Here is a 108765-nt window from a genome sequence, read left to right as displayed (position 1 = left end):
CAACAACAACAACAACAACACCAACAACACCAACAACAGCGCCAAAAGAAGTAGCGGCTAACACGCCGGCAACTCCAGCAACTACACCTGCAACAACGCCAGCTACTCAATCTCCGGCAGCAACCGGAAAATTGTCGATCCAATCGGCGATGGACCAAGCGCTCGCAACAAACACAACGCTGAAATCATTGCGCATCGATATCGACACTGCAGACATCAACGCTCGTCTGGTACACGAATCGGTTAGCGAGATCAAAGTGGATTTCATCGATTCGGTAGGAACGGCGCAAAACAAATACGTGAGCGATGCCAAATCCCAGCTCGCGAAAAAGCTGAACGCACTGTCCTACACAGCGACCGAAAGCAAAATCAAGCTCAGCGTGCAAAAAGCATACTACGATCTGGTGAATGCACAATCCCAGCTCGAGTTGAAAAAGCAAAGCTTGACGCGTGCGCAAACCCAATTGAAGGTAGCGAACGCATCCGTAGCAGTTGGAACACGCGCAAAAACAGACGTACTCCAGGCCGAGATGGGCGTATCCGGAGCACAAGCAGCACTCGTTTCTGCGGAAAATGCGGTTGAAGTGGCGCGTTTGACTCTCAATCAAACAATGGGCGTCGATTTGAGCAAGCAATGGGTGCTCACCGATAAAGACAAAATGGGAACCGTTACCGAGATGCCGCTTGAAGAAGCGACAGCGAAAGCGATCAAGGATCGCGTGGAAATGGCGCAAAGACAAGGTGACGTAGACGTAGCGCAATTGAACTATGATTTGATTGCAAAATACTCTGCTGCATCCACTTATAACGGTCAAATTGCCAAAAACGACATCGCAAAGGCCAAACTGGCGATCGAAGACCAAAAAACCAAAATTACAATGGAAGTAACGCAAAATTACTTTAACCTGAACGCAGCGAAAAAAGCCGTAGAGTTTAACCAAAAAGCGAAAGAATCGGCTGCAGAAAGCTACCGCTTGACCAACCTGCGTTTTGAGAACGGACTTGCTACTACCTTGGAAGTCATCCAGGCGGAAGAGGAATTGACGACAAAAGAGAACCAGTACCAAGATGCGCTGCATCAGTACCATTTGGCCGCAATGAATTACCAAACATCGATTGGCGAGTAATGTCGAAAAATAGTTTACTGGAAAAAGGTTGCGGATGACTTTAACCAAGGTGTCCCATATAATACAAGTTGTAGCGGTGATTAGAAACTGATGAGAAAATAATTAAAAAAAACTTTGGTTTGCACCGCAACTTTTTGAAACCTGAGGCGTTTAATAGAATGTCAAAGTAAATCGGGGAATTGTGCAAGAAATGATTCACGTAGTCTAGTAACTATGTTACACTAATGAATGTCCCATTTTCGATCTAACAAAAAACGCTAAATATTTCTAATCATTTACAAAATGCGATCCTGCGAAAGGAGGTGAAACGCGCTTGCAGGATTCGGGCGTTAATAAGAAAGATAAAGTAAAGAGAATGTTTCCCCAAGAACAATCTGATTATACTAGAGGAGGAGAATGTAAGGTTATGAAAAAGGTTGTTAATAGCGTATTGGCAAGTGCCCTCGCTCTTACTGTAGCACCAATGGTAGTAGGCGCAGAAGAAGCTACTCAAGCTCCACAAATGGATCCAGGTCTCCAAAAGACCGTTAAGCGCCTGGGTGCTTTGGGTCTGATTCAAGGTTATGGCAACGGTGACTACGGTACAGACCGCAGCATCACTCGCGCTGAGTTCGCTACTCTGGTAGTACGCGCTCGCGGTTTGGAAGAAGGCGCTAAACTGGCTCAATTCCAATCCAACTTCACTGACGTGAAACCTTCTGACTGGTTCTCCGGTTATGTAAACGTAGCGTCCGGTCAAGAAATCGTTAAAGGTTACACTGACCAAACTTTCAAAGCTGGCAACAACGTAACTTATGCTGAGGCAGTTGCTATGATCATCCGTTCCCTCGGTTACGATCCAGCTGTTAAAGGCGTATGGCCAAACAACTACATCGCGAAAGCTTCCGAGCTGGGTATCTCCAAAGGTATCAAAGTTACTCCAGACAAACCAGCTACTCGCGGTGACGTATTCATCATGCTCGACAACTCCTTGAACGTAGGTTTGATGAAGCAAGTTGAGTATGGTACAGACGTTCGTTTTGAAATCTACGATGGTAAAAACGGCAACGAAAAGAAAACTCTGTTGTCTGAATACCTGAACGTAGATGTTTACGACCAAGACTGGGCTAACAAAAACGGCAACAAGTCCGCAGACTTGCCATTTGTTAACAACGTACCAGTAATGGGTCTGGGCACTTTGAAAGCAAACGAAGTTTCTTTCACTGGTTCCGCTCTCAAAGGTACTTACAAAGTAGCTGACGGCATCAACGTTAACGGTTTCGTTGGCCAACACGTACAAGTGTGGGTAAAAGACGACCGTGAAGACTATGTAGTTTGGATGGAAAACTCCGATGATGAAGATGTACTGAACCTGCGTACTGACACCATCTACCTGAACGACAAAGTCATCTCTAACGGCGACAAATTGACTTCCGACAATCTCGAAGATTTCGAAATCAAATTTGACAACGACAAAACTTACTCTTTGGCTAAAAACGACAAAGGCAACGTTGATGTTAAAGTTGTTTACAACTTCAAAACATACAGCAAAGCTCTTGACGGTCTGAAATTGATCGCGGCTCTGAACGACAGCGTAGCAGCATCCGCTAAAGTTGTTCTGAACTCCGATGGCGACATCTCCTACATCAACGTATTCGACGACGGTACTGCTGACCAAACTCAAGCTGGCGTAAAATACGGTTCTGAAGTAATCGAGAAAGTCGATGCTACAAAACAAAAAATCACTAACCTGGAAGACGGTTCCTTCGATCTGAAAGACAAAGAAGAAGGTAAAGACTTCTTGGTTTACATCAATGGCGAGCTGAAAAAACTTGCTGACCTGCAACCTATGGACGTATACAGCGTGTACTATCCAGAAGGTAAAAAAGACAAGTACATCATCATGGCTAATCGCACAGTAGTTGAAGGTAAAGTAGACAAAGTTGAGTCCCGTAAAGATGACGACAACCGTCTGGTAATCGGCGACAAAACATACCGTGTTCGCAAAGGTGTAAGCTACTCCGACAACGCTAACAAAGACATCAAAAAACCAACCGGTACAGACCTGCGCGACAAACTGCGTGACCTGGACGGCGTAGATGTTAAAGTCTACCTCGATGCAGCTGGTCGTATCCGTCACTTGGAAACAAAAGACAATGTAAACGATCGTCGTTTCAAAGCAGTTGTTACGAAAGACGTTGTTTACGATACAAGCTCCGACAAATACACATTTGTTGCGTACACTGAAAAAGGTACAAAACAAACTGTAAGCCTGGAAGCTGAAGACATCGAGTGGGATTCCACTGGTGAAGAGTTGACTGATGCTGAGATCATGAAACAGCTCGTAACAATCGACTCTGACAAATCCGCTAAAAACTTGCACTTGGTTGAAATCACTTTGAACTCCAAAGGCGATGTAGACAAAGTAAAAGTTATGGACAAAACCAAACTGAATCCTCTCTCCGGTCAAGCGTGGGACGATGCTGCTGATGAAGACGGCATGGTGCTGAACGTTAAAGACGCTAACGGCAAAAAACAATCTTACGATGTAACTGACAGCACAGTTGTATTCGATATGACTGGTGATGTTAAAACTACAGGCGCTAGCCGTCATGAACTCCAAGACGTACGCGTAGCTAAGTTCAAATCCGTTGCTGATGACAACAAGAAAACTGTTTTCTACACAACTGATGACAACGAGCTGGAATATGTTTTCGTAGTTGACGGTGGTTCCGTATCCGACAACAACTCTTACGGTTACGTGAAAAACCTGTATGTTAAAGGTGGAGACGACCTCGTTGAGATCTTGACTCGTGAAAACGGCGAACTGAAATCCAACCTCTACAAATTGGATGGCAGCGTGAAAGATGCTCAAAAACGTTTCAACCGTTTTGACTTCATTGAGTATGGCCTGAACGGTGACAATGAAGTAATCATCAAAGATGCTGTACAAATCGTTAACGGTGCAAACGATAATCCAGACCAAGTATCTGTGTTGAAAGACATCACAAAAGCTGATCTGGATGATGTACGTACAGGTAAAGTAACGAAAGTTGATTCCAACAAAATCACTTTCACTTACCTGGACAAAGATGGTAAAGAGCAAAAAGATACCCTCTTCACAACTTCCAGCACTGCATTCTTCAACACTGATTTCGATGACATCACTAGCGTAAACGATGGCGATTACGTTGTAATGGTCGACACTGATGATGATGAGTCCAAATTGGACTACGTAGTAGTTATCGGCGATGAAGATGAAATCGACGAAAACGATTACGATATGAATAAATTCTTGGCTTATCCAAATGGATACACGCCAGAAGAGCCAACAGACTTGGTTAACTTTAAACTGGTAACTCCAACTGTTTACAACCAAGCTAATATGAAAGCATACCAAGTAGCTGGTGCTAAAGGCGCGGTTGATACTGAAAATGTTAAATCGCTGCAAGTAAAAATCGGAACCAAAACTTACGATGTAGAAGTGAATGCTGATGGTTCATTCGACACTGGTAAAAAATTGGTATTCGGTGATGTTACTTCCTACACGTTGGTTGTAACTGACAAAAACGATAAAGTAACTGAGCTGAAAAAGAACTTCTAATTTTTAAGTCAAATTAGAAGGACGCTCTTCACCTAGGTGAAGAGAATAGATTGACTTGGGACTTTGATAGATCGGTAGTCAGAGGGTCTTGTACCCTCTGATTGCCTACATAAGAGATCAGGTCGATCACTACACAGTTTACCCAATTGGACTGCAACACATACAACCAAGAAATTCGCATCATGGCAGTCCGAGTTTTATAAAAAGAGTCCTATCAAACATTTAGTTGGAGGGGTAGTACGTGAAAAACAAGAAGTTGGCACTGTCTGTCTTGTCTACAGCTGTTATAGCTAGCATGGCTTCTTCTGCATTTGCAGCAACACCTGGTTTCTACATCGGCGGAGAAGTTAAACATTTCTATAGCTTGGATTCTTTCTTCTCTTCTAAAAATAACTCTAAAATCGAAGACGAAGCTGACAAAGCTGGTCTCGACCATGTTGTTTACGTTGATGATGAAGGTAATGCAGCTACGTTGGACGACTTGCTTGAGTCCGGTGAGGATGCACTGACTGACGATCTAGAAGCAGTTTTCGGCGATGATATTACTGCTGATTACTCTTCTATCGATGAAAACGGTCAAGATTCTGGTACTGTAGAAACTCCACTCGACGGTCCAACTGTTGGTGATGTAACTGCAACTCCAGTTGACAGCAAAGTAACCATCGCTGGTACAACAAAAGATGCTAAAACTGTAGACGTAACTGTTATCGACAAAGATGGCAAAGACGTTGCTACAAAAACAGTTGACGTAAAAGACAACAAATTTAGCGCAGATTTTGCTGATCTGGCAGCTGGCGACTACACTTATGAAGTAATCGCAAGCAATGATGATGCTGATAGCAAAGTTAAAACTGGTAGCTTCAAAATTGCAGCTGCAGCTGAACTGAAAGTTGATAGCGTAAGTGCTATTAACAGCAAACAAGTTGAGTTGACTTTCAATAAAGAAGTAAAATCCGTTAAACCAGCTGATTTTACAATTACGAAAGTTTCTGATGGAACGCGTGTATTTGTAAGCAAAGCAGAAGTGAAAGCTGATAACAAGAAAGTTGTAACAGTTACATTGTTTGACGCGTTAGCATCTGGAAGTGAGTACAACGCTAATACAAAAAATGTTGTAGGTGCTGACGATAAAGTTATTACTGAAGATAACGATAAGTTTACCTACACCAAGGCAGATGTAAATGCAGTTTCCTTTACTTCTACTACAGTTGCACCTGGTACAAACTTGAAAGACGTTATCAAAGTAACTGACAAATTAGGCCGCGATGTAACCTCAGAGGTTGAACTTGAGTTTGCCTCCTCCGACGTTGGAGTTGTCGGATCGACTGGCCTTGTTGCTGGTAATGCTGATGGGAAAACAGTTGTTGTTAAGGTAACTGTTAAAGGTACTACAATTTCGACTGCAAACACAGTTCTTTATGTGAAAAATTCTACTCCTACCACGTTTGTTGGTTACCATATTGCTGCTAAAGCCGCAGGTAACTTCCCAGTTGGTACTACTGATGCATTTAAGGCACTTAAAGCTGAAGATGTAGTACATTCTGTCTACATGAATGAAACAAACAAGAATTTGGGCCTCTTCTATCTTGACCAGTTCGGTAAGAGTGTAGATGTTCAAGAGGATGGAAATGCTGACAATGTAACTTTTACAAACCTTACTCCTGAGGTTGTAATTGTTGGCAATAATGGCGTAATCACTCCTATTTCTGTAGGAACTGGTTATGTTAAAGCGAAAATCGGTAATGTTGAACAAACAGTTGCCATTGAAGTGAAAGCAACTCCTGTATTTAAGACGTTTGATGTTGAAAAATCTTCGGTAAGTACAACAGAAGGTTCTACTATTGCAGAATCGTTTAAACTGGTTTACAAAGATCAGTACAATAAAGACACAGCGGTTCCTGTTTCTGGTGTTGTAACTGCAGTTGTTGCTGATGCCACGATTGCTTCCGCAACGGTTTCCCCAGATAAATCGGCTGTTACTATTACTGGACTCAAAGCTGGTTCCACATCTGTTAAAGTAACTTACACAGACAACACTGATCCTTCTGTGAAGTTCGAAAAAGTTGTTAACATCACAGTAAGTGCAAAAGGTAACTTTGCAAATTACTCGGTTGAAGTTGACAAAACTAACTTGAACGTAGTTGATGATCAAGCGACAACTGTAAACGAATCAACGGCGACTGTTAAAGTGTACACTTTGGATGACAAAGGTCAAAAGCTTTCTGTTGTTCCTGCTGCCGACGTTAACCTTGTGTTGCTTGATAAAGATGGAAAAGAGATTAATCCTGCCACTGTAGTTGGAACAGAAACAGGATCCTTCATCACATTTAACGACAGTACTGATGTAGTATCTGCTAAAGCTGCTGGTACTGAAAGTATTGCGGTTAAAATTGGTAGCTTGACTCTGCAAAACGTGACATTTACTGTTGCTGACTCTACAGCTCAAGCTAAGTCTGTTGTATTTAACAATTCCAGCATTGCTGATGCTAAATTGAGCGATGATTTGGAGGATAAAATTCTTTCCTTGATCACCGTTAAAGACCAATATGGTAAAGATTTTAATGCCAATTTGCAACAAAGCAACCTGCAAATCAGTGTAACAAACATTGATGGTTTGACTTTGGACGCTGGCAACGTTATCACCGCACTGACTAAAGAAGGTGCAACTGCTGATATTGTTGTTACTGCTGTTAATGTAAACAATAAAAACCTCTTAACTACTCCAACTGTTATTAAGTTGAAAGTTAATGGCTATGACCAAATTGTTCAAGCTACTAAGGATGCTGTAGCTGCTTTGTTTACAGATGCTAATAAAACAGCTTTGGCAGTAGGCGTTGACCAAACAAAAGTTGATTCTGCAAAAACAAAAGTTAATGCTTTGTCTGATGCAACCTTGAAAGCAAGCCTTCTTACAGACGTGGCTAAAGCTCAAGATCTTTTGGATCAACAAATTGTTAACGCAGAAGTTTCTAAGTACAGCAACGCTGTTACAATTGCTAGCACGGTAGCAGCTAACACTCCTATTACTTCTTCTGTAGTTGCTCTTCAAGCAGGTCAAACTGCAACAACTGGTGTAAATGCAAATGTAACTGCAGTTAAAGCCCAAGATGGTTCTAGCGCTGCTAACTACTTAGGATTAGTAGGTAATGTTGTAAACCTGGTTGCTGTAAACAATACGGGTACTCCTGTTGTTGAAAAGGCGACTGTTACCCTTACTAAAGGGAATGCAACTAAAACTTTTGTTGTAGATGTTACTATCACTAATCAATAATCGAAACGTTACTTCATAAGCTTATGTAAAGCGAAAGAGGTGGAGAAAGCTCAATTCATTGAGTCTTGGGCTTTCTCTAACTATCTTGTTAAGTTGATTGGTGCGATTCCAATCCGTGAAAACAGTCTAATATTCACGCGCCTAATCCTCCTGCCCACGATTGTTTCTAACCGGATTCATCGTGTGAAGTCAGGTGAAGTCGTACTTGCTGGAATGCAAGGCGGGGCTCCTTAAAAGCAGACTATGGTCAGGCGACGAATCCATGTTGACCCAATTGAAGATAACTGTTGTCAGGTAAGTTGCTAGTGGTTTGACAACAGTCGATGTACCCACAATGGTACAGACGAAGCAGGCATAATTTAGGCTGTTAAACCTACTTTTCTTTGATTGTATAGTGGGGACCTAAGGTCTTGCAAAAGAAGGGATAGACAAGGTGGAACGTTTGAAGTCTTGCCGGAAGAGGCGGGTTAGCGCCAGTGAGGCCGGTAAGATGGCGGCGGGTTCGTAGTAGTGTTGATCGCATGCCGATTGAACCTGTAGTGGTAACACAGGCAGGGAGGGGAAAACTTGCGGGAGCGAAGGGACCCAGTCAGTTGTAGAATCTCAATCACATGACTTATTTCCCCAAAAAGTAAGTCAAACACGTAAAACGGTAGTCAATGTAGATGAATGTCTCGTTGGCTACCGTTTTTGTGTATAAAATTGGATGCTGACTGTTCAGAATTTGTTTAGTATTGGTTGGTATCATCAAAATGGGGAAATAAGGAGCAGATTAAGTGATTTGTATAAAAAAGAGATCGCTACAATTGATGGAACGCCGTGTGCGATGAAAGTCGCCCGCACGGTGTAGGCTCGGTTCGAAAGCCATGGTGGTATAAGACGAGAATAGCGATGTAACGCCTCCTACAATTGTTTCGGCAAAGCTGATTCCAAATGGAAACGGGAAATATGATAAAGTACAAATTCAATTTTCGGAACCCATTGAGGATTCATCAGTAAGATCCTCGGATTTTACAATTACTGGATCTAGTGGGTCGTTTAATGGTTCTACAAATGGAGCTTTTTTTTCTACGAATAGGGCAGATGGTACAGTAGATACTGATGTAAATGATGAATTCATTACGATTTCGTTCAATGAAAAAACAAGCGTTACTTCGATTTCCTATACACGGGGAACACTTGTTAATCTATTCAACAATTCGTTGGAGAATCAGACGGTAACTCCTATTGCTCCATGATTAGTCAAAGCAATATGCGTATAGTCAATACAAGAGAACGGAATCATTCGGATAAAGAACAGTCGTATGTCATTGAAATTGAAGAATCAGATGGAATAATAGCCAGTGCTTGTTTGAACATTGAGAATGAACGTGGGGAAGTCGTTGAGTTCAAATCTATTGATGTTAACGAGGACCATTCAAAAGAAATCCTATTTTATGAATTAGATAAATTGGCTTTCAAAAAAAAAGTAGAAACTTTAACATTCCCTTGTACTTACACTCAATTCCCTGTTGATCTCAGGGCAGACAGTAATGATCACTTTTTATTTGGTCATGGTTGGTCTAATCAAACTAATCAACATGTTTTTTTGTTTGATGGGATAAAAATGGCGAATGATCAATGGTTGAAGAATCAATTTTTATCAAATGATTATACTATTGATAGTGTTTTGACCTTGACTGAACATGAAAAGCAGGAGATTTCTACTGGTTTGGATGAGTGGTATCCTGCTCGTTTTCATCCATTGCATTATCAAACGATGGGGAAAAATAGCCTTGTTCTTCGTCATAAAGGTGAAGTAATTGGTTGGTGTATCACCTGTGTTGCAGGTCAGAATATTCTGCTGTATGATAATCTATTTGTTAAAAAGGGATACTGGAATATGGCTAGAAGTATTTCGTTATTTGGAAAGGCACTTCAAATTCAACTAAGTGAGTCGCCGATCCGATATGTATCATTTACAGTCCATGGAGATAATATACCGCTCTTAAAAATTATAAAAAAGAGAAGCATGAGTTATATCGTGGATTATCAAAATTTAAAGGTTTACGTTAAGAAAATTTCAGGGATAGGGGAATAGCTGCCTGTCACGACTCGAAAAATGTCGAAAGAGTCTATCGCAAAAATGCGGTAGACTCTTTCCTTCTCTTTTGACCGAACTCACTGCAAAACATTCCGGAAACTCGCTGAAAAATCTCTCCTTACATTCTGGACTATTTCGCTTTCCAGTCCTAGAAAGGAACTCGTCCCTTTTTCCCTCGCTTTAAACTATAAAGAATACAGTCAGTGACCCCAAAAACGTACCGTCAGGAAATATAAGCTGTTAATATTAATGTAGATAGAAGCTCTACAACCATTTACGGATGTAGGGCTTTTTGTCGTTCAAAAAACCAAAAGGAGTTGTTGTTCATGCTTTTCCCAAACCTGCAAACCAAGACACTAGGGGGCACTGTTTTCTGGGACACCCTGGACAGGAGGAACGGTTGGAAACTACAGTAAATCGTGTTCACCCAGCACTTCTGCATTCTCGACCCAGACAACGTAAGACAAGCATGGCGTCAAGATGAAGGTGAGATGTGGCGGACGTTCCGCATGTTTGCGGGATCGCGTGGTGAGTAATGAAAGGTGGTCATTCAAGTGGATGTGATTCAGCATTTTGAACTATACCTTATTGAGAAGGGTTTTGCTCAAAAAACGATTCAATCATACATGGGAGATTTAAAATGGTTTTGTGAGTACCTTAAAACAATGGGCGTAGAAAAGCCTACTGATTTAAGGCGATACTACATTACCAGCTACAAGAATCATCTTTTGGACCTCAAGTATTCAGTTGCTACGATCAACAAGAAAATCAACTCAATACAGGCGTTCAATCGATTCCTGATCGAACGTAAACTGGCAACGGAACAAGTCGTCACGCTACGTAAAGACAGGATCAAGGTGGCAGCAGGTAGTGTGGGGGAGGTCGAGGTGTTTTCAGAGCAGGAGGTAAACCAGCTGCTGTTCTTTGTCCAGGACAGGAGCAAAGTCAGCCAGCGGAACCACCTGATTGTTTGGCTTCTGCTGTATACGGGTGTTCGTGTAAGTGAGTTGTGCTCTATCAAGCTAAACGACATTGATTACTTAACGAATACGAGCTTTTCTTTTTGGTAGCGTACCAGGTGAGTCACTCGGCGGTGCGATGAACGGAGCGGTGAAAAGCGTTGGGCTACATGGAGTGGGTACCAATCGCATCGACCGCCCCGCCACTCGGGTCAAGATAACAATCTCACTGTTGGCCATAAGACTGCACAAATGTATTCCTTAATAAGCTATGCTTTTTGAAATAAAGCCCACAATAAATGATCCGTCGCTATTTGGATACAGAATAAACCAAAAGTTCCCGTTCTCTCCTATTGCTACAAGTTTGGTATTTTTTACAAAGGAACCAATCGACTTCCCATTTGCAGATGGTATAGTAAACAGATATCCCTTTTCGGATTTGATAGTAATACCTTTCGGCGCAATGGTTTTAAAGCTGGTGGTATGATTCTTGGACACATACAAAATTGATTTTCCAAATATGGCCGCATACCATTCGGAAAGATTCACGGCATCCAATTCTAATGGTGTTCCATAGGGAAGAAACCCTATGAGGTTCTCTGGGGTGTTTACTGTATCTTTAAGGACTGGCGCTTTTTCAACAGCAATAATCACTACCGTTATTCCATAAATTGGTGTCACCGATGTATCTTGTGGGGTAGGCTGTGGAAGTATAGGTGATGGCGGTATTGGAAAAGTAGTGGGAAGATTTATGTTTTCAACGAAAGTGGAATTCCAAATCCTTGCTTCTTGGCTTACGTCTGGCAAGATGATTTTGGATCCTACACCGGCGAAAAGTCCCGGCGAGGATATGTAAACCGTTTTTCCCTCATACCGCCAAATTGAGATCACACCTACGCCGTATTGAATCATGTACATATCTCCATTGGCTCTTACGATAAGGGCTTTACTATCACTGTCCATGACCTTGTGTAAGTAAACGCGTTCAAATGATTCTGCTGATACTGTGGAAGTCAGGCTAAACAATAAAAGTAAAGTAAGTAAACCAATGAACCATCTCCGCATTTTCATCATCCTTTTTGACTATAGATTGCTTGATCATATATAGAACATTATGCTGTTGAAGCGAAGAAAATGGTCTTCCGGTACTATTTTAGTGAAGTCGAACCAGACGGAGGTATACTGCGGAGCGATAAGCGGGTCGGTGAGAATCCTTGAATCGCATAGGATGGGGTGAAATCGCACCGACCGCTACGCCAATCAAGGAAAATGAACGCACTCATGTCTCGCAGAAAAACGGTACAGTGATTGCCCGCAGTGGTGCAGTGAGCGGGGGAGAGCCAGCCGAAGAGGCACATGGCCTTTCGTAAAGATGCACCGACTGCACCAACAGTGCAGACGGAACAAGGAGAGCAATCCCCTCACGTGATGGCTGATAACACATAAACAATCGATGACAATCATGGAGAATCAAGGCTAACTGAAAGTAGGATGGGGATTCTTATATCTAACCATCATATCTTATTCATAATTCATAGGAGGAACGAAAGCCGAAAGATGCTACTTGAGCCACCCAGACAAAAAAGAACAAAAACGAGGGGGGGAGAAAGAAGCTATCTTTCGGTAAGAGTGGATTAGGTACTTTTTCTTAGCCTTTATTGAATGCTAGGGAATTCATGTGCTTTTTTGTAGGTGATTTCCAAATTAGGAACAACGAAGGGGTGAGAGGGGGGGAATCCATCTTTTTGTCTATATAGAAAATTTACATCCAGCAATGGAGTTACCTTCAGCATAGCATTTCCTTCATAAAAGCTAGATGAGTCTTTGGTATTACTTACCATTTGTGTGTTGTTTTTATAATATTAAATCAGTTCAATTTTATCTACAGCATATTTTTCCAATGTGCTATTATACCTTTGGGGAAATAAGTTGATAATGTTAAGGAATTAGACTCTACGATTGATGACACGCCGTGTGCGATGAAAGTCGCCCGCACGGTGTAGGCCTGTTCGAAAACTGCCAGTGACAGTCGGTTAGACAGGAATAGCACACCAGTAAACAATGCACCTACAGCAACGAATCAAACAGCCAGCGGCACAGTGGGAACACTGTACACATTGGACCTCAGCACAATCTTCAGTGATGTGGATGGAGATATATTGACGTACACAGTAGTTGGAGACAATGGAGCAGCGAGTGCGACATTGAATGCTGACAAAAAAACAGTGGAATACACACCAGCTGCAGGAGAAGTAGGCACTGTTGTAGTGATCACGGTTAAAGCAAATGATGGAACAGTGGATAGTGCGGATGTAACCATTACACTTACTGTTTCATAATTTATGAGCTGAGTAGTACCAGTAGTTTTCAGGAAAATGTAGAAAAAGGCCTTCCCTGTTAAGGGGGGGGGGCTTTTTCTTTCTTTTGGACGAGAATTACTGAGATAATGCTTTTAAGAAGTTTTTGGCTGAAATATACTTTACCGTCCGTCCGAGTAGAAAGCTTAAAATCGAATTAAATTGTAATGGTAACACATTCAGAGCTGTCAAAGCATAAGGGTAAAACATAAAACCAATCAACTACAAAACTCAAAATGGTATGGATGGGAAGACGATCCGAACGAAAGAGACTCTGTATGCTAATGTATCAGTCAATATAAGAGAATACCGCTAACCGTCCTATTGATTGGCGTATTTTTTAACGCTTTTACATACATACTGTTCAGAATTTGTTGAGATCTTTGTGATAAACTGAGAATGGGGAAATAAGCGTTCAATTCATCACGGCTTGTGAATAGAGAGACTACGATTGATGGAACGCCGTGTGCGCTGAAAGGCGCCCGCACGGTGTAGGCCTGTCGAAAATCTCGATGTTCGGTTTTGAGGACATTGTAGATTAGGCAGGAAAAGACCTGTCAGTACAGCACCGACCAAAGCATCTATTGCGATTACAGACAATGCTACTGGCGATGATACCCTAGACCTCGCAAATGTGCCTGCTAATGCTGTTATAAATGTTTACGACGCACCATCAAACGGAAACATCATTGCCACTGGTACGCAAGGAAGTATCGCAGGACCTGCCTCACTTACGATCACAAACGGTTTTGTTTCAGTATCGCAAGTCTATTTGGCGCTCAAGGAACCGAACAAAGACGAAAGTGTCAGAGTTCAGCTACCGATTATGGATTTGGCCCCAACTTCTACACTAACTCTGATGTCCATTTCCTGGGATAATTCGGCAGGGTACACCGATGTCCATGTGTATTTGAATGGGGTTGAGAAGGGGCCTGTCGGAAGCAATGCTTCTTCTTACGAGTTTTCGGGTTTAAACGCCGCTACGACTTACACGGTTCGGTTGGAGTTGAAAGATCCGACTGACGATGCACCGACACTCACGATTACGAAGAAGATTCCAACGCAAAATGAATTGTAGTTGAAAGGAACTCCATAATTAGAATCTTTCCTTCAGCCTGTAACAAGTGTTGCAGGCTCTTTTTTGCAGGAAATGTTCGATGTTCAGTATTTGTTTAGTGATTCGATGGTATGCTCAAATATGGGGAAATAAGTTAGGACCTTGACTCAGAGTTTGGGATTTTGAGATTGACGGCACGCCGTATGCGTTGAAAGGCGCACGTACGGTGTAGGCTCGATTCGAAAGCCGTGTGTATTGTGTATGGCGGTATAAGACGAGAATAGCGATACCACTCCTCCAAACGGACTCAGTGCAGGTGTTACGGGAATCCAAAAGCTTGGCAGTACAACTGTAGCGACATTGACCCTTGTTGATGCTGATGCAGTTACAGAAGGTGTAGTTCATTACAAGGTCTTTGTAGGCGTGAATGCCATGCCTGGAACCAATCCAGCGGTGGATCATTATCAAACGATCACAGGAACTGGCGCTAAAGATATTGATTTGACGGCGCTTACGAATGGCGCAATTGTTCCCGCCAATGGCGATAGCCTCTTTTTTACTGTGGTCGCAGTAGATGCAGCGAATAATGCTTCTACTCCAGCTCTGAATGATGAAACATCGATTGTCTGGGATAAAGCCGCACCTGCAACACCGACGGGGATTCTGCTTACTGACAATCTAGGGGCTCCTACCATGCATATTTTGTGGGATAATCAGTCAAGTGACCCCGATCTGAAACGATTTGATTTCTATGTCAACTTTAATGCTCCAGCGACACCAACGCAGCACACGTACTATCAGGAAGTATCGAAAACTTTCTATAACGGTACAATGTTTATTGGTGTTGGCAATGATTTAGAGGGTGTACAGAATGGTAATGAGGTTTATGTAAGTGTATATGCTGTTGATAAATACGGGAATACATCGCCAGCAGCAGAGGCTCACGCTACCTACTCGTTATCTAATTAAAGCAACTGTTTGTAAAATAGGTTTCGTTATTTACCAGGTACCATTGAATAAAACAAACTAAAATTTCCAAAGTGAAAAGCGCAGAAATCTCAAACACGGGATTCTGCGCTTTTTTATCGTAGTTGCGCACATGTTTAGAATTTGTTCAGTACCGATTGCTTATGATAGGAGTGGGGAAATAAGCAGATTCGTGTTTCTATCAATTGATGGCACGCCGTGTGCGATGAAAGTCGCCCGCACGGTGTAGGCCTGTTCGAAAACCGGCTGGAGAAAGAGAGGCAGCGGGTTAGACAGGAATAGCATGGGAATTGCATTAACAGCTGATTCAACGGCAAACAATGTAGACAATCCACTTGAAATTACGTTCGTTGACAATGCAAACTGGGAAACAAACGTTACAGCTGTATCTGTGGATGGTATTGCACTGGCAACAGGCAAGTATAGCTTGTCTTCCGGAAAATTAACAATTAAGCAAGGAGTTATCCAAAATGCGGGTGATCATACCATCTCGGTTACTGCAACAGGCTACCAACCGTCTGTAGTGACACAGACTGTAACTGCTGGTGAAGCGATTCTTGCCAATTCGAGTGCTGTGGCTTTATCCGATACGAATAGTGATGACGAATTTTTCACAGAAGTTACGTTAACTGCGAAAGACCAGTACGGAAATCCTGTGAGTGGGTATCAATTTAAGTATGCCCTAACCGTTGTACAGGGTGAGGATCCAGCGGATACGTATAAGGTAGATGGGTTGGATGTAACCGAGAATAAAGGCGTGACCGAACTGCAGCAACTGACAGATGCGGATGGGCAAGTCAAGCTCCTTATCATCTATGCTGATACCATGGGTAATACGGATGAATTGACTTACAAAATCTATCTCAATGATGGAACAACCATGATTCCTGTAACGAATCTGTAAAAAGCGGTATGGTTTGTTGCCCCTAACAGCGAATTTAATTCGTTGTTAGGGGTATTTTTTATGGAAGTGTTTCTATGAGGGAGGATGGACAACACCTGGTTTGTTCAGAATTTGCTTAGCGCAGGACTGCTATACTACAAGCGGGGAAATAAGACGTAAGATAGCTAGCAAAGAATGAGCTTCTACAGTTGATGACACGCCGTGTGCGATGAAAGTCGCCCGCACGGTGTAGGCCTGTCCGAAAGCGAATGGAAATTCAGCTAGGCAGGAATAGCATTGTTACATTTGGCCCTAGTTTTGAGAATGCAATCGTTTCAAACAAGACGTATTCCAATGTCATTATCACAGCTAATACGTTTGGATTAAAAAATGTTCATATTACAGGTAACCTGAGTTTGAAAGCATCCAGCACTATTACGCTTGAAAATGTAATCGTTGACGGAACCACAACCATTCAATAATAGAAAGGGGGGAAGCAACCTATGAATAAAAAAATGTTAGCCTTTGCTGTGCTGTCCACAGTCATTTGGCAAACGGCAGTCGCTCCGGCGCAAGCATCCATTACATTGATCGGCTCAACACAGTTGAACGGCGATGTCATCATCAATAATCCTGTTCAAATTAATGCAGATGATACGGCAAAGGCGGGGGCTCTGGCCGGAGCTAACGTAATCTTACAGCCGGCCACAACCGGAAGCATAAATTTGGGAGGCGTTACTACCGGTTCTTTGGTTATTGGCAACAACTCTGTTGATACTGTCCAAGGGTTTGTCGCACCGGTGAATGGTGTGCAGTCCGCTTCTGGGGTTTCAAGCGTTCCGGCGTTTATTACACCTACTGGATCAGTTTCAACGCCGGCTATTAGTGGATCAAGCCCCTCCATTTCGCCAACATTGTCTGCAGACTCGACGGATGCAAAAGTCGGGAAAGACATTGAGCTGACCTTTGCGACAAACGCTGATTGGGAAGGGAAGATCACCTCGTTAACAGTGGATGGCGTAGCAGCTGCTACAGGGAAATATGCTGTAGCCCCAGGGAAAATCACGCTTGACTCGACGCTATTCCCGACAGCGAAAAGTTATACAATTGTCGTGAAGGCGACAGGATATCGAAATTCGGCGGTATCGCAACAAATTGCGCCAGCAGATCCTACTTTAATTGATGCGCCTGTTTTGGCTGCCGATACAACCGAGGCGAAGGTAGGCAAGGACATCGATATTACCTTCCCGACGAATACTACTTGGGAAGGCAAGATAACGGAAATCGAACTGGATGGAACGGCGGTTGACGCAGGGAAGTATACGGTGGCGTCAGGGACAATCACGTTAGACAAGAGCTTGTTCACGACAGCAAAAAGCTACGCGCTAGTGGTAAAGGCGACGGGATACAACCCGGCGACAGTGAGCCAGGTGATTGATGTGGCAGATCCGGTGGTGGTCGATCCACCCACGTTGACTGCCGACACAACCGAGGCGAAGGTAGGCAAGGACATCGATCTTACCTTCCCGACGAATGCCGCTTGGGAAGGTAAGATAACGGAAATCGAACTGGATGGAACGGCGGTTGACGCAGGGAAGTATACGGTGGCGTCAGGGACAATCACGTTAGACAAGAGCTTGTTCACGACAGCAAAAAGCTACGCGCTGGTGGTAAAGGCGGCGGGATACAACCCGGCGACAGTGAGCCAGGTGATTGATGTGGCAGATCCGGTGGTGGTCGATCCACCCACGTTGACTGCCGACACAACCGAGGCGAAGGTAGGCAAGGACATCGATATTACTTTCCCGACGAATGCCGATTGGGAAGGCAAGATAACGGAAATCGAGCTGGACGGCACGGCGGTTGACGCAGGGAAGTATACGGTGGCGTCAGGGACAATCACGTTAGATAAGAGCTTGTATACGACAGCGAAAACTTACACGCTAGTGGTAAAAGCGACAGGATACAACCCGGCGACAGTGAGCCAGGTGATTGATGCGGCAGATCCGGTGGTGGTCGATCCGCCCGCGTTGACCGCCGACACAACCGAGGCGAATGTAGGCAAGGACATCGATATTACCTTCCCGACGGATACCGCTTGGGAAGGCAAGATAACGGAAATCGAGCTGGACGGCACGGCGGTTGACGCAGGGAAGTATACGGTGGCGTCAGGTACAATCACGTTAGATAAGAGCTTGTTTACGACAGCGAAAAGCTACGCTCTTGTTGTAAAAGCGACGGGGTATAACCCGGCGACCGTGAACCAAGTCATTGCGGAAGCGGATCCGGTTGTACTGGATGCACCTGCGCTAAGTGCCGATACATCGGAAAACAAAGTAGGTAAAGACATTGATATCACGTTCCCTGCTAATGCTGACTGGGAAGGAAAGATTTCGTCGGTAGAGGTGGATGGTACCGCAGTTTCTGCAAACCAATACACGGTCCGAACGGGAAAAATCACACTCGACAATCGTCTTTTTCCATTTGGTAAAGACTATGTAATTGTCGTAAAGGCCCCAGGTTATACCGTTGCACAAACAACGCAAACGATGACCCAGGCGCAGACTATCTTCATATCTGAGTATCTTTCAGCCGGAACGGGTCAACGAGCGTTGGAGATTTATTATCCATTTGGAACTGAGCTTAAGAAACCAACCGGATATGAACTAGAGGTATATCAGTGGCTGGATACGACAAATAAGATCAGAGTACTCACAATACCCCTGGAGTATTTGCGTGCAAATGATGTAAATATAACAATCGATAGCACCTTTTACGATTTTATGGATGTGACAACAAGCTGGTACTTTAATAATGAAGCGCAACTTAGCGGAACAGGAATTCATAACTGCGCCTTTATTATTAAAAAAGATGGTCAAGTGATGGATGTGCTCGGTGATCCAACCGGTTCGTCGTATCTGCTGGACGATGGGGGCACGATTGTGCGGAAGCAAGGCATACTTGGGGGAACGGAATCTTACATTCCGGATCAATGGGATCGTTATCCGAAAGGTACATTCAACTTCATGGGTAGGCACACGCCATAACGTGCATCCAAAAGTAGTAGCTATTGGTTGCTGTTGTATTGCTTAAGATAATCCTTATTGCTTTTGCAGTTCTGCCAGTTTGATTATAGCGAGCAACAAAGAGTAGGTACCTAATTCATACGAGGAAGTGGCCTGTTTCCAACGAGACAGGCCCTTTTCCATTTTCTACAATCTCTTTCCCTTCCCAAATCCCCGCCCATCCCCTATAATAAAACTGCTAATTACCAAATATTTGGAGTTGATAGAATGTCCTTGCTTCACAAACCCGTCAAAACGGTCTTACTCATCCTTACCATGCTGGCTGTCATACTGGTTGGCATCATGCCTGCCTTTGCAGCTAACGCTGTGCTTCTCGACAAAACAACCATCACCGCGGAGCTTCAGTCAACCTCCAAAGCCGATACGTATAAACTGAAAGTGTCAGGGGTAGCGAAAACCAAAGACATCAGCAAGATCTATGTGAAAGTCAGCGACAAGTCTTACAAAGCCACGTTCAAAAGCAGCAGCAAATCGTTTTCACTCAGCAAGGACATCACGATCAAGGGTACGAAGCCGTTATCGATCTCCATCGAAGCGACTGCCAAAAATGGTGACAAGGAATCGCTGTCTATCTCCCTCGCCGCAAACGCAGAACTGATCGACCGCTCGTCGCTCAAGGTGACCAAAGCCAAATTCATGACACGTTATGCTTACACGATCTCAGGCAAGCTGACTGCGGATAACGTGACCTCCGTAGAAGTGACCATCGGCGATCGTGTGAAAGAAGTGATCCCGGAGAACAAAGCCTTTTACATCGAGGTTATTGCCAAAAACGCGACTAGCGTAACCATTAAGGCAGTCGATAAAACGGGCAAAACCGATACGTATACCTACACGATTAAATAAACCAAAACCTCCCGCTGCTTCTCCTTCTCTAAGAAAAGCAACGGGAGGTTTTATTTTGAACGCATGGTGACTAAGCTTTCTCTTTTTTCTTGCCCCGAGCAGGCTTGCTTTGTGTCTCCAGCAGATGCAGCTTGAGCAGCTCATCTGCAATGCCGTGCAGCAGCTCGACTTTTTTGGGTGGCAGTGCACTTGCTTTGCTGGCAAGAGAGGCGGCCAGAGCGGCAGATTCGGCAGAATAAACCGCAGGATGGGTAGTAGATTCCCGCTCGCGAACCAAAAAAGAAGCGGGGTCTGTCCCTACCGCCAACGTCAAATCTTCCTGCCCCTTCAGAATCCAGTCAGTAGAAACGCCGAAAAACGTCGAAAGCGCGACTAGCGAATTCCCTCCCGGCACACTGCCTTTTTCCCATTTGTTCACACTGCCGCGAGAGGCGCCGATCTGATCTTCCAGCTCATTCATGGAAATGTCCCGCTCCTGCCGCAATGCACGTATTCGATCCCCGATGGAACACATGAACCCACACCTCACAAAAACAGACTGAATAACAAAGGAATATGAATAATATCCATAGAAAATAATCAGTAATAACAATTGACTAAACTGAAAATAATCAGTAATATGGAAAATATGGGAAGTAGCTTCCCAATGAAATTATATCAGTTTCCCTAAAGGCTTGGCTACGCAAGAGGGCGAGTGGAGGTGAATTTATGGTGAGAAAGCGGCCCATTTCCCCATTGGGTTGGGCCATTAAAAAGAGGCTGGCGGAATTGCAGATGGATCAGCGCGAATTTTGCCAGCGCTATCATATTCCGGAAAATCGACTCGGCGACATCATGACCAATGCTCGGAAGGCAACGAAATATCGTAACCGGATCGTGGAAATCTTGAACCTTGAACGGAACAGAGACAGTTAGGAGGACAGGCTATGCGTGCCTTTGACCCGGATTCATGGGAGGATTGCTTGTGGTGGTTTGAAGATTCGCCTGAAACAATAGAAGTGATGGGAAAACAAAAGAGAGACATCATGGAGTGGGCGCAGCAAAAAGGAAAAACGGTGCGCGAAAGCATCGAGTGGTTTCTGCAGCTTGAAAAAGCGCGCAAATGGAACCGGGAGAAAGGGGAAAAGGATTTCCTCGCGACACGGAGAGCAGCGATTTTGGACATTCAGGAGCGGGAGAACAAGGTGAAAGCGTGGCTGGCTGAAAAAGGTAAGCGCTTGGAAACCGATCCGGTCTATGCGGACTACTTCAATTATCAGAAGGAACAGATTGTTCTGGAACTGCTCAAGGCGAAAATTTCAATACCCGCCATCATTCGCTGCACGGAAATCGCGCCGGAGGAAATTTTACAGATACGAATGAAAGGTGAAGAAGAAAAACTTGCGATTGGAACATAAAGCAGATGATAGGCCTCTCCCTAGCCGCAGTTCGGCAAAGGGACGGGGCGTTTATTTTTTTCATAAGGAAGTATGTGATCGCTTATCCGAAATATGGTAAATTGGTAGAGTGATCCAATTAGTAATTTTAGGAATTATCCTGTCGATTGAGGGAAGGGAGAGGAACTTTTTGTATTTACGCACGATGAGATACTTGCTGATCGTCGCTCTTGTCGTAGGCATGGTGCTGCCGACAGCAGGTTTTGCCCAGTCTGTAGAGGCGGTGCAGGAGCAGCCAGCCGCGGTGGTAGAGCCGTCCGCAGAGCAGCCGACCGGACAAGCAGCCGTACAGGCAGAGGAGCCGCAGCAGGCTTTGGCTCCAATCATACGCGTGACAGACGCGAACCAGAAAGAATACAAGAATGGGGATACTGCAGATACCGATGTGGAGGTTACGATCTCCCATACCGCTTCTTTTCAGTACACAGTGCAAGCCGACAATGCGGACGAGTCCTCTGAAGGCAGCTCCGATGAGCCAGTCACCGTAAAGCTGGTGGGAAAAGCGGATGGTATGCCACACACCTATGTCATAACCGCGACGGACAAAGAAAAGGCAGAGCTGAAAAGCACTTTTGAATTGACGATTACAAAACCTTCTGCCGACCTACCTGCTGTTGAGCAGCCTAAGCCGCCTCGTAAGCCACGGGTGAAATCGCAGCCACAGGTGCAAGCGAATGATTTGCAGGTGACGATTACCGCTACCTCGGGAGCGAGTAAGATTGCCGAAGGTGGGACAGCAACAGATGATGTGCTGATCGACATTAAGCCAGCGCAAGACGGTTTGGGGTTTACCTATTCGGTTACGGTGCCTGATGATAAAGTTCAGCCAGACGACAAGAATGAAGTGTTAACGAATACCAATAAAGCTGTAGCGGATAAGGGAAGTACTTTTCCCCTCAAAGGAAAAGCGGATGGAACTGAGGTCAATTACGTAATCACAGTAAAAGGCGGCACGCCTGAACCTGTTTCCACTTTCAACCTGAAAATTGCGCAAAAGCAAATGACCATCAGCAGTCCGCAAACGGGAGCAACGGTCCAACCAGGCGACAGCATCGTGCTCAATTTCGACAAGCCGTTGAAATATTGGGAAAACGAGTCGGATGTCATAACAGGCACGAATGTAACCGACAAGTTTGCCCTAATTGCTTCGATTAAAAAGCAAGGGGATCAAACGGGAGTCACCTATACGGCTACCTGGGACGGAAATGCCAAAATCACCTTGAAGCCAAGCGCAGCGCTCACCTACGGTGCCAAATATGATATCACCGTGCAAGAGAAAAAAGTCAGAGATGCCAACTACCGTTTCAACAAAGCATTCACGGCCACCTTTACGGTCGATACGCAGCCTGCAACGTTTTACCCCGCGCCCAACGCAACAGGCGTCTCGCCATTAGTACAACCGACCGTCACCTTCACCAAACCAGTGTTGCTTGCCGGCAGCAAACTGCCGATTACAAGCGCCAATGCCGCGAGCCTGATCGATTTTAACGGCGGGGCGTTTACCGCTAGCTACAGCGGCCAGGTGATCACCATCACCCCGACCAATCCGCTGATCAATCACCAAAGCTATACGCTGAAGTTGAAAGCCGGCGTGGTCGTGGATGCCAATAATAATCCGAATGCGGAAGCTTCCGCAGTTTTTACAGTAGAAGATAACGCTACGCCGTACGCTACCATTACACCAGCGCATGGTGCGACATATGTGTCCAACACGGCTGCTCTGAAGGTGAAATTCAGCGAAAAAATGTATCTGGCGGGCAACGGGTTTGTTGAACTGAACGCTTCCAACGTAGGCAGCGTCAACATTTTTAGCCTGCTCGACGAATCCAACTATCCGGTGGCGACGACCAGAACCTATGATGTCGTCAATAACGAGCTGTACATTACACCGGTGGCTCCTCTTGCCTACAGCAAGCCATACCGTCTGCAGGTGAATGCGGGTGTGCTGCGCGATGCAGCGGGTAACTATAACACAGCGGCGTTCTCCCAGTTTACGACGACACCCGACTTTTATCCGCCGTATCTGGTGTTTACACCGTCTACAGGCACTTCGGGTGTCCAGCTGAACGCCAGTGTGGTCATCAAGTTCACAGAGCCTGTGACGTTACAGACCTCTGCGTTGGCCGACTTTGTAACGATCAAGGACATCAATGCCAACAGCTTGATTGCGTTCCGCCCTACTTGGGATGCTTTTACGCAAACGTTGACGCTGACACCATCTGCGTATTTGCAGCCGAACAAAGGTTACATTGTGACCGTGATGCCGAATTTAGTACGCGATGTAAGCGGACTGGGCAATCAGCTCTCCACAAGCGTTTTTTACACGCAGTATGACTTGACGCCTCCGACCTTCACCTCCGTTCCGCTCAATGGCGCTTCCAATGTCGTCGTTAACGACACGTTTTATGTGACGGTGAGCGAAGCGGTGAAACGGGGGAATGGAGAAGAGCTTACTAGCGGCAACGCGGGAAAAGTCGTGTATCTCTACGACTCCCTGAACAAAGTCGTGGCGACGAAAGTAACGTGGGATGCTGTCGCCAACAAGTTTGCCATTACGCCGACCTATCCACTGCGCTCTGGCACGAGCTACCGTTTGGCGATTGCGGCGGGCGAGCTGCGGGACCTGGGCGGCAACCCGAACAATTTGTTCTATAGCGACTTCCGCACAGTCGTGCAGTGGGGAGCGCCGATCATCTCGGCAAGCATTGCGAATGGACAGACGAACGTCCCGCTCGACGGCCAACTGTTGATCTTCTTTGACAAGCCTGTTTCCTATGCGGACGGGACTGCGCTTACTAACAGTAACATTGCCAAGCTTCTGACATTCCGGGATGAACGCAACGTAAACGTGCCGTTTACCGCAAGCTGGGATGCAGACAATCTGAGGGTGACGGTAACGACCAAGTCGAAGCTGCAGACTAGCCAGAAATATAACGTCGCGATTGATGCAGGCAAAATCATGGACGGTCTCGGCAATCGGAACAACGCGTTCGGCATCCTCTTCACCACCGTTTCCGCCGCGGACCTGCCGACGGTAATCTCCGCACCGGTCAATGGTGATTACGACATTCCGATTGATACGGACATCAATCTGCAATTCAATAAGCCGGTGCGCTTGGCGGATGGTAGTCCGATTACGGCATCCGCTATCGAATCCTTAATTTCGTTGAAAACGAGCCGACGCGATTTGGTATCATTCCAAGCCGAATGGAGCCCATCCGAGCTGGTGATGACGCTCGTTCCCAAAAAGCGTTTGTCCAAAAACGAGTCGTACACGCTCTATTTGCCGGCGAATGCATTTACTGACATGAGCAACAATCCAGTCCCAGCCTATATCGCGAGCTTTTCGACACCATACGATACCAATCTGCCAAAAATCGCGTCTGTGCCGATGAATGACGACACAGATGTGCCGGTGGATAAAAAAATAGAGGTAGTTTTCTCGGAGGATGTAACATTGAAAAATGGCACGAAACCGACCGCGACGACTTTGAAACGGCTTGTATCCGTCTATGACGAGAATTTCAAGACCGTCTCAGCCTCTTACTCGTGGAACAGCACGACAAGAACCTTGACCATCAAGCCGACGCAGCTGCTCCGGATCAATACCGCCTATACGATTTCGGTGGGCCCTGATTCGGTCTTCAACAAGTCGAAAAAAGGAAATGGCGGATACATCGCTACTTTTAAAACGACAGCGACGGCTCCTGCCATCAAAATCACCACCACGCCGAAGAACCTGGCTACCGACGTGCCCATTCGCGACGACCTCAAAGTGACGTTCAGCGATGCGGTGACGCTGGCGAATGGCTCCACGATTACCAGCAGCAATATCACAGGGCTTGTGCAACTGCTCACCGTAGACGGCAAGTCGGTTCCGTCCAAACTCACCTGGGATAGCTCCAAACGGACGATTACCGTCGATCCCAAGCTCTATCTGGAAAAGAAAAGCTACTATACGCTGTATATTCCTGCTGGCAGCTTCAGCAATCAGGCGGGAGCGGTCAATGATGAACTGAAAGTCACCTTTATGACAGGTAAGTAATGTATGGGGCCTTACTTTTCGGAGTAAGGCCTTTCCTTTTGCACAGGGGTTTCACCGCGATTTTAGAGTGGTAAATCCGTACATTCGTGGGGTGGTTTTTTTGCTTGTGGGGGCTAAGATATGCTATAGTGAAGGTCAAATAGTGCTTGACTAATGAGCAGACGGGAGCGTACCATACATGTTTTCCTTTTTGAAAAATTGGCGTAAAAACGATGCCGGGCAAACAACGGGAACGCAAGAAACTGTCAAAGAAGAGTCAGTGATGCCAGCGGGCGAAGCTGGTTTAAAAACACCTGTTCCGACAGCGGTTCCTGAGCAAACCGAACAGGCTACATCGTTATCATTGCATCCTTCCTGGGAGAAGGAAATGAACGCCCAGCAAAAGTATGCGATGTCCTTCATGGCGAACGACTTGACGGCAATCCAGGTCGGACACGTTGCCTTGGCGGGTATCCATTTGCATCCCCACGAAGAAGGGGTAGAAGTAACCGCATTTGTGCGTAATGGCTTGCCGCAGCCTGTTCGCCTCGGCAAGATGAATTTATTGGTATTAATCGGAGACAACGAGCTGTTCGCTCGCCAGGAATTCGATCTCGCAGAGCTGGATGAGATTCCGGCGTTTTCGGCGCGTCCATGGAGCTTTATTTTCCGGCGCGAGAATTTCTTGTTAAAAGACGTGATGCTCCTAAACTGGAAGCTCGCGTTTGAGCTGGCTCAGAAAAAGCTGGTGCTGCCGCAGCAGCTGGAGCTGGAAGAATCGTGGATCAAGGCGCTGAACGATACGCAGAAAAACAGCTTGATCGAACTCGCACGTAACCTGCCTCCGCTGCAGCCGAATGAAGTGAACGTGCAGAGCGTCCAGCTCAGCCTTGACGAAGAGGGCGCCTATCGTGCGCTGCTGTTGATCCGCAACGGATCGGAGCAGGCGCTAAATTTTGAAAAGATTCCGCTGTCGCTGCATGATGCGGCCGGCGACATCATCGCCCAGGGATTGTTCGAATTGGGCAGCTTGACTGTCAATCCGCATACCAGCAAGCCGTGGCTGTTTATTTTTCCGAAAGAAAGCATCGTCAAGCAAGATGCCGATATATCGCGCTGGAAGACTGCGTTGATTCAATAAGAAAGGGGAGGTACCCGTGTTTTCATTCTTTAAGAATTGGTTGAAAAAAGATGAAACAAGCTTGCGTTCGCTCGATGAAATCAAAAACGATTTGGCAGAGGATGCGAAGCCAAGACAGCAATCGTCCGAGTTGATTAGAAATACCGAAATGCAGTTAATCGATACTGAGCTGTCTCTCCACCCGGGATGGGAAGAGCGTCTTGACGGCGAAAAGAAGTATACACTGCGCTTTTTGCAGGCGGAGTTACCGAAAATGCCTGTGGGCACTGTCGGGGTGACGGGTTTTAGCTTGATTCCGGAAGAAGAGGGGATTACAGTCGCCCTGTTTTTCCGCAATGCGACAGAGCGCACGGCACGTTTTGAAAAGCTGACGCTTTCGGTATACCTCGATGACCGCCTTTTTGCGAATCATCAATGCGATTTGACCAATATGGGGGCAGTTCCGCCGGGAACCAGCCGCCCATGGGAAGTCTTCTTCCCGACAGAAAGCTTCGTAGACGACAATTTCTCCTTCTCACGTTGGAAAGTCAAAATGGATTTGGGCAATCGGACCCACGTTTGGCCGACGGAGCTTGATCTTGACCCGGAAATGGAAAAGCGCATGACGGAGACGATGAAGGACAAGCTGATGAAATTGGTAAACACGCTTCCTTCACTTGCCCCTGACCAGGTTGAAATGGTTGGCTTTGATTTGGGCAAGAAAAAGGATGGCTCCATCGTCATTTGTGCGTTGTTCCGTAACGCCACAGAGCATGAGTATGCGCCGCCAGCCTTGAAAGTGAGCATCACCGATGCTGCAGGCGATCTGGTAGTGAAAGGGACAATGGATACAAGCAAGCTGCGCGTGCAACCTCGCACGAGCCGCCCGTGGATTCTCGTTTTCCCTGAAAGCATCATTCGGAAGAAAAATGCGGATCTGCGCGAATGGAATCTTAACTTGATTGATTAATGAAAGCATAAACTGAGTACTGCAGCGGTCTCTTCTTTGAGTTGGACCGCTTTTGGAATGAGGGGGCTACAATATGAGTTGGTTACTGGAAAACTGGTTTGGTTCAAAAGAGAGCTTGGAGGATGTGAAGGAAGACATCCAAAATTATCTTCATCGGGAGACCTACATCGGGATCTCTGGCATCGAGAATCCTGAGCAATCGTCAACGCGTATTCCGGCAAAGGAACTGGAGTTAGCTTTTGTTGGCCCATGGGCGCAAAATCTGGATGATGCCGAAACGGAACTGATGCAGCTTGTGCATGACGAGATGCCTCCTGTCGTTCGTGATGAATTCGGGATCTTGCCGTTCTTCACCAATGTGCTCAAAGAAGGGTACTTGGTCTTGAGTTTTATCCGCAACGCGAGTAATCGTGAAGTTCTTTTGAACAAACTGCCGCTCGCCTTGGTAACCATGGACGGTACGGTTGTAGCGCGGAAAACCTTTGATATGCTTCAGTTTGGACCGGTAGCTGACCTGAGTAGTCGTCCGTGCGAGTTCATGTTCCGCTGGAGCGAATTCAGCTTTATTCCGGAGGAGGAAGTGCCTCTTTCTCTCGTTTACTTGGCGCAGTCGAAAAAAGATCCCAGCCGTGCGGAACAATTGCAGCAGGCAAGCAGCCTAACAGCAGAAGAGCAGGAAAAATACGAGAAGCTGGCGATGACCGAGCATCCTGTATCGAGCGGAAAAGTTGATCTTCGCGTGCTTGAAATCATGCCTGGTGAGGAAGGCGGATTGAAAGTAATCGTCCTGTTCAGCAATGGACTGGAAAAGCGTCTTGAATTTACAGAGGTGCCGATTTTGATTCGTGACCGTCAGGGTAACGAGGTAGCTTCCATGCATTATGGCATGAAGAATCTGCGCGTGGACGCACGGAGCACCCGGATTTGGGCCTTCTATGTACCGGTGGATTCATTGAAGACGACGGAGGTTGCACCGGAAGAACTGACTGCTTTCATTCCTGAGGCAAAGCCGGACAACGACTCGCGTGAGGATGAGCCAAAGGGCTTGATTCAATAATTGCAAAAAAACCTCCATCACGTTGCGACTGACGATTGGAGGTTTCTTTGTGAGAGCAACCCGAGGTGATATTGACGTCTGGATGTTTTTGGGTGAAAAGGGAAATTTTTTCTCTAGTGAATGATTGTGTCAACTAGGAGCTATCGGCTATGCTAGTAAGTAGCCATATTTTTTCCAAATGTTCGAATCGAATCGCAAGCCAGCTGTTGAAGGGAGGAAGAACTGCGATATGAGGAAGCACATGAAATCAGTATGTATCATAACCATTTTCGGCATGTTCTTCTCTACCTTTGATTATCAAAATGTTGTACAAGCCGCCAACTATCTTAATGATCCGTATTATTTGAAACAACAACATTTGAAGCAAATTAAAGCGGAGATGGCTTGGGATAAATATACAGGAAATACTGCCATTACAATCGCAGTGCTCGATACTGGCATTGATACGGATCATCCCGATCTTAAGGGAAACCTGGTGCCCGGCTACAATCTGGTGAATCCGAATAAGACTCCGGAGGATGACAGCACGAACGGGCATGGTACACAGGTCGCCGGCATTCTGGCAGCAAAAGGGAATAACGCGATTGGTGGAACGGGTGTGTTGTGGAATGCCAAAATCATGCCGATCAAGATTTTGGACCGAGAAGGCCGGGGAACTGTTGATCTTTTAGCAAAAGGGATTAATACTGCAATTGATCATGGCGCTAAGATTATCGTTACGTCTCTGAGCAGCATCAGCACCTCAAGTGCTTTGGAGAACGCGGTAGATCGAGCTGAGGCCAATGGCGTCATTATCGTCTCTGCTGCCGGAAACGAAGCGAATCGCGTTACATTTCCCGCCGCATATCCGACAGTTATTGCAGTCGGTGCGGTCCAAGCCAACAACAAACCGCTTTATCAATCCAACATCGGTCCGGAGCTGAATATTATGGCACCGGGATGGAATGTGTATACGACGGCCAAAGGCGGCGGGTATAGCTCCATGTCGGGGACCTCAGCTGCCGCACCACAGGTAGCTGGCGCAGCCGCGCTCATTTTGGCCAAATACCCTGCGATGACACCGTTGGATGTCCGCCAATTGCTCTATCAAACAGCAACCGATCTGGATACAGAAGGCTGGGACCGGAAAACCGGCTATGGATTGTTGAACTTGTCGACCGCCATGAAATCGAAGCCTTCATTAGACTTCTTGGAGCCAAATAACACGATGGCTACGGCAAAGCCATTTCCGATCGAGTCGCAGATACGTGCCCAGCTAGGCAACAACGACACGGTGGACTGGTATTATGTCGATGTTCCGTACGCGGGCAAAGTAACATTTACGTCCCTGATTACATCGCGCATCTCAACCCCGATGGCAGCCACTTTTTATGTGGAAGACCGTCAGCCGGTGACGTACTACCTCGGAAATGGCGATACGCTATCGATACCGTCAAAGGCTGGGCGGGTTTATATCAAACTGGAACGAAGCGGCGGGGTCGAATCGTTTACCTATACGCTGACCAGCTCGTTTGCCATCGGACCGGACCGCTATGAGCCGAACGAAAACCAGACGCAAGCGAGGCCGCTTCCGCCGGGCAATCACGTCTCAATCATCGGGAATTACGACAAGCCGAGCGACCGCGACTGGTTTTCGTTCTATGCCCGCGATTACGGCCGGCTTGAGGTCGAGCTCACGCCTGACAACGAACGGATGGACCCTGCTCTAAACATCGGCAAGGAAGGCAGCCAAATGTATGAGTACATCGGGGGCGACCGCGACAATCCGGGGGTGAAAGCCACGCTTGACGTTTCACCAGGCAAATACTTTATCCGTACCTATGATTATTCGGGCAGTCCGGTTAACGGCGAATATAGCCTCACGCTCGACTATACCCCGGTGCGCAAAGACACCAATGAGCCGAATGATACATATCGACAGGCGACAAAGCTTGGCAGCGGTAGCCTAATGACAGGCACGCTTGCAACCAAGAACGATTACGACTGGTTCCAATTTACAGTCGATTATGAATCGTATGTTACGATAAAAGCGCCAAACATTCCGGTTCAATCCGGCGTCAGTCTCGATCTGTACAATGCCAATAACATGAACTTCGCCCAGTTTTCGGAGACGGATGTCGCCCAGCTGGCGGATCAAGGGAAAAGCATCATGAGCTTGAAGTTGAACCCGGGAACGTATTACATTCGCCTGCACAGCTACGTGCCGTTCCAGTACGATGCTTATCGGCTGACTGTAACGAAAGAGCGGATGGTTGCCGGATACCGCGACATCACCACGCATTGGGCGCGGGCAGATATTGCCCGTTTGAGCCTAAAGCAAGTGGTGAATGGTTTTCCGGACTACACCTTCCGGCCAAACGCGGCTGTGACGCGGGCACAATTCGCGACCATGCTGATTCAAGCGATGAAAAAAAGCGGTCTTACCGTTCCGACTGTGTACCGTAGCAATCCGTACTCCGATTTGACACATAGCCATTGGGCGTATCAGTCGCTCATGCAGGCATACCAGCTGGGGATTATGCAAGGGTACGCCAACGGCACCATTCAGCCGAATAAATCGCTGACCCGGGCAGAGATGGCCCAGATGGTAGCGCGCGCCAAAGGCTATTATTTGTACCAGCACAGCTATTCCAGCTATCGGGACGTTTCGAGCAGTAACTGGGCTTCTCCCGCTATCGAGGCATTGTCATTGCGCGGGGTGATCAACGGATACAGCGGTAACTTTTTTAAACCAGGAGCTTATGCAAGCCGTGCCGAAATGGTAGTGCTGTTGGGAAAAGCATACGATCTGTAAGCAGGTAAAAAGGAGGCAGCTAGAGAGATGAACAAACGCACAAGAAACAAATGGCTCATTGGACTGGGGTTCGTTGGGCTCACCATCTTCGCCACCCAAGCGTGGGCAGACGGAGCGGGGTCGAGCGGCATGCCTGGTTCTGCAGATGATCCTGTCGTGACCAAAAGCTACGTGGATCAGCAAATCCAGCAAATTGCAGGCGGCGGCAACCGGTTGGTGGTCGAGGAGCTGCGTGCTGGACAAACCTTGTATGGCTACGAGGGAACCGAATTCATCGTGCGCACTGGAAAAGTCGTTGCGGTGGCGGGAATGAATGGCGATGGATTGACGGATATTACCTCGGGTGCGGACTTGCGAGGCGGCGCTACGGTGCAGTCAAACCACTTATTGCTAATCGCCCGTTCGGACTCGCGCGGACTGCGTTTAGCGCCGGGGAATAATGGGGTAGCCTATGTAATGATTCGCGGCAACTACGAAATAAAATAAGTGGTTGACACCCCGATAAAAAATGATTATTATCAAATGCGTAATGGATACTCTTATCCAGAGCAGGCGGAGGGACTGGCCCAATGAAGCCCGGCAACCGATAGCGACGGTGCTAACCAGCAGGATGGATGACCATTCTGGCCGATAAGAGGTTAGGGAACGCATACAAAAAGCACCTTTTCCTCACAATTAGGGAAAAGGTTTTATTTTTGTGGAGTACAACGAACCTGATTCGCTGATTCGGCTTATCCCCCAGCTTTAAAGAATAAAGGAGGAAGAATCATGTCTTTACAAAAAGGTCGTCGCTTGTTTACTTCAGAGTCCGTTACGGAAGGTCATCCTGATAAGATTTGCGACCAAATTTCCGATGCAGTATTGGACGCTATTCTGGCAAAAGATCCGAATGCTCGCGTAGCTTGCGAAACATCCGTCACCACTGGTTTGGTGTTGGTAGCAGGTGAAATTACAACGAGCACATATGTAGATATTCAAAAGCTGGTTCGCGATACCATTCGCGGCATCGGCTATGACCGCGCAAAATACGGCTTCGATGCCGACACTTGCGGCGTCATCCTGGCAATCGGCGAGCAATCCGCTGACATCGCGCTCGGTGTAGACCAAGCGCTGGAAGCAAGAGAAGGCAAAATGACCGATGCTGAAATCGAAGCAATCGGTGCGGGCGACCAAGGTTTGATGTTTGGTTTTGCTTGCAACGAAACACCTGAACTGATGCCATTGCCAATCAGCATGGCTCACCAACTGGCACGCCGTTTGACTGAAGTGCGCAAAGACGGCACACTGTCCTACCTGCGCCCAGACGGTAAAACGCAAGTAACGGTTGAGTATGATGGGGACAAGCCAGTTCGCATCGACACAATCGTAATTTCCACCCAACATGCGCCTGAGACCACTTTGGAGCAAATCAAAGCGGATCTGACTGAGCATGTGATCAAAAAAGTGGTTCCAGCAAACCTGCTGGATGACCAAACCAAATACTTCATCAACCCAACAGGCCGTTTCGTTATCGGCGGACCTCAAGGGGATGCTGGCTTGACTGGTCGTAAAATCATCGTTGATACGTACGGTGGCTATGCTCGCCACGGCGGCGGTGCGTTCTCCGGTAAGGATCCAACAAAAGTTGACCGTTCCGGCGCATATGCTGCTCGCTATGTTGCGAAAAACATCGTTGCTGCTGGTCTCGCTGAAAAATGCGAAGTGCAAGTTGCTTATGCAATCGGTGTAGCACAACCTGTATCCATCAGCGTAGATACGTTCGGCACAGGCAAAATCAGTGAAGAAGCATTGGTGCAATTGACTCGCAAACATTTCGACCTGCGTCCTGCTGGCATCATCAAGCAACTGGACCTGCGTCGCCCAATCTTCAAACAAACCGCTGCTTACGGTCACTTTGGCCGCAACGACCTGAATGTTCCTTGGGAGCAAACAGACAAAGCGGAAGATCTGAAAAAAGATGCAGCTGAACTGGTAAAGTAAGCTCGCTATCGATAAAACAAGGAAAATGCCTAGCCATCGCGCTAGGCATTTTTCATTCCATAAAGTTTTCGAATTCGCCAAAACTCTACATCATTGGCAGGACATACATAAAGGAATTCCTGCTTTTTTGTCGAACATGATAAAATGAAAAAGGAGGAGTCTGCGTGTTTAAAAGGATATCCTTCTTGATTACGTTCCTGATTGTACTGGTGCTCGTCGTAGCGGGCGGTTTTTGGTCGGGCGGGGCAACTGATTCTGTACAGCCTGCCGTTGCACCGGGGGCCGTGGAGGCGCAGACTGCCAATCAACCCGCTGAGGCAGCTGTTTCGAAAGAGGCGGATTGGCAAAAACAGCCCGAGCAACAATCACAGCCGGTAAAAAAACAGAAGTGGTACGATAATCAAGTGGTCGTGCTGACATACCACCATGTGTCCAATAAGACAGATCGACAATATGAGATTAGCCCATCTGAATTGAAGGCGCATCTGGATTTCCTGCGCGAATATGACTTCCATCCGATTTCATTGACGGAGTTCCTCCGTTTTGTGGATACGGGCGTATTGGCGACGGAGAACGCCGTGCTGCTCACGTTTGATGATGGGTATGAAAGCTACTATTCCGAAGCATTCCCGTTGTTACAGCAATACGGGTACCCTTCCGTCAACTTTTTGATTGCAGGGCGGCTGCGTGATTCGGTAGACCGCAAGCGACCGAACATGACGACCCCGCTATCGGAGCAAGAGGTGAATGAGCTGTTGGCATCAGGGTTATCCGATATCGGCTCCCATACCTACAGCCTGCATGAACAAGCGGAAAAAAACGAATGGGGAGATTTGACACCGCAGACGGCCCCTGTTTATCTGGAGGATTTGTCCCGTCTGGAAAACGAGCAGGAGTACAGAGATCGGCTGTATGTTGATTTCATGATGTCGCGAGTCGCGCTTTCCCAAATCGCGAAAAAGGAGATCCGGGTGATTTCCTACCCGTTCGGTTTCAGCAATGAGACTGTGACGGAAACCGCCAAGCAAGCCGGTTATCAATATGCGTTTAACTCGCGTCCCGATGTCGTCAAGGCCGGAACGAACCGTTTCGAGCTGCCTCGCTATGATGTCGGTATGCATACATTTGATACACAGAAGCTGTTGGAGCTATTTACTAAGGTGAAGACGGGTTTTTGAGAGGAGCAGTCATGAGCCAAAAGGTTGATGTCAATCTGCTGGACGGCGTCTTCAAAAAAACAGTGAAGACCGTGGAGGCTAGCAGAAAACAGATTTTTGAGATTTCGGAGAACGCCCGCCGTGAAAGTGGCACGATGAAGCTGGATATCATGGAGATTCGCAATGAGATCGGCAAAGTGATCGATCGTGTGGACAAGCTGGAATTGGCGTACCGAAAAGCAAAGTCCCGTTTGGCTCAGGTAAGCAGACATTTTCATAGCTATACCGAAGAGGACATACGAGTCGCCTATGAGGAGGCTCACAACATCCAGATTGAGCTGACCGTAAGCCGGGAGCGCGAGGCCAACCTTCGTCGCCGCAGGGATGAATTGGAGCGGCGTCTGCGTAGCCTAGAGGAAACGATCGTCAAAGCGGAGAACCTGATGTCCCACATTGGCGTCGTGCTGAATTATCTCACAGGCGATCTGAGCAAGGTGGGAGAAGCGCTGGAGACGGCCAAGCACCATCAGATGCTGGGCCTGCGGATCATCCAGGCGCAGGAAGAAGAGCGCAAACGCGTTTCCAGAGAAATTCACGACGGTCCTGCACAGTCGATGGCCAATGTCGTCCTGCGCACGGAGATCGTCGAGAGAATGCTGAAGAACGATCGAATGGTGGAAGCCCAAATGGAGCTGCACGAATTGAAGGATATGGTGCGTTTCAGCCTGTCCGATGTGCGGCGAATCATTTTCGATCTACGCCCAATGGCGTTGGATGATCTTGGGCTCATTCCCACGATTCAGAAATATTGCCAAACGTTTGAAGAACGCACCAATTTGCATATCAATGTAGCTGTTTTCGGCAAAGAGCAGCATTTGGATAGCTCGGTGAAAGCCGCGCTGTTCCGTCTGATACAGGAATGCCTGAACAATACGTTCAAGCATGCCCGCGCGATAAAAGTGCAGGTAAAGGTAGAATTTCAATACGAGCAGGTGATCATCGTCGTAAAAGACGATGGGGTCGGGTTCGTCGTATCGGAAAAAAGCTCGGATGGAGAGTCCTTTGGAATTTTGGGTATGAAAGAGCGGACGCAGCTGCTAGAAGGCACGATGGAGATTCATTCGCAACCAGGCCAAGGGACGAGAGTACAATTCCATATTCCGATAAAAAGATAGAGACTAAGATGCATTCGCGGAAGGTGAGAAAATGGAGAAACAGAAGGAAAAAATCAGTATCGTCTTGGTAGATGATCATCAGTTATTCCGTGAAGGAGTAAAACGAATTCTGGAGATGGAAGAGGACTTCTGCGTAGTTGGGGAAGGCTCTGACGGCTCCGAGGCGGTAGAATTGGTCGAAAAGCACACGCCGCAGGTACTCCTGATGGACATTAATATGCCAAATGTGAACGGTGTAGTCGCATCCGAAGAAGTTGTGACCGTCAGCCCGAAGACTCGCGTTATCATTCTGTCGATTCATGACGACGAGGGCTATGTGTACCGGACACTCCGTTCCGGTGCTTCCGGCTATTTACTGAAGGAAATGGGCACCAGCGAGCTGGTTGAAGCAGTACGCGTCGTTGCGCGCGGAGGCGCCTACATTCACCCGAAAGTGACTGGCAAGCTGATTGACGAATTCCGTCGACTGAGCGAACAGGAAGAGTCGATGGAACAAACCGCGGCTTACGAGACGGCTGTAACGGTCGACCCGCACATCATCGAATCTTTGACTCGCCGTGAGCTGGAAGTATTGCAGTTGATGGCTGAGGGGAAAAGTAACCGTGCGATTGGTGAGTATTTGTTTATCAGCGAAAAAACGGTAAAAAATCATGTCAGCAGCATTTTGCAAAAGCTCAACGTACAAGATCGCACGCAGGCAGTTGTCATCTCGATCAAAAATGGCTGGGTGCGCCTGTAGGTAAAGTTGCGATAGCACGGAGTGCAAGCTGAGCATACCCTGTCAGTAGGGAGGGATGCTCATGCTGTACGAATTGTTTACGTGGCTTTTGGTATCGTATAGCTGCGCGGGTTTGATTGCGTTGATTGCCACTCCCATTGTTGGCCGAATCCCGACTGTTTCAGGAAAAACGCCAATTTTGGTGAAACTTCATCTGTATCAATCTGCCGAGCAGCTGGAAGCAGTGGTTCGCCGGTTGCATTTCGCATCGCGCAAAAACGGTACGCCGGTTCGGATTTTGCTTGCCGATCATGGCTCAACCGATGATACGCTAGCGATCATCAAGATATTGGAACGCAATAAACTGCTGTTCACTACGGAGGAGAGCGCGTCAGCGCCTGCTTACGTTTTGGATCTGCGCAACCCTTCAACAAGTGAGAGCTGATCAGCTCTCTTTTTTATTTGCGCACCCCCTCTGTCTTTTTCCACAATGAAGCAAAGGGAGGGAGGGCACACATGCGGAATTATCTCGTCTACATCAAAGTGGAAGTGAGCGGGCGCATGCCTGCAAGAGCACGGATGCAATCTCCGCAAGCGTATGTGACACCGTGCTTTTCGGTGGACAAGTTGTTTTGGGAGGAGCAGGAGTCGAGGAGGCTGTTTGTGATCGGGAGCAGCACCTCCTTGGCTTTAGCTTTTGCCATCCGCGAGCAAATCAATCGCCAGGTGAGCAAAAGCGGCGGCGCATTCACCGAAGCGGTGGTAGACGAGTTGCGCGGCATGGTCTCAGGGCTGGTCAACGAGACTAATCGGTTATACGGGCAGCGTGTGGCCGTCGAAGCATCAAGCCCGTCTGCGGCTGAGGCGTATTTTTCTGTGTCACCCTGGAACCAACCCCAATACGAATCTTCTGAGGCAAGTGCGTACCCATCCCACCTATCAAATACACTCACCATGACACACAAACAACTCATAAAAGAAGCAGCACAATTATATGGTCAAATTTCGGGGCGAGCCTTATTCCTCGATGAAATAGAACGATTATCCGAAAAACAAGGTCAGCCGGTCAGCTTTATGCAAGAGGCGTTGCAGTGGCTTGTTCTGCAAGAAAAGACAGAGATATATCCAGGAATCCGCTTGGAGCTGCGTAAAGGAATCGTGCGTCATACGCTCACCTTCCGCTGCCAACGTTGCGGCAGCGAGCGTCATATTCTTTTGTGCACCTGCCATACATGCGGCCAAGGGTGCGCCTATTGCACCGCCTGTCTGGACATGGGGCGGAGCAAATGCTGCACGCCTTATGTATGTACAGCCATGCCAAAGCATGATAATCGGGCTGTAATTGAATCAGGCGCCAGTCCTCTGCAATGGTCAGGTCAATTTTCGCCCGCTCAATCATTCGCGGCAGAACATGCGAGACGCTTTGTGGCTTCGGGCAACCAATCAGGGCGGTTTTTGATCTGGGCCGTCTGCGGCGCGGGCAAGACGGAGCTGATCTTTCCTGCCATCAATGAAACATTGGCAAAAGGAGGACAGGTGCTGGTGGCCACCCCGCGCAAGGATGTCGTACTGGAGCTGGTACCGAGGCTGGCCCGTGTTTTTCCGACTACAAAGGTCATTGCCGTCCACGGCTCCAGCCTGGAAAAATGGAAGGATGCACAGCTGGTCATTTCGACCACACATCAGGTGATGCGATATTACCGACGGTTCGATCTGGTCGTCGTCGACGAGGTTGATGCCTTTCCGTTTCGGGGGGATGAGATGCTGTATCGCGCGGTAGAGCGAGCGGCTGCGGATGAGGGGAAGTGTTTGTTCCTAAGCGCTACGCCACCTCGTGAGTTGACCCGCAAGCTGGTGAGGAAGAAGTTTTTTCAGATTGCCCCGTCTTCCGCAACGCATGTCATGCTGCCGCTGCGCTATCACGGCCATTTGCTGCCGGTTCCTCAAGTGGTGCAGGAGCGACAGCTTGAACGGAAGATGCGCACAGGGGTGCGGATGGAGAGCTTGCTGGGGGCGGCCGCCGACACACTCGACGCAGATCGACAGCTTTTTCTTTTCGTGCCCCGGATCGAATGGATCGAACATGTGGTGGATTATATGGTTCGTTTTTTGCCTGCTACGGATGGAATTGTGGCGGGCGTGTATGCAGCTGACCCCGATCGCGAGAAGAAGGTTATGCTGTTTCGGGAAAAGCGTTTGCGGCTTATTGTAACCACGACCATATTGGAGCGGGGCGTCACGATTCCGAGGTCGGATGTCATCGTATTAGGGGCCGATGACGGTGTTTTTGATGAAGCGTCATTGGTGCAAATCGCAGGGAGGGTAGGGCGGTCCGCAGATGCTCCGGATGGGATGGTTCGCTTCATTACGGCAGGCAGCTCACGGGTGCCTCATGCAGCGGTAAAGCAGATCAAGCGAATGAATCGATTGGGGTTGAGCGTGCGAAAGGAGCAGGTGCACCATGGGTGACAAGATGTGTTTGGCTTGCAATCGGAGCCTTGTACAGAAGCGGCTGGAGGAAACCTGGACAGTGCTGGCCCAGAGCCTTGTCCCCAGCAACGTTTATCCGCGGATATACCGGTTATTCGGCATACTGCCATTATGCGCAGGCTGTCTCAGTGAGCTTATCATCTTGCAGGGCGTTCATTGCATACGTTGCGGCCGAAGTCTACAAAACTGGGTGGGACAAGGCGAGCTGTGTGGCGATTGCGCATATATCGAACATGATCCGCTTTGCTGCAACCGGAGCCTGCTTCGCTATGACGGCTGGATCAAGGAACGGATCGGCACCTTCAAATACAGGGGCGACGAACGTTGGGCGCATTGCTTTGCTGTGCTGATGGCGATCGGATACGTCCGTTATTACCGGGAGGCTGGCATTTCGCTGATCAGCTACGTCCCCCTTCATGAAAAGCGGCAATGGGAGCGTGGCTTTAATCAAGCTGAGCTACTTGCCATTCAACTCGGGCGTATCTTGCGTTTGCCTGTAAAGCCACTTTTGCTGCGGACTAAAGAAACAGATAAGCAGAGCAAGCAGATCGGGCGCCTGGCTCGCCAGGAAAGCATGCATGACGCATTCGCGATGCTACCTATACCGCTTACTAGAGTCAAAAAGCTATTGATTGTCGACGATATTTATACGACCGGCTCTACGCTGCGTTCCTGTGCCGCGGCGATCCATTCTGCCGCTTTACCGAATGCTACGAGCAAAATCGATGTTTGCAGCCTCACATTATGCCGATAAAGAAAGAAAACGTACATAAAACGGTCATAGTTGTTTTTGTCGAAATACGTTATAGTAAAATTAAGGATTTTCCCGATGGGATAGTCGGTGTAAGGGGAGAGATTTGCCATGAGTTTTGGAAAGTTGGCTAATTGCACAAGCTGTGATGCGTTGTTCGTCCAATCGACGCGAGATGTTTGCCCTAAGTGCTATCAAGCCATCGAGAAGGATTATGAAAAGTGCACACAGTTCTTACGCAAACGCGAAAATCGCGGGTCTACACTACAGCAGGTGAGCGAAGCAACTGGGGTTTCGGCCAAACAGATCACGCGGTTTATTCGGGAAGGCAGAATTTCCATCGCGAACACGCCAAATTTGGGATATCCTTGTGAGAATTGCGGCACAAGTATTCAAAAAGGCACGCTTTGCGACGATTGCGCACGTGATCTGAAACGGGAGATCAATCAACAGCTTGATGTGGATCAGCGCTTGGCTGACTTTGAAAAAGAACGTAACGCACAAGGATATAAACGAAGAGACCACATTAACGAATAGGAAAAACTAATCATTTTTATGAAAAATGCCGATGATACTACTGAATAGGTAGTCATCGGCATTTTGTTTTGTAGATAAGGGGATGAAAAAGATATGCGAATCAACGAAACGAATCGCACTGGAATGATAAATGCGTACAATAACACTGCGAAAACAGCCGCATCCAAAGAAGGCAAGCATAAGATGGGCAAGGATGAGGTACAAATCTCAGACGAAGCCCTTGAAATGCTGCGCATGGGTGAGGACACGGAGGAAACGCCGCAAGTTCGCAAGCAGCGTATCCAGTCCATCAAGCAGGCGATCGAGGATGGAACCTATCAGGTGCCGACCGACAAAGTGGCGGAGAAGTTCCTCTCGTTTTGGAAAAAGCCCTAAAAGCAAAGGGGTAAAGACAAATGGACTTCATGAACAAGCTGTATGAGCTACTCGGTAACCTGCGCGACCTGCATGCTGCCTTGTTGACGCTAGCGGTGGAAAAAAAGGAAGTGCTCATCGTCGGGAATACGGATGGGCTTGTACGGATCATGCAAAAAGAGCAAAAGCTTGTCAAAGCGATTGAAGCGGTGGAGACTGCGCGCATTCAGTGCATCGAAAAGTTGCTGAGTGAGCGCAGTTATCCCATTACGGTCAAAACCTTGGATGATTTGATCAAAATGACCACAAGTGCAGAAGAAAAGTCCCAGCTGTCCGCACATCGGGAGGAGCTTCTGCGAATCGTATCGGAGCTCCGTGCGGTAAACGACTTGAATCAGCAGCTATTGGAGCAATCGCTTTCCTTCGTGGAGATGTCGCTCGATTTCATTACCGCTCCACCAGAGGACGATTACATCTATCATAAACCGAATGGACAAATGTCCGGCGGATATACGCAATACCAGTCATACCTTAACAAGAAAGCATAGAGAGGTGTTACGATGCGTTCAACGTTTCATGGGATTGAAGTAAGCAAAAGGGGTTTGTTTGCCCAGCAATCCGCGCTTGATACGACGAGTCATAATATTGCAAATGCGAATACGGAAGGCTATACGCGTCAGCGTGCGAATATGCAAGCGACGCCAGGACTACCTGCACCGGGGATTAACAATAGCACGGCACCTGGTCAAATTGGGACGGGTGTTCAGGTAACAGACTTGCAGCGCATTCGTGAGAGTTTTCTCGATACACAAGTACGCAACGAAAATAAGCATCTTGGTTATTGGGATGCAGTACAATCCGGGTTAGGCAAACTTGAAGCGATCATGAATGAGCCATCTGACACAGGTTTGCAAACCGTCATGGACTCTCTGTGGGAATCGTGGCAGGATTTAGCGAAAGAACCGAATAGCCTTTCTGCGCGCGCGGTCGTGTCGCAACGTGCTACTGCATTGACAGAGACCTTTTCAAGCATCATGACCTCGATGACGGAACTGCAAACAGACTTGGACAATACGATTGCCACGAATGTGCTGGATATCAATTCGATGGCCAAGCAAGTGGCGGACCTGAACAAACAGATCGCGGATGTTGTGCCACATGGCTACCAGCCGAATGACTTATACGATCAGCGAGATGTATTGCTCGACAAGCTGTCAAAAATGGCCGATATCAAGGTGACGGAAGCCGAGAGCGGCATGGTCAACGTGACGATGGAAGGGCAGGAATTGGTGACGGGCCGTGCCTCCGTTGAAATGGCGACGGTCAAGAATCCCATTACTGGGTTTAATGATATTACATTGGGTGGAAATGAATTCAAGCCGACCAGCCAAGGTACATTGAGCGGCAATATCAAAGTCCGCGGTGAGGCAACCGTGCAGACTGTTAACGGTCAGCCGGTTGTGACCAAAACCGGGTATATTGCAGATTTGACTTCCCGCTTAAACAAATTGGCCGTTAGCATGTCGACGGAAATCAACAACCTGCACCAGACTGGCGCGAATATTTTTGACATTGAAAACCGGAAAACAAATCCGAATGCACCGTTACAAGGGTTAATGTTCTTTGTGGACAGCACGGATCCGACAAAACCGCCAACAGACGCTTCGAAAATGGCGTTGAACCCGGCGATTATAGCGAGTCTCAATGCCATTGCGGCAGCACAGACAAAAGCGTCGGAAGGCAGCGAAGCGGGGACGTCTTTCGAAGGGGACGGGCGCAATGCGCGCGACATCGCTTCGATCAAGTTTCACGTGTTTTCGTCAACAGAAGGTCTGGGTGAATCGACGACTCTTGACGACTACTACCGTTACTCCATCGCGAAATTGGGTGTAGACAGCCAGGAAGCGCAGCGGATGGACAAAAACTCGGAAATTTTGGTTGGGCAAGTGGAAAATCAGCGCTCCTCGATTTCAGGAGTATCCCTCGATGAAGAGATGTCCGACATGATCAAATACCAGCACGCTTATAGCGCAGCAGCTCGTGTGATGACAAGTATGGACGAATTGCTCGACAAAGTCATCAATGGCATGGGCAGAGTTGGCCTCTAATCATAAGTCACGGAGATAGGAACGGAAAGGGGTAGGCACGAATGGCAATTCGCGTTACGCAAAATATGCTGAATAGCCACATGCTGCGCAATCTGTCCAACTCGATGGGCAGCATGGACAAGTATCAAGAGCAGCTCTCCTCAGGGCGAAAAATAGCAAGACCATCTGACGACCCGGTTGTGGCGACAAGAGGGATGTTTTACCGGTCTTCTCTGGTGGAGAATGGTCAGTTTCAGCGCAATGTCAACGAAGCGACTTCTTGGATGGAGTTAGCTGACAAGGCGATGGATGAGCAAACGAGTATTATGAAACGTGTGAATGAACTCGCTGTCTATTCAGGCAACGTTTCTTTGAATAGCGACTCTTTGAAGGCAATAGCGGAAGAGATTGACCAGATCAAAGAGCAGATGGGCAATATCGCCAATCAGACCGTTGGCGGACGCTATATTTTTGCCGGAACCGATACGCAAAATCCGCCTTACAGCTATGAGCAAGGCGACTTTGTCAGTACGAACAATGCGGAAATCCGCTTGGAAATGAATAAAAGTGTTTTTCTGCCGATCAATGTCAGCGGACAGGCTCTTTTTAATTTTCCATCCAACGACAAAAACGTCTTCAAGCTGCTTGATACCATCTCTGCCCAATTAAAAGAGGGCAAGGATGTGACGGGGTACATCACAGACATACAGCAGCAAGAGGACAACCTGAACGCCCAGCGTGCCTCGCTTGGTGCGCGGGTGAACCGGATTGAGTTGATCAGCGGACGGTTGCAGAATGAGGAAGTCAGCGTGAATAAGCTGATGTCTGACAATGAGGACGCTGACATTGCCAGCGTCATTACCAACCTAAAAACACAAGAGAACGTGCACAGTGCCGCACTGGGAGCAGGAGCACGAATTATTCAGCCGAGCTTGATGGACTTCTTGAGATAGAAGCGCTGAGGGAGGAATTCATACATGCTGCCTCAACTTCGTATGGAACAAACCTATGCGCAAATCGGACTTGAAACAGAACGTGGCGTACAGGAGATCAGGCAACCTCGGGCTGAGCTCAACATGCAGCAGCAGCCGGCTGAACTCCATATCAAACAGCCATTGGGCGTGCTTAAAATTGATACCAGTGAGGCGCGGGCACAACTTGACTTGAAGGGTATATTGCGGCGGAGTCGCGAGTACGCTTCCCTTGGCCGTCAAAAAGCGCTGCAGGCGATAGCCAAGATAAGCCAAGAAGGCGATCAGATGCGTCATATTGAGAAAAAAGGGAACAAGATTGCTCAGATCGCCGCGCAAAACGACGGGGTTTATGACAACACGAATGTCATTCAAGCGGATTGGACTACAGATGGAATCGAAATTTCCTATCAAAAAGCTGAACCTGAAATTAACTGGAAAGTAAATGGCGTAAAAATGAATCCGGAGATTCACAAGCCGGAGATTAACTATACACCAGGCAAGGTCGATGTCTATGTTCGGCAAAAAAATAGCCTGACCATCGATGTGGTTGGCGGGATATTTGATCAAGGAATGTAGAAAGATCGGCCATATGCCTCTGATACAGCTATTCAAGATTCGACACCTGATGAAGGTGTCTTTTTTCTTACCTGAAATTAATTTTTTGCCGATACAACAAATAGTGAAAGAATGAACGGCTCTGAATCGTTTGGGAGGTCAAGACATGAAAGTAAACAATTCCTCGAATCTGAATCAGGTACAACGCAACGATCAGCAACCCGATTTGCAAACGGGCGAGATCGTTAAGGCCACAGTTAAGGAGAAACTTCCGAACAATGAGGCAATCGTTCAGGTTAAAGGAAAAAGCATGCAGGTCAAGGTGGAGGGGAGCGTTGCCAAAGGGGACAACGTAACGATGCAAGTAACCGATACAGACGGGAAAATACCTGGCGTGAAGGTAGTTCCCGACCCTGCCGTTAATGCCGGTTCCCAGACGCAAGCGTCAGACGCGGCTAGAGTCATACGAGGACTGGGCGAGACACCGACGAATGATCTGAAAATGGCGGTAGCACTTGTATTGGGACAAGGACTCCCGATCGATAAGTCCATTTTGGGGCAGCTAAAGCTATTTATGGAAAAAGGTGTGGGAACGGTTGGGCAAAAGCTCGATGCGATCCGGGCATTGCTGAATAAACAGGCGCCAATCACTATGACGACATTGCAGGCTGTGAATGAAGCGCTGAACGGAGACAGTTTAAAAAGCATGATCCAACAATTGTTGCCTACAGGAGGGGATTCGGCGACCCAAGCTAGACCAGCCACCCTTATAGATGCGCTCGATCAATCAGCATCGAAAACCAACAACACACCTCCAACGGTAACGCAACAAACATTGACAGAGGTTAATACGCTCAAGCAGCAGGTGGCAAGCGAGCCAAACTTCCATAAGGCACTCATGCACGTCAAAAAAACTGTAGCCACTGCTCCTGGTTTGACCGATGAGATAAAAAAACCGCTGCAAAAGGCGATTGCAGAGGCGGAGCAATTCCAAGAGATGGGCCGTTCGCAGATTGGACGCAACGTATTGATAAAAGCCTTAGATACAGTAGGAGACAAACTGCTCGCCGATTCTGCAACACAGGCTGACGCTGATAACACCACAGATAGCACTGCGGCTTCGCAAAGCCAAAACTACCTGCAAAACGAAGCCATGCAGGCTGTTGGGGTAAACAGTAAGGATATCCTCATTACACAAGTAACCCGTCGCCTCGGCGAAGCCGCTGAATCTTTCAAAAACGTCAAGCGCGAGATTGTCCGTAACCTCGACAATCTGGAAAAGAGCATTCCGCCTGGTCGTATCAATGTGTTGCCGCAAGTAAAGCCACTGTTGGAATCGACCATCGACATGCTGGACCGCACCATTTTAAAAAGCGATGTCACGATGTTTACCGATATGAGCATGGAGAAAACCTTGATGAGCGCCAGTGGTCAACTGAGTCAGGCAAGGAAGCTGCTGGCACAAGGAGACAATGAGCAAGCGTCTCAATTGGTCAATGAAGTGAAACAAAGCCTGGACAAGCTTACCTTCAAGCCGACAATCACACGCGTCCAGCATTTTCTCACAGCCGACAGCATGTTTCAAGGGGCACCAGATTCGCTGAAGCTGTCAGCGCAAGCCGAGCAGCTGACACGAGCGTTTACTCCCGAGCACGCCTCGGCTCGATCGACCTTTGAATTTATGCGTTCACTCGGTTTGAACCATGAGAGCGAGGTAGCGCAGGCACTTGTTTTGCATAAAGATCAGGTCGAACCACAGGAGCTGCAAAAAAATCTAAAAGCAACGATGCTGCAAATCATGAAGCAGCAAGGCGACCTCGCTTCCCAACGAATCGGTGACCAGCCGATCGATAAAGCGTTTATGAACCTGACCGGACAACAGATTTTGAATAAAACAGATACCCAATCCAGCATGCAATCCCTTTTCTTTAATCTCCCCGTGATGCTCGGAGCCAAGGTTGAGGATGTAAAAGTATTCGTCAACGGACGCAAGGAAGGGGAAAAAATCGATTGGGAGAATTGCAGCTGCTACTTCTTGCTCGAAACCAAAAAGCTCGGTGAGACCGGCATTATGCTGACCTCGGTTAGCCGCAACTTGTCTGTCTCCATTCGAAATGATGCGCCAAACTTCAAGGAAACGATGCAGCCCTTAGTAGACAAGTGTAGGGACCGCTTGAAGGAGATCGGGTATAACATCACGAGCGTCCAGTTTGACAAGCTGACCCAGGAGTCAGCGAAGCCAAGCGTCGAGGAGAAGCCGGCAGAAAAAACAGGCACCGATGTGGCGCGATTCGTGACGGGACAGAAAGGATTTGATTTCAAGGCATGAATCACAAGTTTTTTAACCAAAAGCGCAGGAACGAGATGAACGGTCCTTCTGCGGCAGTCATCCGTTACGACGCCGCAACCGATCGGGCACCAACCGTTGTCGCACAGGGACGAGGTGCGATCGCTGACAGGATCGTCGCAATGGCAAAGCAACACGACATTCCGCTTCAGCAGGATTCATCCTTGCTTGGTACGCTAATCGATATGGATTTGGGCGACAACGTACCACCACAGCTCTACTCTGTCATCGCAGAGATTCTCCTCATGCTGGAGGAAATGGAAAACCATCGATATTAATGTAAAGGCAGGCATAGCTTTGCCCGATATAAGAAAGAGAAGGAAGTAGCAGGGAGGAAGACCGTGAGCAATCCGATTACAGAAGAAAGCCTGTATCAACTGACATCGCAGGAGCTGACCCTGCTATTGTACGAGGCGTTGCAGAAGAATCTGGTACGTGCCTCTGATGCCATTCATGGTGGCCGGCTGACTGATGCTAACCTGTTTTTGCAGCGCTGCAATGACATCCTGCACCGGCTCGGCGTGGGGATCAATTACGAGGCCGGCATTATCGCTGATCAGCTGGAACACATTTACAACTACATGGCAGAGCGCATCATCGAAGCTAACCTACAAAAAGATGTTGCCATTATCGAAGAAGTGCAGCATTTGCTCAAGCAGATTGCAGACGCCTGGAAGGAAGCCGTGCAAAAGGCTCAAGCACAAACACAAGCTGCCAAAACGATAAAACGCAGAATCAACGCTTACGATCAGGATCTCTACGATATGGAGCTGAGCGTTGACCGTAAAGAATAGAACATACTCACGATCGCGAAGGAGGTTTATCAAAAGATGAGGATTAACCATAATATCGCTGCTTTAAATACGTATCGTCAGCTTTCGCAAAATCAGAACAACGTGTCAAAAAGCCTGGAGCGCCTCTCGTCAGGCATGCGCATCAATCGTGCCTCGGATGATGCGGCTGGTTTGGCTGTATCCGAAAAGATGCGCACGCAGATTCGCGGGCTGGCAATGGCTGAACGCAACTCCATGGACGGGGTGTCGCTGATCCAGACTGCAGAGGGCGCACTCGATACGGTGCACTCGATTTTGCAGCGGATGCGTGAGCTAGCTGTACAAGCAGCCAACGGAACTAATACGACATCCGACTCGCAATCGATCCAAGACGAAATCAACGCGCTCTCCACAGAGATCAACCGTGTTGGCAATACGCTTGAGTTCAATACGAAAAGACTGTTAAACGGCGCGGCGACAATCAATACGATCACTAATACCGGTAAATTGACAGGTGGAACGAATGGAATCGCCGGTGCCGAAGCAGCGGGGACTCTGACCGCAGGTGGAAGCACACTGTCTGTGAAATCGGTAGACAAAAGCTCGGAACTGAATGGCTATACAATTGTGATCGACCCTGACAATACAGCTGCTGCAGCTAAGCAGGCGAGCGTATCAGTCAGCAATATTAACGGAAGCGGCAATACCTTAACCATTACGTCCAATAAGTATGGAAAAGCGCTGGAAGGGTACGAAATCTCGTTTGTTGACGGTGGCGCTGGATTCACACCTACCGATGCGGTTATATCCGGGAACAAGATCACAGTGACGGCAGACTTTAATGGCGGGGCACCTACGTTGCAAACAGACATTGAAACGGCGATCTCAGCCAAGCTCACAGCCGCTGGCCTGACGGGTGAAGGCGTAAAATTGTCAGGAGCGCCTGCGCTGAATCTGGCTGATTTGGCCAATACAGGACCGTTCCAGCTTGCGGGCGGGGCTGAAAAAGTGACAGCAACCGTAACAGGACGCACAGTACGGTTGGCGGGCAACTGGTCGAATGGTACCGCTGCCGCTCAACCGACGAATGCGGACATCGAGAAGGCGATTAATGATGCGTTAAAGGGTGCGGGATTCGGACAAATTACCATGACACCGAATACAGCGACAGCGTTGGACCCGAATTTTTATACTGGCGGATCGATCACATTGTCGGGTGGCATTACGTCCGCTTCTGCCAAGTCCGCGAGTCGTTCGATCATTATTTCGGCAACTCCCCACCAGGACGACGTGCTTACGCTCAAGGACCCGACAGGCGTGACGAAGAAAATCGGCTTCTGGGACAGCAGTGATACCAAATATGCGACTCCGCTTGCAGCGCAAACTGCGCTCGGTGTAGACTCGCTGATTGATATTTACAACGGCTCGGCTTACAAAGAAACATCCGACATTACACTGGATATTGCAGCATTCGCGTCTACACTCTTTACTGATTACACATTTAAAGCTTCCGAGGCAGGCAGCGATCTGCTGATTTCGGCTAAAACGCCGGGAGTGACCGGAAATGACTTCACGACAACATTCGAGCCTTCCAAGCAATCCGGTCTCTCTATGCAGATTGGCGCAAATACAGGGCAGCAGCTACTCGTAGACATCCCGACGGTCCGCTCGCAGGTCTTGAACATCACAGGAATTACGTCAGGCGCTACGATTACGTCGCGCAGTGGCAAGTATACGGCCAAGCTGACCGCTGAGAAGGTCGTAGGAGATGGTCAAAGCAGCAACAACACGGAGTATGCACTTGACGTGACCGACCCGAAATCGGCCGCAGGTGCCATTGAAATCTTTGACGAAGCGGTTTCGTACGTATCCCAGGTGCGTGCCAAGCTGGGTGCCTATCAAAATCGGCTGGAATATACGGTCAGCAACCTCAGTGTTTCCGAAGAAAACCTGACCGCGGCCGAATCCCGTATCCGCGATTCAGATATGGCACTTGAGATGACCAACTTTACGAAGAACAATATCATCAACCAGGCCGCCACAGCGATGCTCGCACAGGCCAACCAGCTCCCGCAAGGCGTTTTGCAATTGCTGCAATAGAAAGCGGATGAGCGTAATGGTATGCTGTAAGCATGGATGATAACAGGATAAGCCCTTACTCAGCAGGGGCTTTTCTTCTTTTTACCTAGAATTCGGAGGGGTGCACCCAACATGGAAGTTAATAAAATCGGTAAAGCGGGATTGGAAAAGTTCACTCCAAAGGATAAACCCCTTGAGAGCATAAGCTTTCAGGAAGTAATGGCAAAAGGGCGCGAAAAAATCAACGAGGAAAAGTTTCAAAAACTGTTGAAAGAAATTGATGACCAGGGCAAAATTCTCGCTGAATCTCGTACCGTTGAAGATTTGCGTCGGTATAAACAGCTAGTCAAGGAGCTGATGAACGACGTCGTCAAATATGGGGTTGCCTTGGAAGAGCGGCGAGGATTTAATCGACGTGGCAGAACCAAAATCTATAAAATCATTACAGAAGTAGACAAGAAGCTCCTTGCGATTACGGATGAGGTGCTTAAAAAAGAAAGCAGAGGATTAAGCATCCTTGATCTGGTTGGCGAAATCAAAGGTTTGCTCGTTAATATTTTTGCGTAGATGGGTGGAGGCGGAAGCATGCTAGTACAAACACCTTTATTTGGTGAAATCAGTATTGATCGGGAAAAGGTCGTAACGTTTCAGCACGGAATACCCGGATTTGAAAACGAAAAACAATTTGTGTTCCTGCCTATGGATGATTCCTTGTTTACCGTCATGCAGTCTGTTACATCATCCCTTCATTTCATCGTGGTCCGTCCTTTTCAGCTGTTCCCTGATTATGATTTTGAAATTCCGACAAGCTTTGTTAACCAACTCGAGATCAAAGAACCTGATGAAGTGGTCATCTACAATATCGTCGTGTTGCATGATGACTGGAAGAAATCCACAGTGAACATGCAAGCGCCCATCGTTATTAACAGCCGTAATGGAAAGGGGTTGCAAATCGTGTTGAATCAATACAAGATCAAGCAACCATTGTTTCCCCAAAGCGTTCAAGTCAAAAACGGATAGGAGCAACCACCAATGCTTGTGCTATCACGTAAAAAGAATGAGTCCATCATGATCGGCGACAATATAGAAATCAAAGTGATTAGTGTCGATGGTGACACCGTAAGGATCGGGATTGTAGCCCCACGCGACATTCAGGTTCATCGCAAGGAAATTTTCATAGAGATTCTGGAAGAAAATCGTCTTGCCTCCCAGTCGAAAGGGAATTTGACGATGCTCACACAAATGTTGTCGAAAGAAGCAGCGGAATACGACAAAAAAAGCAAAAAATAATAATTTGCACTAAATGGAAGAATGAACTTTACCGATATAGTAAATGTGAGACTCATGTGGCCAAGCGCGCGATTGTGTGACATGAGCTCAACGATGTTTTCCGCCACAAGGATGTGGGGAATCAAACGAATTCAAGGAGGAATTTTACATGCGTATTAACCACAATATCGCGTCTCTGAATACATACCGTCAGATGACGTCCAACACCAGCGCTACAGGTAAATCCCTGGAGAAGCTGTCTTCCGGCCTCCGCATCAACCGTGCAGGTGATGACGCAGCTGGTCTCGCAATCTCTGAAAAAATGCGTGGTCAAATCCGTGGTTTGGATCAAGCAAGCCGCAACGCGCAAGATTCGATCTCTTTGATTCAAACAGCTGAGGGTGCATTGAACGAAACTCACTCCATCCTGCAACGTATGCGTGAATTGTCTGTACAAGCAGCCAACAGCACCTCCACTGACACCGACCGTGCTGAGTTGCAAAAAGAGGTTAGCCAGCTGAAATCTGAGGTTGACCGTATTGCCAGCACTACTGAGTTCAACAGCAAGAAGTTGCTGAATGGTAGCTTGAGTACTGCGAAAACTGCTCAAGGTTCTATCGAAACTTCCAACAAGTTTGCTGTTGCTGATACTGCAGGAACCAGCGGTACTATAAAAGCAGGTACAGCAATGGCTGTAAGTACGGCTGTAACAGGTGCAACAGGGACTGGCGCAACACAAACTTCAGGTGCAGCACTGGCAGACAAGACTATCATTCAAACAGGCGTCAATGATGCGTTTAAAATTCAAATTAACGGTAACGCTGCCGTTGCTGTTACAATTGCTCCTAGTTCTGCGAGCGGATATAGCAAATCAGAATTTGTTGATGCATTGAATGCTGCAGTAAAATCAACTTTAGGAACGGAAGCTAACAATCAATTCAACAATGCAGCGTTCTCCTTGACCTCCGATGGTCATCTCCAAGTTACAACATCTGCTGTTGGTAGCAGCGCAACAATCGCTGTAGCAATTCAAGCGCCTGGCACTGCAAATCAATCTGCTCTTGCTGCAATGGGATTTGCATCAAAAGAAACAACTATTTCCGGTACTGCTGACTTGTCCTCCGGTTTGACTGTCGCAGCTGCTGGTGCTAACGTTAACTTCAATATCCAAATTGGTAATGGTAATGCTGGTTCGGCCATTGCTGTGGATTTGACAAATGATGCAAGCAATGCCACAAAATTGGCAGTTGGTAGCACGTATACTTTCCAACAAGTTAAAGATGCATTGCAAAGTGCATTGGACAATAAAATCGGGAAAGGTGCTATCACAGTTGGTGATGATACCAATGGTCACATTGTATTAACAAACAACGCGGGTTCCGTTAACTTTGCAGTTTCTGCAAACGGTGCGAACACAGGTCATACAGCATTATTTGGAGGTGCAATTACTGCAGCTGCTGTAACTCAAGCGGCCAACGTTACTGCATCTGGTACTGATGCTGTTAGCACAGTTAAAGCTGGAACCAATATTGCAAAAGATGCTAACGATCAGTTAAGCATCAGTGTTGATGGTGGAGCAGCAAAAACAATCACCTTGACTGCAGGAAACTATGCAACTCAAGCTGATTTGGTTACAGAAGTGAATAACCAAATTAATGCAGATAAGGATTTAGTTGGAAAGGTAAAGGCTCAGCTTGCTGCTGATAATAGTGGTAAGGTTGAGTTCGTCTCTACTTCTACTGGAACTAACTCAAATGTACAAGTAACTGATCCTACAGTAAAAGCCCAAAGTGCATTAGGGGCTCTTGGATACAGTGGATTTGCTAGCCAAATTGCTCCAGCAGCTGGTTCTGGGGTCGACATTAAAACTGGTGTTGACTTGGCAACTACAGCCACTGATCAGAAATTTAGCGTTACTCTTGGAAATAAAACAGTTACACTAAATCTTGCTAATGAAGCAGGAATCAATGCAGATAGCACCTTGACAGGTAAAAAGTCTTCTGCAGATGCCATCATGAAAGGCATCCAACACCAATTGGATCTTGCCTTCGGTGAAAATGCAGTTACTGTTAGCAGAAAAGCGATTGATGCTGGTGAACAAAACCTGGTATTAACTGCTAATACACGTGGTGCAGCACTAAAAGTATTTGATGGAGGCGCTACGGAAACTGGTGCATCTAAATTGTTTGGTGGTAACCTGACTGCAAGTGTGAGCGCATCTGTGTCTAACACTTCTAAAGCGGGAACTGATGCTATTCACAACACACTTGATACTAACACCAAATTGACCGATTTGACTGATGTAGATGGTAACAAACTTGGTCTTACTGCTGGCAATGTGATCAATATCAGCGGTACACAAAATGGTAATGCCTTCTCTGCGTCAATCACAGTGAAGGATAATTCTAGCGTAAGTGATATCATGAACGCTATGCGAAATCTGGACGCTTTCAAAGGTGCTACAGTTGCACTTGATGCATCTAACGGCAAATTTGTTGTAAAAGGTGCTAATGGTCAGGACAAGGATATTTCCAACCTGAATTTTAACGCACAAAAATCTTCTACCGACACAACTGCGGTAGCAAGCTTTAACAAGATGTTCGGTGGCTTCACTGAGACTCAAAAAGCACAAGACGCTTCTTCCGACAATTCCTTGTCTATGCAAATTGGTGCAAACCAAGGACAAACTCTTGCAGTTGACATCAACGATATGGGTACCAAAGCTCTTCGTATCCAAGACGTCGATGTATCTACCGCAAAAGGTGCACAATCGGCTATCAGCGTTATCAATAATGCGATTGAGTCAGTTTCTGCTGAGCGTTCCAAACTGGGTGCATACCAAAATCGTCTGGAACACACAATCAACAACCTTGGAACATCTTCTGAGAACTTGACTGCTTCTGAATCCCGTATCCGTGATGTAGATATGGCGAAAGAAATGATGGAGTTCCAAAAGAACAACATCCTTTCTCAAGCAGCTCAGGCAATGTTGGCACAAGCAAACCAACAACCACAAGGGGTTCTTCAATTGCTCCGTTAATCTTCTTGACACAAGGAGAGACCTTAGGTTTCCTAAGGTCTCTTTTTTCATAATCACTTTTAATGAAAGCAGGGTACCAAATGGATAAATATCTGGATATGATGAGGCAAATGATAGCACTTGCAGATACGTGCTTAGAAGCGATTATCCATCTTCATAACAGACTGGCAGATGTTTTCTTGGAGGAGACGATCGGGCTCTTTCAAGATATTCTTGATGCCTTTTCACAATTGGAGCAATCTTATTATCTGCTACAAACGATCCTTCCTGAGAATCAGTTAGAAGAGCAGTTGGATGCAATGAGAGAAGTCTATGCGTCGCTTGTAAAAGCATACGAGCAGAACGATAACTCACAGGTAATTTTTCTCTTGCAAACCCGTCTGCTTACGGAATATCCTGCCTGGAAGAATGAGCTTGAGCAAACGCTGAAGCCATTCATTATCACTTAAACAAGAATGTGAAATAATTATCACTAAAGGGATAGTCTTATTTTTACGATAATAGGAAGAGAAGCGCAATAATTAACCTTAATCGATAGAAGTGGAAGTGTTATATGTGACGAAAAAACGGCTTGCTCTCATACCGCAGTATATGAGTCAATTCGCCTGTATTGGATCCGCCTGTGAGGATACGTGCTGTGTGGGCTGGCGTGTTAACGTTGACAAGAATACCTATAGGAATTATAAAAAAATTGAAAATCCTGAGCTAAAGCTCATACTTGATAAACATGTGAAACGAAATCGTTCGAATCCGAACGACTCTACCTACGCCAAGATTGTGCTAGGGCAGGACGGTGTATGCCCTCTGCTTACTGAAGAAAAGCTTTGCAAAGTACAACAAGAGCTGGGAGAGAGTTACCTTTCAAATATATGTGCGACTTACCCGCGTATCGCAAATGAGGTAAACGGTGTTTTCGAACAGTCAGCAACAATGTCATGTCCTGAAGTTGCACGACTTGCTCTGCTTAATCCTGATGGCATTGAATTCAACGAAGTGGAAGAAGAATTTGGCGATCGACTCATGTTTACCAATATTATCAATACGAACAAAAAGCTTATGAAGAACAAGATCGAGCACTATTTTTGGGAGCTTCGCATTTTTACCATTCAAGTGCTGCAAAACCGTGATTATCCACTTGCAGATCGATTGATTATGTTGGGAATGTTTTTCCATAAAGCAGATGAATACGTAAAAACCGGGAGGAGCGACGAGCTGCCCGCTTTAATCGCTTCATATACCAACCTAATCAACGAAGGATCGATTCGTGATAATCTTACAGATATTCCGGTGAACTATGCAATTCAAATGGAACTGCTAAAGGAACTGGCCGATGAACGCTTTTTTGCAGGTATCAATAATCAGCGATACTTTGATTGTTTTGCCGCTTTCCTACATGGAATTGAATATACTTTAGAAGATAAAATAGAAGAGATTGCCGAACGTTATCATGCTGCATATGAAAATCACTATTTACCGGTTATGAGCCAGCATGAATACGTTTTGGAAAACTACTTGGTCAATTACGTATTTAAAAATATGTTTCCGATGAGCAAGTATGAGTCCGTATATGATGAATTTGTGGTAATGGTTCTTCATTATGCGCTTATTAAAATGAATTTGATCGGGATGGCAGGGCACTATAAAGAAGGTTTTAATCTTGATTTGGTTATTAAACTGATTCAATCCTTTGCAAAAACGGTCGAGCATAGCAAGATATTTTTGGGGCATGCCTTTGATTTGCTGGAGAAAAACAACTATAAAACATTGGCATATATGTCGATACTCATTAAAAATTAAGTATCTATTCCTTTTGAAGACCGTGTACATTCGATGCATGGTCTTTTTTTATCTAGTTGTTCGCATTTTCTAGGAATAAAAACTCTGATAGCGATAGAGTTACCAAGGTTTTTTATGTAAAAGATCACCCAACATTATCCGAAATATATAATATCGGTATAAATGTCAGGGGGGCACTTGCAGTGAATGTACAGTCCGTAAATCAGATCGGCAGAGCGTCTGTTTCATCTACTGAGCGAGCAGAAAGTGTTGGTGTAAATCTTCCGGGATCCGGTTCAACTGGTAAAATTCCGTACGTTTCACCTTCAGCCCAACAAGAACAATCAGAAGAAGAGCTTAACAAGGCAGTAGACAGCTTAAATAAGTGGATGGACAACAACGGAACCCATCTAAGCTTTAAATTGCATGACAAACTGAACGAGTATTATGTACAAGTTGTTGATAATCAGACCGAGGAAATCATTCGTGAAATACCATCCAAGAAAATTTTGGATATTTTTGCGGAGATGCAACACATGGTTGGACTTTTGGTCGATCGAAAAATCTAGGAGGATCAACGGATGTCTAATACAATGAGAATGAGTGGGTTAGTATCAGGAATGGATACAGATGCAACTGTAAAAAGCCTGATGAAAACCGAAAAAGTTCCACTTGATAAGCTGAAGCAAAAAAAGCAGATGGAAGAGTGGAAGCGTGATGACTATCGAGAAATGAATTCCTTGCTTATGGATTTGAGGAATACTTCAATGAACATGAAACTGCAAGGAACGTTTCAAAAAAAGGTGTTAACATCAGATAACGAAAACGTAGCGACCGTAAAACAAATGGGACAACCGAGTTTGTCATCCTATACGATTGATGTAATTTCGGCTCCCGTCGATGCTCAGCCAGCTCTTGTTAAATTTAAGGCTGATGCTTCCGTCGCAGATGATTCGACAGAATTGAATCAGGCATTTTCGTTCAAATTGAATGATGTCAAAATCGATGTTGCAGCAACTGATTCGATTAGCAACATTATTAGTAAAATTAATAGTGTTTCAGCGAAGACAGGAGTATCTGCATCGTATATGGAAGATGGAAAGAGCATTACTTTTACCACCCTGACCGCTGGCAGCGATGCTAAGGTTTCAATCAGCGATGTGTCGGGTTCAAACAAGTTGAATATTACACAAGGAATTGTTAATGGCGCGCAGAATACTTTTCCTGCGGGTACTGCCAAGCAGTCGTCGAATGTCGTTCCTGGTGAAGTAAAGATCAATGGTCTTTCTTACCCAGTGAACAGCAGCACCTTCAAATTTGATGGAATTGAGATTTCCTTAAAGAAATCAGCAACATACCCCGTCTCAGCAAAAATTAGTTTGAAAACGGATGAAGATGCTGTATTCAATGCGATTAAGGGCTTCGTCGATAAGTACAATGAGGTTATCGGCAAGATTAACACAAAACTGCAAGAATCACATAACAAAGACTATCAACCACTAACTGACGATCAGAAGGAAAGCCTGTCAGACACACAGATTGAAAAATGGGAAACGATTGCGAAGACAGGGTTGCTACAACGTGATTCCATGCTAAGTGGAGCTCTCGGAGACCTTCGACTTGCTTTAGCGAATAACGTAGCCGGAGCTTCTGACCCTAAAGCGGACAACTTGAGCGAAATTGGTATTACAACGGGTACATATACCGAGAACGGAAAACTGTACATCAATGAAGATGACTTGCGTGAGGCTATCAGGGAAAAAGGCGACAAGGTCATGGAGATTTTCACGAAGAAAGGTGTCTCCGCAGATCCCGATACAAATTATAAGGAAAGTGGAATTGCTGTTCGTCTTTATGATCAATTAAATAAAGCAATGACCAAAATCACGGATAAAGCGGGTAGCGCGGCCTCATTGACTGATAAAAGCGTGATGGGTAAAAATATTGATAAATATTCAAAAGATATTAAGCAATGGGAGTCACGGCTTTCTGATATTGAAGATCGCTATTACAAGCGTTTCTCAGCGATGGAGACTGCACTCGATAAGATTAATCAACAAGGAAATTATCTGTTACAGCAATTTGGTGGCGGTTCTTCCTCAAAATGATAGGAGAGCGATGATAATATGCAAACAGCTGCGGAAAAGTATCAGTTAAACCAAGTGAATACAGCTACACCTGCGGAACTGACGCTCATGCTTTACAACGGGGCTATACGTTTTATTAAACAAACAAAAATGGCCTTGCAAGAAAATGATTTTACAAAGGCTCACCAGAGTAATGTTCGTGTACAAGATATCATTTCTGAATTGATTATTACGCTGGACATGTCTAACCCGCTCTCAGAAAATTTCCTTCCTTTGTATGATTATTTAAATCGTCGCTTGATCGAGGCGAACATTAAAAAGGACGTTTCCATTCTCGACGAGGTGGAGGATTTTCTCACTCAATTCCGGGATACGTGGAGGGAAGCAATGGCTCTGGCCAAGCAAGCCCAGTGAGATCGTGGAAACAATGGAGCACGATATGATAAATGAGCAGATACATCGTTTGGTAAGACTTTCTGAGCTTTTAAAAGAACGGGTGATCATGAGCCCGGAGGAACCTGATAGCTGGGTGGAAATCCTTGACGAGCGGCAAAAGGTCATTGAAAATCTGAAAGACTTAGCAGATCAGGGACATTCGGTACCGGCAGATCTACACCTTTTAGTTGGCAAGGTAATCGAGATGGATGATAATGTGAAAGTTTTGATTGAAAGAGAAAAGAAAGTTGTACGCGATCATTTATCACGTATAGAGCGAAGTAAGATGGCCAGAAGACAATACGCTGATGCAAGTGATCATGGATTATACGATGATTTAGGATACAGTTACTTTTTTGATAAAAAAAACTAGTCATCCCAAAACAGCACTGCTCGCTAGCCATAGGCCCAAACGCGAAAAAACGGTCGAACACTCGACCGTTTTTCCTCTGTTCAACAAACGTCTAAATGCTAATGTCCAGTTTGCTTCCCAGCGTGGGGTGAGGTGCAGCTGCACTCGCCGCTACACCGGCTGTAGCATTCGCCATGTCCTGGATCATAGCAGTCGCCTGTGCGACCTGCGTTGCCTGCTGTGTCTTCAACAGGTTGATCCCCATTGTTTGGCGAAGTTGAAACAGCGGGCTGTCAATCACACTTACGTCCATATCGGTTGCTCCTTCCCCCATTGTCAAAGTCTTACAATACTAGTATCGGACAGGCCTCTGCTATAATTGAGGGGTCTGTATTTTCGAATGATTCGGATGGTGAACCACACGATGAAGTTTTCAACCAAACGCCGCTCGCTGCTTCTAATCGCGATCGTGGCGCTCATTTTGATCCACGCGGTATACCTCAACGGCAGCATAAAAGACTTGTTCAACGTAACAGCGATTGAGCTGGTTCTGCTCTCGGTTGTCATTTCCTACGCGATCAAGCGAAAGCATTTGCAAATCAAACCGCTGACCCGTTTGCTGATCCACGGAAAGGAAACCAACCTGGAACTGACTATCAAACGCTTCTATTATTATGCGCTGGTCCAAAAAGAACAGGGTCACATAGAACTAGAGCATGAGCTGGAGAAAGAGGAAAATTCCTTTGTCCGCCGCGGTAGCTTGCTGGCCATCGAAGGGGTGCCGGAGGATGAGTTGCGCTTGATCCTCGAGAACGAGCTGAAAGGGGAGCAGTACCGCTATCAGCAGATGGGTGGATTCTTCCGCCTTGTCGCCTTGCTGGCCCCGGGGATGGGGCTTGTCGGGACGCTGCTGGGGATGACAGGGGTGCTCAAGACGCTGTCCGACTTTTCCCACACGGGCTATAGCCTAAGCTCGGCCGTCGTAGCTACGCTGTACGGTGCCTTATTGGCTAATATGTTCGCGCTTCCGTGCTACTATCGGTTGATGGATATTTACGACCGCGAGATGTTTGAGAAACGGTTGTACATTGAGGGGTGCATAGGTTTACAGCGCAGGGAGATTCCGCGCGTCCTGTTTGAAAAGCTGAATTCCTTCCTGCCGTCTGACCAGAAGCTGGTGCTGGTGAAAGAGCCTGGCAGCAGTAAAGGAACGATTGAAAGGCAGGAGCAAAGCTATGCAGGATGACCGTCTGTACGACGAAAAGGAGCTGGAGAAAAGCTGGCTCCTCAGCTACAGTGACTTGATTACGTTGCTTTTTGTCATTGTGGTGGTGATTGCAGCGGTATCGTCGGTCCAAATGAAAGAAAAGATGGAGCAGGTTAAGCAAGCGCAGGACAAACAGGAACAGCAGGCAAAAGACATGTCGAACGAAATCGGCATTTTCGAAGCAAAAAAGAAAAAGCTGGAGCAAGAGATTACGGCTCTGCAAGCCTCGCGTGACCAGCTGGCGGCGACAACGAAGCCGGTCAAGACAGAAGTCGAGCACCATGAGAAGAGCATGGAGACGATGAAAACCCAGCTGTCTGGGGCACTCCACGAGTTCAATATCGATTTCGCGGAGACGGATGCAGGCCTTGTGATCCGATTGCCGGAAAAAGTTTTGTTCAAAAGTGGCTCTGCTGATCTCGAGGAGGATGGCAAAAAAGCGGTGGGCGCGATCGCTTCCATTTTGCAAAAGTTCCCGAACCTTCTGCGCATCGAGGGATATTCCGATAATACGCCGATTGTCCACAGCACGTATCGGACAAACTGGGAGTTATCCTCGGCCCGGGCGCTTTCGGTCATGCGGGAAATGGTCGATACATATACATTGCCCCCGACCCGTTTTGTCATTGCTGGATGGGGGGAGCAGCACCCGCTTACGCCCAATCTGACACAGGAGCAGCAGGCAGAAAATCGCCGTGTCGAAATCGTTATTCTCCCTGAAAAAGAAGAGTGAAATATTTCGACTTTTCTAATAAAATAATAATGAAAAAATTCAGTTACCCAAAGGAGTGATGCCTAGCTTGTGCACAACTATCTGTGGATAATGTGGACAACTCTGTGGAGAAGGCAAAAATAGCGACCCGGATATGTGGACATCTTGGGGAAACTTTACATAAGTTTTACACAATGCGAGTTGGTTCGACAATCTCAGTTCATCAATACGCCGAAATGTGGGCAAAATGTGGGAGAACGAAGAGAGTGTTTTAGGGGGCAATACAATGACCGGAAAAAAGAGATGTTCTCTCCTTCCCCTGGCAGTAGTTCTGGGATTGTTACTGGCAAGCTGTGTAAGCGGGTGTTCTCCCCAATCTGGCAATGTATCCGAAAAGGTTTATGTGGTGGGGACGGACGCGGCTTATCCACCATTTGAATCCGCTGAGGGCGACCGTTTTGCCGGATTTGACATCGATGTAATGAATGAGGTCGCGAAAGCAGCCGGATTTCAGGTGGAATGGAAAAATACCGGATGGCCCCCGTTAATCGCTGATTTGGATGCGGGGAAGGTGGATATCGGTATGTCCGCCATTTCCATTACGGACAAGAGAAGGGAAGCCTTTGATTTTTCCGATCCATATTTTGATTTAAACCAGTTGATTCTGGTGGCAGAGGATTCTCCCATTAGCAAGCTTGCTGATTTGCAGGGCAAACAGATAGGCGTACAAGCGATGACAACGGGTGAAGATATCGCGAAAAAAGCGTTTGGCTACTCTTATGCAGGCATCAAGAGCTACAAGGAAATGCCATCCGCCGTCAATGACTTTTTAAGTGGGCGGCTCGATGCAGTAATTGGTGATAACGGCGGTATTATTTATTATGCGACCAAAATCAAAGATAAAAAGTTTAAGCTGATCAAAGACGAAGCTTTTCCAAAGGAAAGCTACGGCATCATGGTGAAAAAGGGAAACCTTGCGTTGGTGAAAAAGATCAATCAAGGTTTGCATACGATAAAAACCAATGGCACGTTGCAAAAGATTTACGATCGTTATTTCCAGCAGCAATAGTGTCGAATCATGTCGACAGGTCGGGTGCTTTTCGACAAGCGCCCGACTTATGTCGAGCCAAGGTTGGCGGTATCCGGGAATCGACAAAATACCGTATAATCCTTGAAAATCAAGGCTTCCAAGCGCTGATCTTGTCATTTGACTTGGGCGCGAGGCTAGTGATATATTCGTCTCATGAGACGGACATCTCGTCTCACACAAGTTTGTAAACAGAAAGGAATGTATTGCATGCTAGGGAAAGTGAAATGGTTTAACGCTGAAAAGGGTTACGGTTTCATTGAACGTGAAGATGGCGGCGATGTATTCGTGCATTTCTCGGCCATTAAAGCAGAAGGTTTCAAATCTCTTGATGAAGGACAAGCTGTTGAATTCGACATCGTTGAAGGGGACCGCGGTCCACAGGCGTCCAACGTTTTGAAGCGCTAAGTGTAACCGCTTACTCGACTGATAAAAAGCCCTCCGGCACAATCGCCGGGGGGCTTTTGTATGAAACACACAAAGAGGGATGAACTCACTGAATTGGTATAAAATCCACAAGAATTTTCGCTAAAAAAAACAGAACCAAGCAGGATTTTTCCTCCGTCTGCCGAATACATATACCATAGACGGAAGGAGGTTTGATCCCATGAACTTCAATATTCGTGGTGAAAACATTCAGGTTACTGACGCACTTCGTGATTACGTCGAAAAGAAAGTCGGCCGTCTTGACCGCTATTTCGACACTAGCGATAACATCGAGGTAAATGTAACCATGCACGTCCTCCGAGGAGAAGGCACCATCGAGGTCACCATGCCGATGACCGGCGTTATCATTCGCGCCGAGGAAACGGATGCTGATATGTATGCTGCCATCGATTTTGTTGTGGAGAAGCTGGAACGCCAAATCCGCAAGCATAAAACCAAACTGGGCCGTAAGCTGCGTCTCGTGGCAAACAGCAGAGTTTGGGTGCCAGATGCCGAAGCAGCGGCAACACTGGCAGAAGAGGAAGATGTCGATATCGACATCGTTCGCACAAAGCGCTTTAACTTGAAGCCGATGGATGCAGAAGAAGCAGTCATGCAAATGGATATGCTGGGCCATAACTTCTTTGTCTTCCAAAACAGCGAAACAAACGATGTGAATGTGGTATATCGCCGTCACGATGGCAAGTACGGTTTAATTGAACCGAAATAACCAAATAAACGATTAACCAACAGGGAGTTGCGACTGGCAACTCCCTTTACTTGTTGTAGGGTTTTTATTTTGTTAAAATATTGACTTAGGATTAGTCAGAGAGGGGCGACCCTAATGTTAGGGCTTGTAAAGAAGATATTCGGTGATAGCAACGAACGTGAAGTCAAGAAGATGTTCAGACGTGTTGAGAAAATAAATCAAATGGAACCAGAGTATGAAGCGATGACCGATGACCAGCTCCGCGAGAAGACGGCGGAGTTCAAGGCGCGCCTGGCAAACGGGGAAGACCTGGACAAGATTTTGAACGAGGCGTTCGCTGTCGTGCGCGAGGGCTCCAAGCGCGTGCTGGGTATGCGTCACTTTGACGTGCAGCTCATCGGTGGTATGGTGCTTCAAGAGGGCCGCATCTCCGAGATGAAGACAGGGGAAGGGAAAACCCTCGTTGCGACGCTCGCAACGTACCTGAACGCGTTGCTCGGCAAAGGTGTCCACATCATCACAGTCAACGATTACTTGGCTGAGCGTGACTCCTCGATCATGGGGCAGCTGTACAACTTCCTCGGATTGACTGTCGGCTTGAACAAAAACGGCCTGACGCCGGAAGAGAAACGCGCAGCTTACAACTGCGACATCACATACGGTACCAACAATGAGTTTGGTTTTGACTACTTGCGCGACAACATGGTGCTGTACAAAGAGCAGATGGTTCAACGCCCGCTGTTCTTTGCGATCATTGACGAGGTGGACAGCATTCTGGTCGACGAGGCGCGGACGCCGCTGATCATTTCCGGTGCCGCTAACCGTTCCAACGAGCTGTATTACATCTCCTCGCATTTCGTAAAGCGTCTGGAAGTGGAGACGGATTATACGATCGACGAAAAGCTGAAAATCGTCTCCTTGACCGACGACGGTGTCGTCAAGGTAGAAAAAGCATTCAATATCGATAACTTGTATGATACAGCGCATATGACACTGAACCACCACATCATGTCTGCGTTGAAAGCCCAGGTGCTGTTCAAGCGTGATGTCGATTACGTAGTGCAGGACGGCGAGGTTATCATCGTAGACGAGTTTACCGGACGTCTGATGGTTGGTCGCCGCTACAGCGAAGGGCTGCACCAGGCAATCGAGGCGAAAGAAGGCCTGAAGGTGCAAAGCGAGAGCATGACGCTTGCGACCATCACCTTGCAAAACTATTTCCGTATGTACCAAAAGCTGTCCGGTATGACCGGTACCGCCAAAACAGAAGAAGAAGAGTTCAAAAAGATCTATGGCCTGGATGTGGTGGTTATTCCGACCAACCGTCCGATCCAGCGTCAAGATTTGCCTGACCTGATCTTTAAAACGGAAGCCGCCAAATATCGCGCGGTCGTGAACGAAATCGTGGAGCGCCACAAAAACGGACAACCTGTCCTTGTAGGTACGATCTCCATCGAAAACTCCGAACGTCTGTCCGTGATGCTCCGCCAAAAAGGCGTGCCGCATAACGTACTGAACGCCAAGCAACATGAGCGCGAGGCAGAAATCATCGCACGTGCCGGTCAATACGGTGCTGTTACCATTGCGACCAACATGGCGGGCCGCGGTACCGACATCCAGCTGGGTGAAGGCGTCGCTGATCTCGGTGGCCTGCATATTCTGGGTACCGAGCGCCATGAGAGCCGCCGGATCGACAATCAGCTGCGTGGTCGTGCGGGTCGTCAAGGTGATAGAGGTTCCTCCCAATTCTTCTTGTCTTTGCAGGATGAATTGATGCGCCGTTTCGGTGCTGAAAATATCATGAACATGATGGACCGTCTGGGCATGGAAGAAGATATGCCGATCGAAAGCCGCCTCGTTTCCCGTGCCGTTGAATCAGCACAGAAACGCGTAGAGGGCAGCAACTTTGACGCTCGTAAAGTGGTTCTGCAATACGACGATGTCATGAACCAACAGCGCGAGGTCATCTACAAGCAGCGCCGCGATATTTTGGAGCAGGAGAATCTGAGCGATGTCGTGCTGGGCATGATCAACAGCGTGATCGAGCGCAATGTAGAAGCCTATTGCCCGAAAGATGAAGTACCGGAAGACTGGAAGCTCGACGAGTTGGTGGAAGCTGCAAACAATGGCTTCCTGCGCGAGGAAACAGTGACGTTGAAAGACTTGAAAGGCAAGGAAGCGGAAGAAATCTTGGAATTCCTCAAAGCGGAAGCGGAGCGCCAGTACCATGCGCGTGAAGGCGAAATTCCTGAGATGATCCGCGAGTTCGAGAAAGTGGTCGTGCTGCGTGCAGTCGATAGCAAATGGATGGATCATATCGATGCGATGGAGCAATTGCGTCAAGGGATTCATCTGCGCGCTTACGCACAAAACGACCCGCTGCGTGAATACCAGTTCGAAGGCTTCGAGATGTTCCAGGCGATGGTGGCGAGCGTCGAGGAAGAAGTGGCGATGTACATCATGAAGGCGGAAGTCAGCCAAAACCTCGAGCGTCAGGAAGTCGTCAAAGGTCAAGCGGGAGGTCAGGAAAGCCTGAAAACAAGTGGGCCTTCCGAGCAGCCGCCGGTCGGTGACAACGATGAAGATCAAATGAACCGTGCGCAGCGTCGCGCTGCCGATCAGGAAAAGAAACGCAACCTAAAGCGAATTCGTTAATGTAGCATAGCATAGAGAGTGAGCTGTAGTTTGAGGAGAAGGTGGTTTTGACCATGGCTTTGATTGATGTAGCAGACGTAAAGCAAGAGATGGCCAGCATGGCTAAGCGATTAGCGGATATTAGGGGGTCTCTTTGACCTCCCTGCCAAGCAGGAGCGAATCGGTGAGCTAGAAGACAAAATGCTGTCCCCTGACTTCTGGGATGACAACGATGCCGCTCAGAAGACGATCAGCGAGCTGAATGTCCTGAAATCACTGGTTGAAACGATGCAAAAGCTCGATTCTTCCTATGATGACCTGCAGATGATGCTGGAGCTAGCGGTGGAAGAAGGCGATACTTCCCTGATTCCGGACCTGTACCAGAGCGCGCAGGATTTGAAAAAGGATTTCGAAGGCTTTGAGCTGGAGCTCTTGCTCAGTGACCAATACGATAAAAACAATGCGATTTTGGAGCTTCACCCGGGTGCGGGCGGTACCGAGTCGCAGGACTGGGCCTCAATGCTGCTGCGCATGTATACGCGCTGGGCAGAGGCAAAAGGCTTCAAGGTGGAGACGCTTGACTATCTGCCTGGGGATGAAGCGGGCGTGAAAAGCGTAACCCTTTTGATCAAGGGATACAATGCGTACGGGTACCTCAAATCGGAAAAAGGTGTCCATCGTTTGGTGCGCATTTCTCCATTCGACTCGTCCGGCCGACGCCACACGTCGTTTGTTTCTTGCAATGTCTTGCCGGAAATCGAGAACGACAACGAAGTGGAAATCAGGTCGGAGGATTTGAAGATCGACGTATACCGTGCGAGCGGTGCGGGTGGTCAGCATATCAACACGACCGACTCCGCTGTGCGGATTACCCACTTGCCGACCAACATCGTAGTGACGTGCCAAACCGAGCGTTCTCAGATCAAAAACCGTGAGCGGGCGATGAAGATGCTAACTGCACGACTTTTTGAGAAGAAGCGCGAGGAGCAGGAGAAAGAACTGGCGGCAATCCAAGGCGAGCAGAAAGACATCGCGTGGGGAAGCCAGATTCGCTCATACGTTTTCCATCCGTACAGCATGGTGAAAGACCACCGCACAAGTGCGGAGACAGGCAACGTGCAGGCGGTAATGGACGGCGATCTGGATATGTTCATCGACGCTTACCTCCGTTCTCAAATGAACCATGGGTAAATAAAATAGAATGACGCCGAGAAGCTGCCTTATGTTGAATAGGGCAGCTTCTTTTTGTACCGTGGCTCCGCCAAAAAGCTGGGCGTAGCCAGGTTTTCTAATTGGCAAACCGGGAAAGGATGAACGATATGAAACGAACACCTATCGTACTTGCACATCGCGGCGCATCAGCGAATGCGCCGGAGAACACGTTGGCCGCATTTCGGGAAGGGCTTGCCCAAGGAGCGCATGGCGTCGAGTTGGATGTGCATCTAACGGCAGATGGCAAGCTGTGCGTGATCCATGATCATGAGCTGGGACGGACAACGACAGGGAGCGGACGCGTGCACGAAAAAACGATGGAGCAGTTGAAGCGGGAGGATGCAAGAGGCTGGTTTGGGACGGCATTTGCGGACGAACGAGTTCCCCAGCTGGAAGAGGTGCTGGCAGTGTTTCCGGAAGGGCATTTGATCAATATCGAGATCAAAAGCGGTCCGGTGCGTTATCCCGGCATTGGTCGAAAAGTGGCGGAGGCAATCGGGGACTGGAAAGAGAAGTTTCGTTTTATCATCTCATCATTCGATCACCAGGTGTTAGAAGAGGTGCATCAGACGGAGCCATCACTTCCTCTCGGTCTTTTGTTTGAAGCCCGCCTTTACCGATTGGCGAGCTATATTCAAAGCTTGCCGTATCCTGTCCATGCTGTGCATGTTTGGCATCATCTGGTGGATCGCGAGCTTGTGGAAGAGGCGCATAAGTGTGGACTGCTTGTTTTAACCTATACCGTAGATCATGAGCACGACGTGGCTCGGCTGGCCGAGGCTGGGGTCGATGGCCTGATCAGCAATGGACCCGGCCGAGTCCTTTCTCTCCTTACATAAGCGGGAAGTTCACTAGAATGTGACACCCAAACAAGACGGTTAGTGTTATACTGGACACGAATGATATGCAACATTTACCAATTATACAGTCAAGTTCTGTAAGGTGGAAACGGAGGCGTAGTCATGTTGTATGTAGCAAATTTGCCAATCGTGGATCAAGAGTTGAACGCCAAGGTGCGTCCTGCTCACCTCGACTATATCAATGACCTGTTTTTGAAAGGGCAAGTGGTGATGGCTGGTCCATTCACCGACAAGCTCGGGGGAATGGTGATTTACAAAGCCGAGTCATTCGAAGAGGCCAAACGCTTGGCAGAAGCAGATCCTGTTATTGTCGAGAAAGCACGTACGCTTGAATTGCGCGAGTGGAACGCACTTGAGTTGCCACTCAAGTAACCGATTTATCGGCAAGGTGTTCGTATATCTTTTGCCATGAGAGGGATACTGATACCGTCATCTGTTTATCCGTATGACGATAAGAGGGGGAAGACGATGAAACGTTTAATGGGACTTGCACTGGCAGGGCTGTTAGCAATTTCGCTGAGCGCTTGTGGTGGCAATCAAGCGGCACAACCGCCAGCAGGGCAACAGCCTGCGGAAACACCAGCAGCAGGCGGAACGAGCAATGCAAACGTAGACGCTGCAAAAGCGGAAGCTACCTTTAAAAACACCTGTGCCGGCTGCCATGGCCAAAACCTCGAAGGGGTTGTCGGCCCGAATCTGCAAAAAATCGGCGGAGAGCTGTCGAAAGACCAAATCCGTGAAATCCTGAAAAACGGTAAAGGCGGTATGCCGCCAAACCTCGTTTCAGGTGCAGATGCCGATAACATCGCGGCGTGGCTGGCTGAAAAAAAATAAGCGAAACAAAAAACGTCCATTCCCGACAACGGTCGCGCGAATGGGCGTTTTTTTTCTGAAAAACGTCTCGACGTTTTTCATTAGATTGGATGTGACCGTTTTTGTGTTCTTTTGTACCGACAAGTTTTCAAATAGCGGAAAAGTGATTGAATCTACGATGCATTTTTATTATTATAGTTGTATAAAAATACAACGAATGGAGACGTGCTGTATGCTGCGTGCAGGAATTATCGGCGCCACAGGTTATGGAGGCGTTGAATTGATCAGGCTGTTGTCGATGCATTCGGAGGTGGGCACCCCGCGTGTTTATTCCAGTTCCTCGGAAGGAACAGCTCTCGCTTCCCTCTTTCCCCATCTTCATCAGGTGGAGCTGCCTCTTTTGGAATCAATTGATGTCCCATCGATCGCTGAAAATAACGATGTGGTATTTTTGGCGACACCTGCCGGGGTAAGCGCACAGCTGACGCCGCAGCTGCTGCAAACCAATGTCAAAGTGATTGATTTGTCCGGCGATTTGCGGCTGAATTCGGCCGAACAATACCAAGCCTGGTATAAAAAGCAGCCAGCCGATGCCCAGACGGTGGAGCAGGCGGTGTATGGTTTGCCTGAGTATAATCGCGAGCTTGTCAAGCAAGCGCAGGTCATCGCCAATCCGGGCTGCTATCCGACTGCCACGCTGCTGGGCTTGCTTCCGCTGGCAAAAACCGATTGGGTGGACCCTGACACATGGATTATCGATGCCAAATCGGGCGTTTCCGGAGCTGGTCGCGGTGTTTCGCTTGGCGTTCATTACGGCGAACTGAACGAATCGATCAATGCCTATAAAGTCGGCCAGCATCAACACACGCCAGAGATCGAGCAAGTGATTCAAGAGCAGACCGGCAAAGCGCTCCTTGTTCAATTCACGCCTCATCTGGTGCCGATGACGCGGGGCATACTGGCGACGACCTATGTGAAGCTGAAAAAGCAGGTAAGCGCGGCTGAACTGCAAGAATATTACGAATCTGTCTATAAGGATGAACCGTTTGTGCGCATTCGACCGTTCGGCAGCCACCCTCGCACCAAAGAGGTGTCCGGCTCCAACTTCTGCGACATCGCACTGCATCTCGATGAACGGACCGGCCGAGTCATCATCCTCTCTGTCATTGACAATTTGATCAAAGGGGCAGCGGGGCAGGCAATCCAAAATATGAACATCATGTGCGGATTTGAGGAGACTGCAGGTCTTCCCAAAGTGCCGCTTTACCCATAGGAGATAGGAGGGCATTTCATGGCATCGCTGATTGTATTAAAATGCGGCGGCAGCACGATGGAAGAGCTGCCGGATGAGTTTTTTGCCACCATTGCCAAACTCAAGCAGGACGGCAAGCAAGTGGTGATCGTGCACGGCGGAGGCCCTGCGATCAATGATCTGTTAAAGAAGCTGGCGATTGAGCCGCAATTCATCGATGGGCTGCGCGTGACGTGCGAAGACACGATGCAGGCAGTCGAGATGGTTTTGGCCGGGTCAATCAACAAATTCCTCGTTCGCCGCGTCCAGCAAGCAGGCGGGAAGGCATGGGGAATGAGCGGCCAGGATGCCGGCGTCATCATCGCGCAAAAGACAGTGAAGCCGCTGGGGCTGGTCGGCGAGATTGAGCAGGTGAACAAAGAGCCGATTCTGGCGGTGCTTGCGGCAGGATGCATTCCGGTGCTCGCACCATTAGGGATCGCAGCGGACGGATCGACGGTTTTTAACATCAACGCCGATGTGGCGGCCGGGGCAATTGCCGCAGCCTTGTCAGCCGACAAGCTGATGATGATCACGGACGTTCCGGGAATCCTTGAAACGCAGGAGGACGGCACCAAAACGGTCAAGGCGGAAGCTGATTCCGAGGAGATTAAACAGATGATTAACAGCGGCGTCATCTATGGCGGCATGATTCCGAAAGTCACATCAGCACTGGATGCGCTCGGCCAGGGCGTGAAAGAGGTCGTGATTTGCAAAGGAACCGTGGAAGATTTGTTAAAAGCTTTTGCGAATGAAAAAACAGGCACATCGATAAAAGGAGCGTGAGTCCATGAGTACGGTGGAATCAGTATGCAATTTAATGAATAACTATGCGAGGTGGTCCATCCGTCTGGTGAAAGGCAAGGGCAATGCGGTTTGGGACGAGGCGGGCAAACAGTATCTGGACTTCACTTCCGGAATCGCCGTGGCGTCACTCGGGCACGTACCCGATGCGGTAGCAAACGCGCTGCATGAGCAGGTGGATACGCTGTGGCATTGCTCCAATCTATTTGAAATTCCGATCCAAGAGAAGCTTGCAGCTAAGCTCGCAGACTTGTCCGGCCTGGACGGTGTTTTCTTTTGCAACAGCGGGGCGGAAGCGAATGAAGCGGCGATTAAAATCGCCCGTCGCTACGCGCAAAAGGTAAAGCAAACGGATCGCTACGAGGTGATCACGTTCGATCAGTCGTTCCACGGCAGAACGCTGGCGACATTGACTGCGACCGGTCAAGCCAAAGTAAAAGAAGGATTTGCGCCGCTGCCGGAAGGGTTCATTACGGTGCCATACAACGACAGTGAGGCATTAAAGGCAGCGATCACAGACAAGACATGCGCCATCATGCTCGAGCTGGTTCAAGGGGAAGGCGGTGTTCATCCGGCAGAGCAGGCGTGGGTCAATGAGATTCGCGAGCTGTGCGACGCTCATGATCTGGTTCTAATCGTCGATGAGGTGCAAACGGGCATCGGCCGTACCGGCACATGGTTCGCCTTCCAGCAGTACGGTATCAAGCCGGATGTGGTGTCACTCGCGAAAGCGCTGGGAAGCGGTTTTCCCGTCGGGGCTATCATGGCGGTGGGGAAAGTCGCCGAAGCGTTCGCTCCCGGATCGCATGGCTCCACATTCGGAGGCAATCCGCTGGCGATGGCAGCGGGCCTTGCTACGGTAACAGAGATCGAGGAGCAAGGATATTTGCAAAAAGTGAATCAATTGCATGACGTATTAGTCGGAGAGTTGAAGCAGCTGCAAAGCCTGTATGCAGACAAGGTGATTGATGTGCGTGGGCTGGGACTCCTGCTCGGACTGGAGCTCAGCGTACCGGTCGCCGACATTCTCACGTACATGCGGGAAAAAGGCGTGATCTTGCTACAGGCGGGACCGCAGGTCATCCGCATGCTCCCGTCATTTGTGACGACGGAAGCGGAAATCAAGCAAGTGATCGCGTTGTTAAAAGAAGCGATTGAACAAACCGCATAGTGATAGACGAATGCAACGAATTAGCGCACTTGCAAAAATTCGTTGCATTTTTATTAACCGAACTGTATAATCATTCATAACAAAGCATATGTATGCAACGTGATGAATATATATAGATCGAAAGGGAGCAAGGAGAGGAGATGGCAATGGTGGATTCACATTCTAAATCATACGGTCCCGGATACCTGACATTGGAGACAGGAGAGGTATTTGCAGGTCAATTGTACGGCGCGCCGTTGGAGACGAGCGGAGAGGTTGTGTTTATTACAGGGATGACCGGTTATCAGGAAGTGATGACCGACCTGTCGTTCGCAGGACAAATCGTGACATTCACATACCCGCTGATCGGAAATTACGGAATAAACGATTTGGACAACGAAGCGCAAAAACCTGCACTGTCCGGCATGATTGTAAGCGAATTGTGTGAAGAACCGAGCCATTTCCGCTCCAAGCACTCGCTGGCGGAAGCCGCTTTGCATTACGGGTTCCCGATTCTTTCCGGAATCGATACGCGCACGATTACCAAAATGGTGCGGGCGACCGGAGACTTGTTCGGGATCATTTCCGATAAACCGCTGACAGTAGAAGAAGTAGCAGCAGCGCGCAACAAGCATGCGAAAAAGTCGCTGGTGGCCGATGTTACCTGCCAAAAGCAAGAGCATTACCCTGGCAAAGGCGAGCATGTCGTTCTGATCGATCTGGGCATGAAGAAATCGATCCTCGACTCGCTTCTCGCACTTGGCTGCAGCGTGACTGTCGTGCCGTTCGATACGACATTCGCCCAAATTCAAGCTTTGAAGCCAGATGGTCTGGTCTTTTCCAATGGCCCTGGCGACCCTGCCCACCTCACCGCTTATTGTGCGGAGTGGCGAAAAATGGCGGAAGCCTATCCGACGCTCGGTATTTGTCTGGGCCATCAAATGATCGCGCTGATGTATGGCGCGAAAACGGGGCGCCTTTCCTACGGCCACCGCGGTAGCAATCATCCGGTGCGCGAGCTTGCGACCGGTAAAGTGTATCTCACTTCACAAAATCACGGATACGTCGTCAAAGACGATACCATCGATAAAAAACAACTCGCCATCACGTATGTGAACGTCAATGATGGCTCTGTCGAAGGCTTGCGCCATTTGCAGCATCAAATCATGAGCGTGCAGTTCCATCCGGAGGCGCATCCGGGACCTTCTGACACCGGACATATTTTCAACCAATTCATTCAATCCATGCAAGTGATAGGAGCTAAGCATTATGCCTAAGATCGAACACATCAAGAAAGTGCTAGTCATCGGCTCTGGCCCGATTGTGATCGGTCAGGCGGCTGAATTCGACTATGCTGGAGCACAAGCCTGCCTTTCTTTGAAAGAAGAGGGGGTGCAGGTCATTCTCGTTAACAACAACCCTGCTACCATCATGACAGATGAGCAGGTCGCCGATAAAGTTTATCTCGAACCGCTGACGGTTGAATCGTTGACAGCCATCATCGCCAAGGAGCGTCCCGACGGCTTGCTCCCGACGCTGGGCGGCCAAACGGGTCTCAACCTGGCTGTCTCGCTGTCGGAAGCGGGCGTTTTGGAAAAATATCAAGTAAATCTGCTGGGAACGCCGCTATCCACCATTCAAAACGGGGAAGACCGCGAGCTGTTCAAGCAGCTGATGAAAAAGATCGGCGAGCCTGTGCCGGAAAGTGAGACAGTCGAGTCTGTGGAGGATGCGGTGCGTTTCGCCACCTCCATCGGCTATCCGGTCATCGTGCGACCTGCTTTCACATTGGGTGGCGCGGGGGGCGGAATCGCCGACAACGAGGCACAGCTTCTGGAAGTGGCTACCCGCGGTCTCGACGCCAGCCCGATCAACCAAGTGTTGATCGAACGTAGCGTCAAAGGCTGGAAAGAAATCGAGTACGAGGTCATGCGCGACGACAATGATACGTGCATCATCGTCTGCAACATGGAAAACCTCGATCCGGTCGGCATCCATACCGGCGACAGCATCGTCGTGGCACCATCGCAAACATTGACGGATCAGCAGTACCAAATGCTTCGCAGCGTCTCGACCAAGGTGATTCGTGCGCTTGGCGTTGTTGGCGGCTGCAACATTCAATTCGCATTGGATCCGTATTCAGATCAATATTATTTGATCGAAGTGAACCCGCGGGTAAGCCGCTCAAGCGCACTGGCTTCCAAAGCGACCGGCTATCCGATCGCACGGATTGCGGCGAAATTGGCTTTGGGCTACCGCTTGGATGAAGTGCTGAACCCGATCACTGGATACACGTATGCCAGCTTTGAGCCGGCTTTGGACTATGTGGTAGTCAAAATCCCACGCTGGCCATTCGATAAGTTCCCGTTGGCAGACCGCTTGCTCGGAACGCAAATGAAGGCGACCGGTGAAGTGATGTCGATTGCCCGCAACCTCGACGCAGGTTTGCTGAAGGCAGTGCGCTCACTCGAGCTTGGTTGTATTCATCTAGAGCGAGCTGACGTTGCCGCTCTGTCCAGGGATGAACTGACAGTGGCGCTGAAGGATGCGTCTGATCTGCGCCTGTTCGCACTTGCGGAAGCGATGCGGAAAGGCTTTACAGAAGAAGAGATCCAGCAAATTACCGGTGTCGATCCGTTTTTCCTGCGCTGCATCGCACGTATCGTTCGCACCGAGCAGCAGCTTGCCGCAACAGGATGGGACAACATCTCGGCGGAAGCGCTGGCAGCAGCCAAAAAGCAAGGCTTCGCTGACCAGACGATTGCCCAGCTGACAGGCGTCGACGCCGCGACCGTGCGTGCGAAGCGCAAGGAGCTACAGCTAACGCCAAGCTATAAAATCGTTGATACGTGCGCTGCTGAATTCGATGCGCAAACGCCTTACTACTACTCAACCTGGCAAGGCGCCGATGAAGTGGCTGACATTGACGGTCAAAAAGTGATGGTGCTCGGCTCGGGGCCGATTCGGATCGGGCAAGGGATCGAGTTCGACTATTGCTCCGTCCATGCAGCAAAGTCGCTGCAAGCCAAAGACATCGCGGCGATCGTCGTGAACAACAATCCGGAGACGGTCAGCACAGACTACGAAACAGCGGATCATCTTTATTTCGAACCGCTTACGGTAGAAGATGTCCTGCATGTGGCCGAACGCGAAGGCGTAAAAGGCGTCATGGTCCAGTTCGGTGGGCAGACTGCGATCAATCTGGCACAACCGTTGGCAGAAGCCGGAATGACGATCATGGGCACGTCCCTCGCTTCTATTGATATGGTGGAGGACCGCGAGCTGTTTTACCAAATGCTGCGTGATTTAGACATCCCGCACATCCCTGGCCGCGGCGTTGAGTCGCTCGCAGGAGCGCTTAAAACAGCTGATGAGATCGGCTATCCGGTCCTGCTGCGTCCCTCTTACGTAATCGGCGGTCAAGGTATGATCGTCGTTCAAGACAAAGCGGAATTGACGACAGCCGTAGAAGGCTGGCTCAACAATCAAATGATGAAGAGCTTTTTCCCGCTCTTGGTAGATAAATATATTCCTGGCATGGAAGTCGAAGTGGACGCTGTAAGTGACGGTACCGATGTGCTGGTTCCTGGCATTTTCCAACACGTTGAAAAAGCAGGCGTACATTCCGGCGACAGCATGGCGCTCTTCCCGGCGCCGAATTTGACAGAAGGGCAAAAGACGACGCTGGTCGATTACGCCAAGCGGATTGCAGAAAAAATGCAAGCGGTTGGGCTGATCAATATCCAGTTCGTCGTAGCGGGCGACATTATTTACGTACTTGAAGTGAACCCGCGCGCATCCCGGACCGTACCGATCGTAAGCAAAGTGACAAAGGTGCCGATGGTCGAGCTGGCTGTTCGGGCACAATTGGGAGAAAAGCTCGGAGCGATGGGCTACGGAACAGGGCTTTTGCCTGAGATTTCTTTTGCCGTCGTCAAAGCGCCAGTCTTCTCCACGATCAAGCTGAATGGCGTCGATCCGGTGCTCGGACCAGAAATGAAATCGACCGGCGAAATTCTCGGCTTGGGACGCACGTTTGAAGAAGCGGCGGCCAAAGCCTTCCGGTTCAAGGATTCATCGTATCCGAAGCTTGTGCCAAACGATACGCTGTTCATTTCGCTCGCTGACGATGATAAAGCGAAGCTGGTGGCATCCGTAACCGAACTGCACAAGCAAGGAATCCGTTTTGCCGCAACCAAAGGGACGGCGTCATGGCTGCAAAGCGCAGGCGTGGCTGTCGCAGCCATCGTTGAAAATGAGCAAGATTTTGGCCAATTGATCCAATCAGGTGGCCTGACGCTCGCTTTCGTTACCGCAACAAAAGGAAACCAGCACGGACGTACAGGGTTCCGACTCCGCGGTTTGGCGGTGCAAAAAGGAATCCCGCTGTTCACGGCTGTTGAGACATTCGAGCTGTATGTAGCTTCATTGACGAAAAAGGAGGGTGACAATCATGATGAATGTGAAGATATTGGAACATTATCAAAAATTGCAATCGCAAAGCCTTAAAGGAAAAGATGTGCTGCGCGTCGACGAATTTACCGGAGAGGAACTATCGTACCTGCTCCAATCCGCGTTGCAGCTGAAAGAGATGCAGAAAAACGGCCATCTTTATCAACCGCTCAAAGGAAAAACGCTGGGGATGATTTTTGACAAGGCTTCGACGCGCACGCGCGTTTCTTTTGAAGTCGGCATGTACCAGCTGGGTGGTTTGGCGATGTTCATGAGCGGGAAAGAGTTGCAGCTTGGACGCGGAGAGCCGATCAGCGATACCGCGAAAGTGCTGTCCCGCTATGTGGATGCCATCATGATCCGTACCTACTCCCATGCTGATGTGGAATTGTTGGCGGAGCATGCGTCAATTCCGATCATCAATGGTCTGACCGACCGCTTCCATCCATGCCAGGCGCTCGCCGACATGCTGACCATCCTGGAACACAAAGGCAAGCTGGAAGGCGTCAAGATGGCGTATCTGGGAGACGGCAACAATGTGGCTGCCTCGCTGGTGCTTGCTGCCGCTGCTTTGGGCGTGGAGGTCCGCGTGGCGACGCCGAAAGGCTATGAGCTGGAGGTTGAGGTAGCGGAGCAGACCAAGCTGCTGGCTGCGAAGAGCGGCGCGAAGGTCATTTTGACCAACGACCCGCAAGAAGCATCTTCCGGTGCGGACGTCTTGTACACAGATGTTTGGACCAGCATGGGCTTTGAAGCGGAAAACGAGATTCGCATGAAAGCTTTTGCGGATTACCAAGTGAACGAGCAAATCGCAAAACTAGCTGACCCGGATCATCTGTTCATGCATTGCTTGCCTGCCCACCGTGGCGAGGAAGTGACTGCAGGCGTGATCGATGGCCCGAACTCGGTTGTATTTGATCAGGCTGAAAATAGACTGCATGCGCAGAAAGCGATTTTGGCTGCAGTTATGTAAACGAATTGAAGCGGTTCCTTCCCATCTGGACGGAACCGCTTTTCTTCGGAAATTTTAGAGAATATAGGTCTAGTGAACTATTATCCTCTTACCTAATTCTTTGTAAGATGAAGATACAACTAGATTTGGAATTATCATCTTTGTAAGGAAAGCGTTTTCGAATTCTTGTCGTATGGGAGGAGAGCCGTATGAAAAAAGTATTTTTCGCTGTACTGGTTGTTGCGGGCATCGTAGCAGCGACTTCCGCTGGCTGGAGCGCTTACCCCTAAACCTTGTAGCAAATGAATGGAAGGCAGCCGCTTCTTGAAGTGATTGCTCTTTCGACAGATGGGAATGTGCAACGAAGGCTCCGCCAAAGGCTTGGCGGAGCCCAGTTTCTATAACAGAAAAGTAGGTATAACAACCAAGGTTCCGCCAACGAGTCGGTGTAATCTGGTTTTTTAAAACAGATATATAAAAAAAGGAGGAACATCCATAAATGTTGGACGTGGTAGTCGTTTCGTTTGTGATTGCCTTCCTTAGAAGGGGCCGGATTCGCGAGATGCCCCAGTTTCACAGCTTGTGGGCGCTCGGAATCAGCATCCTTTTGCAAATAGGCTCCGCGTTTGTCGGCGAGTATGCCGGATTACTGGTCTCGATCTCGTACGTATTTACACTATTGTTCTTCTATAGTAACCGCGAGCATGAGGACATGCGCATTTTTATGATTGGGTGGCTCCTCAATGCGCTCGTAATCTGGGCGAATTACGGCAGGATGCCTGTCGATCTGGAGCAGGCGACGAAAGTGCCTTTCCCATTGGAAACGCTGATTGCAGGCACTGACTTCAAGCATGTGCTGCTCAATGAAGAAACGAATCTCCCGTTTCTCGCAGATTTCATTTACAAGCCTTTTTACTTTAAACGTGTCATCAGCATCGGTGATCTTTTTGTAATCTTGGGTACCTTCCTGCTCGTGCAACGCATCATGAACAAACCGCTATCTCTAATCCGCCTACGAGAAGGTAAACAATATGCGCCAAAACATTAGCTTGCGACTTAAAGGAATATTTGTTACCGTCGGTTTCCCGATTCTAGCACTGCTTATTTTGCTGTATGTGCTACAAGATTGGGAATCCAAAGAGAACCTGCAGATTTTGTTCGTTTATACGCTTCTGACGGTAATTGCCTGTTTTGCTCCGATCCGTACGTATCATGCGGTACTAACCTTAAACAGCGCAATCATTCTCTCCGGCATTTTGCTGGAGGGAGCATGGTTGGGAACATGGTCAGCTATTTTGGAAAATATATTGCTGGCCTTTTTGTTCAAAGCACATAAGAAAATGCTGCCGAATATCGGCCAATGGCTGGTCACGATCTGGATCGTGGGCTGCTTGAAAACGTGGCTGGATTCCTACCACATCCCCTGGATGATTGCCGACTTGCTGCTCATGTTCGTTTTCTTCGTGGCAAACACGGGTCTGTGCGCGATTCTCATCTCTAACTATGTCAACGTGTCGTGGTGGACCAAAGTCAAGGAAATGGTGCGGGGCGGTACAAGCGTCTACTTTTTGCTCATGATCATGGGCGATATCGGCGCTAGACTTGTTGCGCATACCGGCTGGCTGGCTATTTTGCCGGTCTCCATCGCTTTTTTGACCATTAGTGTTGTGTTTCGTCAGTACTTCGACGGGCTGGTCAAGCTCGAGGAGAAAGTCGCCGAGGTGAACTCGCTCAACCATTCCTTCCTGACTGCGCTGGCGCACTCCGTCGATGCAAGAGATCCATATACGCATGGGCATTCGAATCGCGTAGCCTCCTTTGGGCGTGAGATTGCCAGAGAGCTGCATGCCAAGCAAAGCTTTGTGGATGATGTGTATTTTGGCGGAATTTTGCATGATATCGGTAAGATCGGGATCGAGGACTATATTCTGAAAAAAGAAGGCAAGCTAACGGACGAAGAGTATGAACGAATCAAGGAACATCCTGTCATCGGCTATCAAATTTTGAAGCAGTCAGGCGTGTTCGAAGAGCTTTTGCCCGCGATTCGTTCCCATCATGAGCGGATTGACGGAAAAGGGTATCCCGATGGTTTGAAAGGGGAGCAAATTCCGCTGATCGCTCGCATACTGGCCGTAGCCGATGCGTTTGACGCGATGGTATCCGATCGTCCTTATCGCAAAGGAATGCCGGTGGATGAAGCGCTCAATCGAATCGACGCTGGTGCCGGTACGCAATTCGATGTGGAGTTGGCCCGGGTGTTCGTCCAATACATAAAAAAATTGCCACCTGATGAATTGGAGGCAATGATCCGCTTGGAGGGTCGTGTGGTTACGGAAAACGAAAGAAAATTGGAAGAGGTACTCGTGTAGGGTACCTCTTTTGTCTTGCAAGTCGCGGTCGTGCTCAACCCCACATGCGCTCGATCTGCGTCGCGTCCGATGAAAAGCGCAAGACATACACATCGGGATTGGTGAGTGCTTTCCACTCGGCAAATCCATACCGGTCGTCGAAATGCTTGAGCAGCAAGGTCATCAGGCCACCGTGGGTCACCACTGCGGTTGCCTCGGTATGATGCGCAAGGATGTCGCGGATAGCTGCAGCGCCGCGCTGCATGGCGGTTCGATTTGATTCGCCGCCTTCTAGGCACAAGTCCAAATCGTCGAAGGATTGGGACAAATGAGTAAGCCAGTCATCGAGGGGAACGGATGATAGAACACGCTCCGTCAAACGTGAGTCTGTCTCAATAGAGAGATCATTTCGCCGGGCGAAAGGTTCGATGGTCTGGCATGCCCGCAAAAAGGTGCTCGAGACAATGCGTTCGATTTCCAATGGTTCTAAGAATGAGGCGAGCTGTACCGCCTGGTCTTGTCCGGTTGCCGTCAAAGGCGCGTCAGGTTCTTGTCCGGATGCTTGGCAATGTCTGATCAAGTATATGCGTTTCATGTCGTATCGCCTCCTTTTTTACTTTTTCTTCCTGCTTGTCTGCGTGTATGGCAGATGCGATACTACAAGTATATGACAATATTAGGGAGGAAAAAAAGCATGGTGGTCCCTACTTTCCAGGACGCGGAAATCATCCTGCGCCTGTACGACCAATATGAATCGGAACGCATTCGCGCGGCGCGACGCTGGCTGAGCCAAGAAGTGATGGATGGAACCTATGAGCAGTTTCTGGAGAAATTCCCGGCTGGCAGTGACGGGTACATGAACTTCCAAACGCTGTATGGCTTTTTCGAAATGGTAGGCGTCCTGTTCAAAAATAGGCTTGTCCATCCCGACCTTTTATTTGACATGTGGTATATCAATGGTATTTTCAGCAAGCTGTATCCGATTATTACAGGGATTCGTGAAGGTGGAGACGTGCATGTAGCGGAGAATTTTGAGAGTTTGGCGCTTGCCGAGCTAGAATGGATCGGCAGGGTGAAAGGCGCGGAATACGTCCCGAGCCTTCCGTATGTCAAATGAGTACATAACGGTATCAACACCCGGATGATGGCCATACAGGCTGCTTCCGGGTTTTTTTACGAATGGTGTGGATGAAATATGGAAAGGGAGAGGACAGAAAATGGGGATATACAAGTGAAAGGAAAGAGCATATAATGAGCTCAAAAAGCGAGTGATTACTCACTTTTAATTCCAAAGGGGGATATATCATGATGCGACGGACCTTTTTGACATGGGGGATTGCGGCCGCCATGCTGGCACTGACAACGGGCTGCTCGTTTTCTCATAATGATGCGGCCGCCTTATCGGGGACGTTGGAAGCGGAGGAGCTGCCGGTGGTTGCCGAGGTAGGCGGCACTTTGCTGAAGCTAGATGTGGATGAAGGAGCCGCGGTCAAAAAGAATGACATCCTCGCCGTCATCGATGATAGAAGCTATGCGTTGACCATCAAAGAAGCCGAGGCTGCTTTGATGCAGGCCACCGCACGGCTGGAAGAGGCAAAAGCCGGGTCCCGCAACCAGACGCTGAAAAAAGGAGCGGCACAAGTTCAGCAAGCCGCTTCATCTGTGACAGTTGCACAAGCGCGCGTCAGGCAGGCCAAGGCGAATCTGGATCGTGTGCAAGACCAGATGAGTCAGGCGCAAAGCCAGCTGGAAGGCGCCAAGCAGACGCTCGCGTACCAGCAATCCCGTTTGCAGGATACAAATTGGCTATTTGCCAGCGGTGCAGTTTCCAAGCGGGACTTGGACGCACAGGCGGAGGTCGTCAATCAGGCGCAAACACAAGTGAACCAATTGACCGCGCAGCTATCCTCAACCCAGGCCCAGTATGCCGCGGCAAGAGAAGACTGGGAAGCTGCGCAAGCAACCGTTGGAACGTCAAAAGCGCAGATGGATAGCGCGCAGGCCGATCTGGACCTGTTGCAGGAAGGAAGCACGGATTACAATCTGAAGGCGCTCTTGGCTGCACAGCTGCAGGCCCAGGCAAAGCTGGACCAAGCCAAGTTGCAGGAGGAAAAGACTCAGGTGCTTGCCCCGGCGGATGGCTCCATCCTGCGCAAAAACGTCACACAAGGCGAGCTAACAAAAGCAGGTTCCACCTTGTTCACCATGATGAAAAAGGATCAGCTCAAAGTGAAGGTATATATTCCGGAAGCCGACCTTAGCCATGTACAAGTCGGGCAGAAAGTGGCGGTAAAAGTCGATGCTTACCCGAACGAGCAGTTCCCCGGAGTCATTCGTTCGATAGCCGATAAAGCAGAGTTCACGCCCAAAAACGTACAGACCACAGCGGAGCGAACCAAAATGGTGTTCGCCGTTACCGTCGCCATGGAAAGCGGCTTCGACAAGCTGCGTCCCGGAATGCCTGCGGACGTATATGTGACAGAACAGGTGGGAGCGAAATGAGCGAGGTCGTGATTCGGTGTGAAAATTTGACGAAGGTGTTTCAGGAGCGGATCGCTGTCAATAACGTCTCCATCGAGATTGAAAAGGGTACGATTTACGGATTTTTGGGGCCGAATGGCTCGGGTAAGTCGACGACGATCCGCATGCTTTGCGGCCTTTTGGTGCCGACCTCCGGGAAGGGGGAGGTGCTCGGGTTTGATGTGATGACCGAGAGTGAGGAAATCAAGCAGCGAATCGGCTACATGTCACAAAAATTCAGCCTGTATGAAGATTTGACGGTTGAGGAAAACCTTGATTTTTATGCGGGCGTGTACGGCATTTCCGGAGCCGAGCTGGTGAGACGGAAAACTGAGCTGATCGAGATGGCGGGTTTGACCGGTCGGGAAAAACAGCTGGCAGGATCGCTGTCTGGCGGCTGGAAGCAGCGGCTTGCCCTATCGTGTGCGCTTTTACACCAGCCAGAGCTCTTGATCCTCGATGAGCCGACAGCGGGTGTTGATCCAGTGTCGCGTCGGATTTTCTGGGATGTGATCCATAAGCTGGCGCAAGCAGGCATGACGATTCTGGTCAGTACGCATTACATGGATGAGGCGCAAACGTGCGATGCCATCGGGTTCATCTTTTTCGGTACTTTACTGGCCCAAGGAACGCCGCAGCAGCTAATCGAGCAAATGGATGCGCACAATCTGGAGGACGTTTTCATCGGACTTGTTGAGCAGGAAGAAGCAAAGCTGAAGGCGGCGAGAAACGTAGACGCAGCCAAGGAAAGGGAGGGGAGGGCATGAAGCACTTCAGTTGGTCGCGCTATCGTTCGATTGTCAAAAAGGAAGCGATCCAGATTCGTCGTGACCGAGCCAGCCTTGGCATTGCGCTGGTCATGCCGATCATGCTCTTATTTCTGTTTGGGTATGCCGTCAATACCGATGTCGAGCACATCGCGACAGGCGTTTGGGATCAGAGCCACTCGGCAGACAGCCGCGAATTGGCACAAAACCTGGCCAACACGAACATTTTCGCGATCGAGACGTATGTGCAGAGCGATGACGAACTGGAGCAGCTGATCGATCAAGGCAAAATTGATGTAGGGTTGGTGATACCCGCCGATTTTGCCACGAAACGGGATCGCAATGAGCCTGTGGCCGTTCAGCTGCTGGTCAATGGCTCCGACCCCAACATCGCGCGGACAGCGGTGTCGAATGCACAGCTGATCGTGCAGAACAAAGCGATCTCCATTCAGGAGGCCAACATGCAAAAACAAGGCATGGGCAAGCTGGAGCTGCCGCTCTCCCTGGAATCGCGGGTGTTGTTCAATCCAAACATGGAAAGCATCGTGTTCAACATTCCCGGATTGATCGGCCTGATCATGCAAAACGTGACGATGATCCTCACTGCCTTTTCACTGGTCAGGGAGAAGGAACGCGGCACAATGGAGCAGCTGATCGTTACGCCGATCCGGCCGCTGGAGCTGCTCCTTGGCAAAATTACGCCTTACGTCGGGATTGGCCTCTTTTCCTTTTGCATCGTGCTCTTTCTCGGGACATATTGGTTCGGCGTTCCAGTAAAAGGAAGCATCCTGCTTCTCGTGCTGCTGTCGCTGCTCTTTCTCATCACGACGCTTGTGCTGGGCATTTTCATTTCGACCATCGCCAAAACGCAGCTGCAGGCCATGCAGGTGGCTTTTGCCTTCATCTTGCCGAGCGTGCTTCTCTCCGGCTTTATGTTTCCACGCGATACGATGCCGCTCGTGATACAATGGTTGGGTGGGCTTGTCCCGCTTACTTATTTTTTGGAAATTTTGCGCGGCATTTTTCTCAAAGGCGTGGATTTATCCGCTCTTTGGTTGGATACACTTGGCATGACGGTATTTTGCGTAGTGATAATCGTGATTGCCATGCTTCGTTTCCGCAAGCAAATCGACTAGCGAATATGGTCGAATGGGAGTTAAGGAGGATGCGAACGTGAGTGGAGATGCATTTGAAGAAAATATCCAAGTATTTTTGAATGAGCTGAAGGATGAAGATGTCATGACGGCCAAGCAAAAAAGCATTTTGCAGGCGGCCATTAAACTGTTCGCGGAGAAAGGGTTCCATGCCAGCTCTACGGCGGAAATTGCCAAGGAAGCGGGTGTTGCAGAGGGAACGATCTTTCGCCACTACAAATCAAAAAAAGACATCCTGATCGCAGCGGTAGCACCGATGGTCGTCAAAAGCGCGGCCCCGTTTCTGCTAAAGGATGTCCGTGCTATATTGCAGCCGCAGAAGGAGCAGCCGCTCGGCGAGGTAATCACAAGCTTGTACAAAAACCGGCTGGCACTGCTGGAGGCCAATCGCAATCACGCCCGTATCCTTTTTCAGGAGGCGTTTTTCCATGAAGAACTGCGCGATGCGATCATCAATCATGTCGCAAAGGTAGCCAAAAACCTGGCGCAGCAATTCATTGAAAGCAGAATCGCATCTGGCGAGCTGCGGCCGCTCCCGGCGGACCTGATCGTGCGCGCATTCATCTCGATGCTGGCGGGTATGGTCATTTTCAAATCAGTCGACGTGTTTGATGACATCCCGATGCGCTCGGATGATGAGCTGGTCGCGATGACCGTCGATATTTTACTTAATGGGATTGCCAATCGTCCTGTTCAATCGTGACTTCGCCTGTGGTAGGGTTCATGTAAGTGGATTGGGTCGGGATCGCAGGGAGGTACACCAGCTTTGGCGACTCTTTCGGGTCAAGTGGCACGACGTAAAACAGCTCAAGCTTCAATTTTTTTCATATACATCGCTTTCGCCGTTTCCAGTGGAACGGCGTTTTTGTTTGCTAGAACTGTCGGTTGATTGGTCTGTGGCTCGTATTCAAAGCGTGAGATTTTGCCGCTGAACTTGTTTGCGATAATGCGGATGAAACCGCCGCCGTTCTCATTGAGAATGCCGTCTTTAGAAACGGGTTGCATCTCGATTTCATCTTCATTCTCGGAGGAGCTTCGCATCTTTATAGTCTGTCACTGTCTGTACGGTCAACGGTTTTGCAGCGGTCGAAATGCGTTGTATGCCGACAAACCGACCTTGCTTTGGATCAGTCGGCTCAGCGGCACCGGATACAGCATTTATTGCGTTTTTATACATGATTTTGTATGTATATTCGTCGTTTTTAAAAGCGGGAATGACTTCAACCTCTTTGGCAAACGCTTCTCTCGCTGCTTCCGGGGTGATGACCTTGAATCGGTTGGGGAAAGTGTCCTCTTTCGGCAGCTTGAGATTGCTCTGTTGGTAGGAGACGACATGTCCTTTCCAATCGACCCAAATGGTTGACCAGCCGTTTTGCAGCGGGATTCCATTCACTTTTTGATACACCTTTACCCCGAGCAAATTCTCCCTGTTGGTCTTCGGTTCTCCGGAGATTAGTTCGTCTGATAGTGCATAATTGCCTGGCAGCAAAGAATCCGAGAATGTGGCAGCAGCTTTTGCGGTGTCTGCTCCGTCATGGCACTAACCCCGCCGGATCCATAAGCGAATGCGCTCATTGGCGCAAATGCCAGCATGTTTAGCACCAACGTACTCGCAACTACTTTCTCCCACTTCAAAATAAAACGCCTCCTCACACGCCAAATGGAAGTATCAGGTATACGTTACAAAAACAGTACGTTCTATCGTTAAAAAAGTAACAATTTTTGTTGTTGTATTTTTATTAACTCGAATGTATAATTACTCATATACACCAGAACGAAGTGAGGAGAAAATAAAATGAGCAAAGAAAAAATCGTATTGGCCTATTCCGGCGGTTTAGATACATCTGTAGCGATCAAATGGTTGCAAGACACATACAATTATGACGTTATCGCGGTAGCGTTGGACGTAGGTGAAGGGAAAGACCTGGATTTCGTGCAGGAAAAAGCGTTGAAAGTAGGCGCCATCAAATCCATCGTGGTTGATGCGAAAGAAACGTTCGCACAAGAACTGGTTTTGCCTGCATTGAAAGCAAACGCAATGTATGAAGGCAAATATCCGCTCGTTTCCGCGCTGTCTCGTTATCTGATCTCCCGCGTTTTGGTAGAAATCGCAGAGAAAGAAGGGGCGGTTGCAGTAGCGCACGGTTGCACGGGCAAAGGTAATGACCAAGTGCGCTTCGACTTGTCCTTCACCGCTTTGAATCCGAACCTCAAAATCGTTGCTCCTGTCCGTGAGTGGGGCTGGACGCGCGATGAAGAGATCGAATATGCAAAAGAAAACAACATTCCAATTCCGATTGACCTCGACAACCCATACAGCATCGACCAAAACCTGTGGGGCAGAAGCTGCGAGTGCGGCGTACTGGAAGATCCATGGGCAGCTCCGCCAGAAGGCGCATACGATTTGACCAAATCCATTGCGGATGCACCGGATGAAGCGGAAGAAATCGAAATCACGTTTGTAAAAGGCGTGCCAACCGCGCTGAACGGCGAGGAAATGCTGCTGTCCGATCTGATCCTGAAGCTGAACAAAATCGCAGGCAACCACGGCGTGGGACGCATCGACCACGTAGAAAACCGTTTGGTAGGTATCAAATCGCGTGAAGTGTATGAGACGCCAGCAGCTACGACTTTGATCTTGGCACACCGTGAGCTGGAATTTTTGACACAGCCTCGTGAAGTGGCGCAATTCAAGCCAATTATCGAGCAAAAACTGTCCCAAATCATTTACGAAGGCCTCTGGTATTCGCCAATCCGCAATGCGGTAGAAGCGTTCATCGAGGAAACTCAACAACATGTGACAGGCGTCGTGCGCGTGAAGCTGCACAAAGGCCATGCGATCGTCGTAGGCCGCAAATCCGAGCACACCTTGTACAGCCACGAACTGGCTACGTATGCAAAAGGCGATACGTTTGACCATAAAGCAGCGATCGGCTTCATCAAGCTGTGGGGCTTGCCAACGAAAGTTCATGCGCAAGTGAACGAAGGCTACCTGCAAAAATCGTTCAAAACCAATATCAACATTGTCAAAGAAAAGGATGCGATTACCCAATGAAACTATGGGGAGGACGCTTCACAAAACCGACCAATCAATTGGTAGATGAATATACAGCCTCAATTACTTTTGATCAGCAGATGTGGCGCCAGGATATTGTCGGCAGCCTCGCTCATGTCGCCATGCTCGGCAAGTGCGGCATCCTTCCTATGGACGAAGTGAAGCAAATCATCAACGGCTTGAAGAAGGTGAAAGAAAAGATTGAGCGCGGCCAGGTGACATTCACTGTGGCGAACGAAGACGTTCATATGAATATCGAAAAGCTGCTCATCGATGAAATCGGCCCTGTCGGTGGCAAGCTGCACACCGGCAGAAGCCGTAATGACCAGGTAGCGCTGGATATGCACTTGTATCTACGCGAAAAAATGATGGAAATCATCCAACTGGCCATGTACCTGCAAAAAGCGTTGGTGAACCAAGCGGAAAATCATCTGGATACCGTCATGCCCGGCTATACGCACCTTCAGCGTGCGCAGCCGGTGCTGCTCGGCTATCATTTGACCGCCTATGTATCCATGCTGCAGCGTGACATCGAGCGCTTGCAGGAGAGCTGGAAACGCGTCAATGTGCTTCCGCTCGGAGCAGGTGCGCTGGCTGGGACGACGTTCCCGATCGATCGCGAATTCGTTGCGGAAATGCTCGCTTTTGACGGTATTTACGTGAACAGCATGGACGCGGTGAGCGATCGTGACTTTATCGTGGAGTTCCTCTCCGCATCCGCGCTGCTGATGACGCATCTCTCCCGTATGTGCGAGGAGTTGATCATCTGGAGCAGCCAGGAATTCAATTTCATCGAGCTGGATGATGCATTCTGCACAGGCTCTTCCATCATGCCACAGAAAAAAAATCCGGACGTCGCTGAGCTCGTGCGCGGCAAAACGGGCCGTGTCTATGGGAATCTGTTTGGCCTCTTGACTGTCCTGAAAGGCTTGCCGCTGGCGTACAACAAAGACATGCAGGAAGACAAGGAAGGCATGTTCGACACGGTATCTACGCTGCACGGCGCATTGGCCCTTCTTACACCAATGATGGAAACCATGCAGGTGCGCAAAGAGCGTATGCGCCAAGCCGTAACGAACGATTTCGCCAACGCAACCGATCTGGCCGACTACCTGGCTGCCAAAGGCTTGCCTTTCCGTCAGGCGCATGAAGTCGTAGGCAAAGCGGTGCTGTACTGCATCCAAAACGGCAAATATTTGCTGGATTGCTCCCTTGAAGAATTCAAATCGTTCTCCCCGCTCGTCGAGGAAGACATTTACAACAGACTTGATGTCGACACAGTTGTCAACGCGCGCAATGTACTGGGCGGCACAGCCCGCAACCAGGTCGAAAAACAAATCGCCACATTCCGCGAAAAACTGGTCGTCACGCAAGCATGGATCGATGCCAACAGCCAAAAAGTGATGATAGAATCACTGATCGACGTAGGCTCTCCAGTATAAACAAATAATAGGAAACCCCTTTCTGATTGAAGAAAGGGGTTTTTGATGCTTTTATTATTTCCATTCCCTTAAAGTGTTTTTTGGGGGCCAGAGCACGGGATTTTTGCAAAAAAGCGCGGCGCAGCCTTGGACATGCCCACCTGGCGCAAGCGAAAAAACGGAAACGCTTTTGCGCCACATATCATCTTCGAGACACGCCCGCCGCGCAGCGTGTGGCTTTGGGGCGCAGTTTCCGTTTTTTCGTTTGCGCCGGTCCTCACGGCCCCCAGAAGGCATGGCAACAGCGGAGCGTCGCTTTTTTGCAAAAATCCCCGCTCGACCACAAAAGCCCAAAAATCACCCCCTCCCCACCACTTTTTCGACAAAAGATAAGAGAATTAGGGGATAACATTGACCTTTTTACGGTGGTATAATGGGAAGAACGGGCACCAATTTGCGGAAAATGTCTGTTGTTTGCAACAAAATGACGATGGGAAATGTCGAAAAGATTGCGATACATATGAGAATCTAGGTAGTTGGGAAGTGATTAGTTTGATCGAGATGTTTGATGTGTGGAAAACCTATCCCAACGGAACGAACGCGTTAAAAGGGATCAACGTCCGCATCGAAAAAGGGGAGTTTGTCTACGTCGTCGGTCCGAGCGGCGCAGGGAAATCGACCTTTATCAAGTTAATGTATCGGGAAGAAAAGCCAAGCAAAGGACAAATTTTTCTTGGCGGATTTAACGTAAGTCGAATCAAGGAACGACAAATACCGTCGGTTCGACGCAGCATTGGTGTCGTGTTTCAGGATTTCAAATTGTTGCCGAATTTAAGCGTGTTGGAAAACGTCGCCTTTGCGATGGAAGTTATCGAAGCGCCGCAAAAAATCATCAAGCCGCGGGTGATGGATGTGCTTGGTCTGGTCAAGCTGAAGCACAAGGCCAAAATGCTGCCGAGCGAGCTATCCGGCGGGGAGCAACAGCGTGTTGCACTGGCACGGGCTCTGGTCAACAGCCCTGGCATCATCATCGCCGACGAGCCGACCGGTAACCTGGACCCGGAAACCTCCTGGGACATCATGAACCTGTTCGAAGAAATCAATAACCGTGGTACGACCATCGTGATGGCGACGCATAACCGCGAAATCGTCAACACCATGCGCAAACGGGTTATTGCCATCGAAGCGGGCGAAATCGTGCGCGACCAGCAGAGAGGGGAATACGGTTATGAAGATTAGAACGCTGGGGCGTCATGTGCGTGAGGGGATGAAGAATCTGGGCCGCAACGGCTGGATGACATTCGCCTCGATCAGCGCGGTGACCATCACCCTGTTTATTCTCGGAGTGTTCTTACTCCTGGCGTTCAACGTCAACTATATTGCACAAACAATCGAGAAGCAGGTGGAAATCCGCGTCTTCGTCGATCTCTTGGCGGATAAGCCAGCTATTGAGCAACTTGAAGCAAAATTAAAGACATTGCCAAAAGTGGAAAGCGTCCAATTCGTGTCCAAAGACCAAGGCTTAGTCAACTTCAGGAAAAGCATGGGGGAAAAAGGATACTTGCTGGACGGCATGGAGAAGGAGAATCCGTTTCCCGATTCATTCGTCGTTAAAACCAAACAACCACAGGATACAGCGGAAGTCGCGCAGGCGATTAAAAAAATCCCGTCCATTACCGATGTAAATTACGGGGAAGGCACGGTCGAAAAGCTGTTTGTCACGACCCGTACGGTGCGTGACATCGGGATCGTGTTCATCGTCGGGCTGGCGTTTACCGCAATGTTCCTGATTGCCAATACGATCAAGCTGACGATCGTGGCGCGCCGCCGCGAGATTGAGATCATGAAGCTGGTTGGTGCGACCAACTGGTTCATTCGTTGGCCCTTCTTTGTTGAAGGCCTGATGATGGGCATGGTTGGTGCCCTTATTCCGATCCTGATTTTGGGCTTCGGTTATCACTACCTCTTGAGTCTAGTCACCAATGGAAGTGTGATTCCGTTCTTTAAGCTGCTGCCGCTGTTTCCGTTGGGTTATCAGGTAGCGCTATTGTTGCTGGCGATCGGCGCCTTCATCGGGATCTGGGGCAGTATGGTTTCCGTACGTCGCTTCTTGCGTGTGTAAATAAGTAGGAAAAGAGTAGGTTTGTGAGACTGAACCTTTGGGGAGGAAGAGCATGAACAAGAAGGGGATCCTTTTGGCGGTTCTATCCAGCGCCATCGTGTGGAGCAGCTATCCGGCTTCGGTCGGATATGCGAGCAAATCTTTGGACAAGATCAATCAGGAAATTAGCGAAATAAAAAAGAAGAAAAGATCACAACAATCTGAGATCAACAAAATTTCTGGCCAAATTAACGATATCCAAAAGAAGCAAGTGAATCTGAACAACGAGCTGATGGCGATCGATTTGCGCCGCAATGAGACGCAAGGCAGGCTCGACAAATTGGACAAGCAGATTGAGGATACGACGGCCAAAGCGGTTCAGGCGCAAGAACAGCTCGACGAAGCGGAGGAGCGCGTAGCGAAGCGCGAAACGATGCTCAAGACGCGACTGCGCTCCATGTATGAGCGTGGCAACTCCACATACTTGGAAGTGCTGTTCGGTTCCTCGGATATCGGCGACTTCCTCACCCGCCTGCAGGGTGTCCAACTGATTGTAGAATCGGACACGCGCATTTTGGAGGACAACCTGAAAGACAAGCAGACGGTCGAAGCGAAAAAAGCCGAGGTCGAGAAGCATCTGAAAAACTACGAGAATATGTTTGCAGAAGCGGAAAACCTCAAAGCCGACTTGGACAAGCAGTACAAGCAGAGCACCGTGATCAAGGCGGAACTGCAAAAGCAGGAAAAAGACTTGCATGAAATTCAGGCAGAGGAAGAAGAAAAGCTGCTGGCTTATGCCCGGGAGGAAGCAAGCAAAGTAGCAGAGCGTTCCAAGCTCCTTGCAGCAAGTAACTACAGAGGCGGCGCATTGGGACTCCCCTTGCCTCCAGGCAGCTTCCGCTTCTCATCTGGATTCGGGATGCGTACCGATCCCTTTACCGGAAAGTCGGCCGGGCACAACGGGCTCGACATGGCCGCGCCAAAAGGGACAAGCATTTTCGCGGCTGAAGACGGCATCGTGATCGTAGCCAGCTATGTGAACGGCTTTGGGAACTGCGTTATGATCAAGCATAACGAGCATATCACCACGTTGTACGGTCATATTCGTGAGGGTGGAATCAAGGTAAGTGTGGGACAAGCTGTGAAAAAAGGCCAAAAAGTCGCGGAAGTCGGCTCTACAGGCCGTTCCACCGGTAACCACCTGCATTTTACAGTTTATAAGGACGACGTTGCGGTAGACCCGAGACCATATATACAGTAATATGGGTAACACAAATATTGTGAACCGGGATTGCATAGAATAACTGCATATGTTTTTCACCCGGATTACAAAGGATGGTGTCAAAAAGCATGCGATGGACCGGACGTCAAGTTTTCGTGATGATTCTGCTCTCTATGGTCGTGAGCAGTTTGTTAACATTCACACTCATCAGCAGCGGACAAGCCAGCCCGACAATGCCGGTTGCCGCACAAGCAAATGGTAACGGTGCGTTGCCAAAAGAGGTAGCCAAGCTAAACGAAGCGTACCAGATCGTCAAAGGCAAGTTTATCGATCAGGTGCCCGATGACAAGCTGTTCGAAGGAGCTATCAAGGGGATGATCGGTTCCCTGGATGACCCGTATACTGATTATATGGATCCGGAATCGGCACAACAGCTTCAATCGATGCTCAATTCCACGTTCCAAGGAATTGGAGCGGAAGTGACGCTGAAAAACAATCGCGTCACGATCGTGTCGCCGTATAAAGGATCGCCTGCTGAGAAAGCCGGATTGCTTCCGAATGACCAGATTCTCAGTGTGAACGGGGAGTCACTGGATGGCCTCGATTTGAATAAAGCGGTGCAGAAGATACGCGGTCCGAAAGGGACGAAGGCTGTCCTGAAAGTCATGCGCCCTGGCGTATCAGAGCCTCTCACAGTCGAGTGCATTCGTGACGATATTCCGATCGAAACGGTGTATAGCAAAACCATTGAAAAAGACGGCAAAAAGCTCGGTGTGCTGGAAATCGCGCAGTTCTCGGCAGAGACGGCCGATCATTTCGGCAAGGAGCTGAAAAAGCTGGAAGATCAACATATCGACGGCTTGATCGTCGATGTACGTGGCAATCCTGGCGGTTATGTCGAGGCGGTCAGACAAATCGGCGAGATGCTGATCCCGAACAAAGGCGTCATCGTTCGCGTTGCCTACGGCGATAAGAGCAAGCCGGAAGAAGTCATCAAGTCGACGCTGGATAAACCGAAGCCGTATCCGATCGATGTGCTGATTGACGGCGGAAGCGCTAGCGCCTCGGAGATTTTGGCCGGAGCGATGCGAGAAAGCGGCGGGTACAAGCTTGTCGGGGAAAACTCCTTCGGGAAAGGAACCGTCCAAGCGACCGTTGAAATGCAGGATAAGAGCTTGATCAAGCTGACGATCGCCAAATGGCTCACACCGAAAGGCACATGGATTCATAAAAAAGGAATCGCGCCGGACGAAACGGTGAAGGAGCCAGACTACTTCAAGGTAACGCAGCTTCCACAAGACCAAGTGCTGAAACGGGATATGAATAGTGCAGACGTGAAAAATCTGCAAATGATTTTGACCGGCTTGAAGCTGGGCCCTGTGCGTACGGACGGTTATTTCGATGAGAAAACGGAAGCGGTGATCAAGACCTTCCAAGCTTCGAAAAAGCTGACCCCGACCGGTCAAGTAGACAAAGCGACAGCCAACGCGCTGCAAGAAGCGATTGTCGCTGTGCTGAAAGATCCGGCAAACGACGTGCAGCTGCAAAAAGCGGCTGAAGTGCTTGTGCAGCAATTGAAAAAGTAAAACCAGTTTCTGCTAGAAGGGAATCGCTTTTCCGGTGTAGAAATGGTAACCGCGGGACGAATCGGACCGCGGTTTTTCTTTTATACTATCAGAAATTTTAAGTTCGCTAACGCTTTAAAGGAAGATAGTATAAGTGCAACTAAGGCTCCGCCAAAAGCTTGGCGTAGCCAAGTTTTCTAATGTATGGCGTTTCCAGTTTTTTGAATACAGAGGGGGGTGAACGGATGAATGGTTTGGTGAGCTTTTTTCTGAATCCTGGGTTGTACCTGTTTATCCTTTTTATATATTTGCATTACCGCAAACAGATGGCGTTTGAAAGGCAGCTTTTCTCCGCGCGGATCCAGACGCCTTTGATTCAAACGATGCGTTCGATCGGGATGGGCATCGTGGGCGGGCTGTTCGTGTCCGTCGTCTCGGTTGGTCTCGGTCTAGTCGTACGAGTGCAGGACATGTGGCTGCTGTCGGTGATTGCTTTGATTTTGGCGATTGTCCGAATTCGTTTCCTGTGTCTCGCTTACGCTTCTGGGGTGCTAGGCTTGCTGCATATCATTGCCGGCTGGATGCCAGAGCTTGTCCACGTGCAAGGGCTTGGCGCCGTTTGGCAGGTGCTGCTTGATGCAAAGCCGTTACCACTTTTGGCGCTAGCCGCGATCCTTCACTTGGCGGAGGCGTTTCTGGTGCGTTGGAATGGCGGCAAAGATGCTTCTCCCTTGTTCATGGAGGGGAAGAGGGGGCGGATTGTCGGCGCCTATGAGCTGCATTCCTTCTGGTTTACCCCGCTGGTGCTGTTCGTTGACGTTCCGACTGGATGGAGCGTGTGGCATTCAGCTTTGTTTCCCGGGTGGCCGCTTTTTTCACCGGATGCGGCATCGTGGAGTCTTTTGATGCTACCAGCTGTCACGGGTTATTCCGATTTGACCAAAGCAATGCCGCCCAAGCAGAAGGCAGGCGAGATCGCTTCCCAGCTTGGCCTGTATTCCTTGATTTTGTTGGCATTGGCGTACGGCTCAAGCTGGCTGCCTGGTTTGCTTTTCCTCACTGCCTTGTTCGCGCTGTTTGGGCATGAAGGTATGGTGTTTTACAGCAGATGGCGTGAAAATAAACTACCTCCGTATTACATACAATCGTCGCGTGGCATTAAAGTGATGGCGGTCCTTCCGAATACGCCCGCTGCGGAAATGGGGATTTTGCCGGGCGAGATTATCGTGAAGGTGAACGGCGTCGCCGTCAAAGAGAAGGCACAGCTGTATCCGGCGCTGCAAGTGAATCCAGCGTTTTGCAAGCTGGAGGTGCTTACCCATGGAGGCGAGATCAAATTTTTGCAGTGTGCGATTTATGCGGGCAGCCATCACCAATTGGGGATCATCGTGGTACCAGATGCGGCGACGCAATATTTTATCGATGTGCGCAAAAGCAGCGTGCTGCAGCTGATCAAGCAAAAGATGCAGAAAACCGACATCGGCGCATAGCATGGTTGAAGGCAGTTCGTCTGTAAAATACGAATGGGGGATGAGCGGATGCAAGAAGTGATTGCGAAATTGGAAGGTTTGTTGGCAGACGTACCGAAGCGATTTGTCGAGCTGGACGAAGAGGCTGCTGCGTTGCGTCCGCTGCCGGAAAAGTGGTCGAAAAAAGAAATCATTGGCCATTTGTGCGATTCGGCAATTAATAACCTGCAGCGGTTCATCCGCGCTCAGTTTGAACCGAAGCCGTTTGCGCTGACGCCTTACGCTCAAAATGAATGGGTACTGTCGCAGCGGTATGCCGACATTCCTACCGAAGAGCTTTTGACGCTTTGGGTCAGCTTGAATACGCAAATCGTCCGGGTAATCGGCGGGATTACGGAGGAGCAGCAGGCGTATTTGTGCGTGGTGGGTGACGAACCGCCGTTTACACTCGGATGGCTGATCGAAGACTATGTCGTTCACATGGAGCATCATCTCAAGCAAATTTTTGGGGAATGAGCAAACAAAAAGGACCGTGCAGGATGACTCCTGGCGGTCCTTTTTCATGTGAAGAAGACTACGCTTTTTCCACGTCGCGGTATGCTGCATGGTAAGTCGGGCCAACATATTGGTTAAGCGGGAAGGAGTGACGGATCGCTTCGGTGATGAAAGCTTTCGCTGTCAAAATAGCGTCGCGTACTGGTCTGCCTTTTGCCAGCTCGGCTGTGATCGCTGCGGAATAGGTACAGCCTGCGCCATGTGTGTAAGCTTTTTCGATGCGGTCGCTTTCCAGCAGCTCGAAAGTCGTTCCATCGTACAGAACATCGACAGCGCGCTCATGCTGCAGCTTGCCGCCGCCTTTGACGAGTACGTATTTCGCACCCAGCTCATGGATGATCGCCGCTGCCTCTTTCATTTCATCAAGGGTTTTTGGTGTGCCTTTTTGGCTCAATTGACCTGCTTCAAACAGGTTCGGGGTGACAACGGTCGCTTTCGGGATCAAAACATCACGATAGCTGATCGCAGTTTCCGGATGGAGAGCTTCGTCAGCGCCTTTGCAAACCATGACAGGGTCGATGACGAGGTGTGGCATTTTCAGCTCTTCCATTTTGCGAGCGACGAGTTCGATCAGCTCGCTGGAACCGAGCATCCCTGTTTTGAAGGAATCGATGCCGATGCCGGAGACAACGGTTTCAATTTGCGCTTCAACCAGCTTTGTATCGATCGGGAATACATTATGAAACCAGCCGTTTGCCGGGTCTTGTGCGACGATGACAGTCAAGGCGGTCATACCGAACACTTTGCGTTCTTGGAATGTTTTCAGGTCCGCCTGAATACCCGCGCCTCCGCTAGTATCTGAACCTGCGATTGTCAGGGCTTTATAGATTTTCATGATAAACCTCCCTCAGATAGCCTGTCTACGCTAACAGATTATCGCAAAAAACTTAAAAAGTAAATTCCCTGTGCAGAAAATTCTACTAAATAGATAGGAAATAGATTGGGGTTACCTAATGGGCGATGAAAGAGTTACTATAGAGAGAGAAGAATCGGGGGAGTGATCAGGATGGAGTTGACTTCTGTTCCTGTTATTGTCCAAGCTTTTAGCGAAATGTTACCGCAGCGCGTATCGATCGCGATTACGGATCAATCCAAATATATTTACTATCAACCGAGTGAAAGCATCGACCTCAAGATCAAGCCGGGCGACCTGCTGCGGCAGGGGACAGTCTCGCTGCAGGCGCTGACCGAACGGAAAAAAGTCGCGCAATATGTGGATCGCGACGTATTTGGCGTGCCGTATTACGGCATGTCCATTCCCCTTTTGATGCGTGGCGAGCTGGAAGGGTGTGTCACGGCCATTTTCCCGAAAATCATGCCGTGGGAAGAGGTCAAGCTGCCCAAGCACCGCTTTTTGATCGGCAAGGCGGAAGATCGCTGGGTGCCGTTTTCCTTTGAGCAGATCGCTTATATTTCCGCGGATGAGAAAAAAACGTGGCTTCATACAAAAGATGGCCAGTATCGAAACAAATACAGCCTGTCTGAGCTGGACTTGATTTTGCCGCAAGACCAATTCGTGCGGTGCCATCGTTCCTTTTTCGTCAACGTAAACGAAATCGCCGAAATTCAGCCGGATTTTCACTCTACTTTTATTCTGGTGATGAAGGATAAAGCGGAAAGCCGCATTCCTGTCAGCCAGACGTACGCCAGCCAGTTCCGGGCGCGGTTAGGGTTTTAATCCGTTTTTATGCTGGCTCGGCGCCGGTTTCGCTGGTTCGTCATCTGCAGCGCTGTTTTATCGACTTTGCGGTACTCCTGTGCGGAAGCTGTGTTATTTTTGTCAAAAGTACAAAAATGCGAATGGCAGGTGTGGGTAAATGTTATGTGAGCGCTTACGAGATCAACGTTACCAAGAGAGAATCGTGTCCGCCGAGGAGGCAGCAAGCTGGATTCACGACGGAATGACAGTTGGCCTAAGTGGGTTTACCCGGGCCGGTGATGCCAAAGCAGTGACAATGGCATTGGCAGAGCGCGCCAAACGGGATAATACGCCTTTTAAAATAAATGTATATACCGGTGCTTCCCTCGGTTCCGACGTGGACAAGGTGATGGCGGAAGCAGGGATTGTTCATAAACGTTTGCCGTTTCAAGCGGATTCGGTCATGAGAAGTAAAATCAACCAGGGAGAGATGTTGTTCGTCGATCATCATCTTTCGCATACGGCGGAAGCAGTTCGGGCTCATGTTCTTGACCCGATCGATTTTGCCATCGTGGAAGCAATTGCAATCACCGAGGACGGGATGATCATCCCTACCACGTCCGTCGGCAATTCCAGCATTTTTGTGGAGCAGGCCAAGGCGGTGATCGTGGAGCTGAATATGGCGCAGCCGCTTGCTCTTGAAGGTGTGCACGATATTTACGATTTGGAGGAGCAGGGCCAACGGGAACCGATTCCGTTGACTGCGGTGGATCAGCGCATCGGCCTGCCGGGCATTGAAGTCGATCTGGACAAGATCAAAGGCATCGTCATCACGAACCAAAAAGATTCACCGTCGACGATCGTCCAGCCGGATCAGGAGACACAGCAGATCGCTAACCACTTGATTGCATTTCTGAAGGATGAAGTGAAGAAGGGGCGACTGACCAACTCACTCGCGCCGTTGCAATCGGGGATCGGCTCGGTCGCCAATGCCGTGTTCAACGGCTTCCTCGACTCAGACTTCACCGATTTGCAGGTATACTCCGAGGTGTTGCAGGATGCGGTGTTTGATCTGATTGATGCTGGGAAAATCACGTTTGCATCCGGCTGTTCGATCACCCTGTCGCCTGCCAAAATGGAAGAGGTGCTGGGGAATTTCGATCAATACAAAGACAAGGTCGTGCTGCGTCCGCAGGAAATTTCCAACCATCCGGAGATCATCCGCAGGCTGGGACTGATCGCGATCAATACTGCGCTTGAAGTCGATATTTATGGCAATGTCAATTCCACGAACGTACTCGGCACGCACATGATGAACGGCATCGGCGGTTCCGGCGATTTCGCCCGCAATTCGCGCCTCGCGGTATTCGTCACCAAGTCGATCGCCAAAGGGGGCCGCATCTCCAGCGTCGTGCCGTTCGTGTCACACGTCGATCATACCGAGCATGATGTGGACATCATCGTCACGGAGCAAGGATATGCCGACCTGCGCGGACTGGCACCGCGCGAACGGGCGATGCTCGTGATCGAAAACTGTGCACATCCGTTGTACCGCCAGCAGCTGCGCGAGTATTACGCGGAAGCGCTGTCCCGTGGCGGACATACACCGCATGTGCTGGAAAAAGCGTTTTCCTTCCACACCCGCTTTCGGGAGGAAGGGACGATGCAGGAGCATGCACTCGCAACCCCATCAAGATAAGCAAACATGCACAAAGAAACCTCTGCGATTTGAGCGGAGGTTTTTCTTTTTTTAGGGCAAAGACGGAGGGGTGACAAAAAGTTTGGTGAAACCAAGTTTTTCTCCCACTAGATTCAGTATGCATAAACATACATAATAGAATCATGAGGGAAAAAGAGAGTGGCGGGTGAATGAGATGAATGCGGGTGTTGAAAAAGTAAGGGAGCTGCTTGCCCATTTGACTGAACCGCTTCCGTTTGACGTACATGTTGTGGAGTCACCTTTTTCGGCGGGTGCGAAGGAGAGTTGGCCGACATTGTCGCTACCGCAGGACTGTCTGATCGTGGAGCGGGTATTTGTTTCCGGTGTTTTGTTTGCGGTGAAGGAAAAGAAAAACCATGTCATCTGCATGAACTGTCCGCAACAGCAGGAGTGCGCGGTCACGACGGCGATTTTTTCTCCCGTCCTGACACAGTCTGTCTCCAGTCTGGCGATGATCAGCGTACCTAAAACAGAGGCGCAGCAAACGTGGTTTCAGGAGCGGCTGGAGCAGATGACCGAGCACAGCTATGCGCTCGGCGAGCTGTTAGTCAGCAAGCTCGGTGTCGGACGCAGTACTAAAGAGACGGAACAGTTAAAAAAAGAGATCAGCGCCTTGCTGTCGCTCACATCGGAAGCGGTGCTGGTGGTGGATGCGGAAGGGCAGATTCTTGAATTAAACCAGCCGATGTGCACTTTGATGCAGCAGTCGCGCCTTCAACTATTGGGCGCGAGCCTTTTGCCGCATATCGGGGAGCAGGGGTGGAAGCAGCTGAAGCGCGGCAGAGATTTCGATACGGTCGTTCTGACGCCAGCTGCGTTGCCAGGTAAGAAGGAAAATGTCTGGAAGGTGCGGAGCAAGTCCATTTACGAGACAGATAAATTGACGACGATGATGCTGCACATTACGGAGGGTCCGGCTCCTTCCAAAAAGAAGCTGCAGCAGAAGCGCACGATCTATACGTTTGACGATATCAAAGGAAACAGCCCATCCGTCCGGGCCGTAAAAGAACAGGCGCGCCGAATTGCTTCCGGGGAGACGACGATCATGATCCGGGGTGAAAGCGGGACGGGCAAGGAAGTGTTCGCACAGGCGATCCATTGTGGGAGCCAGCGACATACCGGACCATTTGTCGCGATCAACTGTGCGGCGATACCCGAATCGCTCTTGGAAAGCGAGCTATTCGGCTATGAGGGCGGAGCGTTTACCGGAGCCAAAGGCGAGGGAAAAGCAGGGCGATTCGAGCTGGCGCACGGCGGGACGATTTTTCTCGACGAGATCGGGGACATGTCGCTGCATTTGCAGGCCAAGCTGCTGCGCGTCGTGCAGGAGCGAAAGGTCGAGCGTGTCGGCGGAACCCAATCGCTCGATGTGGATGTGCGGATCATTGCGGCAACGCATCGCAATCTGGAGAAGATGGTGGCGGAGGAAAAATTCCGTGAAGATCTGTATTACCGGCTGAATGTGATTCCGCTCAACATCCCGCCGCTGCGTGAGCGGAAGGACGATGTTCCGATTTTGGTCGAGTATTTCATGAAAAAGCTCTCTCTTGATTTGGGGCGAACGCCGAAGCGCCTGTCACAGCAGGTGCTGGAGCGGCTGCTTGCGTACCGTTGGCCGGGGAACATCCGGGAGCTGGAGAATGTGGTCGAGCATTTCGTTCAGCTGGAGATCGGCGATCTGGTCACGCTGCAGAGCATTCCGCTGCAGCTGCGTGAGCAATCGATGGGACACGCGGAAGCAGAGAGACGGGCGCCGCGCCGGCACAGCAGTGAATCGGAGGAAAAGGAATCGCTGTTGCAGCTGTTGGATCAGTATGGGCGAGACACGGAAGGGAAACGGCAAGTCGCAGAGACGCTTGGTGTTAGTTTGCCGACGCTTTATCGCAAATTGAAAAAATGGCGTTTAAAATAATGATAAAATGCGCAAAAACGTGAAAAAATGAGAGTATTCACCGATATAAACGAAAATTTTGACGAAATTTGCATGATAACAAATGAGAAAAGCAATGAGAAAGAAAATTCGATAAAAATTTTTTGCATAAACATTCACCGCTTTTACCTGCTTATTCAATGGTTGGCATGGTAGTTGCTTATATAGGGATGCACCGAAAGGGGTTACAAAATGGCGTGGAAAATCACCAAAAAGGATATTCCCTATTTCGCGCTTGGCGCCAAGTTTCTTGGCTCTGGCGGAGGAGGAGATCCGTTTACGCTCAGTTCGCTGGTGCAATCGATTATGAGCGATTCGCAGGAGATTGAAATCCTGCCTTTTACCGAAATCGCGCCTAACGATCATATTGTCTGTCTCTCCAGTATCGGCTCGTCTGTGATTTGCGACGAAAAGATGTCTACGGGAGAAGAGGGGCTGCTTGCGCTAGATTGCTATGAAGAAGCGCGGGCAGCGAAAGCCACGGCATTGATCGCCCTCAATGTGGGGGGAGCCAATGCGATGGTCCCTTTCATCGTCGCAGCACAGCGCAACCTGCCGATTGTAGATGGTGACGGTACAGGCCGCACGTTTCCGGAAATACACATGTCCTCCTTTCATTTGATGGGAGTGCAGGCTGGCCCGCTCGCCATGAGCAACCAGCATCGTGAAACACGTTTGTTTGATGAAGTCGATAATCACCGGATCGTCCGTGAAGCCAGGCAGCAGGTTCACCCGATGGGGGGAATCGTGTATATCGCTGGATTCGGAATGGACGGAAGGCAGATGAGCACCGTGATTTTGCCCAGTACACTGCAATTGATTTATGAGCTGGGGCGGATTTTTCTCGAGACGCCAAGCCGGGCAGCGTCCCTGCAGCAAATGCATGCGGTGCTGACCAACTCGATCTTTGGCTCACCGCGTTGTTTGATCCAGGGGAAAATTCGCGGGATCAGCCGTAGATTCCAAAACGGCTTGATCGAGGGACGCTTTGAGATTTTGGGCACGGAGCGATGGGACGGCCAGGTTGTGGAAGTCGGATTCGGCAACGAGTACAACTATGCGCGTAAAAACGACCGTTACTTATGCCTGACGCCGGACTTGTTGCTGGTGCTCGATGAGGAAACGTTTCAACCTTGCATGACGGAAGATTTGCAAGAGGGACGCTTGGTCACGATGTATGGTATCCCTGCCCCCAACGTGCTGCGCACCAGCGACATGCTGGAGTTCGTCGGACCGCGCGCGTTCGGAATTGACGCGGAGTTCATCCCTGTAGAATTTGCTAGCGAGGCTGGTGTTTGAGATGAAGCTGGGGATTGATGTAGGCGGGACCAATACAGATGCCGTGATTTTGTCCAAGGAAGGGCGCTTGCTCGGCCAGGCAAAGCAGGCGACAACGCCGGATATTTTGACCGGCATCCGGCAGACCGCAGCGGGCGTGCTTGTGGAAACAGGCTATTCGCCCGAGCGGATCCAGGGTATTTTTGTCGGCACGACGCAAATGCTCAACGCTCTGTATCAAGGGCGGGGCCTAACCGATACCGCGCTGGTGCGGATTTGTCCCAATCCTTCGCAGATGAAGCCGGGAATCGGCTGGCCGGAAGGAATCGCCCGGCACATCAAGCTGGTGGAGCATTTGGCCGGCGGGGTGGAGCTGGATGGGTCCCGGCGAAATAAGATTGATTTTTCTGGAAAAATTGACAATCTTATCGAAAGGCTGAAAGAGAGCGGCTGCCGGGCAGTTGCGATCGTCAGCACGTTTTCCTCCCTCCATCACGAGGAGGAGATTGAGCTGGCTGCATTGATTAACCGGGCTCTTCCGGAGATGTCGGTAACGCTTTCCCATTCAGTCGGCAGCATCGGCTTTTTGCAGCGGGAAAATGCAGCGCTGCTCAATGCGATGCTATCCAATGTGATGGAAAAAGCCATCGGCGGGCTTTCTACGCTCTTCTCCGAGCTGGGCTTCCGCTGCCCGTACTGGTTCGTGCAAAATGACGGATCGCTCATGTCGCTTGAGAAGGCGCGGGCCTACCCGATTATGACGATTGGGTCCGGCGTCGCCAACAGCTTGCGTGGTGCCTCGTTTCTAACCGGGCTCGACAATTGTGTCGTCGTTGACATGGGGGGAAGTACCACCGAGGTCGGGTTGGTACTGGGCGGCGAGCCGCAGGAGTTGACGCGCAATTCGAAACTGCTCGGCATTCATGTGAATGTTCGCTTGCCGAAGGCCACCTCGCTTGCGTTTGGTGGCGAGAGTCCGATCAACACCATCGATGGTTTGCCGCAGCGGGAGCACAGGCTAACGGATGTGTTTTTACAACTTTACCCGCACACGTATCTGCCCCGCCGTCAGCTTGGAGCGGAAGTTCCGCAGCTGGAGCAGGAGGAAGCGGAGCATGTGATCAAGCATGTGATCGATACGCTACGAGAGACCATTGACCGGGTTCAGCCGGTGAAGGAGCGGTTGCCGATTGTGCTGGTCGGCGGGGGCAGTCCGCTTTTGGTCGATCGGCTGTTTTACAAGTACGGAGAGACGATCCATCCGCCCGGCTTTCAGATTTGCAATGCGGTCGGGGCGTGTATGGCGCCGGTCAGCTGGCAGATTGACCGGATCTATTGGTTGAACGACCGGACCAAGGAAGAGATCGTCGATGAATTGACGCAGGAAGCGCTAATCGAGGTAGAGAGAAGCGGAGGCGTGAAGGATTCGATCCGGCTGGTGCAAGTAGAGGAAATCCCGTTTGACTATTACAAAGGCGAGGTTATCCGTCTGCGCGTCAAGGCGACGGGCGAGCTTCAGCTATAAAAGCAAAAAGCGAAATGGATATACATTCAGGAGGGATGGCTGTGCGCATTATCGACACGCACAATTTGGAAAATATCGCGATGGGAGCGGCCGTTCTAGGAACAGGCGGCGGGGGCGACCCATACGTAGGCAAGCTAATGGCGATGGCTGCGATCGAAAAATACGGACCGGTGACACTGCTGTCTCCAGATGAAGTAGGAGATGACGATTGGACGGTTGCAGCGTCGATGATGGGAGCCCCATCGGTCATGATCGAAAAAATCCCGAGCGGCACCGAGGTGATCCGCGCATTTGAAGCGATCCGCGATTACAGCCAGAAAGAGATCAAAGCGCTTTATCCGATCGAGGTCGGCGGTGTTAACTCGGTTGTTCCGATCGTGCTTGGCGCGATGACCGGATTGCCGATAGTGGACATCGACGGGATGGGACGGGCTTTTCCGGAGGCACAGATGGTGACCTTCCATCTGGCAGGCAAGCAGTCAGCACCGATGTCAATTGCGGATGAAAAAGGCAACACGCTGATCGTAAACGGTACGGAGAGCATCTGGAACGAGCGAATCGGTCGCGCGGCGCTAATCGCGATGGGCGGTTCGGTAATGACCTGCGATTACTTGATGCAAGGCCGTGACTTGAAAGCGTCCGGCATTCACAATACGCTGACGCTCGCGGAAAACATCGGAGAGAAGGTGCACAGCCTGCGCCGTCAAAACCAGAATCCGATTACGGCGCTGCTCGATGTGCTGGGCGGAAAGCTGCTGTTTGAAGGCAAGATCAGCAATCTGCTGCGACGCAATACGGGCGGCTTTACCAAAGGGGAAGCGTATTTTGATGGAATCAATTCCTATCAGGGCAAGCGGGCGATGATCGGCTTCCAAAACGAATTCCTGGTGGCCAAGGTCGACGACGAGATCGTTACGACTACGCCAGATTTGATCACCGCTCTGGATCTGGAGACAGGCTTCCCGATTACCACGGAGGTGCTGCGCTATGGCAGCCGCGTGGCGTTGATCGCCATTCCGTGCGATCCGAAATGGCGGACGGAAAAAGGGATCCAGGTAGCTGGCCCGCGCTATTTCGGCTATGACATAGACTACACCCCGCTATCGGTATAAGGAGGACTTAGTGATGACGTATCGGATTGGAATCGACGTCGGGGGGACTCATACCGACGCCGTGATTTTGGATCAAAACAGTAACCTGGTGGCAAAGACCAAATCAGCGACCACCCCTGACATTGGAACAGGCATCCAAAAGGCGATTGCCGCCTGCATGCAGCAAAGCGGCATCGACCCGGCACAGGTCACGCATGCGATGCTTGGCACCACGCATTGCACCAACGCGATTGTCGAGCGGCACGGCTTGTCCAGCATCGGGGTCGTGCGGATCGGCGCGCCGGCTACGCTGGCGATTCCACCGTTTACCGGCTGGCCGGAAGATTTGAAAAATACCGTGTTTGTCGGCAGCACCATTGTCAGCGGCGGGCATGAGTTCGACGGTCAGCGGATTGCCGCGCTGGACGAAGCGGAAATACGCCGAGCCGGTCGCGAGTGGAAAGGGAAAGTGGCGGCGGTGGCGATCACTGCGGTGAACTCGCCGGTCGATACGGAGGATGAGCTGCGCGCCAAGGAAATCCTCGCAGAAGAGCTGGGCGAAGGCGTCCATTTCTCCCTTTCCTACGAAATCGGCAGCATCGGTCTGCTGGAGCGCGAAAATGCAACGATTCTCAATGCATCGCTTGTAGAAGCGGCGAAGCGAATGGTCGACGGGTTTGAAAGCTCGCTCGCGGAGAACGGCATCGAGCACGCACAAATTTTCCTCAGCCAAAACGATGGCACGCTGATGCGCTCGTCTTATGCGCTGCGTTTTCCGGTGCTGACCATCGCATCCGGTCCGACCAACAGCATTCGCGGCGCGTCCTATTTGACCAATGAGCAAAACGCGCTGGTCATCGACGTCGGAGGTACGACGACTGACATCGGTGTGCTGGTGCAAGGCTTCCCGCGCGAGTCGTCACTGGTGGCAGAAATCGGCGGTGTGCGCACCAACTTCCGCATGCCAGACCTGCTCTCCTTTGGCTTAGGTGGTGGCACGCGCATTCGCGAGATGGGTAAAGATGTGCAAGTGGGGCCGGACAGCGTGGGCTATCAGCTGCCGCAAAAAGGGCTGATTTTCGGTGGCGACACCTTAACTGCCACGGATATTGCCGTCGCTGTCGGACAAGCGTCCCTCGGTGATGCCGCCAAGGTGGACCATTTGCCGAAGCCGGATGTGGAAGCGGCGTACAAACGGATGATCGAGCTGGTGGAAGAAGCGATCGACAAGATGAAAACATCGGCAGACCCCGTTCCTGCCATTCTCGTCGGCGGCGGCAGCATCCTGTTGCCGAATGAGATGGCCGGGGTGTCCAAGGTGATCCGCCCTGCCAACTTTGATGTCGCCAATGCAATCGGTGTCACGATCGCCCAGGTGAGCGGACAGATCGAAAAAATTTACTCGCTAACCGATTGGGGGCGCGACAAAGCGCTGGCGGACGCCAAAGAAACCGCGATCCGCGAGGCGGTAGCCGCAGGTGCGGGCGAACAGAGCGTAGAGATCGTGGATGTGGAGGAAGTGCCGCTCGCATACTTGCCTGGCAATGCCGTGCGCATTCGGGTAAAGGCTGTCGGCGAGCTTTCGGTATAGACAATATAGACAAAAGGGGAGCAATCAGATGAAAAAGGTACTAAAAACCGGCCTGATGATCGGTCTGATCGCAGCGTTGACGGCTTGCAGCAGCCAAAAAGCACCTCAAACAGAAGGTGGCCAAAACGGATCGGCCGCGCCTGCGGAAAACGGGGCTACAGCAGGAGGGGAGCCTAAGGGCGGCATCGCCGTCTATGGCTACCACGACGATACGATGACGTTCTGGGACCCGAGCGACAGCTATTCCAACGAGATTGTCGCGATGAACAATATGTACGAGACGCTCTTGCGCTACAATCCGAAAACAAAAGCATTCGACAAAGAGCTGGCTGAGAACTACACCGTTTCCAAGGATGGTCTGACCTGGACCTTTGATTTGCGCAAAAACGTGAAATTCCACACAGGCGCACCGATGACGGCTGAAAGTGTGAAAAAATCAATCGAACGCACGATCAAACGCGGTAAAGGGGCGTCCTTCATCTGGGATTCCGTGGACAAGATCAATGTCGTGGATGAAGATACCGTCGAGTTCAAGCTGAAATATTCCGCTCCGCTGGATACCGTGGTTTCCTCCGGGTATGCCGCCTTCATCTTTGACGCCGACGCATTGGACAAAAACGGCGATCAATGGGTCAACGAAGGGCACGATGTGGGCTCCGGCCCGTATACGGTGCAAAAATGGACAAAAGGCAGCGAGCTGATTTTGACGGACTATCCTGAGTATTGGAAAGGTTGGAAGACGAACAACTTCCAGAAAGTCGTCTTCAAAACCACACCGGAAGCCAATACCCGCCAGCAAATGATGGAAGCGGGCAAAATGGACTTCACCGACCAAATGCCGATTGAAATGGTCGAGTCCATGAAGCTGAACGGTGATATCGCCGTTGATCAGACTAGCAGCTTCCAGCAGCTGATCATGCAGTTCAACACGCAAAAAGCACCGCTGAACAACCCGAAGGTGCGCCAAGCGCTGGCATATGCGATTCCGTATGATTCCATCGTCAAAGACATCCTCGTGGGAACGGGCGAGCAATCGCGCGGAAACATTCCGAAAGGTCTGTGGGGCTATGACGATTCTTTGAAGCAATACAAATACGATCCGGAGAAAGCTAAGGCGCTGTTGAAGGAAGCGGGTGTCACCGGCGGCAAGCTGACCTTGACCTACTTGTCCGGTGACGAGTTCGAGCGCCGTATCTCTGAGCTCTTGAAGGTGGAGCTGGGCAAAATCGGCTTTGATGTGGAACTGAAAAGCATGCTGTGGGAAGCCCAATGGGATCTCGCGAAGGCGCAAGATCCGGCGAAGCGCCAAGACATCCTCTTGATGTACTGGTGGGCTGACTATGCAGACCCTTACAGCTTCATGAAAAACCTGTACGGCTCTGAAAAAGACATCGTGTTCAACCTGGCATATTTCAACAATCCGGACTACGACAAGCTGATTGAGGAAGCGAAGAAAGTAGCTGGTCTAGACCGTAACAAAGCCATCGCGCTGTACAAGCAAGCACAGGAAATTTTGATTGACCAAGTGCCTGGACTCTCTGTCTACGATGTCGAGTATGTGCGCGTGCGTTCCGCCAAGTTCAAAGGTTATGTCGACAACCCTGCCTATCCGAACGTCGTGTTCTTCTACGATACCTATCGAGAATAAAGGTGTGATCGCTGATGGTTCGCTTCATCATACGACGCCTCCTGCTGGGACTCTTGGTCCTGGTGGGGGTGTCCCTGATAACGTTTTTTATCGCTCGCGTCATTCCGTCAGAGCCGGCAGCCCGTTGGGTGGGAGCGCATGCGACAGCTGAACAAATCCAGGCGGCAAAAATCGAGCTTGGCCTAGATCAACCGCTTTACGTGCAATACGCGACGTACATGAAAGGCTTGGTGACAGGGGATTGGGGCAAGTCTATTCGCACCCACCAGCCGATTTTGGATGAGCTGCTCACGTTTCTTCCCTCCAGCTTGGAGCTGATTTTTGCCGGGATGCTGATCGCGATTATCGTGGGCATTCCGCTCGGTGTGATTTCTGCCGTCAAAAAGGAATCATGGGTCGATCATTTGAGCCGCGGCTTCAGCATCGGCGGTGTATCGATTCCGACATTCTGGCTCGCCTTGATTTTGCAGCTGGTGTTCTTCAAAACGTTGGGCTGGCTGCCGCTTGGCGAACGTGTCAGCACGGATGTGGCGCTGCTGTACCCGATCGAGGAGAAAACCGGTTCATATTTGCTGGACTCCTTGATGCAGGGCAATTGGGACTTTTTCACCGATGCTTTGCTGCATTTGATCTTGCCCGCGCTTGCGATGGCCGCGTATCCGATCGGTCTGGTCACCCGGATGATTCGTTCATCGATGGTCGAGGTCATGGGAGAGGAATATATGCGCGTGCTGCAAGCCTACGGAGTATCGCGCCGTAAACGCGTGTTTCTTTATGCGCTGAAAAATGCGATGTCGCCGACCGTCACGTCCTTGGGTCTGACGTTTGCCTATGCGCTGACGAGCACGTTTCTGATCGAAGCGGTGTTCAGCTGGCCGGGACTCGGCATGTACGCATCTCAGGCGATCCTTTCATCGGATTATCCGGCGGTGATGGGCATCACGCTGCTCGTTACCATTTCGTATATTTTGGTCAATTTGCTCGTCGACATCTTGCTGGTTCTGCTCGATCCACGGATCAAGCTGGGCGAGACAGCGTAAGGAGGGATCTGGATGATAACGTTTTTAAAGACGAACAAACTGGCGCTGACCGGCGTCGTGATCATTGCGATCCTGCTGGTTGTCGCGCTCATCGGTCCGCTTTTGCTGCCGTATCCGCAAGATATTCAACAGGAAGTCCATCTCGAGCAAAAGCTGCTTGCTCCATCGGGGGACCATTTCT

General features: G+C 49.2%; 93 protein-coding genes, 4 pseudogenes and 1 riboswitch. Of the genes and pseudogenes, 89 read left to right on the top strand and 8 right to left on the bottom strand.

Annotated features, from left to right (window positions below; translation table 11 throughout):
• The 5 genes from EDM56_RS00615 to EDM56_RS00590 form a co-directional block, all read left to right on the top strand.
• A partial coding sequence (locus tag EDM56_RS00615) for a TolC family protein (protein WP_221175956.1) occupies positions 1-1127 on the top strand: 1127 nt, incomplete at its 5' end.
• A 313-nt stretch (positions 1128-1440) separates the two neighbouring features.
• Entirely contained in the window at positions 1441-4710 is a 3270-nt protein-coding gene (locus EDM56_RS00610; protein WP_122915937.1) for an S-layer homology domain-containing protein, read from the top strand.
• 241 nt (positions 4711-4951) lie between these two features.
• Positions 4952-7981, top strand: coding sequence for a toxin Cry1Ac domain D-VI-related protein (locus tag EDM56_RS00605; RefSeq protein WP_122915936.1), 3030 nt, complete (start codon positions 4952-4954; stop codon positions 7979-7981).
• Positions 7982-9215: 1234 nt separating this feature from the next.
• A complete protein-coding gene (locus EDM56_RS00600; RefSeq protein ID WP_122915935.1) occupies positions 9216-10061 on the top strand; it encodes a hypothetical protein in 846 nt (281 codons plus the stop codon).
• A gap of 557 nt (positions 10062-10618) precedes the next feature.
• Positions 10619-11134: a tyrosine-type recombinase/integrase gene (locus tag EDM56_RS00590; protein ID WP_122915934.1), complete on the top strand. Its 516-nt coding sequence runs from the start codon at positions 10619-10621 to the stop codon at positions 11132-11134.
• A 150-nt stretch (positions 11135-11284) separates the two neighbouring features.
• On the opposite strand, the gene EDM56_RS00585 is transcribed toward EDM56_RS00590, so the two are convergent.
• Positions 11285-12088, bottom strand: coding sequence for a hypothetical protein (locus tag EDM56_RS00585; protein WP_122915933.1), 804 nt, complete (start codon positions 12086-12088; stop codon positions 11285-11287).
• Between the two features lie 149 nt (positions 12089-12237).
• On the opposite strand from EDM56_RS00585, the gene EDM56_RS31290 reads away from it, so the two are divergent.
• The 6 genes and pseudogenes from EDM56_RS31290 to EDM56_RS00560 all read left to right on the top strand — a co-directional run bounded on the left by EDM56_RS31290 (position 12238) and on the right by EDM56_RS00560 (position 20239).
• Entirely contained in the window at positions 12238-12393 is a 156-nt protein-coding gene (locus EDM56_RS31290; protein WP_183192234.1) for a hypothetical protein, read from the top strand.
• A gap of 690 nt (positions 12394-13083) precedes the next feature.
• Positions 13084-13362: pseudogene (locus tag EDM56_RS31285) on the top strand (Ig-like domain-containing protein); the annotation flags it as partial.
• A gap of 1507 nt (positions 13363-14869) precedes the next feature.
• Positions 14870-15406, top strand: a complete 537-nt coding sequence (locus EDM56_RS00575) for a hypothetical protein (RefSeq protein WP_122915931.1) — start codon at positions 14870-14872, stop codon at positions 15404-15406.
• A 301-nt stretch (positions 15407-15707) separates the two neighbouring features.
• Entirely contained in the window at positions 15708-16328 is a 621-nt protein-coding gene (locus EDM56_RS00570) for a DUF1533 domain-containing protein (protein WP_122915930.1), read from the top strand.
• 482 nt (positions 16329-16810) lie between these two features.
• Complete coding sequence (locus EDM56_RS00565) at positions 16811-19354, top strand: DUF1533 domain-containing protein (RefSeq protein WP_122915929.1); 2544 nt, start codon at positions 16811-16813, stop codon at positions 19352-19354.
• Between the two features lie 246 nt (positions 19355-19600).
• On the top strand, positions 19601-20239 hold the full coding sequence (locus tag EDM56_RS00560) for a hypothetical protein (RefSeq protein ID WP_122915928.1): 639 nt from the start codon (positions 19601-19603) through the stop codon (positions 20237-20239).
• A 70-nt stretch (positions 20240-20309) separates the two neighbouring features.
• On the opposite strand, the gene EDM56_RS00555 is transcribed toward EDM56_RS00560, so the two are convergent.
• Positions 20310-20753 carry a helix-turn-helix domain-containing protein gene (locus EDM56_RS00555; protein ID WP_122915927.1) on the bottom strand — a complete coding sequence of 148 codons (444 nt, stop codon included), beginning with the start codon at positions 20751-20753 and terminating at the stop codon, positions 20310-20312.
• Positions 20754-20947: 194 nt separating this feature from the next.
• On the opposite strand from EDM56_RS00555, the gene EDM56_RS00550 reads away from it, so the two are divergent.
• From EDM56_RS00550 to EDM56_RS00375, 36 genes and pseudogenes are all read left to right on the top strand, one after another.
• Positions 20948-21154: an XRE family transcriptional regulator gene (locus EDM56_RS00550; RefSeq protein WP_122915926.1), complete on the top strand. Its 207-nt coding sequence runs from the start codon at positions 20948-20950 to the stop codon at positions 21152-21154.
• 11 nt (positions 21155-21165) lie between these two features.
• Entirely contained in the window at positions 21166-21636 is a 471-nt protein-coding gene (locus EDM56_RS00545; protein WP_122915925.1) for a hypothetical protein, read from the top strand.
• Between the two features lie 169 nt (positions 21637-21805).
• Entirely contained in the window at positions 21806-25720 is a 3915-nt protein-coding gene (locus tag EDM56_RS00540; RefSeq protein ID WP_122915924.1) for an Ig-like domain-containing domain, read from the top strand.
• A gap of 178 nt (positions 25721-25898) precedes the next feature.
• Positions 25899-26840 (top strand): accessory Sec system S-layer assembly protein, encoded by a 942-nt coding sequence (locus EDM56_RS00535; RefSeq protein ID WP_122915923.1) that lies wholly within the window; start codon positions 25899-25901, stop codon positions 26838-26840.
• Positions 26841-26856: 16 nt separating this feature from the next.
• Positions 26857-27789 carry an SLAP domain-containing protein gene (locus EDM56_RS00530; protein ID WP_122915922.1) on the top strand — a complete coding sequence of 311 codons (933 nt, stop codon included), beginning with the start codon at positions 26857-26859 and terminating at the stop codon, positions 27787-27789.
• Positions 27790-27862: 73 nt separating this feature from the next.
• Positions 27863-28846 (top strand): SLAP domain-containing protein, encoded by a 984-nt coding sequence (locus tag EDM56_RS00525; protein ID WP_122915921.1) that lies wholly within the window; start codon positions 27863-27865, stop codon positions 28844-28846.
• A 241-nt stretch (positions 28847-29087) separates the two neighbouring features.
• Entirely contained in the window at positions 29088-31640 is a 2553-nt protein-coding gene (locus EDM56_RS00520; RefSeq protein WP_246009211.1) for a S8 family peptidase, read from the top strand.
• Between the two features lie 27 nt (positions 31641-31667).
• The gene (locus EDM56_RS00515; protein ID WP_122915919.1) at positions 31668-32126 is read left to right on the top strand and encodes a hypothetical protein; all 459 of its coding nucleotides are present in this window, start codon (positions 31668-31670) and stop codon (positions 32124-32126) included.
• 50 nt (positions 32127-32176) lie between these two features.
• A riboswitch (SAM riboswitch) is annotated at positions 32177-32277 on the top strand.
• A gap of 131 nt (positions 32278-32408) precedes the next feature.
• Positions 32409-33620: a methionine adenosyltransferase gene (gene metK / locus EDM56_RS00510; protein WP_122915918.1), complete on the top strand. Its 1212-nt coding sequence runs from the start codon at positions 32409-32411 to the stop codon at positions 33618-33620.
• 164 nt (positions 33621-33784) lie between these two features.
• A complete protein-coding gene (locus tag EDM56_RS00505) occupies positions 33785-34798 on the top strand; it encodes a polysaccharide deacetylase family protein (protein ID WP_246009210.1) in 1014 nt (337 codons plus the stop codon).
• 11 nt (positions 34799-34809) lie between these two features.
• Positions 34810-35952 (top strand): sensor histidine kinase, encoded by a 1143-nt coding sequence (locus tag EDM56_RS00500; protein WP_122915917.1) that lies wholly within the window; start codon positions 34810-34812, stop codon positions 35950-35952.
• A 31-nt stretch (positions 35953-35983) separates the two neighbouring features.
• Positions 35984-36691, top strand: a complete 708-nt coding sequence (locus tag EDM56_RS00495) for a response regulator (protein WP_122915916.1) — start codon at positions 35984-35986, stop codon at positions 36689-36691.
• Positions 36692-36752: 61 nt separating this feature from the next.
• Complete coding sequence (locus EDM56_RS00490; protein ID WP_122915915.1) at positions 36753-37115, top strand: glycosyltransferase family protein; 363 nt, start codon at positions 36753-36755, stop codon at positions 37113-37115.
• A 71-nt stretch (positions 37116-37186) separates the two neighbouring features.
• Positions 37187-39139, top strand: coding sequence for an ATP-dependent helicase ComFA (locus EDM56_RS00485; RefSeq protein WP_122915914.1), 1953 nt, complete (start codon positions 37187-37189; stop codon positions 39137-39139).
• Positions 39132-39914, top strand: a complete 783-nt coding sequence (locus EDM56_RS00480; RefSeq protein WP_122915913.1) for a ComF family protein — start codon at positions 39132-39134, stop codon at positions 39912-39914. Before EDM56_RS00485 ends, EDM56_RS00480 begins: the two co-directional genes overlap by 8 nt.
• A 108-nt stretch (positions 39915-40022) precedes the next feature.
• Entirely contained in the window at positions 40023-40448 is a 426-nt protein-coding gene (locus EDM56_RS00475) for a TIGR03826 family flagellar region protein (RefSeq protein WP_122915912.1), read from the top strand.
• 93 nt (positions 40449-40541) lie between these two features.
• Complete coding sequence (flgM, locus tag EDM56_RS00470; protein WP_122915911.1) at positions 40542-40823, top strand: flagellar biosynthesis anti-sigma factor FlgM; 282 nt, start codon at positions 40542-40544, stop codon at positions 40821-40823.
• A 20-nt stretch (positions 40824-40843) separates the two neighbouring features.
• Positions 40844-41350, top strand: a complete 507-nt coding sequence (locus EDM56_RS00465) for a flagellar protein FlgN (protein ID WP_246009209.1) — start codon at positions 40844-40846, stop codon at positions 41348-41350.
• Between the two features lie 12 nt (positions 41351-41362).
• Positions 41363-42910 carry a flagellar hook-associated protein FlgK gene (flgK, locus tag EDM56_RS00460; RefSeq protein WP_122915910.1) on the top strand — a complete coding sequence of 516 codons (1548 nt, stop codon included), beginning with the start codon at positions 41363-41365 and terminating at the stop codon, positions 42908-42910.
• 41 nt (positions 42911-42951) lie between these two features.
• Positions 42952-43842 (top strand): flagellar hook-associated protein FlgL, encoded by an 891-nt coding sequence (flgL, locus tag EDM56_RS00455; RefSeq protein ID WP_122915909.1) that lies wholly within the window; start codon positions 42952-42954, stop codon positions 43840-43842.
• A 24-nt stretch (positions 43843-43866) separates the two neighbouring features.
• Positions 43867-44439, top strand: coding sequence for a DUF6470 family protein (locus EDM56_RS00450; RefSeq protein WP_122915908.1), 573 nt, complete (start codon positions 43867-43869; stop codon positions 44437-44439).
• A 145-nt stretch (positions 44440-44584) separates the two neighbouring features.
• Entirely contained in the window at positions 44585-46747 is a 2163-nt protein-coding gene (locus tag EDM56_RS00445) for a hypothetical protein (protein ID WP_122915907.1), read from the top strand.
• Entirely contained in the window at positions 46744-47043 is a 300-nt protein-coding gene (locus EDM56_RS00440) for an EscU/YscU/HrcU family type III secretion system export apparatus switch protein (RefSeq protein ID WP_122915906.1), read from the top strand. Before EDM56_RS00445 ends, EDM56_RS00440 begins: the two co-directional genes overlap by 4 nt.
• Positions 47044-47106: 63 nt before the next feature.
• The gene (gene fliS, locus EDM56_RS00435) at positions 47107-47559 is read left to right on the top strand and encodes a flagellar export chaperone FliS (protein ID WP_122915905.1); all 453 of its coding nucleotides are present in this window, start codon (positions 47107-47109) and stop codon (positions 47557-47559) included.
• 36 nt (positions 47560-47595) lie between these two features.
• Positions 47596-49638, top strand: coding sequence for a flagellin N-terminal helical domain-containing protein (locus EDM56_RS32015; protein WP_122915904.1), 2043 nt, complete (start codon positions 47596-47598; stop codon positions 49636-49638).
• Positions 49639-49749: 111 nt separating this feature from the next.
• Positions 49750-50184 (top strand): YaaR family protein, encoded by a 435-nt coding sequence (locus EDM56_RS00425; protein WP_122915903.1) that lies wholly within the window; start codon positions 49750-49752, stop codon positions 50182-50184.
• A gap of 18 nt (positions 50185-50202) precedes the next feature.
• Complete coding sequence (gene fliW, locus EDM56_RS00420) at positions 50203-50637, top strand: flagellar assembly protein FliW (RefSeq protein ID WP_183192233.1); 435 nt, start codon at positions 50203-50205, stop codon at positions 50635-50637.
• Between the two features lie 12 nt (positions 50638-50649).
• On the top strand, positions 50650-50907 hold the full coding sequence (csrA, locus tag EDM56_RS00415; RefSeq protein WP_122915901.1) for a carbon storage regulator CsrA: 258 nt from the start codon (positions 50650-50652) through the stop codon (positions 50905-50907).
• A gap of 148 nt (positions 50908-51055) precedes the next feature.
• Positions 51056-51412 (top strand): annotated as a pseudogene (locus EDM56_RS32185) (flagellin N-terminal helical domain-containing protein); the annotation flags it as partial.
• A 2238-nt stretch (positions 51413-53650) separates the two neighbouring features.
• Positions 53651-53926 (top strand): annotated as a pseudogene (locus tag EDM56_RS32180) (flagellin); the annotation flags it as partial.
• Positions 53927-54006: 80 nt separating this feature from the next.
• The gene (locus EDM56_RS00400; protein WP_122915900.1) at positions 54007-54375 is read left to right on the top strand and encodes a DUF8042 domain-containing protein; all 369 of its coding nucleotides are present in this window, start codon (positions 54007-54009) and stop codon (positions 54373-54375) included.
• Positions 54376-54481: 106 nt separating this feature from the next.
• The gene (gene fliB / locus EDM56_RS00395) at positions 54482-55723 is read left to right on the top strand and encodes a flagellin lysine-N-methylase (protein WP_246009208.1); all 1242 of its coding nucleotides are present in this window, start codon (positions 54482-54484) and stop codon (positions 55721-55723) included.
• Between the two features lie 182 nt (positions 55724-55905).
• Positions 55906-56271, top strand: a complete 366-nt coding sequence (gene flaG, locus EDM56_RS00390) for a flagellar protein FlaG (RefSeq protein WP_122915899.1) — start codon at positions 55906-55908, stop codon at positions 56269-56271.
• 12 nt (positions 56272-56283) lie between these two features.
• Positions 56284-57810 carry a flagellar filament capping protein FliD gene (fliD, locus tag EDM56_RS00385; RefSeq protein WP_122915898.1) on the top strand — a complete coding sequence of 509 codons (1527 nt, stop codon included), beginning with the start codon at positions 56284-56286 and terminating at the stop codon, positions 57808-57810.
• An 18-nt stretch (positions 57811-57828) separates the two neighbouring features.
• Positions 57829-58203, top strand: a complete 375-nt coding sequence (gene fliS / locus EDM56_RS00380) for a flagellar export chaperone FliS (RefSeq protein ID WP_122915897.1) — start codon at positions 57829-57831, stop codon at positions 58201-58203.
• A 25-nt stretch (positions 58204-58228) separates the two neighbouring features.
• Complete coding sequence (locus EDM56_RS00375; RefSeq protein ID WP_122915896.1) at positions 58229-58597, top strand: hypothetical protein; 369 nt, start codon at positions 58229-58231, stop codon at positions 58595-58597.
• A gap of 91 nt (positions 58598-58688) precedes the next feature.
• On the opposite strand, the gene EDM56_RS00370 is transcribed toward EDM56_RS00375, so the two are convergent.
• Positions 58689-58889 carry a polyribonucleotide nucleotidyltransferase gene (locus EDM56_RS00370; protein ID WP_122915895.1) on the bottom strand — a complete coding sequence of 67 codons (201 nt, stop codon included), beginning with the start codon at positions 58887-58889 and terminating at the stop codon, positions 58689-58691.
• A gap of 87 nt (positions 58890-58976) precedes the next feature.
• Between EDM56_RS00370 and EDM56_RS00365 the strand changes: the two genes are divergently transcribed.
• The 18 genes from EDM56_RS00365 (at position 58977) to EDM56_RS00280 (ending at position 79314) form a co-directional block, all read left to right on the top strand.
• Entirely contained in the window at positions 58977-59822 is an 846-nt protein-coding gene (locus EDM56_RS00365) for a motility protein A (protein ID WP_246009207.1), read from the top strand.
• Positions 59812-60576 (top strand): OmpA/MotB family protein, encoded by a 765-nt coding sequence (locus tag EDM56_RS00360; protein ID WP_122915894.1) that lies wholly within the window; start codon positions 59812-59814, stop codon positions 60574-60576. The genes EDM56_RS00365 and EDM56_RS00360 overlap by 11 nt, the downstream gene beginning before the upstream one ends.
• A 226-nt stretch (positions 60577-60802) precedes the next feature.
• On the top strand, positions 60803-61624 hold the full coding sequence (locus EDM56_RS00355; protein WP_342772358.1) for a basic amino acid ABC transporter substrate-binding protein: 822 nt from the start codon (positions 60803-60805) through the stop codon (positions 61622-61624).
• A gap of 228 nt (positions 61625-61852) precedes the next feature.
• Positions 61853-62050, top strand: coding sequence for a cold shock domain-containing protein (locus tag EDM56_RS00350; RefSeq protein WP_122915892.1), 198 nt, complete (start codon positions 61853-61855; stop codon positions 62048-62050).
• A gap of 199 nt (positions 62051-62249) precedes the next feature.
• Positions 62250-62798, top strand: a complete 549-nt coding sequence (hpf, locus tag EDM56_RS00345) for a ribosome hibernation-promoting factor, HPF/YfiA family (protein WP_122915891.1) — start codon at positions 62250-62252, stop codon at positions 62796-62798.
• A 114-nt stretch (positions 62799-62912) separates the two neighbouring features.
• A complete protein-coding gene (secA, locus tag EDM56_RS00340) occupies positions 62913-65432 on the top strand; it encodes a preprotein translocase subunit SecA (protein ID WP_122915890.1) in 2520 nt (839 codons plus the stop codon).
• Between the two features lie 53 nt (positions 65433-65485).
• Positions 65486-66602, top strand: a protein-coding gene (gene prfB, locus EDM56_RS00335; protein ID WP_122915889.1) for a peptide chain release factor 2 whose coding sequence is annotated in 2 segments (ribosomal slippage) — positions 65486-65566 and positions 65568-66602 — 1116 coding nt in all. Because the reading frame shifts where the segments join, the coding sequence is not laid out codon by codon here.
• 128 nt (positions 66603-66730) lie between these two features.
• Positions 66731-67462, top strand: a complete 732-nt coding sequence (locus EDM56_RS00330) for a glycerophosphodiester phosphodiesterase (RefSeq protein ID WP_122915888.1) — start codon at positions 66731-66733, stop codon at positions 67460-67462.
• Between the two features lie 123 nt (positions 67463-67585).
• Positions 67586-67855 carry a YciI family protein gene (locus EDM56_RS00325; protein ID WP_122915887.1) on the top strand — a complete coding sequence of 90 codons (270 nt, stop codon included), beginning with the start codon at positions 67586-67588 and terminating at the stop codon, positions 67853-67855.
• 96 nt (positions 67856-67951) lie between these two features.
• The gene (gene cccB / locus EDM56_RS00320; RefSeq protein ID WP_122915886.1) at positions 67952-68317 is read left to right on the top strand and encodes a cytochrome c551; all 366 of its coding nucleotides are present in this window, start codon (positions 67952-67954) and stop codon (positions 68315-68317) included.
• Positions 68318-68528: 211 nt separating this feature from the next.
• Complete coding sequence (argC, locus tag EDM56_RS00315) at positions 68529-69569, top strand: N-acetyl-gamma-glutamyl-phosphate reductase (RefSeq protein WP_122915885.1); 1041 nt, start codon at positions 68529-68531, stop codon at positions 69567-69569.
• Between the two features lie 18 nt (positions 69570-69587).
• The gene (argB, locus tag EDM56_RS00310) at positions 69588-70373 is read left to right on the top strand and encodes an acetylglutamate kinase (RefSeq protein ID WP_122915884.1); all 786 of its coding nucleotides are present in this window, start codon (positions 69588-69590) and stop codon (positions 70371-70373) included.
• Between the two features lie 4 nt (positions 70374-70377).
• Positions 70378-71562 carry an acetylornithine transaminase gene (locus EDM56_RS00305; protein ID WP_122915883.1) on the top strand — a complete coding sequence of 395 codons (1185 nt, stop codon included), beginning with the start codon at positions 70378-70380 and terminating at the stop codon, positions 71560-71562.
• A gap of 149 nt (positions 71563-71711) precedes the next feature.
• The gene (locus tag EDM56_RS00300; protein ID WP_122915941.1) at positions 71712-72818 is read left to right on the top strand and encodes a carbamoyl phosphate synthase small subunit; all 1107 of its coding nucleotides are present in this window, start codon (positions 71712-71714) and stop codon (positions 72816-72818) included.
• Positions 72811-76050: a carbamoyl-phosphate synthase (glutamine-hydrolyzing) large subunit gene (locus EDM56_RS00295; protein WP_122915882.1), complete on the top strand. Its 3240-nt coding sequence runs from the start codon at positions 72811-72813 to the stop codon at positions 76048-76050. The genes EDM56_RS00300 and EDM56_RS00295 overlap by 8 nt, the downstream gene beginning before the upstream one ends.
• Complete coding sequence (gene argF / locus EDM56_RS00290) at positions 75995-76966, top strand: ornithine carbamoyltransferase (RefSeq protein WP_122915881.1); 972 nt, start codon at positions 75995-75997, stop codon at positions 76964-76966. Before EDM56_RS00295 ends, argF begins: the two co-directional genes overlap by 56 nt.
• A 478-nt stretch (positions 76967-77444) precedes the next feature.
• Positions 77445-77993, top strand: a complete 549-nt coding sequence (locus EDM56_RS00285) for a DUF5317 domain-containing protein (RefSeq protein WP_122915880.1) — start codon at positions 77445-77447, stop codon at positions 77991-77993.
• The gene (locus EDM56_RS00280) at positions 77977-79314 is read left to right on the top strand and encodes an HD-GYP domain-containing protein (RefSeq protein WP_122915879.1); all 1338 of its coding nucleotides are present in this window, start codon (positions 77977-77979) and stop codon (positions 79312-79314) included. Before EDM56_RS00285 ends, EDM56_RS00280 begins: the two co-directional genes overlap by 17 nt.
• A 34-nt stretch (positions 79315-79348) precedes the next feature.
• On the opposite strand, the gene EDM56_RS00275 is transcribed toward EDM56_RS00280, so the two are convergent.
• Positions 79349-79888, bottom strand: a complete 540-nt coding sequence (locus EDM56_RS00275; protein WP_122915878.1) for a histidine phosphatase family protein — start codon at positions 79886-79888, stop codon at positions 79349-79351.
• 99 nt (positions 79889-79987) lie between these two features.
• Between EDM56_RS00275 and EDM56_RS00270 the strand changes: the two genes are divergently transcribed.
• From EDM56_RS00270 to EDM56_RS00250, 5 genes are all read left to right on the top strand, one after another.
• On the top strand, positions 79988-80410 hold the full coding sequence (locus tag EDM56_RS00270; protein ID WP_122915877.1) for a DUF4760 domain-containing protein: 423 nt from the start codon (positions 79988-79990) through the stop codon (positions 80408-80410).
• Positions 80411-80598: 188 nt separating this feature from the next.
• Positions 80599-81795, top strand: coding sequence for an HlyD family secretion protein (locus EDM56_RS00265; RefSeq protein WP_246009206.1), 1197 nt, complete (start codon positions 80599-80601; stop codon positions 81793-81795).
• Complete coding sequence (locus tag EDM56_RS00260; protein WP_122915876.1) at positions 81792-82580, top strand: ABC transporter ATP-binding protein; 789 nt, start codon at positions 81792-81794, stop codon at positions 82578-82580. The genes EDM56_RS00265 and EDM56_RS00260 overlap by 4 nt, the downstream gene beginning before the upstream one ends.
• Positions 82577-83716 carry an ABC transporter permease gene (locus EDM56_RS00255; RefSeq protein ID WP_122915875.1) on the top strand — a complete coding sequence of 380 codons (1140 nt, stop codon included), beginning with the start codon at positions 82577-82579 and terminating at the stop codon, positions 83714-83716. Before EDM56_RS00260 ends, EDM56_RS00255 begins: the two co-directional genes overlap by 4 nt.
• A 37-nt stretch (positions 83717-83753) precedes the next feature.
• A complete protein-coding gene (locus EDM56_RS00250; protein ID WP_246009205.1) occupies positions 83754-84437 on the top strand; it encodes a TetR/AcrR family transcriptional regulator in 684 nt (227 codons plus the stop codon).
• A 104-nt stretch (positions 84438-84541) separates the two neighbouring features.
• On the opposite strand, the gene EDM56_RS00245 is transcribed toward EDM56_RS00250, so the two are convergent.
• Genes EDM56_RS00245 through EDM56_RS00235 form a run of 3 tightly spaced genes read right to left on the bottom strand, consistent with a single transcriptional unit; the run spans position 84542 to position 85369 of the window.
• A complete protein-coding gene (locus EDM56_RS00245; protein ID WP_122915873.1) occupies positions 84542-84739 on the bottom strand; it encodes a hypothetical protein in 198 nt (65 codons plus the stop codon).
• Positions 84740-84752: 13 nt separating this feature from the next.
• A complete protein-coding gene (locus EDM56_RS00240; protein WP_148040342.1) occupies positions 84753-85127 on the bottom strand; it encodes a hypothetical protein in 375 nt (124 codons plus the stop codon).
• 59 nt (positions 85128-85186) lie between these two features.
• Positions 85187-85369, bottom strand: a complete 183-nt coding sequence (locus EDM56_RS00235) for a hypothetical protein (protein WP_122915871.1) — start codon at positions 85367-85369, stop codon at positions 85187-85189.
• A 160-nt stretch (positions 85370-85529) separates the two neighbouring features.
• Between EDM56_RS00235 and EDM56_RS00230 the strand changes: the two genes are divergently transcribed.
• From EDM56_RS00230 to EDM56_RS00190, 9 genes are all read left to right on the top strand, one after another.
• Positions 85530-86789 (top strand): argininosuccinate synthase, encoded by a 1260-nt coding sequence (locus EDM56_RS00230; RefSeq protein WP_122915870.1) that lies wholly within the window; start codon positions 85530-85532, stop codon positions 86787-86789.
• Positions 86786-88231, top strand: coding sequence for an argininosuccinate lyase (gene argH, locus EDM56_RS00225; RefSeq protein ID WP_122915869.1), 1446 nt, complete (start codon positions 86786-86788; stop codon positions 88229-88231). The genes EDM56_RS00230 and argH overlap by 4 nt, the downstream gene beginning before the upstream one ends.
• A 26-nt stretch (positions 88232-88257) precedes the next feature.
• Positions 88258-88644, top strand: a complete 387-nt coding sequence (locus EDM56_RS31130) for a hypothetical protein (RefSeq protein ID WP_148040341.1) — start codon at positions 88258-88260, stop codon at positions 88642-88644.
• Between the two features lie 118 nt (positions 88645-88762).
• Positions 88763-89449, top strand: a complete 687-nt coding sequence (gene ftsE, locus EDM56_RS00215) for a cell division ATP-binding protein FtsE (protein WP_122915867.1) — start codon at positions 88763-88765, stop codon at positions 89447-89449.
• Complete coding sequence (ftsX, locus tag EDM56_RS00210; protein ID WP_122915866.1) at positions 89439-90332, top strand: permease-like cell division protein FtsX; 894 nt, start codon at positions 89439-89441, stop codon at positions 90330-90332. Before ftsE ends, ftsX begins: the two co-directional genes overlap by 11 nt.
• A gap of 52 nt (positions 90333-90384) precedes the next feature.
• The gene (locus tag EDM56_RS00205; RefSeq protein WP_122915865.1) at positions 90385-91572 is read left to right on the top strand and encodes a murein hydrolase activator EnvC family protein; all 1188 of its coding nucleotides are present in this window, start codon (positions 90385-90387) and stop codon (positions 91570-91572) included.
• Between the two features lie 89 nt (positions 91573-91661).
• Positions 91662-93119 (top strand): S41 family peptidase, encoded by a 1458-nt coding sequence (locus tag EDM56_RS00200; RefSeq protein WP_122915864.1) that lies wholly within the window; start codon positions 91662-91664, stop codon positions 93117-93119.
• A 224-nt stretch (positions 93120-93343) separates the two neighbouring features.
• The gene (locus EDM56_RS00195; RefSeq protein WP_246009204.1) at positions 93344-94588 is read left to right on the top strand and encodes a PDZ domain-containing protein; all 1245 of its coding nucleotides are present in this window, start codon (positions 93344-93346) and stop codon (positions 94586-94588) included.
• Positions 94589-94636: 48 nt separating this feature from the next.
• On the top strand, positions 94637-95083 hold the full coding sequence (locus EDM56_RS00190) for a DinB family protein (RefSeq protein ID WP_122915862.1): 447 nt from the start codon (positions 94637-94639) through the stop codon (positions 95081-95083).
• A gap of 58 nt (positions 95084-95141) precedes the next feature.
• On the opposite strand, the gene pdxK is transcribed toward EDM56_RS00190, so the two are convergent.
• Complete coding sequence (gene pdxK / locus EDM56_RS00185; RefSeq protein ID WP_122915861.1) at positions 95142-95957, bottom strand: pyridoxine/pyridoxal/pyridoxamine kinase; 816 nt, start codon at positions 95955-95957, stop codon at positions 95142-95144.
• Between the two features lie 171 nt (positions 95958-96128).
• Between pdxK and EDM56_RS00180 the strand changes: the two genes are divergently transcribed.
• The 10 genes and pseudogenes from EDM56_RS00180 to EDM56_RS32175 all read left to right on the top strand — a co-directional run.
• Entirely contained in the window at positions 96129-96800 is a 672-nt protein-coding gene (locus EDM56_RS00180) for a LytTR family DNA-binding domain-containing protein (RefSeq protein ID WP_122915860.1), read from the top strand.
• Between the two features lie 139 nt (positions 96801-96939).
• Positions 96940-98460, top strand: a complete 1521-nt coding sequence (gene scpC, locus EDM56_RS00175; protein WP_122915859.1) for a succinyl-CoA:acetate CoA-transferase ScpC — start codon at positions 96940-96942, stop codon at positions 98458-98460.
• A 175-nt stretch (positions 98461-98635) separates the two neighbouring features.
• A complete protein-coding gene (locus tag EDM56_RS00170; protein ID WP_246009213.1) occupies positions 98636-100393 on the top strand; it encodes a sigma-54 interaction domain-containing protein in 1758 nt (585 codons plus the stop codon).
• A 210-nt stretch (positions 100394-100603) separates the two neighbouring features.
• Complete coding sequence (locus EDM56_RS00165; protein ID WP_122915858.1) at positions 100604-101710, top strand: S-methyl thiohydantoin desulfurase family protein; 1107 nt, start codon at positions 100604-100606, stop codon at positions 101708-101710.
• 1 nt (position 101711) lies between these two features.
• On the top strand, positions 101712-103214 hold the full coding sequence (locus EDM56_RS00160; protein ID WP_122915857.1) for a hydantoinase/oxoprolinase N-terminal domain-containing protein: 1503 nt from the start codon (positions 101712-101714) through the stop codon (positions 103212-103214).
• A 41-nt stretch (positions 103215-103255) separates the two neighbouring features.
• A complete protein-coding gene (locus tag EDM56_RS00155; RefSeq protein WP_246009203.1) occupies positions 103256-104326 on the top strand; it encodes an S-methyl thiohydantoin desulfurase family protein in 1071 nt (356 codons plus the stop codon).
• A gap of 13 nt (positions 104327-104339) precedes the next feature.
• Positions 104340-105896, top strand: coding sequence for a hydantoinase/oxoprolinase N-terminal domain-containing protein (locus EDM56_RS00150; protein ID WP_122915855.1), 1557 nt, complete (start codon positions 104340-104342; stop codon positions 105894-105896).
• A 28-nt stretch (positions 105897-105924) separates the two neighbouring features.
• On the top strand, positions 105925-107544 hold the full coding sequence (locus tag EDM56_RS00145) for an ABC transporter substrate-binding protein (RefSeq protein WP_122915854.1): 1620 nt from the start codon (positions 105925-105927) through the stop codon (positions 107542-107544).
• 14 nt (positions 107545-107558) lie between these two features.
• A complete protein-coding gene (locus EDM56_RS00140) occupies positions 107559-108584 on the top strand; it encodes an ABC transporter permease (protein ID WP_122915833.1) in 1026 nt (341 codons plus the stop codon).
• Positions 108585-108596: 12 nt separating this feature from the next.
• A pseudogene (locus EDM56_RS32175) lies at positions 108597-108765 on the top strand (hypothetical protein); the annotation flags it as partial.

This window comes from Brevibacillus fluminis (genome assembly GCF_003710825.1).
Taxonomy (GTDB): domain Bacteria; phylum Bacillota; class Bacilli; order Brevibacillales; family Brevibacillaceae; genus Brevibacillus_D; species Brevibacillus_D fluminis.
The sequence above is the reverse complement of the archived record's forward strand: the minus strand, read 5'-3'. Positions and strand labels throughout refer to the sequence as shown.

Bases quoted from the DNA above. Each gene is read 5' to 3' on its own strand.
- EDM56_RS00600 (WP_122915935.1), top strand. From the start codon at position 9,216: ATGATTAGTCAAAGCAATATGCGTATAGTCAATACAAGAGAACGGAAT.
- EDM56_RS00585 (WP_122915933.1), bottom strand. From the start codon at position 12,088: ATGCGGAGATGGTTCATTGGTTTACTTACTTTACTTTTATTGTTTAGC.
- EDM56_RS00575 (WP_122915931.1), top strand. From the start codon at position 14,870: ATGCCTGGAACCAATCCAGCGGTGGATCATTATCAAACGATCACAGGA.
- EDM56_RS00570 (WP_122915930.1), top strand. From the start codon at position 15,708: ATGGGAATTGCATTAACAGCTGATTCAACGGCAAACAATGTAGACAAT.
- EDM56_RS00565 (WP_122915929.1), top strand. From the start codon at position 16,811: ATGAATAAAAAAATGTTAGCCTTTGCTGTGCTGTCCACAGTCATTTGG.
- EDM56_RS00560 (WP_122915928.1), top strand. From the start codon at position 19,601: ATGTCCTTGCTTCACAAACCCGTCAAAACGGTCTTACTCATCCTTACC.
- EDM56_RS00555 (WP_122915927.1), bottom strand. From the start codon at position 20,753: ATGTGTTCCATCGGGGATCGAATACGTGCATTGCGGCAGGAGCGGGAC.
- EDM56_RS00550 (WP_122915926.1), top strand. From the start codon at position 20,948: ATGGTGAGAAAGCGGCCCATTTCCCCATTGGGTTGGGCCATTAAAAAG.
- EDM56_RS00545 (WP_122915925.1), top strand. From the start codon at position 21,166: ATGCGTGCCTTTGACCCGGATTCATGGGAGGATTGCTTGTGGTGGTTT.
- EDM56_RS00535 (WP_122915923.1), top strand. From the start codon at position 25,899: ATGTTTTCCTTTTTGAAAAATTGGCGTAAAAACGATGCCGGGCAAACA.
- EDM56_RS00525 (WP_122915921.1), top strand. From the start codon at position 27,863: ATGAGTTGGTTACTGGAAAACTGGTTTGGTTCAAAAGAGAGCTTGGAG.
- EDM56_RS00520 (WP_246009211.1), top strand. From the start codon at position 29,088: ATGAAATCAGTATGTATCATAACCATTTTCGGCATGTTCTTCTCTACC.
- EDM56_RS00515 (WP_122915919.1), top strand. From the start codon at position 31,668: ATGAACAAACGCACAAGAAACAAATGGCTCATTGGACTGGGGTTCGTT.
- metK (WP_122915918.1), top strand. From the start codon at position 32,409: ATGTCTTTACAAAAAGGTCGTCGCTTGTTTACTTCAGAGTCCGTTACG.
- EDM56_RS00500 (WP_122915917.1), top strand. From the start codon at position 34,810: ATGAGCCAAAAGGTTGATGTCAATCTGCTGGACGGCGTCTTCAAAAAA.
- EDM56_RS00495 (WP_122915916.1), top strand. From the start codon at position 35,984: ATGGAGAAACAGAAGGAAAAAATCAGTATCGTCTTGGTAGATGATCAT.
- EDM56_RS00490 (WP_122915915.1), top strand. From the start codon at position 36,753: ATGCTGTACGAATTGTTTACGTGGCTTTTGGTATCGTATAGCTGCGCG.
- EDM56_RS00485 (WP_122915914.1), top strand. From the start codon at position 37,187: ATGCGGAATTATCTCGTCTACATCAAAGTGGAAGTGAGCGGGCGCATG.
- EDM56_RS00480 (WP_122915913.1), top strand. From the start codon at position 39,132: ATGGGTGACAAGATGTGTTTGGCTTGCAATCGGAGCCTTGTACAGAAG.
- EDM56_RS00475 (WP_122915912.1), top strand. From the start codon at position 40,023: ATGAGTTTTGGAAAGTTGGCTAATTGCACAAGCTGTGATGCGTTGTTC.
- flgM (WP_122915911.1), top strand. From the start codon at position 40,542: ATGCGAATCAACGAAACGAATCGCACTGGAATGATAAATGCGTACAAT.
- EDM56_RS00465 (WP_246009209.1), top strand. From the start codon at position 40,844: ATGGACTTCATGAACAAGCTGTATGAGCTACTCGGTAACCTGCGCGAC.
- flgK (WP_122915910.1), top strand. From the start codon at position 41,363: ATGCGTTCAACGTTTCATGGGATTGAAGTAAGCAAAAGGGGTTTGTTT.
- flgL (WP_122915909.1), top strand. From the start codon at position 42,952: ATGGCAATTCGCGTTACGCAAAATATGCTGAATAGCCACATGCTGCGC.
- EDM56_RS00450 (WP_122915908.1), top strand. From the start codon at position 43,867: ATGCTGCCTCAACTTCGTATGGAACAAACCTATGCGCAAATCGGACTT.
- EDM56_RS00445 (WP_122915907.1), top strand. From the start codon at position 44,585: ATGAAAGTAAACAATTCCTCGAATCTGAATCAGGTACAACGCAACGAT.
- EDM56_RS00440 (WP_122915906.1), top strand. From the start codon at position 46,744: ATGAATCACAAGTTTTTTAACCAAAAGCGCAGGAACGAGATGAACGGT.
- EDM56_RS32015 (WP_122915904.1), top strand. From the start codon at position 47,596: ATGAGGATTAACCATAATATCGCTGCTTTAAATACGTATCGTCAGCTT.
- EDM56_RS00425 (WP_122915903.1), top strand. From the start codon at position 49,750: ATGGAAGTTAATAAAATCGGTAAAGCGGGATTGGAAAAGTTCACTCCA.
- fliW (WP_183192233.1), top strand. From the start codon at position 50,203: ATGCTAGTACAAACACCTTTATTTGGTGAAATCAGTATTGATCGGGAA.
- csrA (WP_122915901.1), top strand. From the start codon at position 50,650: ATGCTTGTGCTATCACGTAAAAAGAATGAGTCCATCATGATCGGCGAC.
- EDM56_RS00400 (WP_122915900.1), top strand. From the start codon at position 54,007: ATGGATAAATATCTGGATATGATGAGGCAAATGATAGCACTTGCAGAT.
- fliD (WP_122915898.1), top strand. From the start codon at position 56,284: ATGTCTAATACAATGAGAATGAGTGGGTTAGTATCAGGAATGGATACA.
- fliS (WP_122915897.1), top strand. From the start codon at position 57,829: ATGCAAACAGCTGCGGAAAAGTATCAGTTAAACCAAGTGAATACAGCT.
- EDM56_RS00375 (WP_122915896.1), top strand. From the start codon at position 58,229: ATGATAAATGAGCAGATACATCGTTTGGTAAGACTTTCTGAGCTTTTA.
- EDM56_RS00370 (WP_122915895.1), bottom strand. From the start codon at position 58,889: ATGGACGTAAGTGTGATTGACAGCCCGCTGTTTCAACTTCGCCAAACA.
- EDM56_RS00365 (WP_246009207.1), top strand. From the start codon at position 58,977: ATGATTCGGATGGTGAACCACACGATGAAGTTTTCAACCAAACGCCGC.
- EDM56_RS00360 (WP_122915894.1), top strand. From the start codon at position 59,812: ATGCAGGATGACCGTCTGTACGACGAAAAGGAGCTGGAGAAAAGCTGG.
- EDM56_RS00355 (WP_342772358.1), top strand. From the start codon at position 60,803: ATGTGGGAGAACGAAGAGAGTGTTTTAGGGGGCAATACAATGACCGGA.
- EDM56_RS00350 (WP_122915892.1), top strand. From the start codon at position 61,853: ATGCTAGGGAAAGTGAAATGGTTTAACGCTGAAAAGGGTTACGGTTTC.
- hpf (WP_122915891.1), top strand. From the start codon at position 62,250: ATGAACTTCAATATTCGTGGTGAAAACATTCAGGTTACTGACGCACTT.
- secA (WP_122915890.1), top strand. From the start codon at position 62,913: ATGTTAGGGCTTGTAAAGAAGATATTCGGTGATAGCAACGAACGTGAA.
- EDM56_RS00330 (WP_122915888.1), top strand. From the start codon at position 66,731: ATGAAACGAACACCTATCGTACTTGCACATCGCGGCGCATCAGCGAAT.
- EDM56_RS00325 (WP_122915887.1), top strand. From the start codon at position 67,586: ATGTTGTATGTAGCAAATTTGCCAATCGTGGATCAAGAGTTGAACGCC.
- cccB (WP_122915886.1), top strand. From the start codon at position 67,952: ATGAAACGTTTAATGGGACTTGCACTGGCAGGGCTGTTAGCAATTTCG.
- argC (WP_122915885.1), top strand. From the start codon at position 68,529: ATGCTGCGTGCAGGAATTATCGGCGCCACAGGTTATGGAGGCGTTGAA.
- argB (WP_122915884.1), top strand. From the start codon at position 69,588: ATGGCATCGCTGATTGTATTAAAATGCGGCGGCAGCACGATGGAAGAG.
- EDM56_RS00305 (WP_122915883.1), top strand. From the start codon at position 70,378: ATGAGTACGGTGGAATCAGTATGCAATTTAATGAATAACTATGCGAGG.
- EDM56_RS00295 (WP_122915882.1), top strand. From the start codon at position 72,811: ATGCCTAAGATCGAACACATCAAGAAAGTGCTAGTCATCGGCTCTGGC.
- argF (WP_122915881.1), top strand. From the start codon at position 75,995: ATGATGAATGTGAAGATATTGGAACATTATCAAAAATTGCAATCGCAA.
- EDM56_RS00285 (WP_122915880.1), top strand. From the start codon at position 77,445: ATGTTGGACGTGGTAGTCGTTTCGTTTGTGATTGCCTTCCTTAGAAGG.
- EDM56_RS00280 (WP_122915879.1), top strand. From the start codon at position 77,977: ATGCGCCAAAACATTAGCTTGCGACTTAAAGGAATATTTGTTACCGTC.
- EDM56_RS00275 (WP_122915878.1), bottom strand. From the start codon at position 79,888: ATGAAACGCATATACTTGATCAGACATTGCCAAGCATCCGGACAAGAA.
- EDM56_RS00270 (WP_122915877.1), top strand. From the start codon at position 79,988: ATGGTGGTCCCTACTTTCCAGGACGCGGAAATCATCCTGCGCCTGTAC.
- EDM56_RS00265 (WP_246009206.1), top strand. From the start codon at position 80,599: ATGATGCGACGGACCTTTTTGACATGGGGGATTGCGGCCGCCATGCTG.
- EDM56_RS00260 (WP_122915876.1), top strand. From the start codon at position 81,792: ATGAGCGAGGTCGTGATTCGGTGTGAAAATTTGACGAAGGTGTTTCAG.
- EDM56_RS00255 (WP_122915875.1), top strand. From the start codon at position 82,577: ATGAAGCACTTCAGTTGGTCGCGCTATCGTTCGATTGTCAAAAAGGAA.
- EDM56_RS00245 (WP_122915873.1), bottom strand. From the start codon at position 84,739: ATGCAACCCGTTTCTAAAGACGGCATTCTCAATGAGAACGGCGGCGGT.
- EDM56_RS00230 (WP_122915870.1), top strand. From the start codon at position 85,530: ATGAGCAAAGAAAAAATCGTATTGGCCTATTCCGGCGGTTTAGATACA.
- argH (WP_122915869.1), top strand. From the start codon at position 86,786: ATGAAACTATGGGGAGGACGCTTCACAAAACCGACCAATCAATTGGTA.
- ftsX (WP_122915866.1), top strand. From the start codon at position 89,439: ATGAAGATTAGAACGCTGGGGCGTCATGTGCGTGAGGGGATGAAGAAT.
- EDM56_RS00205 (WP_122915865.1), top strand. From the start codon at position 90,385: ATGAACAAGAAGGGGATCCTTTTGGCGGTTCTATCCAGCGCCATCGTG.
- EDM56_RS00200 (WP_122915864.1), top strand. From the start codon at position 91,662: ATGCGATGGACCGGACGTCAAGTTTTCGTGATGATTCTGCTCTCTATG.
- EDM56_RS00195 (WP_246009204.1), top strand. From the start codon at position 93,344: ATGAATGGTTTGGTGAGCTTTTTTCTGAATCCTGGGTTGTACCTGTTT.
- EDM56_RS00190 (WP_122915862.1), top strand. From the start codon at position 94,637: ATGCAAGAAGTGATTGCGAAATTGGAAGGTTTGTTGGCAGACGTACCG.
- pdxK (WP_122915861.1), bottom strand. From the start codon at position 95,957: ATGAAAATCTATAAAGCCCTGACAATCGCAGGTTCAGATACTAGCGGA.
- EDM56_RS00180 (WP_122915860.1), top strand. From the start codon at position 96,129: ATGGAGTTGACTTCTGTTCCTGTTATTGTCCAAGCTTTTAGCGAAATG.
- scpC (WP_122915859.1), top strand. From the start codon at position 96,940: ATGTTATGTGAGCGCTTACGAGATCAACGTTACCAAGAGAGAATCGTG.
- EDM56_RS00170 (WP_246009213.1), top strand. From the start codon at position 98,636: ATGAATGCGGGTGTTGAAAAAGTAAGGGAGCTGCTTGCCCATTTGACT.
- EDM56_RS00165 (WP_122915858.1), top strand. From the start codon at position 100,604: ATGGCGTGGAAAATCACCAAAAAGGATATTCCCTATTTCGCGCTTGGC.
- EDM56_RS00160 (WP_122915857.1), top strand. From the start codon at position 101,712: ATGAAGCTGGGGATTGATGTAGGCGGGACCAATACAGATGCCGTGATT.
- EDM56_RS00150 (WP_122915855.1), top strand. From the start codon at position 104,340: ATGACGTATCGGATTGGAATCGACGTCGGGGGGACTCATACCGACGCC.
- EDM56_RS00145 (WP_122915854.1), top strand. From the start codon at position 105,925: ATGAAAAAGGTACTAAAAACCGGCCTGATGATCGGTCTGATCGCAGCG.
- EDM56_RS00140 (WP_122915833.1), top strand. From the start codon at position 107,559: ATGGTTCGCTTCATCATACGACGCCTCCTGCTGGGACTCTTGGTCCTG.